Annotated in this window: 112 protein-coding genes, 1 tRNA gene and 1 pseudogene (1 of these 114 running past the window's edge); 34 read left to right on the plus strand and 80 right to left on the minus strand. The window is 64.6% G+C overall.

The annotated features are described in order from the left end of the window. Positions 1 to 435: 435 nt before the first annotated feature. Positions 436 to 1,713 carry a tyrosine--tRNA ligase gene (tyrS, locus tag ACFWO3_RS14840; protein WP_378578836.1) on the minus strand — a complete coding sequence of 426 codons (1,278 nt, stop codon included), beginning with the start codon at positions 1,711 to 1,713 and terminating at the stop codon, positions 436 to 438. Between the two features lie 8 nt (positions 1,714 to 1,721). Continuing rightward, entirely contained in the window at positions 1,722 to 2,381 is a 660-nt protein-coding gene (locus ACFWO3_RS14845; RefSeq protein WP_378578839.1) for a DNA-3-methyladenine glycosylase, read from the minus strand. Between the two features lie 88 nt (positions 2,382 to 2,469). Here ACFWO3_RS14845 and ACFWO3_RS14850 point away from each other — a divergent pair, with 88 nt between their 5' ends. Genes ACFWO3_RS14850 through ACFWO3_RS14860 form a run of 3 tightly spaced genes read left to right on the plus strand, consistent with a single transcriptional unit; the run spans position 2,470 to position 4,603 of the window. Next, positions 2,470 to 3,195 (plus strand): ABC transporter ATP-binding protein, encoded by a 726-nt coding sequence (locus ACFWO3_RS14850; protein WP_378578841.1) that lies wholly within the window; start codon positions 2,470 to 2,472, stop codon positions 3,193 to 3,195. 4 nt (positions 3,196 to 3,199) lie between these two features. After that, the gene (locus tag ACFWO3_RS14855; protein WP_378578843.1) at positions 3,200 to 3,955 is read left to right on the plus strand and encodes an ABC transporter permease; all 756 of its coding nucleotides are present in this window, start codon (positions 3,200 to 3,202) and stop codon (positions 3,953 to 3,955) included. Between the two features lie 12 nt (positions 3,956 to 3,967). Beyond that, entirely contained in the window at positions 3,968 to 4,603 is a 636-nt protein-coding gene (locus ACFWO3_RS14860) for a TetR family transcriptional regulator (RefSeq protein WP_378578845.1), read from the plus strand. Here ACFWO3_RS14860 and ACFWO3_RS14865 read toward each other — a convergent pair. The 17 genes from ACFWO3_RS14865 to infC all read right to left on the minus strand — a co-directional run bounded on the left by ACFWO3_RS14865 (position 4,600) and on the right by infC (position 23,000). Then, a complete protein-coding gene (locus tag ACFWO3_RS14865) occupies positions 4,600 to 4,818 on the minus strand; it encodes a Trm112 family protein (RefSeq protein ID WP_378579246.1) in 219 nt (72 codons plus the stop codon). The two genes, ACFWO3_RS14860 and ACFWO3_RS14865, sit on opposite strands and share 4 nt — an antisense overlap. A 37-nt stretch (positions 4,819 to 4,855) precedes the next feature. Then, positions 4,856 to 7,849 (minus strand): acyl-CoA synthetase, encoded by a 2,994-nt coding sequence (locus ACFWO3_RS14870; protein ID WP_378578847.1) that lies wholly within the window; start codon positions 7,847 to 7,849, stop codon positions 4,856 to 4,858. A 114-nt stretch (positions 7,850 to 7,963) separates the two neighbouring features. Beyond that, positions 7,964 to 9,385, minus strand: coding sequence for an argininosuccinate lyase (gene argH / locus ACFWO3_RS14875; protein ID WP_378578849.1), 1,422 nt, complete (start codon positions 9,383 to 9,385; stop codon positions 7,964 to 7,966). 2 nt (positions 9,386 to 9,387) lie between these two features. Beyond that, positions 9,388 to 10,587 carry an argininosuccinate synthase gene (locus ACFWO3_RS14880; protein ID WP_378578850.1) on the minus strand — a complete coding sequence of 400 codons (1,200 nt, stop codon included), beginning with the start codon at positions 10,585 to 10,587 and terminating at the stop codon, positions 9,388 to 9,390. A 61-nt stretch (positions 10,588 to 10,648) separates the two neighbouring features. Further along, a complete protein-coding gene (locus tag ACFWO3_RS14885; RefSeq protein WP_378578851.1) occupies positions 10,649 to 11,185 on the minus strand; it encodes an arginine repressor in 537 nt (178 codons plus the stop codon). Next, positions 11,182 to 12,135, minus strand: coding sequence for an ornithine carbamoyltransferase (argF, locus tag ACFWO3_RS14890; RefSeq protein ID WP_378578853.1), 954 nt, complete (start codon positions 12,133 to 12,135; stop codon positions 11,182 to 11,184). The genes ACFWO3_RS14885 and argF overlap by 4 nt, the downstream gene beginning before the upstream one ends. Before the next feature lie 5 nt (positions 12,136 to 12,140). Continuing rightward, positions 12,141 to 13,340, minus strand: coding sequence for an acetylornithine transaminase (locus ACFWO3_RS14895; protein ID WP_378578855.1), 1,200 nt, complete (start codon positions 13,338 to 13,340; stop codon positions 12,141 to 12,143). After that, positions 13,337 to 14,254: an acetylglutamate kinase gene (argB, locus tag ACFWO3_RS14900; RefSeq protein ID WP_378578857.1), complete on the minus strand. Its 918-nt coding sequence runs from the start codon at positions 14,252 to 14,254 to the stop codon at positions 13,337 to 13,339. The genes ACFWO3_RS14895 and argB overlap by 4 nt, the downstream gene beginning before the upstream one ends. Next, positions 14,251 to 15,486, minus strand: coding sequence for a bifunctional glutamate N-acetyltransferase/amino-acid acetyltransferase ArgJ (argJ, locus tag ACFWO3_RS14905; protein ID WP_378578859.1), 1,236 nt, complete (start codon positions 15,484 to 15,486; stop codon positions 14,251 to 14,253). Before argJ ends, argB begins: the two co-directional genes overlap by 4 nt. After that, positions 15,483 to 16,538, minus strand: coding sequence for an N-acetyl-gamma-glutamyl-phosphate reductase (gene argC, locus ACFWO3_RS14910; protein WP_378578861.1), 1,056 nt, complete (start codon positions 16,536 to 16,538; stop codon positions 15,483 to 15,485). Before argC ends, argJ begins: the two co-directional genes overlap by 4 nt. A gap of 72 nt (positions 16,539 to 16,610) precedes the next feature. Then, positions 16,611 to 17,024, minus strand: a complete 414-nt coding sequence (locus ACFWO3_RS14915; RefSeq protein ID WP_378578863.1) for a hypothetical protein — start codon at positions 17,022 to 17,024, stop codon at positions 16,611 to 16,613. Between the two features lie 85 nt (positions 17,025 to 17,109). Continuing rightward, entirely contained in the window at positions 17,110 to 19,605 is a 2,496-nt protein-coding gene (gene pheT, locus ACFWO3_RS14920; protein WP_378578865.1) for a phenylalanine--tRNA ligase subunit beta, read from the minus strand. Between the two features lie 55 nt (positions 19,606 to 19,660). Continuing rightward, entirely contained in the window at positions 19,661 to 20,728 is a 1,068-nt protein-coding gene (gene pheS / locus ACFWO3_RS14925) for a phenylalanine--tRNA ligase subunit alpha (protein ID WP_378578867.1), read from the minus strand. A 114-nt stretch (positions 20,729 to 20,842) separates the two neighbouring features. Further along, positions 20,843 to 21,655, minus strand: coding sequence for a TrmH family RNA methyltransferase (locus ACFWO3_RS14930; RefSeq protein ID WP_378578870.1), 813 nt, complete (start codon positions 21,653 to 21,655; stop codon positions 20,843 to 20,845). A gap of 38 nt (positions 21,656 to 21,693) precedes the next feature. After that, on the minus strand, positions 21,694 to 22,083 hold the full coding sequence (rplT, locus tag ACFWO3_RS14935; protein WP_378578872.1) for a 50S ribosomal protein L20: 390 nt from the start codon (positions 22,081 to 22,083) through the stop codon (positions 21,694 to 21,696). Positions 22,084 to 22,140: 57 nt separating this feature from the next. Then, positions 22,141 to 22,335 (minus strand): 50S ribosomal protein L35, encoded by a 195-nt coding sequence (gene rpmI, locus ACFWO3_RS14940; protein ID WP_378578874.1) that lies wholly within the window; start codon positions 22,333 to 22,335, stop codon positions 22,141 to 22,143. Between the two features lie 44 nt (positions 22,336 to 22,379). Continuing rightward, positions 22,380 to 23,000, minus strand: a complete 621-nt coding sequence (infC, locus tag ACFWO3_RS14945; protein ID WP_378579248.1) for a translation initiation factor IF-3 — start codon at positions 22,998 to 23,000, stop codon at positions 22,380 to 22,382. 380 nt (positions 23,001 to 23,380) lie between these two features. On the opposite strand from infC, the gene ACFWO3_RS14950 reads away from it, so the two are divergent. After that, complete coding sequence (locus ACFWO3_RS14950) at positions 23,381 to 23,734, plus strand: DUF1844 domain-containing protein (protein ID WP_378578876.1); 354 nt, start codon at positions 23,381 to 23,383, stop codon at positions 23,732 to 23,734. 68 nt (positions 23,735 to 23,802) lie between these two features. Then, a complete protein-coding gene (locus tag ACFWO3_RS14955) occupies positions 23,803 to 24,537 on the plus strand; it encodes an alpha/beta fold hydrolase (protein WP_378578878.1) in 735 nt (244 codons plus the stop codon). 54 nt (positions 24,538 to 24,591) lie between these two features. Here ACFWO3_RS14955 and ACFWO3_RS14960 read toward each other — a convergent pair whose 3' ends face one another. Next, positions 24,592 to 25,023, minus strand: coding sequence for a hypothetical protein (locus tag ACFWO3_RS14960; RefSeq protein WP_378578880.1), 432 nt, complete (start codon positions 25,021 to 25,023; stop codon positions 24,592 to 24,594). 89 nt (positions 25,024 to 25,112) lie between these two features. Beyond that, a complete protein-coding gene (gene uvrA / locus ACFWO3_RS14965; protein ID WP_378578882.1) occupies positions 25,113 to 28,076 on the minus strand; it encodes an excinuclease ABC subunit UvrA in 2,964 nt (987 codons plus the stop codon). Between the two features lie 185 nt (positions 28,077 to 28,261). Here uvrA and ACFWO3_RS14970 point away from each other — a divergent pair, with 185 nt between their 5' ends. The 3 genes from ACFWO3_RS14970 to ACFWO3_RS14980 all read left to right on the plus strand — a co-directional run bounded on the left by ACFWO3_RS14970 (position 28,262) and on the right by ACFWO3_RS14980 (position 32,411). Next, positions 28,262 to 28,948: an MBL fold metallo-hydrolase gene (locus tag ACFWO3_RS14970; protein ID WP_378578884.1), complete on the plus strand. Its 687-nt coding sequence runs from the start codon at positions 28,262 to 28,264 to the stop codon at positions 28,946 to 28,948. A gap of 94 nt (positions 28,949 to 29,042) precedes the next feature. Further along, on the plus strand, positions 29,043 to 30,008 hold the full coding sequence (locus ACFWO3_RS14975; protein ID WP_378579250.1) for a DoxX family membrane protein: 966 nt from the start codon (positions 29,043 to 29,045) through the stop codon (positions 30,006 to 30,008). Positions 30,009 to 30,125: 117 nt separating this feature from the next. Then, positions 30,126 to 32,411 (plus strand): HelD family protein, encoded by a 2,286-nt coding sequence (locus tag ACFWO3_RS14980; RefSeq protein ID WP_378578885.1) that lies wholly within the window; start codon positions 30,126 to 30,128, stop codon positions 32,409 to 32,411. A gap of 72 nt (positions 32,412 to 32,483) precedes the next feature. Here the strand turns inward: ACFWO3_RS14980 and ACFWO3_RS14985 are convergent, their stop codons facing one another. The 3 genes from ACFWO3_RS14985 to uvrB all read right to left on the minus strand — a co-directional run bounded on the left by ACFWO3_RS14985 (position 32,484) and on the right by uvrB (position 36,171). Further along, positions 32,484 to 32,936 (minus strand): universal stress protein, encoded by a 453-nt coding sequence (locus ACFWO3_RS14985; protein ID WP_378578887.1) that lies wholly within the window; start codon positions 32,934 to 32,936, stop codon positions 32,484 to 32,486. 162 nt (positions 32,937 to 33,098) lie between these two features. Next, the gene (locus ACFWO3_RS14990; RefSeq protein WP_378578890.1) at positions 33,099 to 33,971 is read right to left on the minus strand and encodes a hypothetical protein; all 873 of its coding nucleotides are present in this window, start codon (positions 33,969 to 33,971) and stop codon (positions 33,099 to 33,101) included. 37 nt (positions 33,972 to 34,008) lie between these two features. Beyond that, a complete protein-coding gene (uvrB, locus tag ACFWO3_RS14995) occupies positions 34,009 to 36,171 on the minus strand; it encodes an excinuclease ABC subunit UvrB (protein WP_378578892.1) in 2,163 nt (720 codons plus the stop codon). Positions 36,172 to 36,249: 78 nt separating this feature from the next. Here uvrB and ACFWO3_RS15000 point away from each other — a divergent pair, with 78 nt between their 5' ends. Next, positions 36,250 to 36,768 (plus strand): DUF402 domain-containing protein, encoded by a 519-nt coding sequence (locus ACFWO3_RS15000; protein ID WP_378578894.1) that lies wholly within the window; start codon positions 36,250 to 36,252, stop codon positions 36,766 to 36,768. On the opposite strand, the gene coaE is transcribed toward ACFWO3_RS15000, so the two are convergent. Further along, positions 36,755 to 37,978, minus strand: coding sequence for a dephospho-CoA kinase (gene coaE / locus ACFWO3_RS15005; RefSeq protein ID WP_378578896.1), 1,224 nt, complete (start codon positions 37,976 to 37,978; stop codon positions 36,755 to 36,757). The two genes, ACFWO3_RS15000 and coaE, sit on opposite strands and share 14 nt — an antisense overlap. A 142-nt stretch (positions 37,979 to 38,120) precedes the next feature. Here coaE and ACFWO3_RS15010 point away from each other — a divergent pair, with 142 nt between their 5' ends. After that, positions 38,121 to 38,333: a hypothetical protein gene (locus ACFWO3_RS15010; protein ID WP_378578898.1), complete on the plus strand. Its 213-nt coding sequence runs from the start codon at positions 38,121 to 38,123 to the stop codon at positions 38,331 to 38,333. 152 nt (positions 38,334 to 38,485) lie between these two features. Here the strand turns inward: ACFWO3_RS15010 and rpsA are convergent, their stop codons facing one another. Then, a complete protein-coding gene (rpsA, locus tag ACFWO3_RS15015; protein WP_378578900.1) occupies positions 38,486 to 39,967 on the minus strand; it encodes a 30S ribosomal protein S1 in 1,482 nt (493 codons plus the stop codon). A gap of 275 nt (positions 39,968 to 40,242) precedes the next feature. Here rpsA and ACFWO3_RS15020 point away from each other — a divergent pair, with 275 nt between their 5' ends. After that, positions 40,243 to 41,130 carry a class I SAM-dependent methyltransferase gene (locus ACFWO3_RS15020; protein WP_378578902.1) on the plus strand — a complete coding sequence of 296 codons (888 nt, stop codon included), beginning with the start codon at positions 40,243 to 40,245 and terminating at the stop codon, positions 41,128 to 41,130. 21 nt (positions 41,131 to 41,151) lie between these two features. Here ACFWO3_RS15020 and ACFWO3_RS15025 read toward each other — a convergent pair whose 3' ends face one another. The 4 genes from ACFWO3_RS15025 to ACFWO3_RS15040 form a co-directional block, all read right to left on the minus strand. After that, a complete protein-coding gene (locus ACFWO3_RS15025; protein ID WP_378578906.1) occupies positions 41,152 to 41,913 on the minus strand; it encodes an amino acid ABC transporter ATP-binding protein in 762 nt (253 codons plus the stop codon). Further along, positions 41,910 to 42,863: an amino acid ABC transporter permease gene (locus ACFWO3_RS15030; RefSeq protein WP_378578910.1), complete on the minus strand. Its 954-nt coding sequence runs from the start codon at positions 42,861 to 42,863 to the stop codon at positions 41,910 to 41,912. The genes ACFWO3_RS15025 and ACFWO3_RS15030 overlap by 4 nt, the downstream gene beginning before the upstream one ends. Positions 42,864 to 42,903: 40 nt before the next feature. Continuing rightward, a complete protein-coding gene (locus ACFWO3_RS15035; RefSeq protein ID WP_378578913.1) occupies positions 42,904 to 43,872 on the minus strand; it encodes an ABC transporter substrate-binding protein in 969 nt (322 codons plus the stop codon). Positions 43,873 to 43,973: 101 nt separating this feature from the next. After that, complete coding sequence (locus ACFWO3_RS15040; protein ID WP_378578917.1) at positions 43,974 to 45,059, minus strand: isocitrate/isopropylmalate dehydrogenase family protein; 1,086 nt, start codon at positions 45,057 to 45,059, stop codon at positions 43,974 to 43,976. Between the two features lie 19 nt (positions 45,060 to 45,078). On the opposite strand from ACFWO3_RS15040, the gene ACFWO3_RS15045 reads away from it, so the two are divergent. The 3 genes from ACFWO3_RS15045 (at position 45,079) to trxA (ending at position 47,151) form a co-directional block, all read left to right on the plus strand. Continuing rightward, positions 45,079 to 45,630 carry a 2'-5' RNA ligase family protein gene (locus ACFWO3_RS15045; protein WP_378578921.1) on the plus strand — a complete coding sequence of 184 codons (552 nt, stop codon included), beginning with the start codon at positions 45,079 to 45,081 and terminating at the stop codon, positions 45,628 to 45,630. Between the two features lie 57 nt (positions 45,631 to 45,687). Next, positions 45,688 to 46,686 (plus strand): helix-turn-helix domain-containing protein, encoded by a 999-nt coding sequence (locus ACFWO3_RS15050; protein WP_378578925.1) that lies wholly within the window; start codon positions 45,688 to 45,690, stop codon positions 46,684 to 46,686. Positions 46,687 to 46,779: 93 nt separating this feature from the next. Beyond that, positions 46,780 to 47,151: a thioredoxin gene (gene trxA / locus ACFWO3_RS15055; RefSeq protein ID WP_378578930.1), complete on the plus strand. Its 372-nt coding sequence runs from the start codon at positions 46,780 to 46,782 to the stop codon at positions 47,149 to 47,151. A gap of 36 nt (positions 47,152 to 47,187) precedes the next feature. On the opposite strand, the gene polA is transcribed toward trxA, so the two are convergent. Continuing rightward, the gene (gene polA, locus ACFWO3_RS15060; protein WP_378578936.1) at positions 47,188 to 49,923 is read right to left on the minus strand and encodes a DNA polymerase I; all 2,736 of its coding nucleotides are present in this window, start codon (positions 49,921 to 49,923) and stop codon (positions 47,188 to 47,190) included. Positions 49,924 to 49,999: 76 nt separating this feature from the next. Next, positions 50,000 to 50,641 carry an ANTAR domain-containing response regulator gene (locus tag ACFWO3_RS15065; protein ID WP_378578940.1) on the minus strand — a complete coding sequence of 214 codons (642 nt, stop codon included), beginning with the start codon at positions 50,639 to 50,641 and terminating at the stop codon, positions 50,000 to 50,002. 109 nt (positions 50,642 to 50,750) lie between these two features. On the opposite strand from ACFWO3_RS15065, the gene ACFWO3_RS15070 reads away from it, so the two are divergent. The 3 genes and pseudogenes from ACFWO3_RS15070 to ACFWO3_RS15080 all read left to right on the plus strand — a co-directional run bounded on the left by ACFWO3_RS15070 (position 50,751) and on the right by ACFWO3_RS15080 (position 51,856). Next, positions 50,751 to 50,824: transfer RNA gene (locus ACFWO3_RS15070), tRNA-Leu, on the plus strand. Positions 50,825 to 50,887: 63 nt separating this feature from the next. Further along, positions 50,888 to 51,264 (plus strand): annotated as a pseudogene (locus ACFWO3_RS15075) (nucleoside deaminase). Positions 51,265 to 51,352: 88 nt separating this feature from the next. Continuing rightward, on the plus strand, positions 51,353 to 51,856 hold the full coding sequence (locus ACFWO3_RS15080; RefSeq protein ID WP_378578944.1) for an SRPBCC domain-containing protein: 504 nt from the start codon (positions 51,353 to 51,355) through the stop codon (positions 51,854 to 51,856). A gap of 4 nt (positions 51,857 to 51,860) precedes the next feature. On the opposite strand, the gene ACFWO3_RS15085 is transcribed toward ACFWO3_RS15080, so the two are convergent. The 9 genes from ACFWO3_RS15085 to ACFWO3_RS15125 all read right to left on the minus strand — a co-directional run bounded on the left by ACFWO3_RS15085 (position 51,861) and on the right by ACFWO3_RS15125 (position 61,404). Continuing rightward, the gene (locus tag ACFWO3_RS15085; protein ID WP_378578947.1) at positions 51,861 to 52,739 is read right to left on the minus strand and encodes an acyl-CoA thioesterase; all 879 of its coding nucleotides are present in this window, start codon (positions 52,737 to 52,739) and stop codon (positions 51,861 to 51,863) included. Next, positions 52,740 to 54,158: a pyruvate kinase gene (pyk, locus tag ACFWO3_RS15090; RefSeq protein WP_378578991.1), complete on the minus strand. Its 1,419-nt coding sequence runs from the start codon at positions 54,156 to 54,158 to the stop codon at positions 52,740 to 52,742. An 88-nt stretch (positions 54,159 to 54,246) separates the two neighbouring features. Next, positions 54,247 to 55,053, minus strand: coding sequence for an NINE protein (locus ACFWO3_RS15095; RefSeq protein WP_378578994.1), 807 nt, complete (start codon positions 55,051 to 55,053; stop codon positions 54,247 to 54,249). After that, entirely contained in the window at positions 55,053 to 56,099 is a 1,047-nt protein-coding gene (gene lgt / locus ACFWO3_RS15100) for a prolipoprotein diacylglyceryl transferase (RefSeq protein ID WP_378579253.1), read from the minus strand. The genes ACFWO3_RS15095 and lgt overlap by 1 nt, the downstream gene beginning before the upstream one ends. A gap of 2 nt (positions 56,100 to 56,101) precedes the next feature. Continuing rightward, positions 56,102 to 56,905, minus strand: a complete 804-nt coding sequence (trpA, locus tag ACFWO3_RS15105) for a tryptophan synthase subunit alpha (protein ID WP_378578996.1) — start codon at positions 56,903 to 56,905, stop codon at positions 56,102 to 56,104. Then, on the minus strand, positions 56,902 to 58,218 hold the full coding sequence (gene trpB / locus ACFWO3_RS15110; RefSeq protein ID WP_378578998.1) for a tryptophan synthase subunit beta: 1,317 nt from the start codon (positions 58,216 to 58,218) through the stop codon (positions 56,902 to 56,904). Before trpB ends, trpA begins: the two co-directional genes overlap by 4 nt. A gap of 62 nt (positions 58,219 to 58,280) precedes the next feature. Continuing rightward, entirely contained in the window at positions 58,281 to 59,090 is an 810-nt protein-coding gene (gene trpC / locus ACFWO3_RS15115) for an indole-3-glycerol phosphate synthase TrpC (protein WP_378579000.1), read from the minus strand. Positions 59,091 to 59,200: 110 nt separating this feature from the next. After that, complete coding sequence (locus ACFWO3_RS15120) at positions 59,201 to 59,821, minus strand: TIGR02234 family membrane protein (protein ID WP_378579002.1); 621 nt, start codon at positions 59,819 to 59,821, stop codon at positions 59,201 to 59,203. Beyond that, positions 59,818 to 61,404 (minus strand): anthranilate synthase component I, encoded by a 1,587-nt coding sequence (locus tag ACFWO3_RS15125; RefSeq protein ID WP_378579004.1) that lies wholly within the window; start codon positions 61,402 to 61,404, stop codon positions 59,818 to 59,820. The genes ACFWO3_RS15120 and ACFWO3_RS15125 overlap by 4 nt, the downstream gene beginning before the upstream one ends. Before the next feature lie 57 nt (positions 61,405 to 61,461). Here ACFWO3_RS15125 and ACFWO3_RS15130 point away from each other — a divergent pair, with 57 nt between their 5' ends. After that, positions 61,462 to 61,920 carry a peroxiredoxin gene (locus ACFWO3_RS15130; protein WP_378579007.1) on the plus strand — a complete coding sequence of 153 codons (459 nt, stop codon included), beginning with the start codon at positions 61,462 to 61,464 and terminating at the stop codon, positions 61,918 to 61,920. 8 nt (positions 61,921 to 61,928) lie between these two features. Here the strand turns inward: ACFWO3_RS15130 and ACFWO3_RS15135 are convergent, their stop codons facing one another. After that, the gene (locus ACFWO3_RS15135) at positions 61,929 to 62,708 is read right to left on the minus strand and encodes a dioxygenase (protein WP_378579010.1); all 780 of its coding nucleotides are present in this window, start codon (positions 62,706 to 62,708) and stop codon (positions 61,929 to 61,931) included. A 96-nt stretch (positions 62,709 to 62,804) separates the two neighbouring features. Between ACFWO3_RS15135 and ACFWO3_RS15140 the strand changes: the two genes are divergently transcribed. Beyond that, a complete protein-coding gene (locus ACFWO3_RS15140) occupies positions 62,805 to 63,308 on the plus strand; it encodes a MarR family winged helix-turn-helix transcriptional regulator (protein WP_378579013.1) in 504 nt (167 codons plus the stop codon). A gap of 4 nt (positions 63,309 to 63,312) precedes the next feature. Here the strand turns inward: ACFWO3_RS15140 and ACFWO3_RS15145 are convergent, their stop codons facing one another. The 12 genes from ACFWO3_RS15145 to hisD all read right to left on the minus strand — a co-directional run bounded on the left by ACFWO3_RS15145 (position 63,313) and on the right by hisD (position 72,189). Continuing rightward, positions 63,313 to 63,492: a 4-oxalocrotonate tautomerase family protein gene (locus tag ACFWO3_RS15145; protein WP_378579014.1), complete on the minus strand. Its 180-nt coding sequence runs from the start codon at positions 63,490 to 63,492 to the stop codon at positions 63,313 to 63,315. 670 nt (positions 63,493 to 64,162) lie between these two features. Continuing rightward, the gene (gene hisI / locus ACFWO3_RS15150) at positions 64,163 to 64,507 is read right to left on the minus strand and encodes a phosphoribosyl-AMP cyclohydrolase (protein ID WP_378579016.1); all 345 of its coding nucleotides are present in this window, start codon (positions 64,505 to 64,507) and stop codon (positions 64,163 to 64,165) included. Then, positions 64,504 to 65,277 (minus strand): imidazole glycerol phosphate synthase subunit HisF, encoded by a 774-nt coding sequence (gene hisF, locus ACFWO3_RS15155; protein WP_378579019.1) that lies wholly within the window; start codon positions 65,275 to 65,277, stop codon positions 64,504 to 64,506. Before hisF ends, hisI begins: the two co-directional genes overlap by 4 nt. A gap of 14 nt (positions 65,278 to 65,291) precedes the next feature. After that, positions 65,292 to 66,107, minus strand: a complete 816-nt coding sequence (locus tag ACFWO3_RS15160) for an inositol monophosphatase family protein (RefSeq protein ID WP_378579021.1) — start codon at positions 66,105 to 66,107, stop codon at positions 65,292 to 65,294. A gap of 4 nt (positions 66,108 to 66,111) precedes the next feature. Continuing rightward, on the minus strand, positions 66,112 to 66,852 hold the full coding sequence (gene priA / locus ACFWO3_RS15165; RefSeq protein ID WP_378579023.1) for a bifunctional 1-(5-phosphoribosyl)-5-((5-phosphoribosylamino)methylideneamino)imidazole-4-carboxamide isomerase/phosphoribosylanthranilate isomerase PriA: 741 nt from the start codon (positions 66,850 to 66,852) through the stop codon (positions 66,112 to 66,114). Positions 66,853 to 66,870: 18 nt separating this feature from the next. Beyond that, positions 66,871 to 67,116, minus strand: a complete 246-nt coding sequence (locus ACFWO3_RS15170) for a hypothetical protein (RefSeq protein ID WP_378579025.1) — start codon at positions 67,114 to 67,116, stop codon at positions 66,871 to 66,873. Then, the gene (gene hisH / locus ACFWO3_RS15175) at positions 67,113 to 67,748 is read right to left on the minus strand and encodes an imidazole glycerol phosphate synthase subunit HisH (protein ID WP_378579027.1); all 636 of its coding nucleotides are present in this window, start codon (positions 67,746 to 67,748) and stop codon (positions 67,113 to 67,115) included. The genes ACFWO3_RS15170 and hisH overlap by 4 nt, the downstream gene beginning before the upstream one ends. A 10-nt stretch (positions 67,749 to 67,758) precedes the next feature. Beyond that, on the minus strand, positions 67,759 to 68,937 hold the full coding sequence (locus ACFWO3_RS15180) for an MFS transporter (RefSeq protein ID WP_378579029.1): 1,179 nt from the start codon (positions 68,935 to 68,937) through the stop codon (positions 67,759 to 67,761). Positions 68,938 to 68,953: 16 nt separating this feature from the next. Further along, on the minus strand, positions 68,954 to 69,106 hold the full coding sequence (locus ACFWO3_RS15185; RefSeq protein WP_378579031.1) for a hypothetical protein: 153 nt from the start codon (positions 69,104 to 69,106) through the stop codon (positions 68,954 to 68,956). Positions 69,107 to 69,110: 4 nt separating this feature from the next. Then, positions 69,111 to 69,725 (minus strand): imidazoleglycerol-phosphate dehydratase HisB, encoded by a 615-nt coding sequence (gene hisB / locus ACFWO3_RS15190; RefSeq protein ID WP_378579034.1) that lies wholly within the window; start codon positions 69,723 to 69,725, stop codon positions 69,111 to 69,113. Continuing rightward, on the minus strand, positions 69,722 to 70,855 hold the full coding sequence (locus ACFWO3_RS15195; protein ID WP_378579036.1) for a histidinol-phosphate transaminase: 1,134 nt from the start codon (positions 70,853 to 70,855) through the stop codon (positions 69,722 to 69,724). Before ACFWO3_RS15195 ends, hisB begins: the two co-directional genes overlap by 4 nt. Beyond that, on the minus strand, positions 70,852 to 72,189 hold the full coding sequence (gene hisD / locus ACFWO3_RS15200) for a histidinol dehydrogenase (protein WP_378579038.1): 1,338 nt from the start codon (positions 72,187 to 72,189) through the stop codon (positions 70,852 to 70,854). Before hisD ends, ACFWO3_RS15195 begins: the two co-directional genes overlap by 4 nt. A 387-nt stretch (positions 72,190 to 72,576) precedes the next feature. Between hisD and ACFWO3_RS15205 the strand changes: the two genes are divergently transcribed. From ACFWO3_RS15205 to ACFWO3_RS15215, 3 genes are read left to right on the plus strand one after another with little or no spacing between them, the layout of a single operon-like run. Then, positions 72,577 to 72,705: a hypothetical protein gene (locus ACFWO3_RS15205; RefSeq protein ID WP_378579042.1), complete on the plus strand. Its 129-nt coding sequence runs from the start codon at positions 72,577 to 72,579 to the stop codon at positions 72,703 to 72,705. A 50-nt stretch (positions 72,706 to 72,755) separates the two neighbouring features. Beyond that, a complete protein-coding gene (locus tag ACFWO3_RS15210; protein WP_378579044.1) occupies positions 72,756 to 73,109 on the plus strand; it encodes a tail fiber domain-containing protein in 354 nt (117 codons plus the stop codon). A 29-nt stretch (positions 73,110 to 73,138) separates the two neighbouring features. Then, on the plus strand, positions 73,139 to 73,498 hold the full coding sequence (locus tag ACFWO3_RS15215) for a VOC family protein (RefSeq protein WP_378579046.1): 360 nt from the start codon (positions 73,139 to 73,141) through the stop codon (positions 73,496 to 73,498). A gap of 24 nt (positions 73,499 to 73,522) precedes the next feature. On the opposite strand, the gene nadC is transcribed toward ACFWO3_RS15215, so the two are convergent. Genes nadC through nadA form a run of 3 tightly spaced genes read right to left on the minus strand, consistent with a single transcriptional unit; the run spans position 73,523 to position 77,006 of the window. Further along, entirely contained in the window at positions 73,523 to 74,395 is an 873-nt protein-coding gene (gene nadC, locus ACFWO3_RS15220) for a carboxylating nicotinate-nucleotide diphosphorylase (protein ID WP_378579048.1), read from the minus strand. Further along, positions 74,392 to 75,975, minus strand: coding sequence for an L-aspartate oxidase (locus ACFWO3_RS15225; RefSeq protein ID WP_378579052.1), 1,584 nt, complete (start codon positions 75,973 to 75,975; stop codon positions 74,392 to 74,394). Before ACFWO3_RS15225 ends, nadC begins: the two co-directional genes overlap by 4 nt. Beyond that, on the minus strand, positions 75,972 to 77,006 hold the full coding sequence (gene nadA, locus ACFWO3_RS15230) for a quinolinate synthase NadA (protein ID WP_378579054.1): 1,035 nt from the start codon (positions 77,004 to 77,006) through the stop codon (positions 75,972 to 75,974). The genes ACFWO3_RS15225 and nadA overlap by 4 nt, the downstream gene beginning before the upstream one ends. A gap of 78 nt (positions 77,007 to 77,084) precedes the next feature. Here nadA and ACFWO3_RS15235 point away from each other — a divergent pair, with 78 nt between their 5' ends. Beyond that, complete coding sequence (locus ACFWO3_RS15235; RefSeq protein ID WP_378579057.1) at positions 77,085 to 77,774, plus strand: NUDIX domain-containing protein; 690 nt, start codon at positions 77,085 to 77,087, stop codon at positions 77,772 to 77,774. Between the two features lie 4 nt (positions 77,775 to 77,778). Here the strand turns inward: ACFWO3_RS15235 and ACFWO3_RS15240 are convergent, their stop codons facing one another. The 3 genes from ACFWO3_RS15240 to bioB are packed head-to-tail and all read right to left on the minus strand — an operon-like array spanning position 77,779 to position 79,621. Next, entirely contained in the window at positions 77,779 to 78,354 is a 576-nt protein-coding gene (locus ACFWO3_RS15240) for a DUF2567 domain-containing protein (RefSeq protein ID WP_378579059.1), read from the minus strand. 11 nt (positions 78,355 to 78,365) lie between these two features. Next, on the minus strand, positions 78,366 to 78,608 hold the full coding sequence (locus ACFWO3_RS15245) for a hypothetical protein (protein ID WP_378579062.1): 243 nt from the start codon (positions 78,606 to 78,608) through the stop codon (positions 78,366 to 78,368). Next, on the minus strand, positions 78,608 to 79,621 hold the full coding sequence (gene bioB / locus ACFWO3_RS15250; protein ID WP_378579065.1) for a biotin synthase BioB: 1,014 nt from the start codon (positions 79,619 to 79,621) through the stop codon (positions 78,608 to 78,610). The genes ACFWO3_RS15245 and bioB overlap by 1 nt, the downstream gene beginning before the upstream one ends. A 153-nt stretch (positions 79,622 to 79,774) precedes the next feature. Here bioB and ACFWO3_RS15255 point away from each other — a divergent pair, with 153 nt between their 5' ends. Together ACFWO3_RS15255 and ACFWO3_RS15260 are read left to right on the plus strand one after the other, a co-directional pair. Beyond that, positions 79,775 to 80,407, plus strand: coding sequence for a TetR/AcrR family transcriptional regulator C-terminal domain-containing protein (locus tag ACFWO3_RS15255; protein WP_378579069.1), 633 nt, complete (start codon positions 79,775 to 79,777; stop codon positions 80,405 to 80,407). 98 nt (positions 80,408 to 80,505) lie between these two features. Beyond that, entirely contained in the window at positions 80,506 to 81,564 is a 1,059-nt protein-coding gene (locus ACFWO3_RS15260) for a lipase family protein (RefSeq protein ID WP_378579255.1), read from the plus strand. Here the strand turns inward: ACFWO3_RS15260 and bioD are convergent. Both bioD and ACFWO3_RS15270 read right to left on the minus strand, forming a co-directional pair. Continuing rightward, the gene (gene bioD / locus ACFWO3_RS15265; RefSeq protein ID WP_378579073.1) at positions 81,517 to 82,239 is read right to left on the minus strand and encodes a dethiobiotin synthase; all 723 of its coding nucleotides are present in this window, start codon (positions 82,237 to 82,239) and stop codon (positions 81,517 to 81,519) included. The two genes, ACFWO3_RS15260 and bioD, sit on opposite strands and share 48 nt — an antisense overlap. Beyond that, positions 82,236 to 83,390, minus strand: coding sequence for an 8-amino-7-oxononanoate synthase (locus ACFWO3_RS15270; RefSeq protein WP_378579256.1), 1,155 nt, complete (start codon positions 83,388 to 83,390; stop codon positions 82,236 to 82,238). Before ACFWO3_RS15270 ends, bioD begins: the two co-directional genes overlap by 4 nt. 65 nt (positions 83,391 to 83,455) lie before the next feature. Between ACFWO3_RS15270 and ACFWO3_RS15275 the strand changes: the two genes are divergently transcribed. Genes ACFWO3_RS15275 through ACFWO3_RS15290 form a run of 4 tightly spaced genes read left to right on the plus strand, consistent with a single transcriptional unit; the run spans position 83,456 to position 90,267 of the window. Then, the gene (locus ACFWO3_RS15275) at positions 83,456 to 84,766 is read left to right on the plus strand and encodes an adenosylmethionine--8-amino-7-oxononanoate transaminase (RefSeq protein WP_378579076.1); all 1,311 of its coding nucleotides are present in this window, start codon (positions 83,456 to 83,458) and stop codon (positions 84,764 to 84,766) included. Positions 84,767 to 84,791: 25 nt separating this feature from the next. Continuing rightward, positions 84,792 to 86,939, plus strand: a complete 2,148-nt coding sequence (gene glgX / locus ACFWO3_RS15280; RefSeq protein ID WP_378579081.1) for a glycogen debranching protein GlgX — start codon at positions 84,792 to 84,794, stop codon at positions 86,937 to 86,939. Between the two features lie 5 nt (positions 86,940 to 86,944). Then, the gene (gene treY / locus ACFWO3_RS15285; protein WP_378579082.1) at positions 86,945 to 89,311 is read left to right on the plus strand and encodes a malto-oligosyltrehalose synthase; all 2,367 of its coding nucleotides are present in this window, start codon (positions 86,945 to 86,947) and stop codon (positions 89,309 to 89,311) included. A 23-nt stretch (positions 89,312 to 89,334) separates the two neighbouring features. Continuing rightward, positions 89,335 to 90,267: an NADP-dependent oxidoreductase gene (locus tag ACFWO3_RS15290; RefSeq protein WP_378579084.1), complete on the plus strand. Its 933-nt coding sequence runs from the start codon at positions 89,335 to 89,337 to the stop codon at positions 90,265 to 90,267. Between the two features lie 22 nt (positions 90,268 to 90,289). On the opposite strand, the gene ACFWO3_RS15295 is transcribed toward ACFWO3_RS15290, so the two are convergent. The 3 genes from ACFWO3_RS15295 to ACFWO3_RS15305 form a co-directional block, all read right to left on the minus strand. Further along, complete coding sequence (locus tag ACFWO3_RS15295; RefSeq protein ID WP_378579088.1) at positions 90,290 to 90,640, minus strand: PLD nuclease N-terminal domain-containing protein; 351 nt, start codon at positions 90,638 to 90,640, stop codon at positions 90,290 to 90,292. A gap of 84 nt (positions 90,641 to 90,724) precedes the next feature. Then, a complete protein-coding gene (locus ACFWO3_RS15300; RefSeq protein WP_378579092.1) occupies positions 90,725 to 91,366 on the minus strand; it encodes a TetR/AcrR family transcriptional regulator in 642 nt (213 codons plus the stop codon). 45 nt (positions 91,367 to 91,411) lie between these two features. Continuing rightward, positions 91,412 to 91,597 (minus strand): DUF1918 domain-containing protein, encoded by a 186-nt coding sequence (locus tag ACFWO3_RS15305; protein WP_378579096.1) that lies wholly within the window; start codon positions 91,595 to 91,597, stop codon positions 91,412 to 91,414. A 115-nt stretch (positions 91,598 to 91,712) separates the two neighbouring features. Between ACFWO3_RS15305 and treZ the strand changes: the two genes are divergently transcribed. Then, positions 91,713 to 93,464 carry a malto-oligosyltrehalose trehalohydrolase gene (treZ, locus tag ACFWO3_RS15310; protein WP_378579100.1) on the plus strand — a complete coding sequence of 584 codons (1,752 nt, stop codon included), beginning with the start codon at positions 91,713 to 91,715 and terminating at the stop codon, positions 93,462 to 93,464. Positions 93,465 to 93,488: 24 nt separating this feature from the next. Here the strand turns inward: treZ and ACFWO3_RS15315 are convergent, their stop codons facing one another. Next, the gene (locus ACFWO3_RS15315; RefSeq protein ID WP_378579104.1) at positions 93,489 to 95,015 is read right to left on the minus strand and encodes an MFS transporter; all 1,527 of its coding nucleotides are present in this window, start codon (positions 95,013 to 95,015) and stop codon (positions 93,489 to 93,491) included. A 127-nt stretch (positions 95,016 to 95,142) separates the two neighbouring features. Here ACFWO3_RS15315 and ACFWO3_RS15320 point away from each other — a divergent pair, with 127 nt between their 5' ends. After that, complete coding sequence (locus ACFWO3_RS15320) at positions 95,143 to 95,688, plus strand: TetR/AcrR family transcriptional regulator (RefSeq protein WP_378579108.1); 546 nt, start codon at positions 95,143 to 95,145, stop codon at positions 95,686 to 95,688. Here ACFWO3_RS15320 and ilvA read toward each other — a convergent pair. The 3 genes from ilvA to ACFWO3_RS15335 all read right to left on the minus strand — a co-directional run bounded on the left by ilvA (position 95,685) and on the right by ACFWO3_RS15335 (position 99,368). Further along, complete coding sequence (gene ilvA, locus ACFWO3_RS15325) at positions 95,685 to 97,040, minus strand: threonine ammonia-lyase IlvA (protein WP_378579111.1); 1,356 nt, start codon at positions 97,038 to 97,040, stop codon at positions 95,685 to 95,687. The two genes, ACFWO3_RS15320 and ilvA, sit on opposite strands and share 4 nt — an antisense overlap. Positions 97,041 to 97,083: 43 nt before the next feature. Further along, positions 97,084 to 98,856 carry a pyruvate dehydrogenase gene (locus ACFWO3_RS15330; RefSeq protein ID WP_378579113.1) on the minus strand — a complete coding sequence of 591 codons (1,773 nt, stop codon included), beginning with the start codon at positions 98,854 to 98,856 and terminating at the stop codon, positions 97,084 to 97,086. A 71-nt stretch (positions 98,857 to 98,927) separates the two neighbouring features. Further along, positions 98,928 to 99,368 carry a nitroreductase family deazaflavin-dependent oxidoreductase gene (locus ACFWO3_RS15335; RefSeq protein ID WP_378579115.1) on the minus strand — a complete coding sequence of 147 codons (441 nt, stop codon included), beginning with the start codon at positions 99,366 to 99,368 and terminating at the stop codon, positions 98,928 to 98,930. Between the two features lie 131 nt (positions 99,369 to 99,499). On the opposite strand from ACFWO3_RS15335, the gene ACFWO3_RS15340 reads away from it, so the two are divergent. Next, entirely contained in the window at positions 99,500 to 99,739 is a 240-nt protein-coding gene (locus ACFWO3_RS15340; RefSeq protein WP_378579117.1) for a hypothetical protein, read from the plus strand. On the opposite strand, the gene dnaE is transcribed toward ACFWO3_RS15340, so the two are convergent. From dnaE to lspA, 5 genes are all read right to left on the minus strand, one after another. Beyond that, positions 99,736 to 103,272, minus strand: coding sequence for a DNA polymerase III subunit alpha (dnaE, locus tag ACFWO3_RS15345; protein WP_378579119.1), 3,537 nt, complete (start codon positions 103,270 to 103,272; stop codon positions 99,736 to 99,738). The two genes, ACFWO3_RS15340 and dnaE, sit on opposite strands and share 4 nt — an antisense overlap. A 131-nt stretch (positions 103,273 to 103,403) precedes the next feature. After that, a complete protein-coding gene (gene rarD / locus ACFWO3_RS15350; protein ID WP_378579121.1) occupies positions 103,404 to 104,321 on the minus strand; it encodes an EamA family transporter RarD in 918 nt (305 codons plus the stop codon). After that, positions 104,318 to 104,971 carry a hypothetical protein gene (locus ACFWO3_RS15355; protein WP_378579124.1) on the minus strand — a complete coding sequence of 218 codons (654 nt, stop codon included), beginning with the start codon at positions 104,969 to 104,971 and terminating at the stop codon, positions 104,318 to 104,320. Before ACFWO3_RS15355 ends, rarD begins: the two co-directional genes overlap by 4 nt. Position 104,972: 1 nt before the next feature. Then, positions 104,973 to 105,881 carry an RluA family pseudouridine synthase gene (locus ACFWO3_RS15360; RefSeq protein ID WP_378579258.1) on the minus strand — a complete coding sequence of 303 codons (909 nt, stop codon included), beginning with the start codon at positions 105,879 to 105,881 and terminating at the stop codon, positions 104,973 to 104,975. Positions 105,882 to 105,898: 17 nt separating this feature from the next. Further along, a complete protein-coding gene (gene lspA, locus ACFWO3_RS15365; protein WP_378579126.1) occupies positions 105,899 to 106,489 on the minus strand; it encodes a signal peptidase II in 591 nt (196 codons plus the stop codon). Positions 106,490 to 106,555: 66 nt separating this feature from the next. Here lspA and ACFWO3_RS15370 point away from each other — a divergent pair, with 66 nt between their 5' ends. After that, entirely contained in the window at positions 106,556 to 107,524 is a 969-nt protein-coding gene (locus ACFWO3_RS15370; RefSeq protein ID WP_378579128.1) for a hypothetical protein, read from the plus strand. Further along, positions 107,521 to 108,273 (plus strand): sensor domain-containing protein, encoded by a 753-nt coding sequence (locus ACFWO3_RS15375; RefSeq protein WP_378579130.1) that lies wholly within the window; start codon positions 107,521 to 107,523, stop codon positions 108,271 to 108,273. Before ACFWO3_RS15370 ends, ACFWO3_RS15375 begins: the two co-directional genes overlap by 4 nt. A gap of 90 nt (positions 108,274 to 108,363) precedes the next feature. Here ACFWO3_RS15375 and ACFWO3_RS15380 read toward each other — a convergent pair whose 3' ends face one another. The 6 genes from ACFWO3_RS15380 to ACFWO3_RS15405 all read right to left on the minus strand — a co-directional run. Continuing rightward, on the minus strand, positions 108,364 to 108,873 hold the full coding sequence (locus tag ACFWO3_RS15380) for a hypothetical protein (protein WP_378579132.1): 510 nt from the start codon (positions 108,871 to 108,873) through the stop codon (positions 108,364 to 108,366). A 119-nt stretch (positions 108,874 to 108,992) separates the two neighbouring features. Next, positions 108,993 to 110,333: a DNA polymerase IV gene (locus tag ACFWO3_RS15385; protein WP_378579133.1), complete on the minus strand. Its 1,341-nt coding sequence runs from the start codon at positions 110,331 to 110,333 to the stop codon at positions 108,993 to 108,995. Between the two features lie 46 nt (positions 110,334 to 110,379). Further along, positions 110,380 to 113,556 carry an isoleucine--tRNA ligase gene (gene ileS / locus ACFWO3_RS15390; RefSeq protein WP_378579135.1) on the minus strand — a complete coding sequence of 1,059 codons (3,177 nt, stop codon included), beginning with the start codon at positions 113,554 to 113,556 and terminating at the stop codon, positions 110,380 to 110,382. Positions 113,557 to 113,856: 300 nt separating this feature from the next. Further along, complete coding sequence (locus ACFWO3_RS15395) at positions 113,857 to 114,093, minus strand: hypothetical protein (protein ID WP_378579137.1); 237 nt, start codon at positions 114,091 to 114,093, stop codon at positions 113,857 to 113,859. Positions 114,094 to 114,134: 41 nt separating this feature from the next. Beyond that, positions 114,135 to 115,019 (minus strand): DivIVA domain-containing protein, encoded by an 885-nt coding sequence (locus ACFWO3_RS15400; RefSeq protein ID WP_378579139.1) that lies wholly within the window; start codon positions 115,017 to 115,019, stop codon positions 114,135 to 114,137. Between the two features lie 103 nt (positions 115,020 to 115,122). After that, on the minus strand, positions 115,123 to 115,343 hold the 3' portion of the coding sequence (locus ACFWO3_RS15405; protein WP_378579141.1) for a YggT family protein. 82 nt of this gene lie beyond the right edge of the window; 221 of the gene's 303 nt are visible here — the last part of the coding sequence; its start codon lies beyond the right edge, outside the window; it ends in the stop codon at positions 115,123 to 115,125.

The raw sequence follows: 115,343 nt of genomic DNA on the forward strand, positions 1-115,343 counted from the left end.
CAGTCACACCCACCAAAAAGGCAGGCGCCAAAAACAATTTGGCACTGACATTCATCGACACACTGTTGAGTTCTCAAAGAACACGCACACACCAACACTCGAAGAAGAATCCTCGTCGCGTCGGGGCAACCGTTCCAACTTATATCTTTCCGATCACCCGATGCAAATCGTTGTGATCGGACATCCCAGGGGACACGAATCTCGTTCGAATCCTTCGGAAAGATCAGGCGCCGCCGTCCAACCGCGTGTCCCCGGCCTCTCGGTCGGGGTTGGCGTCCGTGTCGCTCTGACCTGGAATAAGGTACGCGACGGAGAACAGAGCGTCAAATCCGCAGGTGGGCGCCACCCGCGCGGTTAAATCTGCTGGTCGACTCGTGGATTCGACCGGCTGACCGGGGGCGTTCCACGAATTACACCATTGTGATGCGCAGCACGCTAGACGGACACGATCCGGACACCCGCGAAGTTCCTCTTTCCGCGGCGCAGGACCAGCCACTCGCCATGTAGGAGATTTTCGGGTTCGGGCGTCCAGTCCTCGCCTGCGATCTTCTCGTTGTTCACGTAGGCACCGCCCTCTTTGACGGTGCGGCGGGCTGCACCCTTGCTCTCACACAGACCACTCGTGACGAGTAGGTCCACGATTCCGGTCGGTGCATCCTTGGCGATTTCGGCCACCGAGGCCTCACGTAGAGCCGCAGCAAGGGTCGCTTCGTCGAGTTCCTCGAGTTCTGCCCGCCCGAACAAAGCTCTACTCGCCAGCTCGACGGCCCGAGTGTTCGCCTCGCCGTGAACGAGCGTCGTCATCTCCGCAGCGAGTCGGCGCTGGGCCTCGCGTGCCTGCGGACGATCCTTCGTGGCGGCATCCAGTTCGGTCAATTCCTCTTCCGAAAGGAACGTGAACCACCGCAGGTACTTGACGACATCGTCGTCGGCCGTGTTCACGAAGTACTGGTACCACGCATATGGGCTGGTCATCTCCGGGTCCAGCCAAAGGCTTCCGCCGCCTGTCGACTTTCCGAACTTGGCTCCATCCGATGCGGTGACGAGCGGGACGGTGAGTGCGTGCACGTGCTCGCCGTCGACACGACGGTTGAGCTCCACGCCGGCGATGATGTTTCCCCATTGATCGGATCCACCGACCTGCAGCGCGCAGCCGTGGGTCCGGCGCAGCTGGAGGTAGTCGTTCGCCTGGAGCAGCATGTAGCTGAACTCCGTGTAGGACATGCCATCGGCTTCGAGTCGCCGCTTCACGGTATCCCGAGCCAGCATCACGTTCACCGAGAAGTGCTTTCCGATGTCCCGGAGGAAGTCGACAGCCGACAGCTCCCCGGTCCAGTTCATGTTGTTCTCGATGACGGCACCCGTCGGAGAGTCGTCGAAGTCGACGAAGCGCTCGAGCTGAGCACGAATCCGCTCGGACCACTTGGCGACGGTGTCCGCGGAGTTCATGGTCCGCTCCCCCACATCGCGCGGGTCCCCGATCAGTCCGGTTGCTCCGCCCGCGAGAACCACGGGCCTGTTACCGGCGCGCTGAAAACGCTTCAGTGCAAGCAGAGGCACCAGATGGCCGGCATGCAAACTCGGACCGGTCGGATCGAATCCGGCGTACAGGGTGACCGGCCCCGAGTCGAGATCACGACGCAACGCATCGAGGTCGGTCGACTGGGCGATGAGCCCACGCCACTGGAGTTCGTCGATGATGTTCACAGTCACGGCATCGATCATCCCATCCCGTCCGAATCGCACCTCGCTCGCGGGCTGCGACGGTATGCCGACACCGACTTCGAGTCCGGGAACCAGAGGCGCCACGGACGGTCGGCGGCCCGGCTGACGCCTACCCGTGGGCCGGTCGCACAACTGTCACCGCCGCTCGAGATGGCCTGCTCCAACCGGATCGGCGAATCCGCGTCGAGGAGGTCCGTCCCGTTGTCGGACAGATCGACACCGAGCGCTGCGCCCAGGTTTCCCGGACCGCGCGCCAGTCCCCGAACGTGTGTGCACCCAGGTCGACGCCCGCGCGCAATCGCCTCACCCTCGATCACCTCGGCGCCGCGAAGGAGAATTCCTCCAGAATGACCGACCGGTCCATAAGAGACGTTCATGCAGAAGTGCATGCCATAACTCCGGTACACGTAGAGGTGTCCGGCGCCGCCGAACATCACCTCGTTGCGCGGTGTGCGCCCCCGAAATGCGTGCGACGCCGGATCGGGCCACGGACCGTCCACTTCCCCGCCGTACGCCTCCACCTCGACGATTCGAGCGGACACCCCCCGTAGGCACAGCACCGCGCCCAGAACGTATCGCGCGGCCTCCACGGGAGTTCGGGCACCGGACAGGGCTTCGCGGGACACGGCTTCGCGGGACACGGCTTCGAACTTCATCACGCCCAATTGTGCCCTTGACCGCTACCCGGCACTCGCTGCATAATTCATCAAAGGATGATTTCATTGCACGATGAATTGAGGCGAGATGGCAAGCGACTCAGCCGTCCAGATACGCGACCTGCACGTGATCCGCGGCCACAAACCGGTGCTGCACGGGATCGACGTGGACGTCGGACGTGGATCGATCACCGGCCTTCTCGGCCCCTCGGGTTGCGGCAAGACCACGTTGATGCGGTGCATCGTGGGCACTCAGATCATCGAGTCGGGAACCGTGACGGTGCTCGGTCGATCGGCCGGCACGGCTCCCCTACGTAACCGAGTCGGCTACGTGACCCAGTCGCCCAGCGTGTACGCGGACTTGACGGTGAAGCAGAACGTCGGCTACTTCGGCGCACTGCATGATGTATCGAAGTCCGCTGTGACCGAGGCGATCTCGACGGTCGGGCTCACCCACTACGCGACACAGGCAGCTGCAGATCTATCAGGCGGACAGATGGGGCGGGTGTCGTTGGCCTGTGCCCTGGTGTCCGAGCCCGAGTTGCTCGTACTCGACGAGCCGACCGTAGGCCTCGACCCGGTCCTGCGCGTCGAACTATGGGAACGATTCACCCAATTGGCAACCAGCGGTACGACCTTGGTGATCTCCAGTCACGTCATGGACGAAGCCGACCACTGCGACTCGCTCCTGCTGATGCGTGACGGCCGAGTACTCGCACATCCCACACCGGACGAGCTCCGCGACCGAACCGGCGAGGCGAGTCTCGAAGACGCGTTCTTGAGCCTCATCCGGACCGCCGAGCAGGAGGACTGACGCGATGAACCCTCGCATTCTCCTCGTCACCGCAGGCCGAGTTCTCGCGCAGCTCCGGTCGGATCACCGCACCGTCGCCATGATCTTGGTCGTTCCCAGCGCCTTGATGATTCTGCTGTACTTCCTCTACCAGAACGTTCCCACGACTGCGGGCGAGCAACCACTCTTCGACCGGATCGCGATCACGATGCTGGGGATCATTCCGTTCGTGATCATGTTCCTGGTCACGTCCATCGCGATGCAGCGAGAACGCACCTCGGGCACGCTCGAGCGCCTGCTCACCACGCCGATGGCCAAGCTCGACCTACTCGGTGGTTACGCAACCGCCTTCTCCGCAGCGGCGGCGGCGCAGGCTGCACTCGCCTGCGCAGTGTCGTTCGGATTCCTCGGACTGTGGACGCAGGGAGCGGTCGGCTGGGTGATTCTGATCGCGATAGTCGACGCAGTACTCGGTGTAGCCCTCGGTCTGCTGTGCAGTGCGTTCGCGCGCACCGAATTCCAGGCCGTTCAGTTCATGCCCGTAATCGTGATTCCGCAACTCTTCCTGTGCGGTCTACTGGTCCCGCGCGACCAACTGCCGACGTGGCTCGAATGGACGAGCAACGTGCTGCCCTTGAGCTATGCCGTCGAGGCACTGAACGAAGTGGCAAAGAATCCAGGAACGACAGCGACCATGTGGCGGGATCTCGCCATAGTTGCACTGTTCGCAGTCGGAGCGCTGTGCCTTGCAGCTGCGACGCTTCGCCGTCGAACACCCTAGGAGCCGCAAGTCGTGACGAATCTCCCCGAACCGCACCGCCGCACGGGCCGCCGGCCCGGAAGCCCGAACACCCGTGCCCGAATTCTCGAGTGCGCTCGCGCTCGATTTGCCCGAACCTCATACGACAAGGTCTCCGTACGCGCAGTCGCCGACGACGCCGGTGTCGATGCCGCGCTGGTGCACCACTATTTCGGAACGAAGAAGGAACTGTTCGTCGCGTCGATCGAGCTTCCCGTCGATCCGGCGCAGATCCTTACGCCCATCCGCGAAGCCCCGATCGACGGAATGGGCGCAATCCTTGCCGGATTGGTACTGCCCGTGTGGGAATCACCCGGGAAGCATGCCGTCGTCGCACTGTTTCGATCAGCCATGGCCGGAGACGACGTCGACCTCGTTCGAAACTTCTTCCTCGAAGTCGTTCTTCGGGAGATCGCACCGCGCGTGGACGAACCGACCGGAACAGGCTCTCTCAGAACGCAACTCGTCGTGTCCCAGATGTTGGGGCTGTTGACCACGCGACACGTCCTCGAACTGGATCCGCTCGACCGCGTGCCGGTGGATGGTCTGATCGACGTGATCGCGCCGACCCTGCAGCGCTATCTCACCGGGCCACTCCCGGACTCGGTACTCCGAAGCGCGAAAGACTAACGGCCGCCGTTGGGCTGCGCCCTTGCCACGAGAGATTCGTGCTCTTCTTCGCCGACATCGCGACCCTCGTCGATCAACAGAACCGGAATTCCGTTCTCGATCGGATACGCACGGCGCAGCCGAGGGTTGTAAAGGACCTCGTCGTCGATCAGCAGCAGCGGCCCCTTGTCCTGTGGGCACGCCAGAATACTGAGCAACGTCGCATCGATCGCCACGTGAAGATCCTCTCGACTGTTCGGCAACGTGTTCAGGTTACCGCGCATCACTCGAGGCGGGTGCGAGCACCGACGGCGCAGCGATATCGGCCGCAACTGCCTTCGTCATTCGCTTGTAGCGTCCGGACTTGGGGTCGAGGTACCACGCACGCGCACTCGGCTTCGGAATGCCGGCCGACCGCAGAACCGAGGCACTCGGCCGGTAAGACGGTCCGAGCGGGATCGACTCGACGACGTGAATGATGTCGGGACGCATTGCACACGGCAGCGAGTCGAGCGCATCGCCCACCTCGGCAATGCGGGGCACCCGGCCCGGGCGCAACGTGATTGCCGCAACCGACAGGCTCACCTCGCCCTGAGGTACGCCGTACACCACGGCCATGTCGATACGGTCCACCGCCACGAGAGTGTCCACGATGGGCTGGGTGTGGACGATCCCACGCCGCGTCTCGATGACCGTACGTTTGTGGTCCACGAGCCAGAAGTCGCCGTCCTCGTCGCGGCGGAACAGATTCTCCGTGGGGATCCACGCGTCGCCGGCTTCGAAAATGCCACGCACGGCGACATTCGTTCGCTCGGCGTGAATCCCGGCCCGACCGAGAAGCAAGCCCACCTCGTTGTCACCGCATTCGCGCACGAAACCGTTCTCGTCCTCGAGCAGCCGTCTCGCAACCGGGTCGTAGGCGGCGATCCGCACGTCCGCGCTCCCGGGGAGTGGACGACCCTTCGATCCGACTTTCACACCCGCGACATTGGCGAGAACCACGTCGCCTTCGGTGGAGGCGTAGAACTCGAGCACCTTGGCCGGTGAGAATCGTTCGGTGGCTCGCCGCCACAGTCCCGTCGGCATACCGGAGCCGATGAACAGCCGAACGTTGTGTGAATCGTCCAGGGCCGGCACGTCGGCATCGAGAATCTCCCGCAACATCGTCCAGGTGTAGCTGACCACCGTGACCCCGTAGCGGTGAATCTCCTCTGCGAAACGTTCGGGCTCGAGTGCCGCCGACAACGCGATACGCGACCCACCGGCAATGGCGCCACCGAGAGCCGCCAACAGCGTCGACGAGTGATACAGCGGCGCAAGGCAATAGACCGTGTCGCCGCGGTCGAGGTCGGCCGCCGTAGCCGTACCGAAAGCGGACAGAGCCCACCGATAGTTGGTGATGTGCTTGGTCTCGAGTTGCCCGTTCGACTCGGTGAAGATGATGAACGCCAGTTCCCTCGCCAGACCGGGGTCCGGCTGATACCAACCCGGGATTCGCACTGCATCGGGGTCGATCTGCTCGAGGTCGATCACGTCCCGATCCGCCGGGAACTCGAGATCCCGCAACTCACCGCCCCCGAGCACGAGAACCTGTTTGCAGGTCGTCATGGCGTCCTCGAGGTTTTCCGGATCCGCGACGATCTGTTCGACGTTCCCCAGCTGAACCGCCGCATCCAGATTCGATCCCGGAGCCAACAACACCGCCACCGCCCCGATTCGCGACAACGCCACAATCGTGGCGAGCGCGCTGGGTCGGGTCTCCATGAGGACACCGATTCGGGATGCGGGCCTGACTCCACAGTCGATCAGCCCGCGAACGACATTGTCGACGCGAGTATTTGCGGCGGCGTAGGTGTGAACTCGGTTGTCGAACAGAAAGCACTCGCCATTGGGCGCCTTCTTCCGCTGTTCTGCGAGCAGTCGGCTGAGCGAGATTCGTGTGTGCGGCTGGATCTGGCCGAGCCGCGCCAGGCGCGGCAGGGCCCTGGTCGCCTCACTGGACAGTTCCACGGTTCCTCGAACCGCACCCGAGGCCAGGTCGCCAATACCCTTGCTCAGGCCGGCGCCGACTTCCGCGAACGAAGCAACGGTGTGCACGATTCGGTCACTGATGGACACACCGGTCTCGCTCTCGTCGTGCTCCCCGTAACCCATGAGCTCGATCCCCTGCGGCCGAGCCCCACCGCCCGAATCGACCCAACGAACCCACTCGCCCGACGTAGGCCACGTATGGGTGGCCGCGGCCGATCCCACCACGAGTCCGAAATGTCCGGCCCGCATGGACGATTCGTACACGTCCGCCCGAGGCGCCGCGCGGCGAATACCGCGAACGGCGACAGGCTGGCCGATGTCGTCCACCTCGCCGACGAAGGCAAGGATGGGGCACTTGAGCTCGGAGAGCGCAACGACCCGGTCCTTGATGACGAATCCGCCGGTCAGCATTCGATTGTGAACGATGAACTGTTTCAACAGCTCCGCCACCGCCGGGCCGGACCAACCGACCCAGCCGTCGGCAGCGAGGAATCGCCGCTGCTGCTCACGCGGCAGTAGCGCCTCTCGGTCGTGAAGCTGCATGAGAAAGTCGACTCGCGACTTCAAGGTCTTCACGGGATCGAGAAGTTGAAAACCCGTCCGAGCCATCCACCCCGATACCGCAAGCCGAGTGAAGACGTGGTCGGCCAGGAGCTCGGCACCCTTCGTCGCGAACCCTGCGGGAATTCCGAAGGGCAAGGCCGCCAATGTATCCACCGGACTGCCGAACGTGACGATGCTGGCGATGTTCTTGCTTCTCCGGTACGCCGCAGCCTGGTACGCAAACATTCCCCCTTGGGAGTACCCGGAAAGATGCACGTCCCGGCCGGTGTGTGAACGAACCAGATCGACGATGTCGCTGATCGCCACGATGTGATCGGCGAGGTTGCGATCCCAACCGCCTTCTTCCGCATCGGGAGACCCGAAATCCACGACCCAGGGATCGATCCCCATTCCGTGCAGAATTCCGACCGCACCTTGGTCGCGGGTGACGTCGTAGACGTCGGCGGACATCATCATGGGCGGAATGAGAACGATGGGCGGGGCGAGATCCTCGGGAGGGGTGTCCGGGAAATAGCGGCGCAGTCGATACATCGGCGCCCGCTCGACGATCTCGAACGGTGCCGTCGTCAAATCGGTCTCGAGCCCGCCGAGCCGAACCACCTCGAGACCGTTCTGAGCGGTCGCCACGACTCGACGTATCGGCCCCAGAACAGCCTTTGTATTCAGTCCCACGAATACACTCCCAGCCTCATCGAGATGTGATCCACATCTCGCTACCCTGAACCTGCACTCACAGTACTGCGGCCCTCGGCACCCGCGCAGTCAACCCCCGAGAGAAGTCGTCCGTCAGGCGGTCCACTCCCTCAGGCTCCGCGCGAGCTCCTGTACCCCGCTCAACTGTTCGGCGACACGTACACCGGCCGTACCGCCCCGCGCGTTCCGAGATGTGATGGACCCGTGCACGGTCAGAACCTCCCGCACCTGCGGTGTCAGCGCCGGATCGACAGCGGCAAGCTCCTCGTCGGTGAGATCCGCGAGCCCCACACCGCGCGACTCCGCCGACCGCACACACGCACCCGCCGCTTCGTGGGCAACACGGAACGGCACACCCTGACGTACGAGCCACTCTGCGATGTCGGTCGCCAACGTGAATCCTGCGGGCGCAAGCTCGGCCATTCGTTCGGCGTGGAACTCGAGTGTTCCCACCAATCCCGCGATCGCCGGAAGCAGAAGCTCGAGCTGAGCGACCGAGTCGAACACCGGCTCCTTGTCTTCCTGGAGGTCACGGTTGTACGCGAGGGGCTGCGCCTTCAACGTCGCCAGCAGACCGGTCAGGTTGCCGATGAGTCGCCCGGACTTTCCTCGGGTCAATTCGGAGACGTCCGGGTTCTTCTTCTGCGGCATGATCGACGATCCCGTCGACCACGCGTCGGCGAGTGTCACGTAGCCGAACTCGGGCGTACTCCACAGAATGATCTCCTCGGCCATCCGAGACAGATCCACGCCGATGAGCGCCAACACGAATGCCGCTTCTGCTGCGAAGTCGCGCGAGGAGGTCGCGTCGATCGAGTTCTCCGCGGACGAGTCGAAGTCGAGTTCCGCAGCAATTGCCTCCGGGTCCAGCCCGAGCGACGACCCCGCGAGCGCACCCGATCCGTATGGCGACACTGCCGCGCGGACGTCGAAGTCCTGTAGTCGACGCACGTCCCGCAGAAGCGGATGAGTGTGCGCGAGGAGATGGTGCGCCAAGAGCACCGGCTGCGCCGCCTGCAGATGGGTCTTGCCCGGCATAACAGCATCGGGGTGCGCCGCCGCCTGTGCCGTCAACGCGTCGACCACATCGAGCACACCCGACGCCACTTGCCGCACCGCATCGCGTAGCCACATCCGGAACAGCGTCGCGACCTGGTCGTTGCGCGAACGACCGGCCCGCAGGCGCCCACCGACTTCGGGTCCCACTCGATCGATGAGGCCACGTTCGAGAGCGCCGTGTACGTCTTCGTCGCTCTCGCTCGGTGCGAAGGCACCGCTCTCGACGTCGGCCGCCAGCCGGTCGAGACCGTCCAACATGGTCGTCAGATCCTCGTCGGAGAGCAGCTCGGCCTTGTGCAGCACGCGTGCATGCGCCTTCGAAGCTCGAACGTCGTACGGTGCGAGCACCCAATCGAAGTGAGTCGACTTGCTCAGTGCCGCCATGGCAGCAGCAGGCCCGGATGCGAACCTGCCGCCCCACAGGGCTCCGGCATTGGTGCCGTGTGAATCCGACATTGCTACAGACCCAGATCGCGTTTCGCCGCGACCTTCGAGGACAGACCGTGAATTTCGACGAATCCCTTGGCCGATGCCTGGTTGAAGCTGTCACCCTCGTCGTAGGTTGCGAGGTTGAAGTCGTAGAGCGACTCGGTGCTCCGACGACCGTTGACCACGATGCTGCCACCGTGCAGAACCAGACGGATGTCGCCGGTCACACGCTCCTGGGTCTTCTCGATGAAGGTGTCCAGCGCGGTCTTCAGCGGTGAGAACCAGAGGCCGTCGTAGACCAGCTCGTTCCAGCGCTGCTCCGTCTGACGCTTGTAGCGGCCGAGTTCGCGCTCGAGGGTGACGTGCTCGAGTTCCTGGTGCGCGGTGATGAGCACCATCGCTCCCGGCGCTTCGTAGATCTCCCGGCTCTTGATGCCGACGAGCCGGTCTTCGACCATGTCGAGGCGACCGACGCCCTGTGCACCCGCGCGCGTGTTGAGCTCCTGGATTGCCTCCAGAACCGAAACCGGCCTGCCGTCGATCGCAACCGGCTTGCCCGCTTCGAAGCTGATGATCAGCTCGTCGGGCGCCTGGAAGTTGACCGTCGGGTCCTGCGTGTAGTCGTAGACGTCTTTGGTGGGCGCATTCCACAGGTCCTCGAGGAAGCCTGTCTCGACGGCACGGCCCCAGACGTTCTGATCGATCGAGAACGGCGACTTCTTCGTGACGTTGATCGGAATCTGATTCTCTTCCGCGAAGGCGATGGCCTTCTCACGGGTCCAGGCGTAGTCGCGGACCGGAGCAATGACATCGAGATCCGGGGCGAGCGAGTGGAACCCGACCTCGAAACGAACCTGGTCGTTGCCCTTGCCGGTGCAACCGTGCGCGACCGTCGTGCCGCCGTGTGCACGAGCCGCATCCACGAGGTGCTTGACGATCAACGGCCGGCTGATTGCCGACACGAGCGGGTAGCGGTCCATGTAGAGCGCGTTCGCCTGGATGGTGGGCAGGCAGTACTCGTCCGCGAACTCGTCACGTGCGTCGACGACGACCGACTCGACGGCGCCACAATCGAGTGCACGCTGACGCACGACCTCCATGTCCTCGCCGCCCTGGCCGAGATCGATGGCGACCGCAACCACTTCCTTGCCGGTCTCCTTGCCGATCCAGCTGATGGCGACGGAAGTGTCCAGCCCGCCGGAGTAGGCGAGTACGACGCGTTCGGCCATGGTGTTTGTGCTCCTTAGGTTGAAGATCTCTAGAGAAGATTCAGTTGTCGAACCGGTGCGCTCACGCCAATGATTCGATCATCGTCGCGAGTTCGGCCCCGGTCATCGGTTCGCGGGCCACCACGAGAATGGTGTCATCTCCCGCGATCGTTCCCACCACGTCGGGTAATGATGCCCGATCGAGTGCACTGGCCAGATAGTGCGCCGCCCCTGGCGGCGTCCTCAACACCGCGAGGTTTCCACTCCCGTCCGTGGCGACGAGCAATTCGCCCAGAAGCCGGGACAGCCGGTCGGTGCCGCCGGACACCCCGCGGACAGGGTTACCGTCCTCCGGCACCACGTACACACCGGCACCGCCGTCTGCCGCGCGAAGCTTGACCGCGCCCAGTTCTTCCAAGTCACGCGACAGGGTGGCCTGGGTCGCTTCGATGCCCTCCGCGGAGAGGAGGTTGGCGAGTTCGGTCTGACTGCGAACCGGATGCGCCGACAGCAACGCGATGATGCGCGCCTGCCGCCCTGCACGTGTAGGTGCAGATGCACGGTGTACGGGTCGGGCGGACACGGTGTCGGCAACCTTGTCCACCGGGGTGGAACTCATCGCCGACGTCCCGAGTCCGCGAGGGCGGAGTTGTGCGCGAGCAGCCACACGAGCAGCGCCTTCTGGGCGTGCAGGCGATTCTCGGCCTCGTCCCAGACCAGGCTCTGCGGGCCGTCGAGAACCCCGTCGGTCACCTCGTCACCCCGGTGCGCCGGCAGGCAATGCAGGAACACCGCGTCCGCGTTCGCGAGCGCCATCAGCTTCTCGTCGATCTGGAAGGGCCGGAAAGGCCCGATTCGATCACGGCCGTCGTTCTCCTGTCCCATCGACGTCCAGGTATCCGTGACCAACGCGTCGGCACCCGACGCCGCCTGGTGGGGATCGTTGGTGATCACGATCGACGCGCCCGTTTCCTCGGCTCGCTTCTTCGCGGCGTTCACGACCCACTGCTTCGGTTCGAAACCGGTGGGGCTGGCGATCGTCACGTTCATCCCCGCGGTCACTCCCCCGAGCATCAGTGAGTGCGCCATGTTGTTCGCGCCGTCGCCGAAGTATGCGAGCTTCAAGCCCTTCAACTGCCCTTTGCGCTCGGCCAGAGTCAGGAGGTCGGCGAGCACCTGGCACGGGTGGAACTCGTCGGACAGCGCATTGACGATCGGGATGTCGGTGCCCTCCGCCATCGCTTCCAGGCGCTCCTGACCGAATGTCCGCCACACCACCGCGTCGACGTACCGCGACAGCACACGTCCGGTGTCCTGCAACGTCTCTTCACGTCCGAGTTGGGTACTGTCGCCGTCCACAACCACGGCATGGCCGCCGAGTTGCGCGATGCCCATCTCGAACGAGAATCGCGTCCGCGTCGAGTTCTTCTCGAAGATGACTCCGACGCCTCTCGGGCCTTCGAGTGGACGTTCGGAGAACGGCTTGCTCTTGAGGCGCAGTGCGATCTCGAGTACTTCCGCCTGCTGTTCCGGGGTGAGGTCGTCGTCCCGGAGAAAATGTTTCACCATCGTCGTCACTTCTCCCCCTGTTGTGCTGCGGACAGACCCGCATCGAGTATGCCCGGCAGCGCTGCCACGAAATCGTCTGCCTGTTGCTCCGTCAACACCAGCGGTGGTGCCAACCGAATCACGCCCGGCTGAGCGGCGTTCACCAGATAACCGGCATCGCGCGCGGCACCCTCGACTGCCGGCCCGACATCCTGAGTCAGAACGATTCCCAGCAACAAACCGGCCCCACGCACGTGCGACACCAGCGGATGCCCCAGCGTCTCGATGCCGGCAACGATGCTCTTGCCGACCGCGTCCGCTCGCGACACCAGATCTTCGTCCTCCACCGCCTTCAGAACGGCGAGCGCGGCGGCCGCGCAAACCGGGTTTCCACCGAACGTCGTTCCGTGCTTTCCGGGACCGAGGAGTTCCGCCGTAGCCCCGGTCGCAATGCAGGCACCGATCGGCATTCCACCGCCCAGCCCCTTCGCGAGCGTCATGACGTCGGGAACGATGCCTGCCGACTGATGTGCGTAGAACCAGCCGGTTCGCCCGATACCGGTCTGTACCTCGTCGAGAACGAGCAGTGCGCCGTTGTCCGACGTGATCCGCCGGGCAGCCGCGAGATATCCCTCCGGCGGAACCACGACGCCACCCTCACCCATGATGGGCTCGAGGAACACGGCCGCGGTATCGGCGTCGACCGCCGCCTCCAACGCTTCGACATCCCCGTACGGCACGAACTCGACTCCGGGAGGCATCGGCTCGAAAGGCGCCCGCTTCGACGGCTGTCCGGTGAGTGCCAACGCACCCATCGTCCGGCCGTGGAACGAATTCTCCGCCGCAACGATCTTCGTGCGCCCGGTAGCACGCGCCAGTTTGAAAGCCGCTTCGTTTGCCTCGGTACCCGAGTTGCAGAGGAAAACCCGCCCCGGAGCGCCCAGGTGCGAGAGCAACTGTTCCGCCAGCGCAACGGCAGGTTCACTCGCATACAGATTGGAGACGTGGCCCAATGTGCCGAGTTGTTCTGTAACGGCAGCAATCACCGCCGGGTGCGCGTGTCCCAGGATGTTCACCGCGATGCCGGCGAGCAGGTCGACGTACGCACGACCGTCCGCATCGATGACGACGGCACCTTCGCCCTTCACGAGCGCAACTCGCGGAACCCCGTAGGTGTTCATCAACGAGCTCGACCAACGTTGCTGTAGTTCCGGTGTGCCTGTCACGACACGACCACCTCCGATGTGTGAGCGGCGTTCGGTTCGGGCGTCACCATGGTGCCGATCCCCTCCCCCGTGAACAATTCGAGCAGAACCGAATGTGCGACCCGGCCGTCGATCACGTGCGCGGTGGGCACCCCACCACGCACGGCACGCAGGCACGCTTCCATCTTCGGGACCATTCCGGCGTCGAGCGACGGCAATAGTTGCGCCAGTGCGTCGACGTCGATCTGGGTGGCGAGCGAACCACGATCGGGCCAGTTGGTGTACAGCCCTTCGACATCGGTGAGCACGACCAACTTCTCCGCACCGATCGATTCGGCGAGCGCGGCCGCAGCCGTGTCGGCATTGATGTTGTGCACCACGCCGTCGGCGTCGGGAGCGATGGTCGACACGACCGGAATCCGTCCCGCAGCAATGAGATCCAGCACTGCTTCGGGGTTGACCGTGGTCACGTCACCGACGAGCCCTATGTCCGCAGGCGCACCGTCGACCATGACGGTTCGCCGTGTCGCCTGGAAAAGGTGCGCATCCTCGCCCGAGATCCCGACCGCGAACGGTCCGTGGGAGTTGATCAGACCGACGAGCTCGCGCCCGACCTGACCGAAGAGCACCATCCGCACGACGTCCATCACTTCCGGCGTGGTGACGCGGAAGCCACCGCGGAACTCGCCTTCCATCCCCAACCTTGCGAGCATCGCATTGATCTGCGGTCCGCCGCCGTGCACGACGACAGGATGGATTCCGACCGTCCGCAGAAACGCCATGTCCGCGGCGAAGGCTGCCTTGAGTTCGTCGTCGACCATGGCGTTTCCGCCGTACTTGACCACGACGACCTTGTCGCGAAACTGCTGAAGCCACGGGAGGGCCTCCGCGAGAACGTGTGCTTTCTGGCGATCTGTGATGTCCGTGAGTGTCATGACGAGTACGCCGAGTTCTCTTCGACGTACGCGTGCGAGAGGTCCGTCGTCCGGATGGTGACCTCGTGCTCGCCGACGCCGAGGTCGATGTGCAATTCGATGTCGATTCCGGACAGATCGACCTCACGGGCACCCGGCGCACCCACGCCGTCGACACACACCGGATTACCGTTGAACGACACGGTGATCTTGTCCGGGTCCAACTCGACCGGTGCGATACCGACAGCTGCCAGCACCCGGCCCCAGTTCGGATCCGAACCGAACAGCGCCGTCTTCACCAAACTGTCGCGTGCGACCGTACGCGCCGCGATCAACGCGTCGTCCTCGCTCGCCGCCCCACCGACTGTCACGATGATCCGCTTGGTGACACCTTCTGCATCAGCCATCAACTGGTCTGCCAGGTCGTCACACACCGCCGTGACAGCGGCCACCAACTCCTCCTGGGACGGTGTGACATTGCTTGCGCCCGAAGCCAACAGCAACACCGTGTCGTTGGTGGACGTTGCGCCGTCCACATCCAGACGATCGAAGGTGAGTCGGGTTGCTTCGCGGAGCGCCGCATCCAGTTGCGCGGCCGAAGCGCACGCGTCGGTGGTCACGACGCACAGCATCGTCGCCAAGGCCGGTGCAAGCATTCCAGCGCCCTTTGCCATACCGCCGACGTTCCACTTGTCGTCATGGTGCAGCGCAACCTGTTTCGGAACGGTGTCGGTCGTCATGATCGCGTACGCGGCGTCGGTGCCGCCGCTGATTCCACCGGCGAGTTCGTGCACCACCTCGGTGACCCCGGGAAGGAGCTTGTCCATCGGCAGGCGATCACCGATCAGTCCGGTCGAGCACACTGCCACCTCGACCGCGCCCGTGTCGGTGCCCCAGTTGCTCAGTGCGGAGGCCACTTCCTCGGCAGTCTTGTGCGAGTCCTGAAAGCCCTCGGGACCGGTACAGGCATTGGCGCCACCGGAGTTGAGTACGACCGAGCGCAACCGGCCGGTCGTCAGAACCTGTTGCGACCACAGCACCGGCGCAGCCTTCACCTTGTTCGTGGTGAACACCCCAGCAGCACTCAGGTCCGGCCCCTCGTTGAAAACGATTGCGAGATCGGCGTTTCCGTTCGCCTTGATTCCGGCCTGGATTCCGGCCGCCCTGAATCCCGAAGGTGCGGTGACCCCCTGGTTCCGGAACAACTTTCCGTACGGAAGCTCGCGTACGTCGGTCTGCGCTTCACCGCTCACGGGGCAACTCCCACAGTCGAGAGACCTGAGGTCTCGGGTAGCCCAAGGGCAAGGTTCATCGATTGCACAGCGGCTCCCGCCGTGCCTTTCGCAAGATTGTCGATGGCGGCGACGACCACCAGCTGCTGCGCATCCGCGTCGACCGTCACTGCCATCTGTACTGCGTTGGATCCGATCACGGCTCCGGTCTGCGGCATGACACCCTTCGGCAGAACGTGCACGAACGGTTCTTCCCCATAGGCCTTTTCGTAGATCGCGCGGATCTGCTCCTCGTCGGCAGTGGTGGCGGCCGTGCAGGTTGCGAGGATTCCTCGCGGCATGGGAGCGAGAACCGGTGTGAACGACACACTCACCCGCTCACCGGCGAGCGCCGACAGGTTCTGGATGATCTCCGGCGTGTGCCGATGAACACCGCCGACCCCGTACGCACGGACCGAGCCCATGACCTCGGCGCCGAGAAGTTCTGCCTTCGGGGCACGCCCGGCTCCCGATGCACCGGTCACAGCCACGATCGACACGCGAGGTTCGATCACGCCGGCGGCAACGGCCGGGGCCAGGGCCAGACTCGACACCGTCGGAAAGCAGCCGGGTACGGCAATTCGAGTTGCGCCGCGGAGCTTGTCACGTCCACCGGGCAATTCGGGAAGTCCGTAGGGCCAGGTTCCAGCATGTTCGCTCTTGTAGTACTTCTCCCAGTCCCCAGCGTCCGACAGCCTGAAGTCCGCCCCGCAGTCGACGATCACGGTGTCATCGGACAACGCCTTCGCGTACTGCGCGGAATTACCGTGCGGAAGGCCGAGGAAAACGACGTCGTGGCCCGCCAGGGTTTCCACGGACGTATCTTCGAGCACACGATCACCCAGCGGCAGAAGATGCGGGTGATGCGAGGCCAGCGTCGAGCCTGCGTTGCCTCCCGCGGTCAATGCTCCGATCACGAGCGATCCGTCCAGGTATGCGGGATGATTCAGGAGAAGGCGAAGCACCTCTCCACCTGCGTAACCGCTCGCTCCCGCGACCGCGACCCGTATCTGCTCCCCTGATTGAACACTCATATGATCATTATGCATCATGATGCAATCTAATTCATCAGGTGGTTCGATCCTGCGGCAAGCACCCGTCGGACGCTACCTGCCCAGTGAACGCCTGATCTCGTCCAACCTGGCCTTGCCCGCCTTCTCACGGGCGGCCCACTGCTCTTCCACGGAACGACCCGCCGCGCTCGCGTTGTCCAGTTCCTCGGCACCCGCAGCCGTACCTGCCCGCTGCTCGATCCTGTCACGCACCGCATCGAACGTGGGCACGCCGGCATCCGTGCACTCGGGCTGCGGGATGTCGGCCGAGTGCGGTGCGAAAGTCTCCGAGGGGTGGACGACCTGGGAATCGAGAACCGGCGGGGCAGGCACCTCGCCGCGCCCATCGGCCGCGGCGAGCACACCCGCCAGGCCCGGTCGGTGAGCCGCAACTGCGCGCACCACTTCGAGAAACTCCGCGTCACTCAGCTGCGACGCAGCCACCACGACCTCTCCGACCTCGACCATCGCACCGCTCCTGCCGTTCCGCTGTATCTGCCCAGCCTACGTCTGCCCAGACCCTCCGGCTTCGAACTCCACCCGCGGACGGTCGTCAGCTGCGCAGCTCGGCACCCACGGCAGCAGAGGCTTCGGCAACCGCAGCATCTCGCGCGGCGCTCGCCTCGTCCTCCGTCAAAGTGCGGTCCGCACCACGGAAGCGCAGGGCAAACGCGAGCGACTTCCGACCCTGACCGACCTGCTCGCCCTCGAACACGTCGAACAGCCGCACCTCTTCCAACAGTTCACCGCCGCCGGCGCGAAGTGCTGCTGCCACATCTGCGGCCGCGACTCCGCCGTCCACCACGACGGCGATATCCTGGAGCACCGCAGGAAACGGCGACACCCGTGGCGCGGGCAACCGCTCCGCCAGTGGCAAGGCGTCGAGGTTCACCTCGACCGCACAGGTACGGGCAGGCAGTCCCGCGCGTTCCAGGACGGCTGGATGCAGCTCACCCGCGTGGCCCACGACCGCACCGTCGACCACGAGTTCCGCGCACCGTCCCGGGTGCCACGGCAGATACTGGGCCGCCCGCAGTTCGACATCCACTCCGGCAGCTTCGGCGACGGTTCGCGCAGCCGCGAACGCGTCCGCAGCCTCGGCGTTGCGCCCCGGCCCCCACGGCCCACCCGGCTCACGAAGGCCCGTGAGTACGGCGCCTACATGAACGGGCTGAGCGGGAAGCGAGTCCAGCAACTCGGCGATCTGCGCGTCCGTGGGTCGTCGGTCGACCGGGAGCGCATCCACCGGTTTGGTATCAGGACCTGGCTTCACGACCTGAGCGATACCGAACAGCGACACATCGCGCTGACCGCGAGCAACATTGCGCGCCAACACTTCGAGCAGGCCCGGCAGAAGCGTGGTGGCCAACTCGGGGCGGTCGGATTCGAGCGGGTTCAGAACCCGGCTCGTGACACGGCGAGGATCCTCGTCCTCCAAGCCCCACACGTCGAACACGTCCGCCGGCAGGAACACGGGCGGGAGAACTTCGACGTAGCCACCGAAGGCGAGGGCACGACCGACCGACCGCTTACGACGCTGCGAAGCTGTGAGCCCACGTCCTGCGGGCGCAGCGGGAAGCACCGAAGGGATCTGCTCGAGGCCCTCGAGTCGAAGCACCTCCTCGACGAGGTCGGCGGGCTGGGTGAGGTCGGGACGCCACGAAGGGGGCGTCACGACCAACCGAGCTTCGTCGCCGTCCCCGGTTTCCGTAACGGCGCACCCGACCTGCGTCAGTCGGCGTTCGGACGTTCCGTTCGGGTACACGACACCGGCCACCCGATCGGGAAGCCCGGCGTCCATACGAATCTCGTCCCGACCAACCGCGTCGCCCCCGGCCGCAACCACGTCGGTGAGGCCGTCCTCGACTCGACCGCCGGCGATCTCGACCAACAGCGAGGCCGCGCGGTCCAGTGCGGCAACCGGGATCTGGGGGTCCACGATCCGCTCGAATCGCTTCGCGGCCTCACTCGACAACTTGTGACGGCGGCCGGTCTTGAACACGGCCAGAGAGTCCCAGCTCGCCGCTTCGATAAGGACGTCGGTCGTCTCGGTACCGACCTCCGTGCTCGCGCCCCCCATGACACCGGCCAGTGACACGACACCGGAATCGTCGGCGATGACGACGTCCTCGGGATCGAGAACCCGTTCGACCTCGTCGAGCGTGACCAGCTTCTCGCCTGCGACGGCGCGGCGGACGACCAGATCACCTGCGAGCTTCGCCGCGTCGAACGCGTGCAACGGCTGCCCCAGTTCGAGGAGCACGTAGTTGGTGACGTCGACTGCCGGCGAGATGGGCCGAATCCCGGACATGAGTAGTCGGCGTTGCATCCACCACGGGCTCACCGCAGCGGGGTCGATTCCCACGACTTTCCGGGCGGCGAATCGAGTTGCCTTCGATTCGGGCTCGAGGCGAATCGGCCAGGACTGTCCGGAAACAGGAAGCGGATCCACCTCGGCAGGGTCGGCGAAGTCCAGATCGAACCCGCACGCAAGTTCGCGAGTGAGACCGCGAACCGAGAAGCAGTACCCGCGGTCCGGAGTGATGTTGAGTTCGATGACGGTGTCGTCGAGCCCCATCAGCCCCTCGGCATCGGCGCCCGGTTCGGAAGTGCCGGGCTCGAGAACGAGAATGCCGGAATGGTCCTTGCCGATTCCGAGCTCGGCGACCGAGCAGATCATGCCGTCCGAGATCTTGCCGTACGTCTTGCGAGAGGCGATGGCGAACCCACCGGGCAACACCGCTCCGGGCAGCGCGACGACGACGAGATCACCCTCGGCGAAGTTTCTGGCGCCACACACGATTCTCTGCGGCTCGTCCGCTCCGACGTCGACCGCGCAGAAACGGATGGGTTTCTTGAATTCGGTGAGTTCGGTGATCTCTTGCACCCGACCGACCACGAGGGGACCGTCCACACCCTCGAGTACGTCGAGTTCCTCGACCTCGAGTCCGACGCGGACGAACCCGGCATCCAACTCTTCCGGGGACACGGACCATCCGGGGGTGGCCCTTTGCAGGATCTCGGTTAGCCAGGATTGCGCTACTCGCACGGCTGCTCAGCTCTTTCGTTCGTCTATGCGGTGGTCGATTGTGGGTGCGCCGGGCTCAGCCCTGCACTCCGAAAGGCAGCGTGAATCGGACGTCGCCTTCGACGATGTCACGCATGTCCGGAATACCGTTGCGGAACTGGAGCGTGCGCTCGAGACCCATGCCGAACGCGAACCCGGCGTACTCGTCGGGATCGATGCCGGACGCACGCAGCACGTTCGGGTTCACCATTCCGCAACCGCCCCATTCGACCCAACCTGCGCCACCCTTCTTGTTCGGGAACCACACGTCCACCTCTGCGGACGGCTCCGTGAAGGGGAAGTAATTGGGGCGCATACGAGTTCGCGTATCGGGTCCGAACAGAGCCCGCGCGAACGCGTCGAGGGTGCCGCGCAGATTCGCCATCGTGAGGCCCTTGTCGACCGCCAGCCCTTCCACCTGAGAGAACACAGGTGTGTGCGTGGCGTCGAGTTCATCCGTGCGGAAGGTGCGCCCAGGGCACACGACGTAGATCGGCACATCCCGTTCGAGCATCGTGCGGACCTGAACCGGCGAGGTGTGGGTACGCAACACCTGCCGCGAGTTCTCCGGTGCGACGTGAAAGGTGTCCTGCATAGTCCGGGCAGGGTGATCGGGCAGGAAGTTGAGCGCATCGAAATTGAAGTGCTCGGTCTCGACCTCGGGGCCTTCGGCGACCTCCCAGCCCATCGCCACGAACACGTCGGCAACCTGCTCGGAGATGATGGTGATCGGGTGACGTGCGCCCATGGGACGACGCTGCGTCGGCAGCGTCACGTCTATCGTTTCGGCGACCAGCACCGCCGCGTCACGCTCGGCGAGGAGGACTGCCATGCGAGCCTCGAACGCTTCCGACACCCGTGTTCGCGCGATGTTCACACGCTTGCCGGCGTCTGCCTTCTCCTTGCCGGGCAACGTGCCGAGTGCGCGTCGGGCAAGCGCAATCGGCGACTTGTCGCCCAGATGTGCAATCTTGACCTGCGCGATATCGTCGAGATCGGCAGCTCCTGCCAAGGCGGCTTCCGCTTTGTCGGCCGCTGCGGTCAGCGCCTCTTCAGTGAGGGCACTCGAATCGACGTCCGCCGCGGTGCCTTCCTTGTTAGCCACGAACGTTGCCTTTCCTCGATTTCACTTCACAGATCATTTCATCGGTCCACCGTTCGACACTGCGCGGCATTTCGGGAGTCCGCCTGAAATCCTAAGCGATACGCCCTGGACACCTCACCGCTCGGTGGTCCGGCGGTTCTGTACCCGAGCGCTCGAATACAGGCAGATCGACGCCGCGGTCGCCAGGTTCAGACTCTCGGCGCGACCGTGGATCGGAATCCGGATGCGATGGTCGGCCCGTGCCGCGATCTCCGGCACCAATCCGTGCGCCTCGTTTCCGAACAACCACGCACTGGGTGCGGACAGCAGCTCGTCGGCGTCGTCCAGGTCGACTTCGCCGTCTGCCGCGGTTGCGAGAATCTGGATGCCCGCAGCGCGTATCGACCCCAGAACGGCATCGACATCTCGTTCCCGCGCCACCGGCAGATGAAACACGCTGCCTGCGGACGATCGAACGCATTTTCCGTTGTGCGGGTCGACGCTGTCGCCCGCGAGAACCACTCCGTCTGCTCCCATGGCGTCCGCCATGCGCAGCACTGTGCCTGCATTACCCGGTTCACCGATCGCTACCGGCACCGCGAGCAACCTCGCGTCTGCAGTGACGACCGATTCGAGCGGAACGTCCACGAAGTCACAGACAGCCACCAGACCTGGTGGCGTCACGGTGTCGCTGAGCGCGCGAATCGCCCGATCGGTGACGACTGCGGTGCGAACTCCCCTCGCCTCGGCACGACCGAGGAGGTCCTCGTATCGGACGGTTGCATCCGCCGTGTGGAACAGCTCGTGAACGACGATGCATGCAGCGAGTGCTTCACCAACCGCGTTCTCGCCCTCCACGAGGAATCGTCGTGTTTTCCGACGATCGGCTGTGCGCAGCAGCTTCACAGCAGAAACGACCCGTGGGGTTCGCTCGGTGAGCGGATCCACGGGTCGTCTCCGGACTTCTGAACTGCTGGGCTCGAGGCTCAGGCCGCGTCTCCGGCGGGCGCGTTCACGTCGGACGGCAGCGCAGCCTTGGCAATCGCGACCAGACCGGCGAATGCCTCGCTGTCCGAGACAGCCAGCTCGGCGAGGTTCTTGCGGTCGACCTCGACCTCTGCCAGGCGCAGGCCCTGGATCAGACGGTTGTAGGTGATGTCGTTCGCACGCGCCGCAGCGTTGATGCGGGTGATCCACAGCTTGCGGAAGTCACCCTTGCGGGCGCGGCGGTCGCGGTATGCGTAGGTCAGCGAGTGGAGCTGCTGTTCCTTGGCCTTGCGGTACAGGCGCGAACGCTGTCCGCGGTATCCGCTGGAGGCCTCGAGAATCGAACGGCGCTTCTTCTGGGCGTTGACCGCCCTCTTTACGCGTGCCACTGAAAAATCCTGTCAATCTAGGGATCCGCGAGGGACCCCGGGTGGTCAATGCAAATGTCAGATGTCGAGCAGGCGCTTGATGCGCGGGGTGTCGGCCTTGCTGACGACAGCCTTGCCATCGAGGCGACGGGTCACCTTGGTGGGCTTGTGCTCGAGCAGGTGGCGGCGACCGGCCTTCTGGCGCAGGATCTTTCCGCTGCCGGACACCTTGAATCGCTTCGCGGTGCCGCTGTGGGTCTTCGACTTGGGCATGGAATCCTCGGTTTCTGTATTTCTGTCGTGCTGATGGAGTCGGTCTAGCTGCTGGGAGCTTCCGCGGACGAATCCCCGGTAGCCGGCTCCGCAGGCTTTGCGCGCTGGGCGGGCGGTGCTGCTGCACTCTCCTGCGCCTTCACGCGTGTCTTCGCACCCTTGTGAGGCGCGAGCACCATGGTCATGTTTCGACCGTCCTGCTTGGCCGACGTCTCGACGAACCCCAGGTCCGCGACATCTGCACCCAAACGCTGCAGAAGCCGGAATCCGAGTTCGGGACGAGACTGCTCACGGCCTCGGAACATGATCGTGACCTTGACCTTCGACCCCGCCTCGAGGAAGCGAACGACATTGCGCTTCTTGGTCTCGTAGTCGTGATCGTCGATCTTCGGACGGAGCTTCTGCTCCTTGATGACCGTCAGTTGCTGGTTCTTGCGCGATTCACGCGCCTTCTGTGCGGCCTCGTACTTGAACTTGCCGTAGTCCATGATCTTGCAGACCGGGGGACGGGCGTCCGGTGCCACCTCGACCAAGTCGAGGTCGGCATCGAGAGCCAGGCGAAGTGCATCTTCAACACGCACGATGCCCACCTGTTCCCCACCAGGTCCGACGAGACGGACTTCGGGAACTCGGATGCGCTCGTTGATGCGGGTCTCAGTGCTGATGGGGCCTCCTAGGTAGTACGGGCTTGGTCTTCGTGACCGCCCGCAGCCTGTACCGCCCGGATCCCGACAAAAAAGCCCCGCTGCGGTGAACTTCTCACCATGCGGGGCCCGATGTCGACCGATCTCGCAGCTCTCTCCTACGGCAGCAGGAAATGCAGCACCCTCCACATCGGAGAGACCCGGAAGGACTCATGCCCTACCAAGTGACCGGACCGCTGAACAGCAACTTTTCATGCTGCCAGGGTGGGAGTCGGACTCCACTTGCTGCCCTCGAATCGCTCCGAGGGCGGTCGTTGCCAACCACTTTAGCATTTGCCCACGTCGGAGGCTAATCGGCACCACACGACACCGAGCCGCAGCGAGATGGAATCCTTGAAGCCATGACGGACAACATCGAAGGCGACCACGACGACTCGGTTCGCGAGCTCTCCGACGTCCCGGCCGTGGAAGTCATCAGTCGTGCCGCGGTCATGCTGATGAGTTCGGCGGCCGAGAAGCTCGGCCTGTCCGACGCCGACCCGGACTCGAGCCCGCACCGCGACCTCGACGAAGCGCGACGCGTCATCACCGCACTCGCGGGGCTCGTGACCTCGTCCGTCGAATACCTCGGACCCCACGCGGGCCCGATCCGTGAGGGCCTTCAGGCTCTGCAGCGGGCCTTCCGGGAAGCCTCGCCCTACCCCGACGAGCCCGGCAAGGGTCCAGGCGAGAAGTACACCGGCGCCGTCCACTGATCACGCACTGACCGCGAGGTCATCGAGATCGCCCGTCAGGTGTCGGGGTGCTGATGCATGATCGCGTGATGACTCACACACATTTCGTCCTCGTGCCCGGATTCTGGCTCGGTAGTTGGGCATGGGCTGCAGTCGCGGCCAACCTCACCGAGCGTGGCCACAAAGTCACCGCATTGACCCTCCCGGGGCTCGAGTCCCTGGAGACGAACAAGGGTGATGTCACTCTCGAGGACCATGTCACCGCAGTGGTGAACGCCCTGAAGTCCAACGACACCAATTCCGACGACACCCACGCAGAGTCGGTTGTGCTGGTTGCACACAGCGGGGCGGGCCCGGTCGCGTACATGGCCAGCGACCGAGTCCACGACCGACTCGATCGTGTGGTGTACGTCGACAGTGGCCCCATGCCGTCCGGTGCGCGGATACGTGAAGACGTCGAGGGTGCGGATTCGATTCCACTCCCGTCGTGGACGGAGCTCGAGAACGACGACAACAGCCTCGAGGGCCTCGACGACGCCGCTCTGGAAACCTTCCGCACCCGGGCTGTACCGCAGCCGGCGGGACCTGCCCGCGACGAGGTCCGTGTGTCCGACGATCGGCGGCTCGGGGTGCCGGTCACGGTGGTGTGCAACAGCTTCCCTGCCGAGGTGATCGTGCAGATGGCCGCTGCCGGACACCCGATGGCAGTGGAACTCGAGTCCATCGAATCGGTCGAATACGTCGATCTACCTACCGGCCATTGGCCTATGTGGTCACGTCCGGACGACCTCGCGGAAATCCTTCATGCAGTGACCCTCGAGTAACAGACGGCTCATGACTGCGACACGTCGAACCCGCCGCTCGGGGGTCGAACTTGATCAGTCACGTTTCCGCACAATGCCCCGTATGACGCGCACCACCTGGAATGGCGCGACAGCGATCAGGCCGTAGAAGAACACCGTGTAAGGCCACGGGCTGTGGGTAGTGACCTGTACTCGCGCGTCATCGTGGACCCAGTACGCACACTGCATTCCGACAGGAAACAACTCGTACTCATGGGTCCAGTCGATCAAGGGATGGAAAGCGGTCACGCGATCCGAATCGGTGGGTAAAAGCAGGTCAGTGGGGAAGCCCTCTGGTACATAACCGTCCCTCATCGAGCAGGTATAGCCCGGGTAGTCGTTGTAATCCTCGGCGCCCACCGCAGCCAGCACGCACAGGGCGGCGCCGAAAGACAGGACGATCGACACCCCAACTGCGAGAGAACGAGCGCCCGAGCTTTGGGCACGAAAGGACAGATAGGTAGCCACCCCGAGTGCTCCGATTGCGATCGGCACCGGTGGCCAAATCAACGGCATGAACGCTTCTATTGGAAGCTCCCCTCGTCACGACATCACCGTCAACGCTTTGCTGCCACCTTCTTCGATGTCCGCTTCTGCGCGACAGCCTTTTTCGCAGCCGGCTTTCTCGTGGACTTCGCAGACCCTCGTGGCGCCGCACTCGGCCGAGTACCCAGCGCCTCACGCAGGAACGTCCCCGTGTAACTTTCGGGAACCTGTGCGACGTCCTCGGGCGTTCCCTCCGCGACCACCGTGCCGCCTCCCGAACCGCCCTCGGGCCCCATGTCGACAATCCAGTCCGACGTCTTGATGACGTCGAGATTGTGCTCGATGACGATGACCGTGTTGCCCTTGTCGACTAGGCCGTTCACCACGCCGAGCAGCTTCCTGATGTCCTCGAAGTGCAGACCCGTCGTCGGCTCGTCGAGGATGTACACCGTTCGCCCCGTCGACCGCTTCTGGAGTTCGGCGGCAAGCTTGACACGCTGCGCCTCTCCTCCGGACAGGGTGGGCGCTGGCTGTCCGAGCCGGACGTACCCGAGACCGACCTCGACCAGCGTCTTCAGATAGCGGTGAATGGACGTGACCGGCTCGAAGAACTCCGCCGCCTGCTCGATCGGCATGTCGAGCACTTCGGCGATCGTCTTGCCCTTGTAGTGGACCTCGAGCGTTTCGCGGTTGTATCGCGCGCCGTGACACACCTCGCACGGCACGTACACGTCCGGGAGGAAGTTCATCTCGATCTTCAAAGTGCCGTCACCGGAGCAGGCTTCACACCTGCCGCCCTTCACGTTGAAGGAGAATCGGCCCGGCTGATACCCACGCACCTTCGCCTCGGTGGTGGCTGCGAAGAGCGTGCGGATCTTGTCGAACACACCGGTGTACGTAGCGGCATTCGACCTGGGTGTCCGCCCGATCGGCGACTGATCGACCTGCACCAGCTTGTCCAACTGATCGAGTCCGTTGATCCGGGTGTGCCGTCCCGGGACCTGCCGAGCGCCGTTGAGTTTGTTCGCCATGACCGTCGCGAGGATGTCGTTGACGAGTGTCGACTTTCCCGAACCGGAGACACCGGTCACCGTGGTGAGGACACCCAGCGGGAAACTCACGTCGATGCCACCCAAGTTGTGTTCACGCGCACCGACCACGGTCACCTGGCGCTTGCGATCCACGGGTCGACGAATCTCGGGAACCTCGATGAAGCTACGCCCGGAAAGGTATGCGCCGGTGAGGGATTCCTCGCACTCGAGAAGTTCACTGTATGGCCCGCTGTGCACGACCTTGCCGCCGTGTTCGCCGGCGAGCGGACCGATGTCCACAACCCAGTCCGATGTCCGGATGGTGTCCTCGTCGTGCTCGACGACGATCAGGGTGTTCCCGAGATCGCGGAGGCGGGTGAGGGTTTCGATGAGCCGGCGGTTGTCCCGTTGATGCAATCCGATGGACGGCTCGTCCAGTACGTACAGCACACCGACAAGACCTGAGCCGATCTGAGTTGCGAGGCGGATGCGTTGCGCCTCACCACCGGACAACGTACCGGCAGCTCGGGCGAGGGAAAGGTACTCGAGTCCCACATCCAGCAGGAATCCGAGTCGCGCCTGAACTTCCTTGAGGACCTGACCGGCAATCGCTTCTTCGCGGGAAGCAAGAGTGAGGCTGTTGAGAAAGTCGGCGCAGTCGGAAATCGACAGCTCGCACACCTGCGCGATCGACTTCTTGCCGAACTTGCCGCTCGCGATGGTGACCGACAGGATCTCGGGCTTGAGGCGGGCTCCGTCACAGGCGGGACACGGGATGTCACGCATGTACCCGTCGTAGCGCTCCTTCATCTGATCCGACTCGGTTTGCTCGAGTCGGCGGTGCAGGAACGGCATCACGCCCTCGAAGTCCGCGTAATACGAACGAACTCGGCCGTACCGATTCTTGTAGCGGACGTGCACCTGATCGGTACTGCCCTCGAGGATCGCCTTCCGCGCCTTGGCGGGCAGCTTGTTCCACGGCGTGTCCATGTCGAACCCGAGCACGTCGCCCAACCCGGACAACAGCCGTCCGAAGTACTCGGAGGTCTGTCCCATCGACCAGGGGGCAACTGCACCCTCCTGCAACGTCAATTCCGGGTCGGGAACGACGAGATCGGGGTCGACTTCCTTGCGAATTCCGAGGCCGATGCATTCCGGGCACGCACCGTACGGCGAGTTGAACGAGAACGAGCGCGGCTCGAGATCGTCGATCGCGAGCGCGTGACCATTGGGGCAGGCCAACTTCTCCGAGAACCGTCGCTCACGATCCACCGCGTCCTCGTCGCGGTCCACGAAATCGAGCACGACGATCCCCTCGGCGAGACGCAGAGCGGTCTCGATCGAGTCGGTCAGCCGCTGCTTCGACGTCGGCTTGACGGCGAGACGGTCGACGACGACCTCGATGTCGTGCTTTTCCTGCTTCTTCAGCTTGGGTGGATCGGTCAGCTGATGGACCACCCCGTCGACCCGAACACGTGAGTACCCCTGGCCGTTGAGCTGATCGAAGAGATCTACGAACTCACCCTTTCGAGTCCGCACGACCGGCGCGAGAACCTGGAATCGGGTGCCTTCCTCCATGTCGAGCACCTGGTCCACGATCTGCTGCGGTGTCTGACGGGCGATCTGCTCGCCACATACCGGGCAATGAGCGGTGCCCGCACGCGCATAGAGCAGTCGGAGGTAGTCGTATACCTCGGTGATGGTGCCGACGGTGGAACGCGGGTTGCGGTTGGTCGACTTCTGATCGATCGACACCGCGGGCGAGAGGCCCTCGATGAAGTCGACGTCGGGCTTGTCCATCTGCCCGAGGAACTGCCTGGCATACGCAGACAACGACTCCACGTAGCGGCGCTGGCCTTCGGCGAAGATCGTGTCGAAGGCGAGGCTCGATTTGCCGGAGCCGGACAGCCCCGTGAACACGATCAGAGTGTCCCTGGGCAGATCGATGTCGACCCCCCGCAGATTGTGCTCACGCGCACCCCGCACGATCAGGCGATCCGCCACACCAAGTCCCTTCATTGTTCGACGAGCCGACTCGTTCGATCGATGGTTCGTTCCGCAGCGCAACGCGCGGCCGCTCTTCGCCGACGAATCAGGCGTAGTCATCGTAGTTCGACCCACCGACACGTTGCCGGTCGCGAACGTGCGGTCCGCGTCCACCTGCGCGTATTCGACGGTAGCCTGCCTACATGAGCGATCGAACCCTCGACATCGACGACAACTACACAGGGCATGTCAGTGCCGGATCACGTCCACAGCGACGGACCACTGCGACGGCCGGCATCACGAAGATGTCGGTCGGCCCCATGAACAACAACGTCTACGTCGTCGTTTGTTCCGCTACCGGCGAGTCGGTGTTGATCGACGCCGCGAACGAAGCCGACCGAATTCTCGCCCTGGTCGCGGGGCTACCGAAACCGGTCGGCCGAATCGTCACGACCCACCAACACCCCGATCACTGGCTCGCACTCGAGGACGTCGCGAAATCGACGGGCGCGCCTACCGCGGCCCATCCGCTCGACGCCGATCCGCTGCCCGTCCGCCCGGATAATCTGCTGGCAGACGGCGACACCGTGTGTGTGGGCGAACTGACCCTGGAGGTGATTCACCTTTCCGGTCACACACCTGGCTCGATCGCCCTCGCGCTCACCGATTCGGACGGCAGCACACACCTGTTCACCGGGGACTCCCTCTTTCCCGGCGGTGTCGGGAAGACTGCTGACCCCGAACATTTCGAATCCTTGCTGCACGATGTCGAAACGAAGATCTTCGACCGTTACCCGGACACCGCCGTCGTGTATCCCGGGCACGGTGACGACACCACTCTCTCCGCGGAGCGCCCCAATCTCGGGGATTGGAAGAAGCGGGGCTGGTGAACACAGTTTTCGGGGCTCTCCCCGACCCGTACCCTGACGCTCGACTCGAAGCCTGGTTAGGGTGAGACGAGTACCGAACAATTGGAGGATGCCGATGCTCGTTCGTCGAATTGCCCGCCCGTTGCTGTCCACGATCTTCATCGCGGGTGGCATCGATGCACTCAAGAATCCGTCTGGAAAAGCACAGGCTGCCGCGCCCCTGATCGACAAGTCCACCGAGGCCCTGCCGTCTTCAGTGACGGACACCGTGCCGACGGACGTCGAAACGCTCGTCAAGATCAATGCCGCAGTGCAGATCGGGGGCGGCGTACTTCTCGCCACAGGTAAGGCACCACGCTTCGCTTCGTTGGCGCTGGCGGGCAGCCTCGTTCCGACCACCCTTGCGGGTCACGACTTCTGGAACGAGAACGATCCCGCACAGCGTTCCGCGCAGCGGATCGCATTCCTCAAGAACGTCAGCCTTCTCGGCGGCCTTCTCATCGCCTCGGTGGACACCGAGGGCAAGCCGTCCCTCGGCTGGCGTGGGCGTCGTGCTGCACGCAACGCACAGGCTTCGCTGGCTGGGGCGATCCCGCTCGCATCGTCGAACGACGACCATCGCGCCGAACATGCCTTCGCAGCCGTATCCGACCGTGCCCGCACGCTCGGAGAAGAAGCCGCCGAGCGCGGTTCCGGTCTCTTCGACACCGCACGTGAACGCGGCTCCGAACTCGCGAAGACTGCGCTCGACAAGGGAGGCGACTTCATCGATGTTGCCAAGGATCGCGCACCCGACATCGCGGAGGCCGCCAAGGAGCGGAGCAGCGACTGGGCGTCTCTCGCCGCCGACAAGAGCAGCGACTGGGCATCGACCGCTGCCGAGCAGAGCGAGGTCCTCGGCAAGCGTGCCCGTAAGCGCGGCAAGGAACTGAACAAGCGCAGCGAGAAGCTCGGCAAGAAAGCTCGCAAGCGGAGCGAGGAACTGAGCAAGCGCAGCGAAAAGTTGGGCAAGACGGCCCGCGAACAGACCGAGGCGGCCATCGAGAAAGCCCGCGCGGAGCGGGCGAAGCTGGTCAAGTGAGTCGTCCGCAGAGTGCGCTGACCAGCGCACTCTGCGGAACTCGAGCGACCCGACTAGAATTCCTTGGCACTTTTGCCGCTGCATGATCTGTGCAGCCGACCAGCCGAGGAGACCCTTTTGCCCCACGAGGGAACGTCACACGACGAGCGAGAGCTCGAGCAGAAGTACGTGACGATGCTGTACGACCGACTCGACGGTCTCCGCGCATATGCCGCAGACCGACTGAGCCGAATCCTGTTGGAGTCCGGAGGAACCCCTCAAGCCCGCAGTGAACGCGAATCGTTCAATCAGCTCTACACCGAAGACCTCGCCAAGTACGACGCCGCCGAGAACGGGTTGGCGTTCGGTCGAATCGACCTCGGCGACGAGGTGCGGTACGTCGGACGCCTGGGCATTCTCGACGAAGAGAACGACTACGACACTCTTCTCCTGGACTGGCGCGCTCCGATGGCACGGCCGTTCTATCTCGCTACACCAGCGGCGCCCGACGGAGTGACACGGCGCCGACACATCCGTACCCGCAGTCGCACGGTCACCGCGATCAACGACGAGTACCTGGACCTCGCCGCGGCCGAAGCTGCCGGGGCCACCGCGGTCGCGGGTGGCGTAGCCGGCGAGAGCGCATTGCTGTCCGCACTGAACACCGCGAGAACCGGCCACATGAACGACATCGTCGAAACGATTCAGGGCGAACAGGACACCATCATCCGGACCGAGCACAAGAGCGTGCTCGTCGTCCAGGGCGGACCCGGAACCGGTAAGACCGCTGTCGCACTGCACCGCGCCGCCTACCTGCTCTACACCTACCGTCGGCAGCTCGCCAAGAGTGGCGTGCTCATCATCGGTCCGAATCCGACCTTCCTCGACTACATCGGTCAGGTACTCCCCGCCCTCGGCGAGACCGGGGTGCTGCTGTCCACCATCGGCGACCTCTATCCCGGGGTCCGCGCCACCCACGAGGAGTCGCTTGCCGCCGGAGTGATCAAGGGCTCCACCGATATGGTCGCGATCCTGAAGAAGGCAGTGCGGGACCGACAGGAACTGCCGAAGGAACCGGTCACGCTCAGCTTCGACACCTACGAGTTGCAACTCGACCGCAAGACGGTGACCCGGGCACGCGGCCGCGCACGATCGTCTCGGCGTCCACACAATCTGGCCCGACCGATATTCGTCTCGGCGGTGATCGAAGCGCTCGCCGATCAACTTGCCGGCCGAGTGGGACAGAACCTCGTCGACGAGGGGAATCTGCTGAGCCGTAACGACATCGCGGACATGCGCGACGAGATGCGTGAGGATTCCGACATCATGTCCGCCGTCAACAGTCTGTGGCCCGAATTGTCTCCGACGGTGGTTCTTCGCGACCTGTTGGCGTCCCCGGAACGTCTCGCGTCGGCTGCCCCCGACCTCGACCGTAGCGAGCTCGACGCGCTGCACCGCGACACACACATCGGCTTCAGCGATGCGGACGCACCTCTCCTCGACGAGCTCGCCGAATTGCTCGGGGTGGACGATGCGGCCGAACGTGAACGTGCGCAACGCGAATGGCGGGCACAGATCGAGGATGCACAGGGCGCACTGGACATTCTCACCGGGTCCGCTCCGCAGGATCTCGAGGACGAACTCGACCCGGAGATCCTCATGGCGTACGACCTGATCGACGCCAGTCAGCTCGCACAACGCCACGATGTCGGACGCAAGCAGACCACGGCCGAACGCGCGGCCGGTGATCGAACCTGGACCTACGGACACGTGATCGTGGACGAGGCCCAGGAACTGTCCGACATGGCATGGCGGATGTTGATGCGCCGCATACCCAATCGATGGATGACTCTCGTCGGCGACACCGCACAGACGGGTGATCCGGCGGGCACGACCTCGTGGCAGGAAATTCTAGAACCGTATGTCGCCAATCGCTGGAAGCTGACTGAGTTGACCGTCAACTACCGCACCCCGGCCGAGATCATGCGCATTGCACACGCGGTCCTGCAGGAGATCGACCCAACTCAGTCGGAGCCCCGCTCCATCCGTGAATCCGGTTTCGCGCCGTGGGCGTTGCAAGTGCCCTCGGAATCGGCGATCGACGCGACCGTGCGCGAGAGGGTCAGCCGAGAGTCAGGGCCGGGAACCACTGTGGTGATCGGCAGTCACTCCCGCGTCGCGGGCTTCGCCGATCTTGAATCCGATTCGGTGAGCGTACTGACGGTGCGCGATGCGAAGGGCCTCGAGTTCGATTCCGTCCTGATCGTCGAGCCCGGCGAGATCCTCGACGAATCGCCGCGCGGCATCAACGACATCTACGTGGCACTCACCCGCGCGACGCAACGACTCGGAGTCGTCCATCACGAGGAACTACCCGCAAGTCTGCGCGGCCTCGACGGACTCACCACCGACGAACACCCGTGACGGTACGACGCAGGGGCATGGCAGCAGATTCCGCTGCCATGCCCCTGCGTCGTGTTACGCCGAGCTACTCGGTCAACGAATCGTGTGCACGATCAGCACGTCCGAGGTCGACTTGCGGGCGGCATCGGAAGGGACCGACCCGAGCAGGCGACCGGTCAGCGTGTTGAGTCCGCGATTGCCGATGACGAGGAGATCCGCTTTCGTCTCGTCCACCAACTCGAGCAGCGACTCGACCGGCGCTCCGACGACGGCACGCTCCTCGACCTCCTTGACGCCGGCGCCGTGTGCACGCTCACGCGCGGTACGCAGGATGTCGTACGTGGGTGCGGAACCGGTGATCTGGTATGCCTCGTCCTTCAACGCATCTGCCGCCTTGCCCACGTCCTTCGGGTCGGCCGGGTAGTAGGCGCACGCGATGATCAACTTCGCATCGGCGTCCCCCGCGATGGCAGCGGCCTTCTCGACGGCCCGTAGTGACGATTCGGAGCCATCGGTTCCGACGACAACGGTCCGGTAGGCGCTCATTCATTCCTCCAAAGTGCAGACGGTCAATTGGCCGCGAGCAGGCATCGCCGATGCCCGACCCTGTCGGCCGCTGTGCTGACACTAGCCGTAACGGCCGCCAGAATCGTGCTTTTGCAGCACACGCCACCATCCGCCGTGCAGAGAACAACGTGGAGATGGCGTTCAGCGCGAACTTCCGTGGCGTGGACCGAAGATCCCGTCAGGGAAGACACCCGCGGCGAGCACGGTGTCGCGCCACGGCTGTGCCAGTTCGAGAAGGCGACCGACACCCTCGGCCCCCAGGTTCGACCACGGCTGCAAAGCGAGTTCGTCGGTGAGATCCTCGACGACCTCGCGCAACTCGATTCCGTCCTGAGTGAGCGCTCCGTTGCTGTCGAGAAGTTCTCGATCCCGCAGGTCGCCGCATGTCACGTCCCACTGTTCCTGGGACCACCCTCGCCGAGTACGCGCGAACTTCGTGGCAAACCCGATCCCGGTCGCCGTGTGGGTGACCAGCGCTTCGCGCCCACTCAGACCTGCAGTCTGTAAAGCGGCGATGTGACCGTCTCCCCGATACTCCCGCAGCAGGGTGAGTCCGTGCCAGAAGACGAGGTGCGGCGCTTCGGGCCACTCCAGATCCGCGTGACCGGCATACAGGGGCCGCCCTTCCGGCCCTGGGATTCCGTCTACGGCGATCGCAACCAGCTGAGCGGCCTCCGCCATCTCGGGCGACGACGTGACGTCCTCGCCCAGGATCCGAGTGTAGGCCTCGCCTACTCCAGCCACCCGCGCCTCGACGACCGACTTCGGGTCCGCGAGTGACCACGCCCGTGGAATCACGGCCTCGATCACTTCCGGATTGAAGTTATAGAACGTCGACGCCACCACACCTGAACCCACCGCGCCCATCGAGGCGGATCTCCCTGCGAAGTAGGTCATTCGACCAGGCTCGAGTCCGATATCGACGAAGCGTGATTCCACCTCGGGCACGAAGTAGCCGATGCTGTGCAGGAGATCCAACGATCGGGCAGCTCGCCCGGCGGTCTGTGCATCCATACCGGGACCGTACCTGGAACGTACCGACAGCACCGGTCTAGGTCAGGCCGGCGGCGTCCATACCGCGCAACTCCTTCTTCAGGTCGGCGATCTCGTCACGCAGACGACCCGCCAGCTCGAACTGAAGCTCGCGTGCGGCATTCATCATCTGCTCGGTGAGCTGCTCCACGAGGTCGGCAAGTTCCGCCCGCGGCATGGACTTGGTGTCGCGGCCCTCGTATACACCGGCACTGACCGAGCGGCCCGCTTCTCCCTGTGCGCGACGACCCCGCGATGCGTTGCGGCCGGACCCACCCACGCCCACACCCGCGGCCGTGTCCTCGGCTTCTTCGTAGACCTGATCGAGGATGTCGGCGATCTTCTTCCGCAAGGGTTTCGGATCCACGCCCATCTCGGTGTTGTACGCGATCTGCTTCTCGCGGCGCCGTTCCGTTTCCTCGATTGCGTGTTGCATCGAGTCGGTGATCTTGTCGGCGTACATGTGCACCTGTCCCGACACATTTCGTGCCGCACGCCCGATCGTCTGGATGAGGCTGGTCGAGCTCCGGAGGAAACCTTCCTTGTCCGCATCGAGAATCGCCACGAGCGACACTTCGGGAAGATCCAAACCCTCACGCAGAAGGTTGATTCCGATCAGAACGTCGTATTCGCCGAGGCGCAGCTGACGAAGCAGTTCGACGCGGCGCAGCGTGTCGATATCGGAGTGGAGGTATCGCACGCGGATGCCGAGCTCGAGCAGATAGTCGGTGAGATCCTCCGCCATCTTCTTCGTGAGCGTTGTGACGAGGACGCGCTCGTCCCTGTCGGCGCGCTCGCGAATCTCGTGAACCAGATCGTCGATCTGCCCTTTGGTCGGCTTCACGACCACCTCGGGGTCCACCAGGCCGGTGGGACGAATGACCTGCTCGACGAACTCGCCACCAGCCTGCCCCAACTCGTATTTCCCGGGAGTGGCGGAGAGATACACGGTCTGGCCGATGCGGCCGGCAAACTCCTCCCAGGTGAGTGGCCGGTTGTCGGTGGCGGACGGCAACCGGAAGCCGAATTCGACGAGGTTGCGCTTCCGTGACATGTCGCCCTCGTACATCGCACCGATCTGCGGGACCGTGACGTGCGACTCGTCGATCACGAGGAGGAAGTCCTCGGGGAAATAGTCGATCAGGGTGGCGGGCGCCGAACCCGCAGGACGCCCGTCGATGTGTCTCGAGTAGTTCTCGATACCGGAACAGAACCCGACCTGCTTGATCATTTCCAGATCGTATTGAGTGCGCATACGAAGCCGTTGGGCCTCGAGAAGCTTGCCCTTGTTCTCGAGATCGGCCAGCCGTTCCTCGAGCTCCGCCTCGATATCCTTGACCGCACGTTCCATGCGCTCGGGACCCGCGACGTAGTGAGTGGCCGGGAATATGCGCAACGAATCGACCTGCCGTACGACATCGCCGGTGAGCGGATGAAGGTAATACAGTGCCTCGATCTCGTCACCGAAGAACTCGATCCGGACCGCGAGCTCCTCGTACGAAGGGATGATCTCGACCGTGTCACCACGGACCCGGAACGAACCGCGGGTGAACGCCATGTCGTTGCGGTTGTACTGAACGTCGACCAGCAGACGCAGCAGCGCATCGCGAGGAACCTCGACGCCGACCTCCAACTCGATAGACCGATCGAGATAAGACTGCGGTGTACCCAGACCGTAGATGCAGGACACGGATGCCACCACCACGACATCGCGACGGGACAACAAGCTCGACGTGGCCGAGTGCCGCAGTCGCTCGACATCGTCGTTGATCGACGAGTCCTTCTCGATGTACGTATCCGTCTGCGCTATGTACGCCTCCGGCTGGTAGTAGTCGTAGTACGACACGAAATACTCGACCGCGTTGTTGGGCAACATGTCACGCAGCTCGTTGGCCAGCTGCGCGGCCAGCGTCTTGTTCGGCGCCATGACCAGCGTGGGACGCTGCAGCTTCTCGATCATCCACGCCGTGGTGGCCGACTTACCGGTGCCCGTTGCACCGAGGAGGACCACGTCCTTCTCCCCCGCGGTAATGCGTCGCTCGAGATCTGCGATGGCTGTCGGCTGATCGCCGGCGGGTACGTGGTCACTGACGACCTCGAATCGGCCCGTCGATCGTTCGATCTCACCGACCGGACGAAACTCGGAATGCGCAACCACTGGATGCTCGGATGCAAACGCCATGCAGCCAGGGTATGCCCGAGCACCGACACTCGCCTCGACAGCACCGTCGCCGGTGACGATTCCCGGTAGGTTGCACGCATGGACGGCCCGCCCACTCACATCCATCCACCCAAGGTCGAGGCGTTCGACCTGGTGGAACGCACGAACACTGATCCGAAAGGATTCGTACGTCCGGTCGACCACTATCGAGTCGAGCCGTGGGGTCTATACATGGCGCGGCCGGCCGATCACAGGCAGTTCCACTACCTGGAATCGTGGCTCCTGCCCGACCTCGGCCTGCGCGCCTCGATCTTCCACTATCACCCGTACCATGCCCGTGACCAGGACCATTACGTGGACATCGGAACCTTCACCCGGGGCGACACGCTGTGGACGTCCGAGGACCATTACCTCGATCTCGTCGTTCGCACCGGCCGCGACACCGAGCTGCTGGACGTCGATGAACTACTCGTCGCGAATCAGCAGGGCATTCTCGACGATGTGACGAGCCGGCGCGCCGTCCACACCGCGGTACGCGCCATCGACGGCATCGCAGCCCACGGTCACGACCTCGACGCCTGGCTCGCGTCCGTCGGGATGCCGATCACCTGGCGTTGACGCTCCACCCCCGGCGCTGCGCCCACTCCTGGGCACGGTGGTACGCGGCGTCGAACCACAGGGATTTCGTGTCCACGTACGCACCGATCGCGTCGGCGTAGTCGACATGCTCGGCGGCGGCACTCGCAGCCAGCTTCTTCAGTTCGAGGTACTCCGAACGGGCCTGTTCGTCGGCACGCAGCCAGTCACGGAACAGCAACGCGAACTGCTGACCGGGCCAGCCGTCGACGCGCACGTGAATGTTCACCGGCCGGCCGGGGTCTGCCCCTCCGTGCAGGCGCTTGCGCCACAGTGCCGGATCCGATTCGCCGCCCAGGTATCTCGGTTTCGGATCGTCCGAGGTGATGTGGTCGATACGTGGAAAACCGGCTTCGGCCAACGGGTCCGCCAGTTCGTCAGCGACCGCCAGGTCCGCGACCGTGATCTGAAGATCGACGACGTCCTTGGCCTCGAGTCCTGCAATCGCGGTCGATCCGATGTGGTCGATTCGCACTGCTCGGTGACCACAGACCAGCCGCAAACGGTCGACCAGCCGTGCAGCCTCGGATTCCCACCGCGGGTCGTGCGCGACCAGACGTGGCGGTGTGCGCACCACGTTGCGTTCCCTGATGTTGCGCTCGAACGGCACGAGGCGCTCCGCCCACAGCTGCCGAATCCGTGGCTCGATAGCGCCCGGCTCCCCGCTGTTGTCGAGCCAGATGTCCGCAACCTCCCGGCGCCGGTCGTCCGTGGCCTGAGCCGCGATCCTCGCGCGCGCGTCTGCCTCGGGCATGTCCCGTGAACCGACGAGCCTCCGAACCCGCTCTTCGGCATCCACGTACACCACTGCCACCAAGTTGAACGCCGGCCCCATGTTCCCCTCGACCAGCAAGGGAATGTCCTGCACGACTACAGCATCGGCAGGCGCCTCGGCCAGCTTCTCCGCTGTGCGCCGACCGACGAGTGGATGGACGATCGAGTTCATTGCCGTCCGGGACTCGTCGTCCGCGAATGCCAACGCCGCCAGAGCCGGACGATCCAGAGCGCCCGAGGAATCCAGAATTCCCTCACCGAATCGTTCGACGAGAGCTGTCAATCCCGCACTGCCAGGCTCGACCACCTCGCGGGCGATGAGGTCCGCATCCACGATCACGGCCCCGAGTTCCGACAGCACTTTCGATACGGTGGACTTCCCTGCTCCGATGCCTCCGGTGAGGCCGATTCTCAACACGAGCACCAGTGTCGCATCCCGAGCCGGATCTCGATGCGCCGGTCACATCGGACTCACCGGCCCCAAATACCACTACTGACCAGTTCTGTCGGTTATGTTCGAGGCAACGTACCAAGCTGCACCTTCTCACGAAAGGGAATCGATGCGAGCACACAGCCGACAGACAGGTCGCCACCGCCTCGGAATGGCCGACGGCGTGCATTGCATCGAGTTCCCTCAGGTCGCATTCGCCCTGTCCGAACACCGTCGAACCTGGCTGACGTCCTTGATCAGCCAAGGTCGTCACAGCTTCACCGCGATCCGCAAGCGCACGACCGACATGTCCGCGCACTGGATTCCCGTCACCGCGAACTAGCGCATCCGCTCTTCCGAAACGTCGGCCCATTCGGGTCGGCGTTTTCGTCGTGCAACACAAGGGCAGTGAAGGGGTATTTCGCGCACACGAGAAAGGCCCCGTCACCTCGGTGACGGGGCCTTTCCATACCTGAGCGAGTCAGGCTTTACGTGCTATGCGTTGCCCGACAGCTTCTCGCGAAGTGCGGCAAGCTGTGCGTCGCTCGCGAGCGATCCACCGGCCGACTCCGAAGCGGAGCTGGCTGCGGCGGGAGCGTCTGCGTCTGCAGCGCCCGACTCCGAGGAGTAGCCGGCAGCAGCGGTGGCAGCCTCGGCGGCCTCGTCTGCAGCGGTCTTCTCCATCTGAGCGGTGTGCATCTTGTGACGACGCTCGGCCTCGGCGTAGCGGTTCTCCCACTCTTCACGCTGCTTGTCGAAGCCCTCGAGCCATTCGTTGGTCTCGGGATCGAAGCCCTCGGGGAAGATGTAGTTGCCCTGCTCGTCGTAGCTGTCCGCCATACCGTACTTGGACGGATCGAACTCGGCGTTGTAGTCCTCGTTGGCCTGCTTCAGCGACAGCGAGATGCGACGACGCTCGAGATCGATGTCGATGACCTTGACGAGTGCATCGTCGCCGACACCGACGACCTGGTCCGGAACCTCGACGTGGCGCTCGGCCAGCTCGGAGATGTGGACGAGGCCTTCGATTCCCTCTTCGACGCGAACGAACGCACCGAACGGAACCAGCTTGGTGACCTTGCCGGGCACGATCTGGCCGATGGCGTGCGTGCGGGCGAACTGACGCCACGGATCTTCCTGCGTCGCCTTGAGCGACAGCGAGACACGCTCGCGGTCCAGGTCGACGTCGAGAACCTCGACGGTGACCTCGGTGCCGACCTCGACAACCTCGGACGGGTGGTCGATGTGCTTCCAGGACAGCTCGGAGACGTGCACGAGGCCGTCGACGCCGCCCAGGTCCACGAACGCACCGAAGTTTACGATGGAGGACACGACGCCCTTGCGGACCTGGCCCTTCTGGAGCTGGTGCAGGAACTCGCTGCGAACCTCGGACTGAGTCTGCTCGAGCCACGCGCGGCGCGACAGAACGACGTTGTTGCGGTTCTTGTCGAGCTCGATGATCTTGGCCTCGATCTCCTTGCCGACGTACGGCTGGAGGTCGCGAACGCGACGCATCTCGACGAGCGACGCTGGAAGGAAGCCACGGAGACCGATGTCCAGGATGAGGCCACCCTTGACGACCTCGATGACGGTGCCCTTGACGGCCTCGTCCTTCTCCTTGAGCTCCTCGATGGTGCCCCACGCGCGCTCGTACTGCGCACGCTTCTTCGACAGGATCAGTCGGCCTTCCTTGTCCTCCTTGGTGAGGACGAGAGCTTCGACCTCATCGCCCACGGAGACGACCTCGTTGGGGTCGACGTCGTGCTTGATGGAGAGCTCACGGGAAGGGATGACACCTTCGGTCTTGTAACCGATGTCGAGCAGAACCTCGTCGCGGTCGACCTTGACGATGGTTCCTTCGACGATGTCGCCATCGTTGAAGTACTTGATCGTGGCGTCGATGGCGGCGAGAAAGTCCTCGGCGGAGCCGATGTCGTTGACGGCTACCTGCGGCGAGGTCACGGTGGTGGAGGGCATGTGTTGAGTTGCTCCGGACGGGTTGGGGTCGGTTGATGATGTTCTGTCGGACAAGCAATCCGGCTACGCGATATATTCCCCACAAGTGAGGTGTCACAAACCGGATCGTTACGAGCGCACGAGTGAACTCGCGTGCATCAGGCTACGCGTCCGGGTACTAGCTGGGCAAACCGGTCACGAACGTGGGCAAACCGGTCACGAACGTGGGCAAACCGGTCACGAACGTGGGCAAACCGGTCACGTTCGGCGAAAACCTTGCGAATAGTGTGACAAGCATGTCGGACACGCCTCCACAGCCATCGTCTTCGCCTCCGCCGGACCCGGAAGAACGTCACGCAGCAGCCAACTCGTCCCTGGGCACGAACGGCGCCGGCCGCGCCCGAGTCGACACCGAAACCAGTGAGCGCGCGAGCCGCGCCTGGTGGGACGCCGACGCCGCGGACTATCACCGAACACACGGCGAGTTCCTCGGAGTCGACTCCGACCAGGGCGAGTTCGTGTGGTGTCCGGAAGGTCTCCACGAAGGTGACCACCATCTCCTGGGCGATGTCGCAGGCAAGGACGTCCTCGAGGTCGGTTGCGGGTCCGCTCCGTGCGCCAGGTGGTTGGCGGGTCAGGGCGCTCGCGTGGTCGGTCTCGACATATCGATGCAGATGCTGAGCCGTGGCCTCGATGCCATGCAGTCCGGTTCGACGACGGTGCCGCTGGTGCAAGCCGGAGCCGAGTCCCTCCCCTTCGCCGACGCAAGCTTCGACATCGCATGTTCTGCTTTTGGCGCAGTTCCGTTCGTGGCGGATTCTGCGCGAGTGATGAGGGAAGTCGAGCGGGTGCTGAGACCTGGCGGAATCTGGGCGTTCGCCGTCAATCACCCCATCCGGTGGATCTTCCTGGACGACCCCGGCCCCCGCGGACTGACCGCAACGCTCCCCTATTTCGACAGAACGCCGTACGTGGAAGTCGACGACGACAACGTGCCGACATACGTGGAGCATCACCGGACCATCGGCGACCGGGTGCGGGAGATAGTCGCAGCAGGTCTCGAGGTTCGCGACATCATCGAACCGGAATGGCCGGACTGGCTGGATCGTGAGTGGGGTCAGTGGAGCCCATTGCGCGGCCAGCTCTTTCCAGGGACCGCGATCTTCAGTTGCCGCAAACCCTGACCGTCACAACGTCCCCGACCGTCACAACAGCTTCGAAAGGAATGCCTTCGTCCGGTCGTGCTGTGGGTTGGACAGCAGTTCGCGGGGTTCACCGGATTCCACGACGACACCGCCGTCCATGAACACGAGCTCGTCCGCCACTTCGCGCGCGAATCCCATCTCGTGTGTCACCACGACCATGCTCATGCCGTCCTTCGCGAGCTGCTTCATGACACCGAGCACCTCACCCACGAGTTCCGGGTCGAGTGCCGAGGTGGGTTCGTCGAACAGCATCAGCTTCGGATCCATGGCCAGCGCACGAGCTATCGCCACGCGCTGCTGTTGGCCGCCGGAGAGCTGTGCCGGGTAGGCATCGGCCTTGTCGGTGAGGCCGACCTGGTCGAGCAGGTCGCGTGCACGAGCGATCGCGGCCTTCTTACCGACCTTCTTCACCCGCATCGGCGCCTCGATGACGTTCTCGAGCGCGGTGCGGTGCGGAAACAGGTTGAAGTGCTGAAACACCATTCCGATGTCGCGACGTTGCTTCGCCGCGGCCTTGGGGTGCAATTCGTAGAGCTTGTCCCCCTTCTCGCGGTACCCCACCAGTTCGCCGTCCACGTAGAGACGTCCCGCGTTGACCTGTTCCAGGTGATTGATGCACCGCAGGAACGTGGACTTACCGGAACCGGACGGACCGACGAGACACAGCACCTGGCCCTTCTCGATCTCGAGGGTGATTCCCTTCAGTACCTCGAGTGCCCCGAAGTTCTTGCAGACCCGATCTGCCTTGATCATCGGGGTCATTTCCGCTCCCGTCCCTCTGTATCCGGCGTCGCATCTCGGTCGGCATCGATGTCCACAACCGGTTTACCCTGCGCAGCCGCCAACGCCCGCAGCTGCCGGGCGGTCAGCTTCCTGCTGGCGCCCTTCGAGTAGTAGCGCTCCAGGTAGTACTGCCCGATCATCAAGATGCTCGTGATCACCAGATACCAAGTGGCCGCGACCAACAGGAGCGGGATCGGCTGGAAGTTGGCACCCGAGATGTCCCGTACCCGGCCGTACAGATCGAGGGTGTACGGCACCGCCGCAACGAGGGACGTGGTCTTCAGCATCCCGATCAGCTCGTTGCCCGTCGGCGGGATGATCACCCGCATCGCCTGCGGGAGAACTGTTCGACGCATGGTCTGTGACCAGGTCATGCCGAGAGCAACCGACGCCTCCGTCTGTCCTTCGTTGACGGAGTTGATTCCGGCACGCACGATCTCGGCCATGTAGGCCGCCTCGTTGAGCGCAAGACCGATGACGGCGAACAGGAACGCGGCACTGAGCCCCTGAATCTCGATGTGCACGAATTGATGCACGAACGGAATTCCGAGATCGAGTTGCTTGTAGATGGACGGGAACAGGCCCCAGAACACCAACTGGACATACACCGGAGTGCCCCGGAACACCCAGAGGTAGATCCAGGACGTCGCCTTGAGAACCGGGTTCGGCGACAGCCGCATGACGGCAAGCACGACACCGAGAATCACGGCGATCACCATCGCCAGCACGGTCAGCTGAATCGTCTTCCACACGCCGGCCGCGACCCGCGTGTCCAACAGATAGCTGAAGTAGGTGTCCCACTGGTACGCCTCGTTGGTGGCTGCGCCGTACACGAACAGCGCGAACAACACGAGAACGACGGCAGCTGCGACCCATCGACCGGGCCGCCGGAGGGGAATCGCCTCGATCGGCGCGGGGCCGTCGGGCACCGTCGTCGAACCTTTCTGGAGGTCACTCACGTATCTGCCCTCAACTCGTCGCGCCGTTGATCTGTGACGTCGCGATGACGCCTTCTTCCACGCCCCAGTTCTCGGCGATGGTCTGGTAGGTGCCGTCGTCGATCAAGTGCTGCAACGCTTTCTGCAACACGGAAGCAATCGGTGACCCCTTGGCCACCGGCCACCCGTACGGCGCCGCGTCGAACACCGGCCCGGCAGTTTCGAGACTGCCGTTGCTCCTCTTGATCGCGAATGCGGTCACCGGCGAGTCCGCCGACATCGCATCGACTTTGCCGAGTACCACTGCACTGGCCGCCTCGTCCTGACTGTCGAATTTGACCTTCTGGATCGGCGGCTTCCCGGCCGCCACGCAGGCAGCACTCTTCGCCGGAACCTCTTCGATGTCCTCGATGGTCGTGGTCTGCACGGACACGCTCAACCCGCAGGCATTGTCGGGATCGACCGAATCCCCTGCCGCCTGAGCCCACTGGACCCCGGCATTGAAATACGTCACGAAGTCGACGGACTCCTCGCGTTCCTTCGTATCCGTGAACGAGGACATTCCCAGGTCGTAGGTGTCGGCTTGCACCGCCGGAATGATGCGCTCGAAGTCTGCCTCTCGGTAGTCCGGAGTCACACCCAGAACATCGGCGACGGCATCGATCAGGTCGACGTCGAATCCGATGATCTCTCCGTCCGAATCCTTGAACTCGTTCGGCGCGTACGGCAGGTTCACACCGACGACGAGAGTTCCGGATTCTGCGTTCTTCGCCGGCAACTGTGCTGCGATGGCATCGACCTTGTCCACCGCCACCTCGACCACACCGTCACCGGTCGGCGCACCGATCTCGCTGTTCGTGGTGCACCCCGCCAGCAACACACCCGCACCCACGAATGCGGCGGCAGCACGAGCGCGACGACCCGGGGCGGCAACCTTTCGACAAGGCACTGGTTGTTGTCCTCCATGACGGATCGAGTTCACACCGAAGTTGAGCAGCATCGGAACCCACGGACCCCGAGATGGTCGAACGGTAGGTTACGGCACGGTCAACGGTTCCCGAAGTCGAACACTGCAGCCGGACAGTCACCCGGGTGGGGGCATCAACGTCTCGTCGTACGTGCCAGAACCATTTCGGTGAACTCGCTGGTCGAGGCCAGACCGCCGAGATCTGCGGTGGCCACACCCGATGCGATGGTGCGCTCCACCGCATTCGTGATCCGACGGGCCGCCTCGGCGAACACGTGCGCGTCCCGCTTCTCGGCGATCCAGTCGAGCATCATTGCCGCCGAGAGGAACAGTGCGGTGGGGTTCGCTCGATTGTGACCCGCGATGTCCGGTGCGGCGCCGTGCGCGGCCTGTGCCATCACCCTGGTCTCCGAAGCATTGACCGAAGGAGCAGTGCCCAGCGAACCGGACAACTCCGCGGTCAGGTCGGAGAGGATGTCGCCGAACATGTTCTCGGTCACGATGACGTCGAAGTCGGCTCCGCGTCGTACGAGGAGCGCGGTCATCGCGTCCACGTGCTCGTCGTCGACTCGCACATCGGGATACTGTTCCCCCACTTCCCGGCACACGTCTCGAAACAGCCCGGTCGACATCGACAGCACGTTGGCCTTGTGCACGATTGTTACGTGCTTGTTCCGCGTGCGGGCAAGTGCGAACGCCGAGTGCGCGATTCGCTCGCACGCGCGTCGGGTGACGACGCCCACCGCGATAGCCACGTCGGGGGTCGGCATGAACTCCCCGCTGCCCACGAACATGTTTCGGTCCGCGTACAGACCCTCCGTGTTCTCACGAACCACGACGAGGTCCATCCCCGGAACTGTCGCAGAAACACCTTCGAGCGCACGGGCCGGCCGAATGTTCGCGAACAGATCGAACCTCTTTCGAATCACCCCACCCGGCGTGAGTTGCCCACGAAATTCGTCTGGGTAGGACGCGCTGTCGTGCGGTCCGAGTACCCATCCCTCCAAGCCGTCGAGCGCCTCGAGTGTGCTGTCCGGAATCGGAGTCCCGTCCGTCTCGATGGCGTCTCGGCCGAGCGGCAGTGATACCCACTCGACCGCAGCGCCTGCCGCATTCAGCGCCTCAGCCACCACGTTCTGTGTTGCCGGAACGATCTCGTGCCCGATACCGTCTCCAGCCATCACTCCGAGCCGAATGTTGTTTGCAGTGCTTCCGGTCATGCGACCATCATTACTCACCATGGTCCAGTCGGTGGAACTGCTACTCGACGACGGCGCGACTCGCGCGGTCCGGGCCGACTGGCGTTTGTTGTGGGAAGCCGACATTCCCAGCCTCGCGCGGGTCACCGCCGAGACGAATCGCCCACACATCACCCTCTTCGTCGCGCAGACCATTCCTCCCGAGGTGGACGAGGCACTGCGCCGTGCGATCGGAGCACCGACGATTGCCATTCGATCGGGCGGTCACGTGATCTTCGGCGGCGCCAACCTGACGCTAGCGAGCTCCGTGGTACCGAGTCTGGCCCTGTTGAACCTGCACCGACAGGTGTGGGACACGGCTCACAAGGTCGCACCCACCACACTCGAGGTTCCACGCCACATCGCCCCGGGGAAGTGGACGCCCCACATCACCCTCAGTCGCCGACTGCCCGCACACCGACTCGGGGAAGCGGTGCATCTGCTCGCACAATCCGGCACTGCTCGCAACGAAGACGTCACCTGGCGTGGGGCCGCTCTACGCAGGTGGGATGGGGATACCAAGCGGGAATGGACGCTGACCGAGCCGTGCTGACTCCGATCGTGATGGCGGTTTTCACCCAGTGAGCCACCTTTCTGCCATGATCGAAGTGTGCTGAAGAAGGTCGTCGTTCCCCTCGTTCCGCTCGTGGAGGCGTTCGAACTGGGGGTCGCCTGCGAGGTGTTCGGCTCGGACAGGTCGCCGTTCGGGCTGCCCGGTTACGATTTCTCACTGATCGCGGCAACGAATCTGCCCGTCCGAACCCTATTCGGCTACGACATCGAAGTCCCGTACGACCTCGATCGAATCGACGATGCAGACCTCGTCCTGATCCCGGCCGGTGCCACACAAACCACGGAGACCGGAACATTTCTGTGCGGGACCACCGACAACACGATCCTCGCCCCGCTCGGCGAGAAGCTTCGCGCCGCGGTGGATCGCGGCGCGCGCGTCGCCAGCCTCTGCACAGGCGCCTTCATCCTCGGCGCGGCAGGAGTGCTCGACGGACGCTCGTGCACGACGCACTGGAAGCACGCCGACCGATTGGCTGCCCAGTACCCCGATGCCGTTGTCGACCCGGACGTGCTCTACGTCGACGACGATCCGGTCTACACCAGTGCCGGTACCGCCGCGGGCATCGACCTGTGTCTGCACATCATCCGAAAGGAACACGGAAGCGCCGTCGCCAATCAGATCGCACGAAGCATGGTGGTACCGCCCCATCGCGACGGCGGCCAGGCCCAATACGTGCAGACCCCCCTACCCGAAACCGCCATCGCAACGCTCGGCCCCCTCCTCGACTGGATGACGAGCAATCTGACCGAAGACCTCACCGTGCCCGCGTTGGCAGCGAAAGCGAACATGTCCCCGCGCACGTTCGCGCGGCGATTCCAGGCCGAGACGGGCACGACTCCCGCGAGGTGGCTCAACGACCAGCGGGTCCTCGGTGCACAGCACCTGCTCGAGAATTCCGACCTCTCCATCGACGCGGTGGCCGACCGCGTGGGATTCGGGAGCGCTGCGGTCCTGCGGCAGCACTTTCTCCGGATTCGCCACACCACTCCACACGCGTACCGTCGCACCTTCCGGACCACCGTGACCGCCGACTGAGTTCCCCGAGCCTGAGTCGATAGGTTGGTCGGGAAGAATCGGACACCGCGAAGCGTTGACACGAGCAACGTGCCCAACGACGAAAGGACCCTCGTGGCCATTCAGACTCTGACACAGCAGAACTTCGACGAGGTCGTGACCAGCAGTGACGTGGTTCTCGTCGACTTCTGGGCGTCGTGGTGCGGACCCTGCCGTAGCTTCGCCCCGACGTTCGAGGCCTCCGCCGAGCAGCACCCCGATGTCGTTCACGGCAAGGTCGACACCGAAGCCGAGCAGGGCATCGCCGCAGCGGCGAACATTCGCTCGATCCCGACGATCATGGCGTTCCGTGAGGGAGTGTTGGTCTTCAACCAGGCCGGCGCACTTCCGCCCGCAGCTCTCGAGGACCTCGTGACTCAGGTGAAGGAACTCGACATGGACGAGGTGCGCAAGCAGATCGCGGAGCAGGCTCCGGCAGCGGAGTGATCCCAGGCTGAGCAGTCCCGGACGGAGACGCCGCACCTAGTGGGCGGCGGCGTCCCAACTGCGTCCGGCACCCACGGACACCTCCAACGGCACCGACAGCTCGATCGCCGACGCCATCTTGTCCCGCACCAGTGCTTCGACCTGCTCACGTTCGTCCGAGGACACTTCGAGTACGAGTTCGTCGTGTACCTGCAGCAACATGCGCGAACGCAGATCCGCCTCGGTCAGCGCCTTCCGGACTTCGATCATCGCCACCTTGATGATGTCGGCGGCGGTGCCCTGGATGGGCGCGTTCAGTGCTGCGCGCTCCGCGACCTCACGGCGCTGACGGTTGTCGCTGTTGAGATCCGGAAGGTAGCGGCGACGGCCGTACAGCGTCGAGGTGTATCCGTCCTTACGAGCCTGCTCCACCACCTCACGCAGGTAGTCCCGCACTCCGCCGAAGCGTGAGAAGTAGGCCTCCATCTGCTCTTTCGCCTCGTCTGTGGAGATCTTGAGCTGCGCGGCGAGTCCGTAGGCGCTCAGGCCGTATGCCAGCCCGTACGACATCGCCTTGACTCGACGGCGCAGTTCGGGGGTGACCTCCTCGATCGGAACGCCGAACGCTCGCGCACCGACGAAACTGTGCAGGTCCTCACCGGTGTTGAACGCCTCGATCAGCCCTTCGTCACCCGAGACGTGCGCCATGATCCGCATCTCGATCTGGCTGTAGTCCGCAGTGATCAAGGTGTCGAAATCGCTGCCGACCACGAATCCGTCGCGGATCTGCCGGCCGGCATCGGTGCGAACCGGAATGTTCTGCAGGTTCGGCTCGGTGGACGACAGTCGACCGGTGGCTGCGACGGTCTGGTTGAACGTCGTGTGGATTCGGCCGTCGTCGTCCACAGTCTTGAGCAAACCGTCGACCGTCACCTTCAGACGAGTGGCATCGCGGTGGGCAAGCAGATGCTCGAGGAAAGGGTGCGACGTCTTCTCGAACAAACCCTGGAGTGCGTCTGCGTCCGTGGTGTAACCGGTCTTGGTCTTCTTGGTCTTCGGCATCTCCAGTTCGTCGAAGAGCACGACCTGAAGTTGTTTCGGCGAGCCCAGATTGATCTGCTTGCCGATCACGTCGTACGCCGAATCCGCTGCCGTCGAGACCTGTCCGGCGAAACGACTCTGCAGATCCTGCAGATGTTCGGTGTCGACCGCGATACCGGTGGCCTCCAGCTCCGCCAGCACCGACAGCAATGGAAGTTCCATGTCGGTCAGCAGCGATACCGATTCGATGTTCTCGAGTTCCGTGTCGAGTGCCGCAGCAAGGTCCACTACCGCTCGGGCGCTGAGGATTTCGGCCTCGGCTGCAGCTGCATCGACCTGATCCACATCGTCGAGCAGCGACAGCTGAGCGTCTCCGGAATCCTCGACTCGGAGTTCACGCTTGAGGTACCGCAGCGACAGATCGTCCAGGTTGAACGAGCGTTGTCCCGGTCGCACGAGGTATGCGGCGAGCGCGGTGTCGCTGGTGTGCCCTCCGAGCACCCAGCCACGTCCACGCAGGGCGTGCATCGCCCACTTGGCTTCGTGCAGGGCCTTGGGCTGGGCCGCGTCCGCAAGCCACTCCCCCAACGCCTTCTCGTCTTCGGGTGTCAGGGTGGCGGTCGACACGTAACCGCCTTCGCCGTCGGATGCCGCGATGGCGACGGCACTGACGTCACCGCCGTACGGCTTGCGAGTGCCGACCACGGAAAGGCCGTGTCGCTCACCGGTCGACGCATGCTTCGACAACCAGTCGGCGAGCTCTCCCGGTTCGACGACGCCACCACGAACCTCGAAACCCTCCTCGGCTTCCGGCTCTGCCGATTCGAGGGTGGCGAACAGGCGATCACGCAGGACCTTGAACTCGAGATCGTCGAACAGTGCGTGGATTGCCTCTCGATCCCAGGGCGCGAGTGCGAGCTGATCGGGCGTGTAGTCCAGCGTCAGGTCACGAACCATCTCGGTGAGCTCGCGGTTGAGCAGAACGTTTGCCACGTTCTCTCGCAGTGCATCGCCGACCTTGCCCCGAACCTTGTCGATGTTGTCGACGAGGCCGGCGAGATCGCCGTACTCCCTGATCCACTTCGTTGCCGTCTTCTCACCCACACCTGGGATTCCGGGCAGGTTGTCGCTCGGATCGCCGCGCAGCGCAGCGAAATCCGGGTACTGCCCCGGGGTGAGGCCGTACTTCTCCTCGACCGCTGCCGGAGTGAACCTCGTGAGCTCCGATACACCTCGCTTCGGGTACAGCACCGTCACGTCCTCGGTGACCAACTGGAGCGAGTCGCGGTCACCGGTGACCACCAGAACCCGGTATCCGAGGGCCTGCGCCTGGGTGGTGAGAGTGGCGATGATGTCGTCCGCCTCGAAACCCTCGACGGCCATGACGGGAATACCCATGGCCCCCAACACATCCTTGGTGATGTCCACCTGGCCCCTGAACTCGTCGGGAGCTTTGCTTCGGTTGGCCTTGTACTCGGGGAACTTGTCCGCACGAAACGTCTGTCGCGACACGTCGAACGCGGCGGCGAGGTGTGTCGGCTTCTCGTCTCGAAGCAGGTTGATCAGCATCGATGTGAAGCCGTACACCGCGTTGGTGGCCTGGCCGGTGTTGGTCTTGAAGTTCTCCGCGGGCAACGCGTAGAAGGCACGAAACGCCAGTGAATGCCCGTCGAGGAGCATCAGCGTGGGGTGCTCGTCTTCCGAACCCGAGGTTCCAGAGACGGTGGACGAAGGTGTCGTTGCGGGGCTCACGGTTGCCCAGTCTAGGGACGTACCCCGACACGGTGCTCACATGATTCCGCATCGGCGGTTCGGTAACGACCAACCGTCACTCGGAAGTGGAGTCACCCAGGGTTTCGATGACCACGTCGGCGACCGCTTTCATGCTCGATCGGCGGTCCATGGCGGCGCGCTGGATCCACCGGAACGCTTCCGGCTCCGTCAAGTTCTGAGATTTCATCAGCACGCCCTTGGCCCGTTCGATGACCTTGCGGGCCTCGAGGCGACCGGACAGGTCGGCCACTTCCTTCTCGAGTGCAGAGATCTCCTTGAACCGACTGGCGGCGAGTTCGACCGCCGGAATCAGATCCGTGATCGAGAACGGCTTCACGAGATAGGCCATTGCGCCGGCGTCGCGCGCACGCTCGACGAGTTCGCGCTGACTGAATGCAGTGAGAATGACCACCGGCGCGATGCGCTTCGCCGCGATCTCCGAGGCCGCATCGATGCCGTCACGACGAGGCATCTTCACGTCCATGATGACGAAGTCCGGTTTCAATTCGACCGCCAGATCGACCGCAACCTGGCCGTCACCGGCTTCCCCGACGACGTCGTAGCCTTCTTCGCGGAGCATTTCCACCAGGTCGAGACGAATGAGCGCTTCGTCCTCCGCCACGACGACCCTTCTCGGGCGCGGTGCGCCCTCGTCCGGGTGGCGCGGTGCGCCCTCGTGCGGCTCAGGAGCCCTCATGACCACCACTCTCGTCGATACCACCACCCCGAAAGCCCGGGGTGAACGCTTAGAGGGTACCGGTGGTTGACTGCCCGGAGCGATCTTCTAGAGTAGGACACCGCTGGACGCCCTCGTATCCCAATTGGCAGAGGAAACGGATTCAAAACCCGTACAGTGTGAGTTCGAGTCTCACCGAGGGCACTCAAAACACCGGGAAATCACCTGGTTTCGATGATCCTCCACCTAACGCGTTGGGGAGAAGTCATGCCGACTGCAAACGACATGAAGCACTTGCACCGATGCGTGGAGCTTGCACGTGCCGCCCTGGAATCGGGTGACGAACCGTTCGGTTCGGTCCTCGCCTCCGCAGAGGGCAAAGTATTGGCAGAGGATCGCAATCGCATTGCGGCAGGCGACAACACACAGCATCCCGAGTTCGCATTGGCCCGCTGGGCAGCGAACAATACCGAGCATCGTGCACCCAGTTGTCGGACTGGCTGAAGGAATGGGGCGTCCCCGACGCACCCGTTCGACCTCTTCCGATCAACGACATCGCCCCGAACATTCCATTGGAGGGTCCGGTGGAAGAACTCGTAGATTCGGTCCGCGAGCTGCACCGAAGAGCCCATACCCGCCCCTGAATTCACACCGCGCCGCCACCGCAGAAACCAGTACCATTGGTGCACGACGCGGGGAATCGCATTCGGGACTCGAGCACGGAGGTCCGCAATGGACAACGGCACCGTCACATTCACCTACGACGGCCGTGTGGCCCTCCGTTTCCAGCAGGCCCTCTCACACCCGCCCGAGAAAGTGTGGGCCGTCATCACGGAGCCGCAGTACCTGCAAGAGTGGTTCCCCGCCGAGGTCCGTTTCGATGTCGAGCCCGGCAGCGAGCTGACCTTCCACGTCACTCCCGAACAGGTTCGTCGATACGGACTGCCGCCCGACCACACCTCCACCGGAACCATGATCACGTTCCGACGCGGACACATTCTCGAGTACCTGTGGGACGCCGAGACCCTCCACTGGGAGATCGTCCCGGACGGGCAGGGCGGGTCGTGGTTGACCCTCACCCACACCGTCGAGGAGGAGGAGTCCGCGTACGCGCACGCCCCCGGTTGGCACGCCGGACTCGAGGTCGTCGCCGCACAACTCGAGGGCAGAGCGATCGATTGGTCTCCGTGGGACAGAGCCGAGGAACTCGCGTCGTCCTACCGCAAGAACGCCTGAACGATCAGGACCGCTTCGGGAAGTGCCGAATCAGCCCTTCTTGAACCACGGTTGCGAGCAACTGACCCTCGAGCGAGAAGAATCGCCCCGTCGCCAATCCGCGTGACCCCGCGGCAACCGGCGATTCCGTCGCATACAGCGCCCACTCGTCGTACCTGAACGGGCGGTGGAACCAGATGGAATGATTGACCGTCGCCGCCACGATTCGGTCGAGACCCCACGACAACCCGTGCGTGGTGATGATCGAATCGAGGACCGTGGTATCAGAGGAGTAGGCCAGAGCAGCGACGTGCATCAGCGGGTCGTCCGGCAGATCACCGTCCGCCTTCATCCACACGCGATTGTGGTTGAGCTTCTCGCCCGTGCCCTTCAGGATCCACGCAGGATCGTTGGCGTAGCGCATGTCGATCGGCTTGAGCGCATCGACGAACATTTGCAGGCGGTCCTCGTATCCGAGCAGGTGATCACCGATCGGTGGCAGGGTATCCGGGAACGGCACATCGGGGACCTCGACCGCGTGCTCGAGTCCCTTCCCCCAGTCCTGGAAGGCCGCGAGCATCACGAACAATTCCTGTCCGTCCTGCAACGCGGTGACCTGACGGTTGGCGAAAGCGCGTCCGTCCCGATGCCGGTCGACGCGGTACGCGATCGGTTTCTTGACGTCGCCACCGCGAATGAAGTGAGCGTTGAGCGCGTGCACCGGCCGCCCTGCACCCACGGTTCGCCCCGCCGCGACAAGTCCTTGTGACACGAGTTGACCACCGAAGGTCCTGCTACCCACCTGAGCCGGATGGTGTCCGACGAATACGTCTTCGCCGGTCTCCTCGAGATCCAGAAGGCCGAGCAGGGTCTCGAGATCGGTCTTCGCTGCAGTGTCGCTCACCTAGTGGTCCTCTTCGCCGATGCGGTGCACGTGAATCAGGTTGGTCGAACCCACGGTGCCGGGCGGAGACCCGGCAACGATGACGACGAGGTCACCCTTGTTGTAACGGCCGAGACCCAACAGAGCGTGATCGACCTGCCGCACCATCGCGTCGGTACTCGACACGGGGTCGACCAGGAACGTCTCGGTGCCCCAGGTCATGGACAACTGGCTGCGCACCTCGGGCAGCGGGGTGAATGCGAGGAGCGGGAGCGGAGTGTGCAGACGAGCAAGGCGCCGCACCGTGTCACCCGACTGGGTGAACGCAACGAGAGCCTTCGCATCCAGGCGCTCGCCGATATCGCGCGCCGCGTACGAGATGACGCCACGTTTGGTCCGCGGCACGTGAGTGAGCGGCGGGACCCTTGTCGTGTCCCCTTCCACGGCCTCTACGATCCGTGCCATCGTACGAACGGTCTCCATGACGTACTTGCCGACCGACGTCTCGCCGGAAAGCATGACGGCATCCGCACCGTCCAGGACGGCGTTCGCAACGTCGGAAGCCTCGGCCCTGGTCGGCCGAGAGTTTTCGATCATCGACTCCAGCATTTGCGTCGCCACGATCACCGGCTTCGCGTTCTCACGCGCGATCTGGATTGCACGCTTCTGAACGAGCGGAACCTCCTCGAGCGGCAACTCCACACCGAGATCCCCGCGGGCGACCATCACCGCGTCGAATGCCAGCACGATCGCCTCGAGGTTGTCGATGGCCTCCGGCTTCTCGAGTTTCGCGATGACCGGGATCTTGCGTCCGACCTTCTCCATCACCTCGTGGACCAGTTCGATGTCCGCGGGCGAACGCACGAAAGACAACGCAATGAAGTCGACACCCAGGTTCAAGGCGAACTCGAGATCGGCGATGTCCTTCTCCGACAGAGCCGGAACCGACACGTCCATACCGGGAAGAGACACGCCCTTGTTGTTGCTGACGGGTCCGCCCTCGGTGACACGGCACACGACATCGTTGCCATCGACCTCCACGACGGCCAGCCCGACCTTGCCGTCGTCGACGAGGAGACGGTCACCGGGCTTCGCGTCCTGGGCCAACTGCTTGTAGGTGGTCGACACCCGGTCGTGAGTGCCCTCGCACTCGTCGACCGTGATCCGCACGAGTTCACCGTTGGCCCAAGTGGTTCGGCCTTCTGCGAACCGGCCGAGACGAATCTTGGGTCCCTGCAGATCGGCAAGGATGCCTACCGCGTGACCGGTGTCATTCGAGGCGTCGCGAACCCGGTGGTAGTTCTCTTCGTGGTCGGCGTGCTCGCCGTGCGAGAAGTTGAGCCGGGCGACGTTCATTCCACTCTCGACGAGTTCGCGAATGCGGTCGCCGGTGGCGGTTGCAGGTCCAAGAGTGCATACGATCTTCGTCCGTCGGTTCACGCGGACGAGCCTAGTCCCCCGTGACTGTCATCTCCATTCGCCCGAACGGCGCGCCCGGCCACACTCGAGCGACCCGTCAGTAGACGGGTCAGTTGTCACGAAGCGGGCGGCCGTCCTTGTCCTTCACGCTTCCTGTCAGCATCAAGATCGCGTCGATGAGCGGCCAGATGGCGCCGAGTCCACACGTCAGCCAGGTGGCCGCAATCTGTCCGACCGCGATACCCGGCTGGTTGAGATAGAAACGACCTGCACCGAAGCCACCCAGGAACAGCTCGAGGAGTCCGGCCGTCAGCTTGGACTTGTCGGAATACGGTTCCCCGGTCAGCGGGTGACGCCCGAACGGAGCCATCGCATCCCCGTAACCGCCCAGTGCCGGCGCGTAACCGGGCTGGCCGTAGGGGTACTGGCCCGGCGGTGGAAATCCCGGTGCGGGTTGTCCGTACTGCTGTTGTCCGTACTGCTGTTGTCCGTACTGCTGTTGTCCGTACTGCTGCTGGCCGTATTGCTCTTGCCCGAAGGACTGCTGTCCCAGCGTGGGATCCGGGGCACCGTATACGGGTCCTCCTCCGGAGGCTTCGGTCTCGCCCGGTGACGGATACGCATCCTCGGGAGACGGGTAGGTGGGGGTGTTTCCCCAGCCCGGACCGTTACCGACCCCCGAGTAGGTGTCCCAGCCGGGACCGCTGCCCGTCGGAGTCGAGTCGGATGCACCCGGAGTCTGCGACAGGGATGCCTCGGCTGTCGCGTCGTAATCGAACGGCGAACCGAAGTCGGGGCGGTGCGCTTCTGTCGAACTGTCGCCCGGTACCGAAGTACCCGAGTCGCCCTGTCCTGCAGAGTGACCGGATTCGGGCTTCTTGTCCGATCCGTCCGACGGGTTCTGGGGCTCGGTCATCAGGGCTCATCCTTCTCATCGTGAATTTTCGTTGACGGCGCTTTCACCGAGCTCCCCGCGTTCTTTCCCTGCGCGGTATCGGCATCACCCGAGACGTTCACGGTCTCGTCCTCAGGCTTCTCTGTCACTGCCGACTTCTTCTCGTCGCCACCTTCGTTGTCCGCGGCGCCGTCCGTGCGGTACTTCTCCTTCGGCTGCAATTCGGCCGGGGTTTCTCGTCCCCTGGTCGCGAAGATCACGTACGCGACCGCGCAGAGAAAGACGAGCGCAGAGGTGAACGAGTTGACGCGGATTCCGGCGATCGTGCTTGCGTGATCGCTGCGCATCAGTTCCACGACGAATCGACCCGCGCAATAACCGGCGACGTACAGAGCGAACAGGCGTCCGTGGCCGATTTCGAATCGCCGATCGACTGCGACGAGAAGGAGCACCACGAGGACGTTCCATACCGCCTCGTAGAGGAAGGTGGGATGTACGACGAAAGCGACGGTGCCATTTGACACCCCATCGATCAGTGCCGGGTCGACCTGGCCCGCATCGTTGGTGCGCTCGAAGATCTCGAGTCCCCACGGCACATCCGTCTCACGCCCGTACAACTCCTGGTTGAAGTAGTTGCCGATACGACCGATGGCTTGAGCAGCAAGGATTCCCGGTGCGATGGCATCGCCCAATGCGGGCAGCGGGATGCCGCGCCTACGGCAGCCGATCCAAGCGCCTACGGCGCCCAATGCCACAGCACCCCAGATCCCGAGGCCGCCCTCCCACACCTTGAGAGCATCGAGAGGCTGGCGGCCCTCACCGAAGTACGTGGGCCAATCCGTCATGACGTGATACAGACGGCCGCCGATCAACCCGAACGGGACGGCCCACACGGCGATGTCGAGGACCGTGCCCTTCTGGCCGCCGCGCGCCACCCATCGCCTGTCACCCCACACGATCGCCACGATGATTCCGGCGATGATGAACAGGGCGTACGCGCGGAGCGCTACCGGTCCCAGATACCACACGCCCTGCGGCGGGCTGGGGATATAGGCCAGAACGTCCATGGTCACGACGCCACGGTAGCCGAGCGAACACCTTCGGCGAGTTCGGACGTGAGCGTTCGAACCGCGTCCAAGCCCTCTTCCGCCGCAGTGACCAGCGCGGAACCGACGATGACCGCGTCGGCGTAGGACGCGATCTCCGCTGCCTGCGCACCCGACCGAACGCCGAGCCCAACGCCCACCGGGATATCCGAATGAGTCCTGATTCTGGCCGTGAGATCCGGCGCCATCGAGGACACCGCGTCACGGGCACCCGTCACACCCATCGTCGACGCCGCGTACACGAAGCCACTGCTCGCCTCGAGTGTCATCGCGAGTCGCTCCTCGGTCGACGACGGCGCGACGAGGAAGATCCGGTCGAGATGGTGGTCCTCGGATGCCGTCATCCACTCACCGGCTTCCTCGGGGATGAGGTTCGGTGTGATCAGTCCGAGACCGCCGGCATTTGCCATGTCCCGGGCGAACCGGTCCACCCCGTACTGCAGCACGGGGTTCCAGTACGTCATCACCACGGCATTGCCACCTCGCGAGGCGATCTGCTCGATGACGGTGAACACGTCACGAACGCGCACTCCGTTGTTCAAGGCGGTGTCTGCTGCCTTCTGGATCGTGGGTCCGTCCATCACGGGATCGGAATAGGCGATTCCGACCTCCACGATGTCGCAGCCCGCATCCACCATGGCGCCGAACGTGTCGATCGAATCCGCTACGGTCGGGTAACCGGCGGGCAGATAACCGACGAGTGCGGCCCGCTTCTCTTCACGGCACTGTGCGAACGTCGGGGCGAGGCGCGAGAGTCGTTCGCTCACTTGGCCGAACCTTCCTTGTCGGTGGTGTTGGAGTCGTCGAACAGCCCGAACCACTTCGCGGCCGTGTCCATGTCCTTGTCTCCTCGACCGGACAGGCTCACGACGATGATCGCGCCTTCGCCGAGTTCGCGACCGAGCCGCAGAGCGCCGGCAACGGCATGTGCCGATTCGATTGCCGGAATGATGCCTTCACGCTCGGACAGCAACCGAAGGGCATCCATCGCCTCGGTATCGGTGACCGGTTCGTACGTCGCACGACCCACGTCCTTGAGCAGCGCGTGCTCAGGCCCAACTCCCGGGTAGTCGAGGCCTGCCGAGATCGAATGCGATTCGATCGTCTGTCCGTCTTCGTCCTGCAGTAGGTACGAGTACGCACCCTGGAAGGCGCCGGGAGTGCCGGCCGCGAAGGTGGCCGCATGCCGACCGGTTTCGACGCCGTCGCCCGCAGCCTCGTAGCCCACCAGCCGAACCGAGGAATCGTCGAGGAACGCGTGGAAGATTCCGATCGCATTGGAGCCGCCGCCGACACATGCGGTGACCGCATCGGGCAGCCGACCTGTCAGATCCTGGACCTGCTCGCGTGCTTCGAGTCCGATGACACGTTGGAAGTCACGCACGATGGTCGGGAACGGGTGCGGTCCCGCAGCGGTCCCGAAACAGTAATAGGTGTTGTGGGCGTTGGTGACCCAGTCACGCAGCGCCTCGTTGATCGCGTCCTTGAGGGTGCGCGATCCGGATTCGACAGGAATGACGGTGGACCCGAGCAACCTCATCCGCGCGACGTTGAGGGCCTGCCGTTCGGTGTCGACCGCGCCCATGTAGATCACGCATTCGAGGCCGAGCAATGCGCAGGCGGTGGCGGTGGCGACACCGTGCTGTCCGGCGCCGGTCTCCGCGATGATTCGCGTCTTGCCCATCTGCTTGGCGAGCAGCACCTGCCCGAGCACGTTGTTGATCTTGTGTGACCCGGTGTGATTGAGGTCCTCTCGCTTGAGAATCAGCCGCGCACCACCGGCGAACTCCGCCATCCGGGTGGCTTCGAAGATCGGGGACGGACGCCCCGTGTAGTCACGCTGCAGGCGGTCGAGTTCACCGAGGAACGACCGGTCCGAACGCGCCTTCTCGTAAGCGGCCGTGACCTCCTCGATCACCGCCATGAGAGCTTCGGGCACATGCCTACCGCCGTAGACGCCGAAGTGGCCACCGTTGTCCGGATCGTGTGTGGTGCGCTCGACGATCCCCACACTCGCCTTCGGGAGATCGCCACCCTTGTACGTCGTGCCGGAAACGGAGCCGTCGTTGCGTGAAGTCACATCTCCAGTCTGCCCCAACACTGCTCCCCCTCGCCGCTCGGGTCAGCCGAGCGGTCGACCAACTATCTCGACGGCTTCGGGCACGACGGGTGCGCACCGGCATTGACCAGATCGGCGACAGCCTTGCGCGGATCCCCGCTGGTCACAAGCCCTTCACCAACCAGGACCGCATCTGCGCCCGCTCCCGCGTATGCCAGCAGATCTGCCGTACCGCGCACGCCGGACTCGGCGATCTTGATGACTTCGGTCGGCAATCCGGGTGCGATTTCCCCGAAGGTGTCCTTGTCGACCTCGAGCGTCTTGAGGTTGCGTGCGTTGACACCGATTACCTTCGCGCCTGCTTCGAGCGCCCGATTCGCTTCCACCTCGGTGTGGACCTCGACCAGGGCGGTCATTCCGAGGGATTCGGTCCGGTCGATCAACGAGGCGAGAGCGTCCTGCTCGAGCGCCGCAACGATCAACAGGATGACGTCCGCGCCGTGGGCACGTGCCTCGTGGATCTGGTAGGGCCCGACGATGAAATCCTTGCGCAGAATCGGAATGTTCACGGCACGACGGACGGCGTCCAGGTCGGCGAGCGAACCGCGGAAACGCCGCTCCTCGGTGAGCACGCTGATGACCCGCGCACCCCCGGCCTCGTAGGCGGCCGCGAGCGCGGCCGGGTCGCCGATTTCCGCAAGCGGACCCTTCGACGGACTTGCCCGCTTCACCTCGGCGACGACACCGATTCCCGGTTCGAGAAGCGCTGCAGCAGCATCGAGCGCGGGCGGTGCGGCGGCAGCAGCAGCCTTCACCGCAGCGAAGTCGAGCGTCGCTTCGCGGGCGGCGACGTCTGCGCGCACCCCGTCGAGAATCGAGTCGAGAACGGTCATCGTGGCCCGAGTCCTTTCTGGGCAGAAACCCGATGTGAGGAACATCATCGAGGACTTGTACAGACTAGTGGGCGTCGGTGCCGGGCCTTCGGCCGGGTGTGGTCTACGTCCTACGTCCGCGTGTCCGGATTGTCGGTCGGGTCGTCCCCCGCGTCGAGCGCATCCCACATCACCCGTTGCGACTGCGGTTCGTCACCAGACTCGTTACCGCGCTGTGCCGCTGCGCGCCTGGCGGCCGGTGCGTCGTACTTGGCGGACAGTCCTGCGTCCTCCCGCGGTCTGCGCAGCAATGTGACAGCCGCGACCAGTGCCGCGACTACACCGATCGCCGTGAGTGCCGCGGGACCGAACGAAGCGTGCACGTCGCGGACGTCGGCGCGGCCGGGCAGCTCGGCCAGCTGGGCACTGCGCTCGTCCGAAGCGCCGGAAACGATCAGCTGCACGACAGGGACGGCCGCCGCGACACCGACGAGCGCAACCAACACGCCCAGCACCCGCAGCACCCACCCCTTGACGGCGAAGGACGCGGCGATGGCCGCGACCAGGGTCAGCGCGAGGGGCGTCAGGGCAGCCGCCCAGGTGCCGCCGTCGAGGTCCACGGTGCGGTCCTCACCGAGACCGTCAGAGGACACGAAGGACACCCACACCATCCGGGACGACGCCCACAACGCGAGCGCTGCGAGCGCCAGGCAGGCGACGGCGATCACGGAACTGCGCCTCGTCCCGCTCATGGTGTGCCGCCCTTCCACGTGCGCACCGTGCCCGCCGCAGCTATGGCGGCCAGGACGGCCATCGCCTTGTTCTTCGCTTCCGTGTCCTCCGCCTCCGGTACGGAGTCGGCGACCACGCCGGCTCCGGCCTGGACGTATCCGATCCCGTCCTTGATGACAGCGGTACGGATCGCGATGGCAGTGTCCGCGTCGCCCGCGAAGTCGAGGTAGCCGACGATTCCCCCGTACACGCCCCGGCGGGTCGGCTCGAGTTCCTCGATGAGCTGCATCGCCCGCACCTTGGGTGCGCCGGACAGGGTGCCGGCCGGGAAACACGCCGTGACCGCGTCCAGCGCGTGTTTGCCGTCCGCGAGATTGCCCGTGACGGTGGAGACGAGGTGCATCACGTGGCTGTACCGCTCGATGTGCCGGTAGTCGTGCACCTTGACAGTTCCGGGCACGCACACTCGCCCCAGATCGTTTCGCCCGAGGTCGACCAGCATCAGATGCTCGGCGTTCTCCTTCTCGTCCGCCAGCAGATCCTTCTCGAGAAGGACGTCCTCCTCTTCGCTGGATCCGCGCCAGCGCGTGCCGGCGATCGGATGTGTGGTCGCGACACCTTCGTTGACCTTCACGAGGGATTCCGGACTCGACCCCACGATCGAGAAGGACGTCTCGTCGTTCTCTCCCGGTACGTGCACGAGGTACATGTACGGGCTGGGGTTGGACGCCCGCAGCATCCGGTAGACATCCATCGGGTCGGCGTCGCAGTCGATCTCGAATCGTTGTGACAGCACGACCTGGAACGCTTCGCCCGCTTCGATGTCCCCGACCAGTTTGCGCACGTCCCGGCAATAGCCCTCCGAGGTACGTTGCCGTCGGTAATCGGGGGCCGACTTCGAGAATGTCGACACCGTCGACGCCGCGGGCGACCCGAGCGCCGCGGTCATCGTGTCCAGACGGGCGACGGCGTCGTCGTATGCCTCGTCGACCCGTTCGTCGGAGCCGTCCCAGTTCACGGCGTTGGCGATGAGGGTGATCGCACCCTCGTGGTGATCGACCGCTGCGAGATCGGTGGCGAGCAGCATCACCATCTCGGGAATCTCGAGGTCGTCCTCGGCGTGATCACCCAACCGTTCGAGCCTGCGTACCGCGTCGTAGCCGAGGAAACCGACCATGCCGCCGGTGAGCGGAGGCAGGTCCGGCAGCCGTTCCGACCGCAGCAACTCCAATGTCTGCCCCAGCGCTGCGACCGGGTCACCGCCGGCGGGAGCTCCGGCGGGCACGTTCCCGTACCAGGCCGCCTCGCCGTCGCGGACGGTCAGAGCCGCCGGGCTGACCACGCCGATGAACGACCAACGCGACCAGGACCGGCCGTTCTCGGCCGACTCGAGCAGAAATGTGCCGGGACGGTTGGCCGCCAGCTTCGCGTACGCCGACAGTGGGGTCTCCGCATCCGCCAACACCTTTCGTGTGACGGGGACCACGCGGTGTTCGGCGGCGAGGAGCCGGAACTGCTCGCGGGAGGTCGTCGAATCGGCACCGGAACCGTTGGCGGACACGTGGGAGGTCGTCGCGGGAATTGTTGTGGGCTCGCCGTGCATGCCCACCATCATCCCAGGCTCACCCGCGGCCGCGACGCGCCCGGTACCGTCGCGGGCATGAAACCAGGTCTACAGGCACCGAATTTCACACTCGAGGACCAGGACGGAATGTCTCGCACGCTGTCCGATCTCGTGTCGACGGGGCCCTTGGTTCTCTTCTTCTACCCGGCGGCCTCGTCCCCGGTGTGCACGGCCGAAGCGTGCCATTTCCGCGACCTCGCGGGAGAGTTCGCCGCAGTCGGAGCGGGCCGCGCAGGCATCAGCAACGATGCGGTGGACAAGCAGTCCGTCTTCGCCACGGCAAAGGGATTCGACTACCCACTGCTGTCCGACCCGGACGGCGCGGTGGCCCAGCAGTTCGGGGTGAAGCGTGGCCTCCTCGGCAAGATTGCTCCCGTCAAACGATCAACCTTCGTCATCGATACGGACCGCACAGTGCTCGACGTGATCTCGTCCGAGTTCAGCGCGAACGCCCACGCGGATCGAGCTCTCGAGTTTCTGCGCAACCGACCCTGACTTGGCCGTCAGGACAGTTGGAGGGACCGCTTGGACAACCCCATCCAGAACCAGTCGATCACCTGCTCGGGAATCTGTGCGGGATCGCTCGAAGCTCCCAGCGCGACGAACAGGGGCGCGAAGTGTTCGATGGTCGGGTGGGCATAGGGCATGCCCGGCGCGGCTGATCTGAAGTCGATGAGCGAATCGACGTCACCAGCGGCGAGACGCTCACCGGCCCACTCGTCGAATTCGGACGACCACCCGGGCGGCGTCGCACGCGGCGACGGGTCGGTGAGGAACGGGAGTCCGTGGGTGGTGAAACCGGATCCGATGATCAGCACACCCGAGTCACGAAGAGTCCGCAGACGCCGACCCAACCGCAGCAACCGCTCGGGATCGAGTGTCGGTAGCGACACCTGCAGGACAGGAATATCCGCTTCCGGGTACATGACGGTGAGCGGAACGTAGGCGCCGTGGTCCAGGCGACGGCGCGGCGCGGAACCCACCACCTCGTCGTCCGGCATCAGCGCTGCCACTTCTCGTGCCAGGTCGGGGGCGACCGGCGAGTCGTATTCCGTTCGGTAGAACCGCTCGGGGAAACCTCCGAAGTCGTAGGTCAGTGGCGTACCCGGGACCGTGGACCCGATGATCAACGGTGCAGATTCCCAATGTGCCGACACCACGAGAATCGCCTTCGGACGCGGCAGCACAGACGACCACGCCTTCAGCTCGGACACCCACTGCTCGTCGTCCACCAGCGGGGGTGCTCCGTGGCTGAGAAACAGTGTGGGTATCGACGACGACATCACGCCCTCCTTCGAATTGGAGTTGAAGCTTCAACTAGCGATAGAGTCAACGCGACGGATCAGGTAAATGTTCCCCACGATCGAAGGGACGACACGATGAGTGAGCGCAGAGAAGCCACACCGTCCGAACCGCGGTGGCTCGACTCCCGCCAGCAGGAGGCGTGGCTGTCACTCGTCTCCCTGGTCACCCGACTACCCGCTGCACTGGACACCCAACTGCAACGCGATTCGCAGCTCACGCACTTCGAATACTTCGTGCTTGCCGCACTGTCCGAGACCCCCGAACGGCGACTCCGACTGTCTACACTCGCCCAACGTGCGAACGCCTCGCTGTCGCGCCTCTCGCACGTGGTGACCAAGATGGAGCGCAGCGGTTTGGTACGCCGCGAGAAGGCCGCGGCCGGGCGCGGGTCGGACGCAGTCCTCACCGACAGTGGGATGGACACCATCGTCGCTGCCGCACCGGCACACGTCGAGTCCGTTCGGACCATGATCTTCGACGGGCTCGACCCGAAACAGGTCGGTCAGCTCTCCCACCTCGCCGGCGCCATGCTCGACCAACTCGACAAGGCGATCGCCGGCGGCACCGGGAAGGCCTGAGAAGTCACCCGAGTGGCGTGCCGCCCACTCCCCAACTGTCACGGGGTACTTCCGTGATCGTGACCCAGACGGCGGACGGATTCTTGCCGGTGGCCTCTGCGTAGGCGGCGGTCACCGCCTCGATGGTGGCTCGCTTCTGTTCACTGGTTAGCCCCGGAGTCTGACTGATCTGAATCAACGGCATGACCGATACTCTGTCACCCCAACTGCCGGATCCGCGGTGGCGTCCTCCTGACAGACCATCAGAGTCCCCCTGTCGGCCGATTCGCGGAAGGGCCACAACCGCAACGATGCGGCTATGCGGACGGCCAACTCGAGACCTCTTCTCGTGCCCATCGGTGGTGCGCTCCTCTTGGCGGCGCCGATTCTGTTCGTCGGCATCCAACTCCTCGTCGGATCGGCGTGGTCGAGTCCGTACAGCTGGGCCAACAACAACATCAGCGACCTAGGCAACGTCACCTGCGGAGCGTTCGGAGACCCGCCACGTCATGTCTGTTCGCCGCAACACAGTTGGATGAACTGGGCCTTCCTTCTGACCGCACTGCTCTTGGCAGTCGGATTGGGAGCAACGTGGAGTCGATGGGGCCGGAGAGGCGCCGCCACGACGGTCCACATCCTGGTTCTGCTGTGCGCTGCCGGATATGCACTCGCCGACGCATACCCGGCAGACGCCGCCGAGAACCTCCATGTTCTCGGCGCGATACTGATCATGGGCCCGGGAAACCTGGCACTCGACGCCGGACTGGGAACGGGCGGAACCGAGCGCTTGGCGGCATTCGCACTGCTCGTCTGGGTCGGCTCGATCGGCTCCCTGTTCCTCACCCGCCGCGAAACGTTCGTATCTCCCCCGGGCGCTACTCCGCCGCGAGTAGCACGTCCTCGTCGAAGCAGGTGTCCGCACCGGTGTGGCACGCGGCACCCTCCTGATCGACGACGAGCAGCACCGCATCACCGTCGCAGTCCAACCGGACCTCGTGGACGTACTGCGTGTGCCCCGACGTCTCGCCCTTGACCCAATACTTCTGCCGAGACCGCGAAAAGTATGTGCCCTTTCGGGTTTCGAGTGTGCGAGCCAATGCCTCGTCGTCCATCCAGGCAACCATCAGGACCCGACCGGTCGAGCGGTCCTGCGCAACCGCAGTGAAGAGTCCGGCATCGTTTCGCTTCAGTCTGGCCGCAATCTTCGGATCGATACTCATCTGACCGTGATCCCTTCTTCACGCATCGATGCCTTGACCTCGCCGATCGTCATGTCACCGAAGTGGAAGACACTCGCGGCGAGCACCGCATCGGCGCCGGCCTCGACGGCAGGTGCGAAGTGGCCGACCACACCCGCTCCCCCGCTGGCGATCACCGGAACGTGCACCGCACCCCGGACAGCCTTGATCATCGCCAGATCGAAGCCGGCCTTCGTGCCGTCGGCGTCCATCGAGTTCAGAAGAATCTCTCCCACACCGAGTTCGGCGCCACGTACCGCCCATTCGACAGCGTCGATACCCGTGCCGCGCTTGCCACCGTGTGTTGTGACCTCCCAGCCGGAAGGTGTCGGCTCGCCACCCTCTGGCACCGTGCGTGCGTCGACCGAGAGAACGATGCACTGCGATCCGAATCGTTGGCTGAGCTCGCGCAGCAGTTCAGGGCGTGCGATGGCAGCCGTGTTGACGCTGACCTTGTCGGCTCCCGCACGCAGTAATCGATCCACGTCCTCGACAGTGCGGACGCCACCGCCGACGGTCAGCGGAATGAACACCTGCTCGGCCGTCCGGCTCACCACCTCGAGCATGGTGCCTCGATCGGACGTGGATGCGGTCACATCTAGGAAAGTGAGCTCGTCGGCACCCTGGGCGTCGTAGATGGCGGCAAGTTCGACGGGATCACCGGCATCGCGGAGATTCTCGAAATTCACACCCTTCACGACCCGACCTGCGTCGACGTCGAGACACGGGATCACCCGAACTGCCAAAGTCATGTCGTACGCCCTCCTCAAGGCCGAGTTCGTGGATCACCCAGCGATCCCAGAATGTCGAGAATCTCTTCGTGTACGCCGGGCGCTGCGGCAAGAACCGAACCGGAATCCACCGTCCACGGCTCGCCGGCGAGGTCGGTGACGACGCCACCCGCCGCCCGGACCAGCGCCACTCCTGCTGCGTTGTCCCATGCATTGTGCCCGAACACCACTGCACCGCCCAGAATTCCAGCCGCGGTGAAAGCGAGATCGACGCCCGTCGAGCCGTGCATTCGAATGCGGGAGGAGAACCGGCTGAGTTCGGTCAACACCTCGAGTCGGTAGCGACCCGGAATGCGCCCACGACTGTCCACGTTGAGCGCGCCGAGCCCCACGATCGAGGCCGCCAGAGTAGTCCTCGTCAACCGCGGAACCGGTCGCCCGCTCTCGAGAAGCGGCCCACCTTCGAGTGCGGCGTAGCGACGACCCACGAGTGGCAACCACGTCAGCCCGATCACGGGAACACCGTCGTCCAAGAGCGCAAGAAGCGTGCCGGCAGTGGGAAGTCCGGCTGAATAGTTGAACGTGCCGTCGATCGGGTCGAGCACCCACACCGTGCCCTCGGCCACGTCGGGTCCACCGAATTCCTCACCGTGAACGGGGATTCCGGTGCGTTCGAGCAGCTCGACGGCGAGGCGTTTCTCGAGCTCGAGGTCGACTGCGGTGGCGAAATCGTCCGCGCCCTTGTGCACGGCACTCGGTGCCCCGACCCCTGCCACGAATCGCTCGTGGACACCGTCGAGCAGCTCACTCGCCGTGGCGAGCAGTTCTCGCGGATCGCGGGCCAGGCTCACTGTCTCAACCTCGATTCGACACCGCGGTCAGAGCGTCGGGCAGCGTGAATCGGCCGGCGTACAAAGCCTTGCCGATGATTGCCCCCTCGACACCGCGATCCACCAGTCCCGAAATCGCGACGAGGTCGTCGATCGCCGAAATGCCACCCGAAGCCACGACCGGCGCATCCGTCGCATCGCACATCTGCGCAAGCAGCTCGAGGTTCGGTCCGGTCAGAGTGCCGTCCTTGGTCACGTCGGTGACAACGTAACGGGCACAACCGTCGCGGTCGAGCCGAGCAACCGTCTCCCACAGGTCGCCGCCCTCGGTGACCCATCCGCGACCACGCAACTGATAGCTGCCCTCCACGAGTCGAACGTCCAGTCCGACGGCGATCTTCTCACCGTGCTTCGCGATGGCGGACGCGCACCACTCGGGATTCTCGATCGCAGCGGTTCCGAGATTGACTCGGCCACAGCCGGTGGCAAGCGCAGCCTCGAGCGAATCGTCGTCACGGATTCCGCCGGAAAGCTCGACGTTCACGTCGAGTTCACCGATCACCTCGGCGAGAAGTTCACGATTGGATCCACGGCCGAACGCCGCATCCAGGTCGACGATGTGCACCCACTCCGCACCGTCGTTCTGCCACGCCAGAGCGGCGTCGCGAGGAGATCCGTAACCGGTCTCGCTTCCAGCCTCCCCCTGAACGAGGCGAACAGCTTCACCGTTGACGACATCCACAGCAGGCAAAAGGACCAGGCTCACTGCGCCAACCCTAGTCGGTCAGGCGTCGGAACCGGGCTTCGGGTCACCGTCGTCGCCGTACGCACGGCGGGTCATCCACTTGGACACGAAACCCATTGCCGCCACCGCACCGAGGAGACCGACGCCCGCGATGGCCAGCGACACACCTGCACTCGGTTGCAGCACCGCGATCAGCGTCGTGGCGACGACGAGCACGGCCACCGCTGCCCCGAGCGAGTAGACGGCGAGCCTCCCGATGGACAAGTCGTCCGAATCGTCGCTCACAAGCTCTTCACCCAGTTCTCGAGCAACGCAGCACCCGCATCACCGGACTTCTCCGGGTGGAACTGGGTCGCCGAGAGCGCTCCGTTCTCGACCGCTGCCAGGAACCTGCCGCCGTGCTCGGCCCAGGTGAGCGCTGGTGGCTTTATTCGCTCCGGTGTCGGCAACTCCCACTTCTGCGCGGCGTAGGAGTGCACGAAGTAGAAGCGCGTGTCCGCGTCGATGCCCGCGAAGAGGGTGCTGTCGGCGGGCGCCTCGACCGTGTTCCAACCCATGTGGGGCAGCACATCGGCCGGCAACTGATCGACCGTCCCGGGCCACTCCCCGCACCCTTCGGCCTCGACGCCGAACTCGACACCCTTCTCGAAGAGAATCTGCATTCCGACGCAGATGCCGAGCACCGGCCTGCCACCCGCAAGGCGCCGTCCGATGATGCGCTCACCCCGTACCGACTTCAGACCCTCCATGCACGCGGAGAAGGCTCCGACACCGGGCACGACGAGACCATCCGCATCGAGTGCGGTCTGAATGTCGGAGGTGACCTCGACCTGCGCACCGGTACGGGCCAGCGCCCTCGTGGCGGAGTGCAGGTTGCCGGAACCGTAGTCGAGCACGGCGATCGTGGAAGCGCTCATGCCGACAACCTTATCCGGCGCGATCGACACGTGCGCCGACCACCGTTGCGGTCGCGGCGACTGCGGTCACCACAACCGCAGCCACTCCGAACACCCACACGTAACCGGCCACCGCCGCAGTGATCCCCAGAGTGAGTGCTCCGATTCCGGTGCCGGCGTCGAATCCGATGTTCCACCCGGCGCTGGCCGCACCGAACCTCGCGGGACCCGAGGCCGTGAAGATCATGACGAGCGACTCGTTCTGCACCGCACCGAAACCGAACCCGAACCCGACAGCACCGACGACGAGAAGCCACGACGGCGCATGGATCGCCACGGCAACCGAGAAGCACGCCAGGCCGAAGACGGCCGACGCCATGGCCGGAACGAGCACCCGTCCGGGTCCGAGTCGGTCGGCAGCAGTTCCCGCCGTGTACCGACCGACCAGAGTCGCCGCACTGACGACGGCGAGCACCCCACCGGCGAGCGCCGCCCGATCCGATATCGCGATCGGCAGCAGACTGGACAGACCGCCGAACGCCGCCGCCACCACTGCAATCGCCAACCAAGGCACCAGGATCATCGTGATCGGGAGACGTCCCGCTTCGCCCGTCCGAGGATGCGGCCGAATGTTCGGCAACCGACTGATGGCCGCCACGGCGACCATCGGCACGAGTGCGCCCAGCACGAACACCGGAACTTCCGACAGACGCTGGTAGACGGCGAGCCCGGCGGGCAACCCGATCACCTGCGCCGCGGATATGGCGATCCCCTGTGCACCGGTTGCCCGTCCCAATGCGCTCCTGGGCACCAGTTCGGCCACGAGAGCGCTTCCGGCAACGGTGAGCATGCCGAATCCCGAGCCCCGCACCGCCGATACCGCGAGAACCGGGACCGCGTCCGTCGAAAGCAACAGCACGAGCGACGGCGGCCCGAGCAGCACACACCCCAAGGCCAGTACCACCCGGTGTCCCCACCGGCGGAGCATCGACGGAACCATGAGCTGAGTCACGACGGTCGCCGCCATGAAGATGCCCGTCACACTTCCGGCGAGAGCATCCGAACCTCCTGCCGCCGAGACGACCAACGGAACGACAGGCAAGAGCAGTGCCCAGCCCCCGAACGCGGCGCCGCCCATCGCCATCGCGGTGAGCAGACCGGGGGTTCGAAGCAGGCTCTGCGTATGTGAAGAATCTGCCTGCGCGGCCATCACCTCACCCCGATCACTACATCAACCTGAGAATCCCTGCCACAGCCGCAAGCACGGCAATCGCCAACAGCACGCCGGATGCGAGCTTGTTGATCTTCCACATCGAATACGACCCGCCGACCGCAATACCGGCAACGATGAACAGCACATAGACCCAGAGCGCACTCATCCGATCACAAGCTGCCCTTGGTCGAAGGCACACCGGATACGCGCGGGTCCGGTTCGACCGCCTCGCGCAGCGCCCGGGCGACCGCCTTGAACTCGGCCTCGGTGATGTGGTGTGGATCGCGTCCGTAGAGAACCCGAACGTGCAGTGCGATACGCGCATTCAGGGCGATCGACTCGAAGATGTGCCGATTGATCACCGTCGCGTACGGGACACCGGGATATCCACCGATCACCGAGTGGACCAGGTGATCGGGCTCGCCGGTGTGAACGCAGTACGGCCGACCGGACACATCGACGGAGGCGTGGGCGAGGGTCTCGTCCATCGGAACGAAGGAGTCACCGAAACGACGAATGCCTTTCTTGTCTCCCAGCGCTTGGCCGAGGGCCTGACCGAACACGATCGACGTGTCCTCCACAGTGTGGTGAGCGTCGATCTCGACGTCGCCCTTCGCCTGTGCCGACAGATCGAAGCTGGCGTGCGAACCGAGGGCATTCAACATGTGATCGAAGAACGGGACTCCGGTCGACACGTCGACGCGGCCCGTCCCGTCGAGGTTCAACTCGACGACAATGCTGGATTCCTTGGTGGTCCGTTCGACCCTGGCGATCCGATCGGTCATCCGTGCTCTCCTGCCTTGGCGAGTTCGGTCGCAGCGATCTCGTCGCTCGCTGCGATGAAGGCGTCGTTCTCGGCCGGTAGGCCGATCGTGGTGCGAAGATACCCTGCAATGCCCACGTCCCGGATGAGAACTCCGCGGTCCAGATATGCCTGCCACGCGGCTGCACTGTCCGCGAACTCTCCGAACAGGACGAAATTCGAGTCACTCGGAATCACCCTGAACCCCGTGTCCGCGAGAGCCTTCGACACCCTGACGCGTTCCGCCGCAAGTGCGTGAACACTCGCAAGCGTCTCGTCCGCGTGCCGCAACGCTGCACGCGCCGCCGCCTGAGTGACGACCGAAAGGTGGTACGGCAGACGGACCAACAATAGCGCCTCCACGAATGCCGGTGCCGCAGCAAGGTATCCGAGTCTGCCTCCGGCAAACGCGAAGGCTTTCGACATGGTCCGGGAAACGACCAACTTCGTCGCGAACTCGTCGATGAGGCCGATCGCGCTCGGTGCGTCCGAGAACTCGGCGTATGCCTCGTCGACCACCACGATTCCGGGTGCAGCCTCGAGCACACGCCGCAATTCTGCGAGGCCGATGCTGTGTCCGGTCGGATTGTTGGGACTCGTCACGAAAACCACGTCCGGGCGACGCTCGCGAATCGCATCGACCGCGACGTCCACGTCGAGGGCGAAGTCGTCGCGCCGATACACCGGGAGCCACTCGGTATCGGTGCCGTCGGAGATGATCGGGTGCATCGAGTACGAGGGCATGAATCCCATCGCGGACCGGCCGGGGCCGGCGAACGCTTGCAGAAGCTGCTGAAGAACCTCGTTGGAACCGTTGGCGGCCCATACGTTGTCCACCGTCACGGGAACCCCGGTCTGGCGGGTCAGGTACGTCGCCAGATCGGTCCGCAACGCGACGGCGTCTCGGTCCGGATAGCGGTGCAGCTCCCGTGCCGCCGCACGAACCGACTCGGCGACATCGTCGACCAGCGCCTTCGTCGGCGCATGCGGGTTCTCGTTGGTGTTCAGCTGTACGGGCACCGACAGTTGCGGCGCACCGTATGCCGACTTGCCACGAAGATTCTCGCGGATCGGCAGGTCACCGACCCCGATCGACGATCCGGGTGCGGTCATCGCGCACCATCCCCACGAAGAGACTCGAAACGCAACCGAACCGCCTCGCCGTGGGCGGGCAGATCCTCGGCGTTCGCCAGCGCGACGACGTGGCAGGAGACCTCCTTCAAAGCAGACTCCGAGTAGTCGACCACGTGGATTCCGCGCAGGAACGTCTGCACGCTGAGACCCGAGGAGTGACGAGCACATCCCGCGGTCGGCAGCACGTGATTCGAACCCGCGCAGTAGTCACCCAGGCTGACCGGCGCCCATGGACCGACGAAGACGGCGCCCGCACTGGTGACCTTCGCCGCCACTGCGGACGCGTCCGCGGTCTGGATCTCCAGGTGCTCGGCGGCGTAGGCGTTGACCACACGCAGTCCGGCTTCGATGTCGGACACCAGAACAGTGCCCGACTGCGATCCGGACAATGCCGTGGTGACGCGCTCGCGGTGCTTCGTCGTTTCCAACTGAGCGCTCAGCGCAGCGTCCACCGCATCGGCCAACTCGGGGCTCGTGGTGACGAGCACGCTCGCCGCCATCACGTCGTGTTCGGCCTGACTGATCATGTCCGCGGCCACGTGCACGGCATCTGCAGTGCTGTCCGCGAGAATTGCGATCTCGGTGGGGCCGGCCTCCGCGTCGATTCCCACGAGGCCACGGCACAACCGCTTCGCGGCTGTCACGTAGATGTTGCCGGGGCCCGTGATGAGGTCGACGGGAGCCAGTTCGGCGCCGTCGGTATCAGAGCCGCCGTAGGTCAGCAGGGCGACCGCCTGTCCCCCACCGACTGCCCACACCTCGTCGACGCCGAGGAGTGCTGCCGCGGCGAGAATTGTGGGGTGCGGCAATCCGCCGAATGCAGCCTGCGGCGGCGAGGCAACCACGAGCGAACCGACACCGGCCGCCTGGGCGGGCACCACGTTCATGACGACACTCGAGGGATACACGGCGTTCCCGCCCGGGACGTACAGCCCGACCCGATCGACAGGAACCCACCGCTCGGTGACGACACCACCGGGGACCACCTCGGTGGTGGTGTCGGTTCGCCGTTGGTCCGCGTGGACCTTGCGGGTGCGCTCGATCGCCACCTCGAGTGCCGCGCGAACCCCCGGGTCGAGTTCGCCGAGCGCCCGATCGAGTTCGGCACGAGGAACCCGCACCTGCTGTGGACGTACACCGTCGAACTTCTCGCTGAGTTCGAGTGCCGCCTCGACGCCGCGATCGCGGACGTCGTCGACCACCGGGCGAACCTGATGCAGAACCGCATCCACATCCACTCCACCTCGGGGCAGCGCGGCGCGAAGTTCGGCCGTGGATGGGGTACGACCGCGAAGGTCGGTGCGGGCAAGCATCTTGGGTCCTTCCTGAAAATGTGCGACTCGAAGACCGGGTGCCCCGACATGAAGGTCACGGCCGGAACACATCCCTCTGTCCTCGATTATCCAGCACCGACGCGACTTCGGTCCCACCGGTGCATCCGGGCGCAGTGCACGACCCCGTTTCCGGGCACTGGCGCCGCTCCTGCGCCACTGGACGACAGCCTTCACATAGCAGACCGCGAACCCGGTTTGCGAACCTGAAAATAGCCTTGGAACTGGCCATATACCGGGTTCACACCCTTGTCACGGCACGCTCGACGGAGGAACGTGGAGAGTACTCGGAGCACGGGAGATCACGAACCCCGAACGGTTACCGGCACGTTCCCGCACTCATCTGCACGATCGAAACCTGGAGGAATCATGCTTGGACTGGCGATCGGACTGGGAGGCGCTGCCGTCGGCATCGGCCTCGGGTTATTGGGCGCCGGAGCGGGAGTTCTGCTCAGTGACGCCACGATCAAATACGACATCGAAGAACTCACCGAGTAGGCCACGTGGTGCCACGCACCGACGACGCCCGGGAGCCGCGAAGAACACGAATGAGCGCCGGCGTCCGACACCCGGTCGCCTGGATTCACTCGCACGTGACCAGGCGGCGGGGTGTCTCGTCGTCCGAGCCAGTTCCGGGTGGCGCGAACGAAGTTCTGGAAAGGCTCGCCGGACTCCCCATCAGCACCTGGACATACGGGTTCGATCACGATTCGGTTCGCCACCTCGGCCCGACCGCCCAGGATTTTGCCCGCACCTTCGGCCTGGGCGACGACCCGCGCCACATCGCAGCAGTCGATGCCAACGGCGTGTGCATGGCCAGCATTCAGGCGCTCCACCGGCGACTGACCCTGATCGAGAGCGAAATGGCACGCCGGGACCAGGAGGAAACGGGCGAGCGTTAGATGTCGGCCCGCTGGGCTAGCGTGCGCCCATGACGAACACACATCACACCCTGAACTACATCGAGATTCCCGTGGACGACATGGAGAGCGCCCGCGCGTTCTATCGCGATGCGTTCGGATGGACGTTCAACGACTACGGCCCGGAGTACTCCGGAATCCGGGCAGCCGACGGAGACGGCGAAGTGGGTGGGCTGTCCGGAGTCGGCGGGACACCTCGTGCGGGAGGCGTCCTGGTACTCCTGTACTCCGACGACCTCGATGCGAGCGTCGCCGGAGTCGATTCTGCGGGCGGCCGAATCCTGCAGGCGCCGTACACTTTCCCCGGAGGGCGGCGTTTTCGTTTCACCGATCCCAGCGGCAACGAACTCGGTGTCTGGGCAACCAGCTGACAGACGCGCTACACGTCGAGACCGCTACATGTCCAGACCGAGGTCGAGAACACCGACCGAATGCGTGAGGGCGCCGACTGCGAGGAAGTCGACTCCGGTTGCGGCGTAATCGGCGGCCACGTCGAGGGTCAGCCCGCCGGAGGACTCGAGTTTCGTCGACGGTGAGATCGCATCGCGTTTCTGTACCGCCATCTGGGTCTGCCACAGCGGGAAATTGTCGAGGAGCACCAACTCTGCGCCTTCGGCCAGGACCTCTTCCAACTGCTTCGGATCGTCGACCTCGACCTCGCATTCGAGGTCGGGAGCCGCTGCGCGGACCGCGCGCAACGCCGCAACCACCGAACCGGCAGCCGAAACATGATTGTCCTTGATGAGTGCCGCGTCCCCCAGCCCCATGCGGTGATTGACGCCGCCCCCGACCCGAACGGCGTACTTCTGCAGACCACGCAGACCCGGCAGAGTCTTACGGCTGTCCCGGATCTTCGCAGCGGTGCCGTCCACGGCCTGGACCCACTGAGCCGTGGCCGAGGCGATGCCCGAGAGATGACACAGCAGATTGAGCATCGTGCGTTCGGCGGTCAGGAGGCCACGCGTGGGTGCGGAGACCGTCAGCACTGCCTGACCTGGTGTCACTCGGGTGCCGTCGGCTACGCGTTCGAGCACCTGGTACTCGCCGGCGCCGATCACTTCGTCGAGCACCAGGAGCCCGACGTCGATTCCCGCGACGGTTCCGTGTCCGCGCGAAACCACGGATGCTTCGGCAACTGCGTCGGCGGGGACGGTAGCGACGGAGGTGATGTCCGGGCCGTATCGAAGGTCCTCGTCGAGGGCCGTCCGGAGCAGCTCGAGTATCTCCTCGCGGTCGAGGCCGCTTCCCAGCAGCACGCCTTCGGTCATCCCCGCACTCCTGTCAGTTGGTGTTCGAGATCATCTTCGACGGCAAGCCTGCCGTCGAGTAGTCGGATATGAATACTGCGCCGCAACTCGTCCGAAGTCGCAGGATGATCCGTCCTCGTGTGGCAGCCACGGCTTTCGGTTCGCGCGCACGCAGCCAGTGCCAGGGCGGACGCGGCGAGGGTCAGCGCAGCGTCCTCGCATACCGCGGGGGACATCGAAGCGGTGGGTAGCGCCCGCGAGTCGAGCTGGTCCGCCAGGTCGGCCAATCCCGTGCCGTCGCGAAGGACGGAAGCGGATTCGGTCATGAGACGCTGCAGTTCCGGGCGCGGCACGAAGGACGTCGGCGCGATGATCGCCTCTCCCACTTCGGTGCTCGTTCCGACCCGCTCGCCCGCAGCGACGCCGACTCGCTCCCCGACCACCAGCCCTTCCAGAAGACTGTTCGATGCCAATCTGTTGGCGCCGTGCAAACCGGTCCTCGCGACTTCGCCTGCGGCGTACAGACCGGGAACCGCTGTGCGGCCGTGGGAGTCGGTCACGACACCACCGCACGAGTAATGCGCGGCGGGGGCAACCGGTATCAACTGAGTACGTGGATCGATCCCGGATTCTTTGCACGACGCCGTGATCGTGGGGAACCTCGCCGCAAACCACTCGACGGTCCGGGCATCCAGGAAGACATGGTCGGCGCCAGTATCCGCGAGCCGCTGCGCGATCGCACGCGACACCACGTCACGAGGTGCCAGATCGCCACTCGGATGGACTCCCGCGGTCACCGATCTACCGTCCACATCCACCAGCGACGCACCCTCGCCGCGGACTGCCTCACTGATCAACGGTCGACGACCGACACCACCTGCGGCATACAGAACGGTGGGATGAAACTGAACGAACTCCAGATCCGCCACCACGGCGCCGGCGTCCAGTGCCAGTGCGATGCCGTCTGCAGTGGCTCCGGGCGGATTCGTGCTGCACGAGTACAGCTGACCGAGCCCGCCCGTCGCGAGAAGAACCGCCGCGGAGTGCACGACACCGAGCCCCTTCGGCGACTGCACCAGAACCCCGGTCACACCCCGAGTGCCGGTGAGAACTCGTACCACCATCGAGTCTTGCAGGACGAGCAACCCCAGTGCGCTTGCTCGCTGAACCTCGGCGCCCGTGGCGTCACCACCCGCGTGCACGATCCGCGCCGCGCTGTGACCGCCTTCCCGGGTGTACGCAAGATATCCGTCGGGCCCACGGTCGAACGTGGCACCCAGATCGGCGAGCGCGGACACGGCACCGTCACCTGCTGCAATGATCGACCGCACCGTGACCTCGTCGCAGAGTCCTGCTCCTGCTGTGCACGTGTCGGCCACGTGGCTGTCGACGGAGTCGGCCGGGTCGTGGCCGTCGACCACTGCGACGCCGCCCTGCGCGAACTGCGTTGCGGTGTCCAGCTTCCCGCCCTTGCCGATCGTGAGGACGCGCAAGCCCGAACGCGCCGCTGTCCGGGCCGCCGTCAGACCCGCGACGCCACCACCGACCACGACCAGATCGGCGTGGTCTTCCCAGGTGACCCCCGGGACGGGCATCGTCACTCGCCTCCGCCAGGATTGCCGATGGCGATCATGCGTTGGACGGACGCACGCGCCCGCTCCGCCGTCGCCCCGTCGACGTGAACTTCGTCCTTGCCCTCGACCAGGCACCGGAGAAGAGCGGCCGGGGTGATCATCTTCATGTAGGGGCACGATGCGCGATCGTTGACCGCCTGGAAGTCCACCTCGGGCGCTGCCTTGCGGAGCTGGTGCAGCATTCCGACCTCGGTGGCGACGAGGACCTGCTTGGCGCCGGTCTCACGTGCCGCATCGAGCATGCCGCCGGTCGACAGGATCTTGACCTTGTCCTCGGGCACGAATCCTTCGCCGGCGAGATAGAGCGCCGACGTGGCACACCCGCATTCCGGGTGGACGAACAGTTCGGCGTCGGGGTGCGACTTGGACTGTGCCGTCAGTTCGTCGCCGTTGATTCCGGCGTGGACGTGGCACTCCCCAGCCCAGATATGCATGTTCTCGCGGCCCGTCACACGCTTGACGTGAGCGCCGAGGAACTGGTCCGGCAAAAAGAGCACATCCCGGTCGGGGTCGATCGACGCGACGACGTCCACCGCATTCGAGGAGGTGCAGCAGATGTCGGTCAGACCCTTCACCTCCGCGGTCGTGTTGACGTACGACACCACGACGGCGTCCGGGTAGTCCTCTTTCCAGGCGCGCAGGTCGTCCGCGGTGATCGAGTCGGCGAGCGAGCAGCCGGCGCGCTCGTCGGGGATCAGGACGGTCTTCTGCGGACTGAGGATCTTCGCCGTTTCGGCCATGAAATGGACGCCGCAGAACACGATCGTGTCCTCGGGCGCTTCCGCGGCGATTCGGGAAAGCGCGAGCGAGTCACCGACGTGGTCGGCAACGTCCTGAATTGCCGGGAGCTGGTAGTTGTGCGCCAGCAGAGTTGCCCCGCGCGCACGTGCCAGGCGTTTGATCTCGGCGGCCCACTCTTCGTTCGCCTCGACGCCCGTGTATCCGCCGGGGCCGTCCTGGATCTGCGAGGTGTTCCCCGCCCACAACGTGCTCGTCATGGCGTACTCCTTCACCGTGAACCCGAGCGGGCTGGCCCGGATTTCCTGATTCAAGGTTTTCGACTTAGGATCGAAAACGTGCCCAATAGTAACACCGCCACCCACGAAGTCCTCACGGCGGTCTTCCAGGTTCGTGGGGTGGAACAACCGGAACTCGCCGTTCTCCTGTGGCAACGCGCACTCGATCCAGCCAAGGGAACCTGGTCACTCCCCGGCGGCACGCTGCGTGGCGACGAGGACTTGTCGACGTCCGCACACCGCCAACTGGCCGAGAAGGTCGATGTCCGTAAAGTCGCGCATCTCGAGCAACTATCGGTGTTCAGCGCGCCGGATCGCGTACCCGGCCCACGCCGGATCGCCTCGACGTTTCTCGGACTCGTGCCGTTGACATCGGACCCGAAACTTCCTCCCGACACCGCCTGGCACCCCGTGTCCGCCCTCCCCCCGATGTCCTTCGACCACGGAACCGTGGTCCGCCATGCTCGCAATCGCCTCGCCGCGAAACTCTCCTACACCAATATCGCGTTCGGCCTCGCACCCGAGGAGTTCGCGATGTCGACGCTGAAGGAAATCTATTGCGCCGCACTCGGGTACCAGGTCGATGCGACGAACCTTCAACGGGTACTCGGTCGACGACGAGTACTCACCGCCACCGGGCACACGGCCAAATCGGGTAAGGCGGGAGGACGCCCTCCGGCCCTGTACCGCTTCACGGACTCCACGCTTCGAGTGACGGACGAATTCGCCGCCCTGCGACCGCCTTCGTGAACGCCTAGCCCACCGATCGTCGCGAGTCCTCGGCGATCTCCTCGGAATCGGCCCCGTCCACCGATTCGTCAGGAGACTTCGACACTCCGAGATCGTCGTAGGGATTGAGCGCAGCCAGAACCAGTGTGGTCACGCAAGCCGCGAGGGGCTGAAAGATCAACACCAGCCACGAGCCGATTCCGGTTGCCACCGCGGCCACGTCCCCCACCTGAAGGTTCGCAGGCTCGGGGAACCGCAGGCCCGCGACTCCTGTCCCGGCACCTGCCATCACCGCGGCACCCACGACGGAACCGATCAGCACCCCGGCAACCGCGAGCGGCCCACGAGCGCCCCGGACGACCCACACCGCGGCGGCCGAGACGATGCCGACGACCAGCCCAGCACAGGCGAGCAGAGCAGCGGCATCGAATCGATGCAGACTCTCACCCGTGAGCGGAAGCAACCGTCCGGACGAGAGGACGAGATCGTGTTCCGCCGGGGCGAGCAGACCCCAAACGATTCCGATCAACGCGCTGCCGACCACCACCGCACACACGGCGACCGCAGCAGCACCGAGTGGGGTTCCCCGAAGATCCTTCACGCGGACCGACGCTACCTCCGCCCGAGGCCGATCGAATCGAACACGCCGTGACGGGAACATTTCGCCCACCATCCGTCCGGACTGATCTGGACGATCATCCGACGCCCGCACGCCCCACAGAATCGCGGTGGCTCGAGACCCAGCTGCGCGGACGTCGGAACGACGTCGTCGACACCTTCGACGAGGCGACGGCCCGTGTACACGTTGAAGTTCACCTCGGCCGCGTCGTCGGCCCCCGCCTGAACGGGAATCATCACAGCGTGTCGTTCAGAGCCTTGATGGGCATCTGAAGGTCCACCAGCAGGTCGAGATCCTGCTCGGCAGGCCGACCGAGGGTCGTCAGGTAATTGCCCACGATGACTGCGTTGATGCCACCCAGGATGCCTTGCTGCGCACCGAGATCGCCGAGAGTGATCTCACGACCACCGGCGAACCTGAGAATCGTCCGCGGGAGTGCCAGCCGGAACGCCGCAACGGATTTGAGCGCCTCGCTCGCGGGGAGAACCTCGAGGTCGCCGAACGGGGTTCCAGGGCGAGGATTCAGAAAGTTGAGTGGCACCTCGTCGGGTTCGAGTTCCGCCAGGTTCGCGGCGAACTCCGCCCGCTGCTCGAGGCTTTCACCCATGCCGAGGATGCCTCCGCAGCACACTTCCATTCCGGCCTCGCGCACCATGCGCAACGTGTTCCACCGCTCTTCCCACGTGTGGGTGGTGACGACTTCGGGAAAGTGGGACTTCGACGTTTCGAGATTGTGGTTGTAGCGGTGCACGCCCATTGCCGCGAGCTGATCGACCTGCTCCTGGGTGAGCATGCCCAGCGAGCATGCGATCTGGATGTCGACCTCGTTGCGAATGGCCTCGATACCGGCCGCGACCTGTGCGAGCAGGCGCTCGTCCGGCCCACGGACCGCGGCGACGATGCAGAACTCGCTCGCACCGGACTTCGCCGTCTGTTTCGCCGCTTCGACGAGCGACGGGATGTCGAGCCACGCTGCGCGCACGGGCGACTGGAACAGACCCGACTGCGAACAGAAATGACAGTCCTCGGGACAACCACCGGTCTTGAGGCTGATGATGCCCTCGACCTCGACCTCGGGGCCACACCACTTCATCCGCACGTCGTGCGCGAGCGACAGCAGGTCTTCGAGGCGGCCGTCGCCCAGCTGCAACACTTCGAGAACCTGCGCTTCGGTCAGCGGTTCTCCGCGCTCGAGAACTTGCTCACGCGCAATGGCGAGAATGTCTGTCTGGACCGGGGCCGACGTCACACGAATCTCCTGAAGGGCTGGAACCGAACGGTCTGAAATTGGACGATGTGGAATTGAACACCGTACAAGTTGAACGGCGTTCACGTTAGATCCGTGGTGGAATGGTGTCAAAGGTCGGTCCGAACCGACCCGAAACGACGGAGAGCCGAAGAAGTGCAACTGAGACGAGCCGACGTCCTGAACGGGGCGATGGCGATTCTGGACGAATACGGTCTGGCCGACCTGACGATGCGTCGGCTCGCAACGTCTCTCGACGTCCAACCGGGAGCCCTGTACTGGCACTTCCCCAACAAGCAGACACTGCTGGGGGCCATGGCCGACCGGATCGTCGAAGATGTCGACGCCACCGACGGTCTGTCCGAAGAGTGGTCCGAACGACTCACCGGTCTCGCACGTCGCCTCCGCTCCGCGTTGCTCACGCACCGCGATGCCGCCGAGCTCGTCTCCGCCACCTACGCATCCCGGATGACGAACAGCCGCGTTCGTGAGAGCTTCGCCGGTGCCGCCGCGCTGTCCGGGCTGCGCCCCGAACACGCCGAACTGGCGTCGTACTCGTTGCTGTACTACGTGCTCGGGCACACGGTGGACGAACAGTCCCATACCCAGATGGCGGCGGTCGGCGCGTTGACGCGCGACTCGATCGCGCCGGGCGCACCAGAGTCGGCGCTGGCCGACTACGACGACGATCTGCAGGCCGGTGACCCGGACACGCGCTTCGATTTCGGGCTGACACTGTTCGTGGACGGCATTCGCACCCGACTGAAAGACTCCGCCCCACACCACTGACGGCGCACACTTGAAGCACCTTGCTCATCAGGCAGAGGAGTGCGCAGGTGCTGATTCGCTCCGTGATCGCCGTCCTCGCGACAACCGTCGTCGCGGTGATGACGGGCGCGCCGTCGGCCCTCGCGCAGGACTCCCCGGGCACGGTCGTCGAGATCGGAGCACTGCCGACGCAATCGTGGCTGGACGGCGCAGAACGTGCCCATCTGGTGACCTACCGAACCATCGGCCCGAACGGTCCCGCACTGAGCACGGGCGCCGTGTTCGTACCACCCGGCCGTGCCCCCGAGGGCGGATGGCCGGTCGTGTCCTGGGCTCACGGCACCGTCGGAATCGCAGACGAATGCGCACCGACGAGGACCGGCTTGATCGGCGGAGCGTATGTGACGCACTGGTTTTCCCAGGGCTACGCGCTCGTCGCCACCGACTACGTGGGACTGGGCACCCCAGGTCTGCACCCATATCTGGACGGCCCGTCCGAAGCGCACGCCGTCGTCGACATGGTTCGTGCAGCCAGGGCCGTCGAACCCGAACTGTCGTCACGATGGGTGACGATCGGGCAGTCGCAGGGTGGCCATGCCGCCCTCGCAACAGCCTCGATCGCGACCGAGTACGCCCCCGAACTCGATTTTCGCGGAGCGGTCGCGACCGGTCCCCCGTCGAACATCGAGAATCTGGCAGTCCTCGGTGGCCCCGACTTTCCGGAAATCCCGCTCGAGGGAAGCACCGTGTTCATCGCGTATGCACTCGCCGGTCTTCGGGCGGCCCGACCGGACGTCGACATCGACTCGTTTCTGAGCCCGAACGGTCGTGCAGCCCTGGAGATCGCGGAGCGATACTGCTATGCGGACGCAGCCGAGCATCTGCACGGCACGACCATAGGGGACCTGCTGTCACGTTCGCTCGACGATCCCGTGTTCCTCGATGCGGCGCGCAGCGCGCTGCGCGTGCCCACTGCGGGTTACGACCGACCCCTGTTCATCGGACAGGGGCTCGCAGACACGATGGTGCCCGCTCCCCTGACCTTCACGCTGGCAGCGCAACTGACAGCGAACGGTGAGCGATTCGAATTCCACACCTACCCGACCGGGCATCTGCCCACCATGCCGGCGTCACTGCCCGACACGACTCCGTTCGTCGCCGGCCTGTTCGGCCAGTGAATCAACCCAGTTCGACTCGAACCAACCCGGTGCGGCCGCAACGAAACCCGCACGGCCCAGACTGCCGCTGCCCGCCGGAATCCGCCCGATCACGGGCACACCCGTCACCTGCGGTAGATCGTCGAGGTTGCACCGGTCTGCGAGCCCGGGCTCGTCCGGCCAGGACCCGACGATCAGTCCACTGCACGACAACCCCGCGGCACCGAGCGCACGAACAGTCAGTTCGGAATGATTCAGTGTGCCGAGGCCTGCAGCAGCTACCACCGCGACGGGCGCTTCCAGACCGGCAGCCACGTCCACCACGGTGAAACCGTCGGTGCCCATACGCACCAACAGGCCGCCCGCCCCCTCGACGAGAACGACGTCGTGCGTCTCGGCGAGCTCCTCGACCGCTGCGACGACGTCGGAGCACGAGATCATCGGCCGTCCGGACCGGCGCGCCGCCGTGTCCGGAGCCAACGGGTCCGGATAGCGCGCAAGCTCGACCAGTGTTTCCACACCGGACAGGCGCGCGACCTCGGCCAGGTCGCCGTCTTCACCGGGAGCGATCCCGGTCTGGACGGGCTTGCACACCCCGACGGTGCGCCCCGACGCACCGATCATCGCGGCCACCGCCGCCGTCGCTACCGTCTTGCCCACATCCGTCGAGGTGCCGGTAACCACGAGAACACTCATGCGCGCGCACCCATCAGCACATCGGTCAGGACCGATTCGATCAGCGCCATGTCGTCGTCGTGCAATGTGGCCCGCGCCGTCAGTCGCAGACGCGACGTTCCCTCGGGCACCGACGGCGGCCGGAAGCATCCGACGTGCAACCCTCGGGACCGGCACTCCGCCGCTGCGTCGAATGCGCGCTGCGGGTCGCCGAGAATCACCGACACCACGGCCGACTGTGCGGAAGCAGCACCGGTCATGTCGGCCAGATCCCGGGCGCGTGCGAGAACGCGACGCGCCCTGTCCGGTTCGCGGCGCAGCACCCCCAGGGCTGCCCGCGCCGCTCCGACGGCAGCAGGCGCCAATCCTGTGTCGAAGATGAATGTGCGGGCCGCGTCGATCAGGTGAGCCCGCACCTTCTCGTCGGCGAGCACCACGCCACCCTGACTCGCCAACGATTTGGACAGGGTTGCCGTCACCACGACATCGGGTTCTCCGGCCAGTCCCACCTCGTGCACCAGTCCGCGGCCACCCCGGCCTCGCACTCCGATTCCGTGCGCTTCGTCCACCAGTAGTAACGACCCGTACTCCCGGCACGCGCTGTGCAGTTCTCGCACCGGTGCGAGGTCACCGTCCGCGCTGAACACCGAGTCGGTGAGCACGAGGGCACGGGCCTCGCTGCGGGTGGCCAGGGCATCCGTCACGAAGCTCGGGTCGTTGTGCGGTGCCACCACCACGCGCGAACGGGACAGCCGGCACGCGTCGACGAGCGACGCGTGGCATCCTGCGTCCGAGATCACCAGGGCGTCCCGACCGGCAAGAGCCGTCACCGCCCCGAGGTTGGCGGCGTAGCCCGACGAGAACACCAAACCGGACTCCGCACCGACGAATTCCGCCAACTCGCGTTCGAGCAACCCGTGCTCGGTGGTCGTACCCGTGACCAGTCTCGAGCCGGTGGCACCTGCGCCCCAACCACGGACGGACTCGATCGCCCCCGCTACGACGTCGGGGTGACGGACCAGGCCGAGGTAGTCGTTCGAGGCGAGGTCGATGGGTTCGCCGGCCTCCCGGCGCGGGCGTAGCTCACGTCGCACGCCGGCGTCACGACGAGCCTCGGCGATGTCGTCCAGCCAGGTCAAGGAAGTACATTCGGTGCCCACAACCAGGACCATACTCGACTTGAACACCGTTCAACCCCTGTGGTGGACCTCTGAAGGCGGCCGCTATCGTCGAGCCCGTGACTGGCCCCCTCTCGACTCCACTCTCCCCCGCCCGCATCTCCGAGCTGGACGCACACCACCTGTGGCATCCGTACGGCGCCGTACCCGCAACCACCAGCCCACTGGTCGTCGACAGCGCCGAAGGCACGCGCCTGCGGCTGGCGGACGGACGCGAACTCGTCGATGGAATGAGCAGCTGGTGGGCCGCTGTGCACGGATATCGGCACCCGACTCTGGATGCAGCAGCGACAACTCAGCTCGGGCGGATGAGCCACGTGATGTTCGGCGGCCTCACCCATGAACCCGCCGCCCGTCTGGCCGAACTGCTCGTCGAGATCACTCCGGATGGACTGGACCGAGTCTTCCTCGCCGACTCGGGCTCGGTGTCCGTCGAAGTGGCGGTGAAGATGGCCCTCCAGTACTGGCGCGGCCGCGGGCGGCCCGGCAAGAATCGCCTGCTCACATGGCGGGGCGGCTACCACGGCGACACCTTCGCGCCCATGAGTGTGTGCGATCCGGACGGCGGCATGCACTCGCTGTGGACCGACGTACTCACCCACCAGATCTTCGCCCCGAAGCCGCCCGCCGAGTTCGAACCTTCCTATCTCGACGAACTGGAGTCCCTCGTCGCCGAGCATCGCGACGAACTGGCAGCGATCATCGTCGAACCGGTCGTGCAGGGCGCCGGAGGCATGCGTTTTCACGATCCGCACTATCTGAACGAACTACGAAAACTGTGCGACGAGAACGACCTGCTCCTGATCTTCGACGAAATCGCAACGGGATTCGGCCGGACCGGCACGCTGTTCGCAGCCGAGCACGCGGGCGTCGCTCCGGATGTGATGTGCGTCGGCAAAGCGCTGACAGGTGGCTACATGACCCTCGCGGCAACCCTGTGTTCGGCCGAGGTCGCCGAAGTCGTCAGCGCAGGCGAGGCAGGCGGACTCATGCACGGCCCCACCTTCATGGCCAATCCACTCGCCTGCGCAGTGGCAGTCGCCTCCACCGAACTGCTCCTCTCCCGTGACTGGCGCAGCGAGGTCGCGGCACTCACGCGCGGACTCGAGAACGGCCTGGCGCCGGCCCGCGAGATCGACGGGGTCGTGGACGTGCGGGTGCTCGGCGGCATCGGCGTCATCGAACTCGATGCCCCGGTGGGCATGCAGGCGGCAACCGATGCCGCAGTCGATGCCGGCGCGTGGCTGCGACCTTTCCGAAACCTGGTGTACGCGATGCCGCCGTACATCTGTTCGGCGAACGACATCGCCACGGTCTGCTCCGGCATGATCGCCGCCGCACGCACAGGCGCCGCGTCGTCACGAACCTGACCTCGCACGCGGCTAGTGTTCAGACATGGCTGAGAACTCGTCGACCTCGGAGTGGTCGTCACCCGTGTGGCCGGGGAACGCCTACCCCCTCGGCTCCACCTACGACGGTGCGGGGACGAACTTCTCCTTGTTCTCGGAAGCCGCCGAAGCAGTCGAACTGTGCCTCATCGCGAAAGACGGCACCGAAACTCGAGTCCCGCTCGACGAAGTCGACGGCTACGTATGGCACGCGTATCTGCCCTCGGTCGTGCCCGGACAGCGGTACGGGTACCGAGTCCACGGTCCGTGGGACCCTGAAAACGGTCTGAGGTGCGACGCGAGCAAGCTCCTCCTCGACCCCTACGGCAAGGCATTCGACGGAACCTTCGACGGTGACGCATCCTTGTTCTCGTGCGACCCGCTATCGGGTGACGACCGTGAGCCGACCGGGGCGGATTCACTGGGCCACACGATGACGACAGTGGTCATCAATCCGTACTTCGACTGGGCATCGGACCGTGCGCCTCGCCGCCCGTACCACGAGACGGTCATATACGAGGCGCACGTCAAAGGCATGACCGCCACGCACCCTGCCGTCCCCGAGGATCTGCGCGGCACCTATGCGGGTCTCGCACACCCCGCGGTGATCGACCATCTGAGCGGTCTGGGAGTCACGGCGATCGAACTGATGCCGGTTCACCAGTTCATGCACGACCGGATACTCCTCGACCGCGGCCTCCGAAACTACTGGGGTTACAACACCTTCGGCTTCCTGGCACCGCACACCGGATATTCGTCGGCAGCGAAACCCGGCGCCGCGGTCTCCGAGTTCAAGGCGATGGTGCGTTCGTTCCACGAAGCCGGCATCGAAGTCATCCTCGACGTGGTCTACAACCACACCGCCGAGGGCAACCATCTCGGTCCCACCATCTGCTTCCGAGGCATCGACAACGCCGCCTACTACCGACTGGTCGACGAGGACGCGGCGCACTACATGGACTACACGGGGACCGGCAACAGTCTCGACGCCCGCCACCCACACACGCTGCAACTGATCATGGATTCCCTGCGCTACTGGGTGACGGAAATGCACGTGGACGGCTTCCGCTTCGACCTCGCGTCCACGCTCGCGCGGGAACTGCACGACGTGGACCGACTTTCCGCCTTCTTCGACCTCGTGCAGCAAGACCCCATCGTCAGCCAGGTCAAACTGATCGCGGAGCCGTGGGACGTCGGCGAAGGCGGATATCAGGTCGGCAACTTCCCCGGTCTGTGGACCGAGTGGAACGGAAAGTTCCGCGACACCGTGCGCGACTACTGGCGCGGTGAGCCGTCCACGCTCGGCGAGTTCGCATCCCGGCTGACCGGATCGTCCGACCTGTACGAGGCTACCGGCCGCCGTCCCGGTGCCAGCATCAACTTCGTCGTCGCCCACGACGGATTCACCCTGCGCGATCTCGTCTCGTACGACGAGAAGCACAACGAGGCGAACGGCGAGGACAACAACGACGGCGAAAGCTACAACCGCTCGTGGAACTGCGGCGTCGAGGGGCCTACGGACGATCCCGAGGTTCTCGCGCTTCGTGATCGGCAGAGCCGCAACATCCTTGCCACACTCCTGCTCAGCCAGGGAACCCCGATGCTGGCCCACGGCGACGAAATGGGCCGCACTCAACACGGGAACAACAACGTGTACTGCCAGGATTCGGAGCTGTCCTGGATGGATTGGTCACTCGCCGATGCCAATGCCGCTCTCGTCGAATTCACCAGGCGGGTCGTCCGCCTGCGCACGGACAACCCGGTGTTCAGGCGGCGCAGGTTCTTCGAAGGGAAACCGATTCGCAGTGGCGACCAGACTCGCGACATCGCGTGGCTGACACCGTCCGGCGAGGAGATGACTCCGGAGGACTGGGACAGCGGGTTCGGACGTTCTCTCGCAGTGTTTCTCAGCGGCGAAGGCATCCCGGAGCCCGACCAGCGTGGTGAACGGGTGGTCGGAGATTCGTTCCTGTTGTGTTTCAACGCCCACGACGGTCCCATCGTTTTCGTCACGCCGGACACCGACCACGCCCACGAGTGGACCGTGGTGCTCGACACGGAATCTGCCACGGGAGACAGCGATGCGATCGTCGTGGCCGGCGCCTCGATCACCGTCGGTCCACGCGCCCTCGCGGTTCTCCGCAGGAGCAGGTGAGAATCGTGGACACGACCGCGCCCGAGATCACCTCGACCTACCGGCTTCAACTGCGCGGGGACGGATTCGGGTTCGCCCAAGCAGCCGAACTGCTGGACTACTTCCACGACTTGGGGGTATCGCACCTGTATCTCTCCCCCATCCTCACCGCTACGACCGGAAGCACCCACGGCTACGACGTCACGGACCCGACGACGGTGTCCGAAGCACTCGGCGGCCGCGAACAGTTCGTTGATTTGTCGAGGTCGGCTCGCGATCGGGGTATGGGTTTGGTGGTCGACATCGTGCCCAATCACCTCGGGATCGCTGTCGCACAGGAGAACGCATGGTGGTGGGACGTTCTGACGCACGGTCGTGATTCGGAGTTCGCCCGGTTCTTCGACATCGACTGGCGCGCCGACAACGGTGCCGACGGCGCAATCGCGATCCCGGTACTCGGCTCGGCGCTCGATGTATCCGCGCTGTGGATCGATCGCGGCGGCGATCAGCCGCGTCTCGCATTTCACGACCACCGTTTTCCCCTCGCTCCGGGGACCGACGGGCGTGATGTCCGTGCGGTACACGAAGCCCAGCACTATCGGCTCTTCCCATGGAATGCAGGCGTGGTCGGGTACCGCAGGTTCTTCGGAGTGGACACGCTCGCGGCCGTTCGCCAGGAGGACCCGGTCGTCTTCGAGGCGACTCACCGCGAACTGACGACCTGGGTGGAGGAAGATCTCGTCGACGGCGTCCGGGTGGATCACCCCGACGGCATGGCCGATCCGCGCGGCTATCTCATCCGCCTGCGCCGCATCATCGGCCCGAACCGCCTTCTCTTGGTGGAGAAGATCCTCGGCTCAGAAGAGCCACTCGACGCGACGCTACCGGTCGACGGAACGACCGGATACGACGCGCTGACCGCCCTGGGTGCCGTATTCGTCGACGCACGCGGCGCGGCCGGTCTCGCAACTCTGGCGAGAAGACGCACAGGCGAACCCGGCGACGCAACCAACCTGGACGAACAGGGTCGGGAACTGAAGCGCACGGTGGCGGCACAGGAATTCCCGCACGAAATGCGGCGACTGGCCCGAGCCGTCGAACGCGAATCGTCCATGTCCACCGACCGCGAGGAACTGACTCGGGCACTTGTCGAACTGGTGGCGCGGATACCCGTCTATCGCACCGATTACGCACCTTTGCGCGGCATCCTTCCCCGCACACTCGACGCGCTGTCGGTCGAACTGCCCTCACTGCGCAGGTCGTGGGATGCTGTCACAGTGGCGTTGGCAGCACAGGGTGAGGCCGCCGTTCGGCTGCAACAGATATGCGGGGCCGTGACCGCGAAGGCCATCGAGGACTGCCTGTTCTACCGCACCGCCCGCCTCGTGTCCTCGCAGGAGGTCGGTGGCGATCCCGGACGCTTCGGAATGTCCCCCACCGAGTTTCACCTCGTCTCCGCTGATCGTGCACGTAACTGGCCACGCACCATGACGACCCTGTGCACGCACGACACCAAGCGAGGCGAAGACGTACGTGCCCGCATCGGGGTCCTGTCTCAGGTACCCGACCTCTGGGCACGCTGCGTCGAGGACTGGGAGAATCGGACCCCTTCCCCGGACCCCGCAGCCGGACTGTTCCTGTGGCAGAACCTGTTCGGTGTGTGGCCTCACCGCGGCCCCGTCGATCTCGGATTGCGAAGCCGGCTGCATGCCTACGCGGAGAAGGCCGTTCGCGAGTCCGGAACCCGTACGACCTGGACCAACGTCGACACCGAGTTCGAGGCCCAACTACACGAGTGGCTCGACGCCGTAATCGACGGACCGGTCGGCAGTTCGCTCGGCGAGCTCACCCACCAACTCGCACCCCACGCCTGGTCAGATTCTCTCGGGCAAAAACTCCTGCAACTCTGCGGACCGGGCATACCGGACCTCTACCAGGGGACGGAACGTTGGGAGGATTCCCTCGTGGACCCCGACAATCGACGGTTCGTGGACTTCGACCGTCTCCGCACCGGTCACCCCGAACCGTCACCGCCGCCGCTCGACGACTCGGGTCGAGCCAAACAGCACGTGGTGCGGCAGTCCCTTCGTCTGCGTCGATCCGAGCCGGAAAGTTTCGTGCACGGCGCCTACACGCCGGTCTTCGCGGACGGCTCACGTTCCGAGCACGTACTGGGCTTCGGTCGAGGCCCATCCGACAAGCCCCTACGCGTGTTGGCGCTGGCGACACGTCTGTCCGTGACACTCGAGGACACCGGGTGGGAGGACACCACCGTGAACCTGCCGGCCGGTGGTTGGCTCGACACGTTGACCGACCGATCGCACTCCGGAAGCGTTCGGGTCGGCGAATTGTTCGACCGATACCCCGTTTCCCTGCTACACCGGAACACATAGCGCACACCGAAGATCGGAGTCACATGTCGCATCGCAGAATTGTCGCCCGCGCCTTCGGAGGACCGGAAGTGTTGGCCGTCGTCGACGGTGACCTTCCCGAGCCGGGCCCGGGTGAAGTGCGGGTGTCACTCCGCGCGATCGGCGTCAACCCCTACGATTTCAAGAGCTACAGCGGGCTCTTCGGCGCCGACGAATCGAAGCTGCCGATCGCACTCGGTTCCGAGGCGTCCGGGGTGATCGACGCCGTGGGTGCCGATGTGAGTCTCGACGTCGGCACGGAGGTCGTCGTCTATCCGGCCAAGGGCGGGAGCTACGCCGATGCCGTCGTAGTTCCGGAAACGTCGGTCACCGCGAAACCGGTCAACCTGTCGTGGGAACAGGCAGCGGGCCTCCTCGCCGCCGGAGTCACAGCCGCAGATCTCGTGGAGACCGTTGCGACAGCCGCGGGCGACACAGTGCTCGTCCACGGTGCCGCCGGCGCGGTGGGATCGGTCGCGGTCCAATTGGCCGCTGCGAGAGGTGCAGTCGTGATCGGAACGGCTCGAGCGAACAACCACGACTACGTTCGCCAACTGGGCGCCACACCCGTCAAATACGGCCCAGGCCTGCTCGACCGCGTCCGCGCCTCGGCCCCGAACGGTATCGACGCTGCCATCGACACCGTGGGCAGCGTGGAAGCCGCCGACGTGTCTGTCGAGTTGGTCTCGGACCCCACCCGAATCGTCACCACCGTCCCGGGCCCGACCGCTGTGGAACGCGGAATCACCGCAGTGGGGGGAGGCGACGCTGCCAGCGTCGAGAATCGAAGGAATGCGCGGCCGCAGCTGATCGAGCTCGCCGCGGACGGCGCGTTGAACGTCCGCGTCGCGAAGGTCTTCGCACTGTTCGATGCCGCCGAAGCCCATCGGCAACTGGCCGGACCACACGAGCCAGGTAAGTTCGTGCTCATCCCCTGACCCCACCCTGACATCGGTCGGGTCAGGAGTCGTTCTGCTCGCGCCGTTTGCGCGCTATACGACGCTGCTCCTCGGCACGCTCACGACAGCGACGGAGGAACTCTTCGTCGTCCTCCGGATTCTGCGCAACGTGCCTACCCGGCCGCTCGTACTCGCCGTATCCAGTGCGCGGCGTCGAAACCCGAGTGCCGAAATCCTGACCGCGGCCGACGAACAACCACAACAGCGACCCCACGGTCGGCAGGACGATTACGACCACGAGCCAGCCCATCTTGGGTAGATGCACGATCTCTCGCTCGTTGCGAGTGATCACATCCACGATGCAGAAGACCCACAACAGCATCGTGACGAGACCGAACAGAAAGTACGGCACCGACGAATTCCCCTCCGTGAAAAGTGGCCTGCTCCCTTACACCCCAACGGCAGGTTCGCACAATCGAACCACAAGCGCCGACGGCTACTGAAGGAGACTGGAGCGAATCGTCGACTTCACCCAGTTTCGGTAGGCCACCGTGTCCCAGTTGCACTGACGCCGCAGCAGATCGTGAACCTGCGGAGATACCACCGTGTACAGAACGTCGGCTGCGTGCTGCACGGTGACGTCCCAGCGCAACATGTCGCTCGCGGCGAGCCCTTCGGCAATCGTCATCGCATTGGTCGCCGTTTCCACGGCGTGCTCCGATGCGAACCGTGCCATCTCCTCGTCGGCACCCGAGGACTCCACAGCCGCGAGCACGAGCCGACCGGTGTTCTCGTGGATCTCGGTGGCCTGCCACACCAGATGGTCGAGTACGACATCCGCTTCGTCGCCCGCCGGATCCCGTGGTACCTCCAGCACGATTTCCGGAAGTGCCCCTGCCGCGTCGAACGCAGCGTGGAACAGTTCCGATTTGCCGCCGGCAAACACCGCCGACACGGTCCGCATCGCCACTCCGGCACGCTCTGCGACGTGCCGCACCGTCGTACCGACGTACCCCCGCTCACGGAACAGATCCCCCGCCGCACTGCGAATAGCCTCGCGTGTACGTCGAGCCGCATCCACCCGCAACGGAGAACGATATGTCCTCGTGGGGGCTGTTTTCTCCGTGTCCTCGTTCATCGAGTGCACTGTAACAACATTCGATACACGACAACTGCATTCGAATCATCCAGGGTGTTCCACCCATGCATCCGAGCCGGGAAACACCAACACCTCGTGACCGTCGTCGTATCGAACGAGATACGGCGGCGTGCCGTTCTCGCCGTGAACTTCGATCACTTCCGCAGTCTGCTGTTGCTGCCCGACCACCCGTCCCTGGACGTGCAACCGGTCGCCCACCGCTACCTGCATGACCCTCTCCTTCCTTTCATCCCAGCTTGCTCTTCGGGCCCTCGAGTCCGAAAGGGTGCGCGCCGACCAGTCGGTACCGCTCGCAACGACCTGCACGAGGGGGCATTCTGGAACCGTGCACACTTTCGAGGTCTGGGCCCCCTTCGCCGACCGTGTCCGCGTACAGGTCGACCGCACGCTCCACGACATGACACCGACCGTCGACGGCTGGTGGCAGGCACGGGTCGACTGCGCCTCGGATGCCCGCTACGGCTTCGTCCTCGACTATGCGCGGACGCCCGACAGCGAACATGTGGTCCTTCCCGACCCGCGCTCGCCGCGGCAACCGGACGGGGTTCACTCGCCTTCCCAACTGCACGAGCTGGACCGGTCGGTGTGGACGGATTCCCATTGGACGGGCCGACAGCTCGCCGGTTGCGTTGTCTACGAACTTCACGTCGGCACCTTCACCCCCGAAGGCACCTTCGACTCCGCCATCGACAAACTCGATCACCTGGTTCGACTCGGCATAGATTTCGTCGAACTGATGCCGGTCAACGGTTTCAACGGAACCCACAACTGGGGCTACGACGGGGTTCTCTGGTACACCGTTCACGAGGCATACGGCGGCCCCGACGGTCTCGCACGTTTCGTCGACGCCTGTCACGCGCGCGGTCTCGCGGTTGCACTGGATGTCGTCTACAACCACCTCGGCCCGTCCGGCAACTACCTCGATCGATTCGGCCCCTACCTTGCAGAGACGACGAACACGTGGGGACGAACCCTCAATCTCGACGGACCGTCGAGCGATCAGGTGCGCCGATACATCATCGACAACGCGCTGAGATGGTTCGCGGAGTTCCACATCGATGCGCTTCGTCTCGACGCCGTGCACGCTCTCGTGGACAACACCGCCACCCATCTCCTCGAAGACCTGGCAACGGAAACCAGACGTCTCGCCGCCCATCTGAGACGGCCACTCACGCTCGTCGCCGAGAGCGATCTGAACGATCCGAAGCTGATCACGCCCCGCTCGTCGGGCGGTTACGGACTCGATGCCCAATGGGACGACGACGTTCATCACGCCGTGCATGCGGCGGTGTCGGGTGAACGCCAGGGTTATTACGGCGACTTCGGATCGCTCAGATGCCTGTCCGACACGTACCGGCAGGGCTTCTTTCATACCGGCACCTTCTCCACGTTCCGGGGCCGATTGCACGGCCGCCCCATCGACACGCGACGCACTCCCGCCAGTTCGCTGGTCGCGTACACGTGCACTCACGATCAGATCGGCAATCGTGCGATCGGCGATCGTCCGGGTACGTACCTCACCGACGGACAATTGGCGATCAAGGCCGCCCTGGTGCTGTGCTCTCCGTTCACGCCGATGCTGTTCATGGGCGAGGAGTGGGGCGCCGGAACACCGTTCCAGTTCTTCACTTCGCACCCCGAGCCCGAGCTGGCTTCGGCTACCGCCACCGGCCGCCGGGAGGAGTTCGCCGAGCACGGGTGGAACCACGAGGACGTTCCGGACCCTCAGGACCCGGAGACGTTCGAACGTTCCAAACTCGATTGGACCGAGCTGGATTCGCCCGACCATTCGCGTCTGCTCGAGTGCTATCGGGACTTGATCGCATTGCGCCGGTCGCGGCCGGAACTCACCGACCCGTGGCTCGAACACCTCGGAATCGACTACGACGAGGACGCAGGGTGGATCGTGCTTCAACGTGGCGCATTACGGATCGCCTGCAACCTCGGTGCCCAGGCGGTCACCGTTCCCATCGGCGGGTCACCGCTGTTGTGGTGGGAGTCTCCGACGCAGGACGAGACCGCCTCGACGACCACAATCGCGCCTCGATCCTTCGTCGTCCTCGAACACCCCCTGTGAGTGGCTGACGAGTCCAGCGGCTCGTCAACCACTCACAGGGCGGCGGAGCAGCCCGATCACGAGTACTGCTGTGCCGGCCAGGATCAGAGCGACGATGCCGGACGCGACGTGCATGCCGTCCACGAACGCCAAGGCTGCCGACCCGTGCAGCAAGGCGGCCGCAGGCTCGGACAGCGACTGTGCCTCTGCCATCGCGGCACCCAACGTTCCCTTCGCCGCTTCCGCTCCGTGCTCGCCCAACATCGACGTGTCGACGCCGGCACGGAACACCGCCATCACGACGCTGCCCAGTACGGCGACGCCCAGGGCGACACCGAGTTCGTAGGCGGTCTCGGACACCGCGGACGCGGCTCCTGCCCGCTCCGGTTCCACCGAGCTGACCACAAGGTCCGACGTCAACGTCAGCGCGAATCCGATTCCGGCGCCGGCCAGTAGGAACCCAATCACGAAGAGGTCCGGGCCGGTATCCGTCCCGAGTCCGATCATGACTGCGGCGCCGAGGGCCGCCGTGGCGAGCCCGGCGCCCAGGACGGCCCCGACCGACCAGCGTCGGATCAGCCAGGCTGCGGCGAGTGCAGTCACCGCGCTCATCACCATTCCGGGCAACATCAGCAGACCGGCGTCGAGTGCGGAGTACCCGAGCACCAGTTGCAGGTACTGCGATCCGAAGAACAGTAGTCCCGACAACGCGAAGATCGACAGCAGATTCGTGACGACCGCAGTAGTGAAGGTGCGCTTGCCGAAGAGACCCGGATCGATCATGGCGTTGACCATGCTGCGCTGACGACGCACGAAGGCGAAACCTGCAGTCACGCCGACCGCGGCCGTGACCGACAACGGCGCATCGACCCCGTGCACCACCATTTCCTTGACCGCGTACACCAGCGGCAGCATCGTCAGCATGGACAGCGCCATACTCCGGAGATCGAATCGCCCCGGCGCGGGGTCCTTCGATTCGGGGATGAGGATCGGCCCAGCCGCGAGAAGTACCGCAAGGACGGGAAGGTTGACGAGGAAGACCGACCCCCACCAGAAGTGTTCGAGTAGCCATCCGCCGACCAAGGGTCCCGCAGCGGTACCACCACCGGCCATGGCTCCCCACACGCCGATGGCGAGGGTGCGTTGACGCGGATCGGCGAACATCGTGCGGATCAGCCCGAGGGTGGCGGGCATGAGCGTCGCACCCGACAGCGCTTGCAGCACGCGGGCCGCGATCAGCAGTTCGGGCGTGGGCGCCCAGGCAGTCAGGACCGATGCCAGTCCGAAACCCGCCGCTCCGATCATCAGCAGCCGTCGTCGGCCGACGCGGTCGCCCAACGTACCCATTGTGATCAGCAGCCCGGCGAGGACGAACGAGTACACGTCGATGATCCACAGCAGCTGGGTACTGCTGGGCTCCAGATCGGCACTGATGAACGGAAGCGCCAGGTCGAGAACGGTGCCGTCCACGGCAATGAGAAGGACGGCGAACGCGAGAATTACCAGGCCCGCCCAGTCCTTGGCGCTTGCGCGCGCGACGGGAGCCTGGATCGGCGGCACGATCACGGACATGGAGCTACTCGACTTTCCGAATCGACTCGAGGACTCGATACGGCCGGACTTTGAACCGTCCGGCCGGTACACACAATACCGTCAACCGTCCGGCCGGTACAGTTCATTTCCGAGTACAGTCACGCGCATGGCCGCCGACACACGTGACCGCATCCTCGACGCCCTGGAGAAGCTACTTCTCGACACCGGACTGGCACACGTCACTCTCGAAGGCGTCGCCGCCGAGGCAGGAGTGTCGAAAGGTGGACTTCTGTACCACTTCCCCAGCAAGGAAGCACTGCTCGTCGGAATGGTGCACAGACTGGGAGAACGAGCCGATGCTCAGGTCGCCGACGCTGCCGCGGGCGGGACGTCTCTGACCGAGTGGTACCTCCAGATGCCCGATACGAGCACCGCCGAGGAACTTGCCCTCTACCGGTCGACCATTGCCGCCCTCCGCAGCGTCGACGGCAAACGGGACGACATCCAGCGCGCCGTCACCGAAGTGATGCGGGCCTGGGACGAGGGCTTGCGCACCGAGATCGACGATCCGGTGCAGGCCGAGATCGTCCGGCTGGTCGGTGACGGAATCTACCTGTCCGCACTACTCGACCTTCCGCTGCCGGATCCCGATCTCTACGACCGGGTCGTCGCGCGGTTGCTGTCCTCCGAAGGGCGTGACCAGCCGAGCTAGGTCAGATACCGGTACGCAGGGCTCCCGGGTTCCAGCCGCTCGACCTGCATCCGCGAACTCTCCATCCTGTCGAGCAGTGCGGACAGCTCGTCCGCCTCGCCCAATTCGATGCCGACGAGCGCCGCACCTGTCTCACGGTTGTTGCGCTTGACGTACTCGAACAGCGTGATGTCGTCGCCGGGTCCGAGGACCTCGTCGAGAAATCGTCGAAGAGCACCGGGCTCCTGCGGGAAGTCGACCAGAAAGTAGTGCTTCAGCCCGAGGTGGACGAGCGATCGCTCGAGGATCTCGCCGTAGCGGGACACGTCGTTGTTCCCACCCGAGATCAGGCAGACCACGGTCGAACCCGGCTCGATTGCCAACTTGTCGAGGACCGCAACAGACAGCGCACCTGCAGGCTCGGCGATGATCCCCTCGTTCTGGTAGAGGTCGAGCATCGCGGTGCAGATCGCCCCCTCGTCCACCTGGGTCACCGCGAACGACTCACCGGGCCTGCGTACTGCCGCCGGCGCAGCGATGAGCGGCAGCGAAGAATGCGAGACGACCGCTGCACCCAATCCCGAGACGACGGCATACGGCAGATCACCGATCCGCTGCACCGAGGCACCGTCCACGAACGGGTCGATGTCCTCGAGCGTCACCGGACCGCCTGCAACGAGTGCGGCGGTCAAGGACGCGGCACCCGAAGGCTCCACACCCACGATCGCGGTCTCGGGTGCGCGCTCGTTCATGTAGGTGGCGATACCTGCGATGCATCCGCCACCACCTACCGGGACGACGACGTAGTCGGGGGCCCGACCCAGTTGCTCCAGCACCTCCACCGCGATGGTTCCCTGGCCTGCTGCGGTCCGGGCGTCGTCGAACGGTGGCACCATCGTCGCGCCGGTACGCACGACGTCTTCCTTCGCGGCGGCAGCTGCGGCGTCGAACGTTTCGCCGGTCACGATGAGCTCGACGAATTCGCCACCGTGAACGCGAATGCGGTCACGCTTCTGTTTCGGTGTCTTCGCCGGTACGTAGATCCGGCCGTGGATCTGCATCGTCCGGCACGCGAACGCCACGCCCTGTGCATGATTGCCGGCGCTCGCCGTGACGACTCCTACGGCGCGCTCCTCGTCGGTCAGCTGAGCCATGAGGTTGTATGCGCCACGAAGCTTGTAGCTCCGCACCACCTGCTGATCCTCACGCTTGAGGTAGACCTTCGCACCCGTCGCCGCCGACAGCCGCTCACTCGGCTGCAGCGGGGTGGCCGAGATGACCTCGGAAATTCGCTCCGCGGCAGCATCGATCTCGCGTGCGTCGATCACGGCGGAAACGGGCGTCTGGTCTGCGGTATCGGGCGAGGTTGACACCCGCCCATGATTCCACTCACCACGTGGTTTCACACACGCGGGTTCAGCCGCCGCCGAACTGTGACGGGCGTGGCATGTTCCTGATGTTCGTCTTCGCCATCTTCACGGCTTCCCCGACACCACCGTTCATGACGATCTTCGACATCGCCAATGCGAATCCGCCGACCTGCTGGCCGGTGATGGCGGGCGGCAGCGACAGCGCGAGTGGGTCCGTCACGATGTCGACCAGCGCCGGGCCGTCGTGCGCGAATGCCTCCTTCAGTCCCGATTCGAGTTTCGTCGGATCCTCGATGCGGGTGGAGAAGATGCCGAGTGCCGCCGCGACCGCCGCATAGTTCACCTCGGGTACGTCGACACCGAAGTCCGGCAACCCGTCCACCAGCATCTCGAGCTTCACCATTCCCAGAGTGGAATTGTCGAAGAGCACGATCTTCACCGGCAGCCGATACATCGACACCGTGACGAGCTCACCCAGGAGCATCGACAGGCCACCGTCTCCCGACATCGAGATCACCTGACGACCGGGTGCCGCGAACTGCGCTCCGATCGCGTGCGGTAGCGCGTTGGCCATGCTCCCGTGCAGCGCCGACGTCAGAAACCGCCGCCTGCCGTTGGGATTGACGTACCGCGCCGCCCACACGTTGCACATTCCCGTGTCCGCGGTGACGACGGCGTCTTCAGCGGCAACGTCGTCGAGGATCGAAGCCGCGTATTCGGGATGAATCGGTGTCCGCTGCCCCGCAGGTTCGGTGTAGGCGCCGACGACCTTCGACATGAGAGTGTCGTGCCGCTCGAGCATCCCTTCGAGGAACGAGCGGTCGGTCTTGCGTTTCACGGACTCCAACACCGCCCGCAGTGTGCTCGCAACGTCTCCGTGAACGGCGATGCTCACCGAGGTTCGGCGACCCAGATGCTGGGCGTCGCTGTCCACCTGCGCGGTCACGACGTCGTCCGGCAGAAACTGGTCGTACGGAAAGTCCGTGCCCAGCAAGAGAAGTAGGTCAGCGCCGTACATCCCCGCATGGGCGGCGCCGTATCCGAGCAAACCGGTCATCCCGACGTCGAACGGGTTGTCGTACTGAATCCATTCCTTGCCTCGTAGCGAGTGGCCGACCGGCGCCCCCAGCACTTCCGCGAGTTCGAGAACTTCCTCACGGGCATCACGGACCCCGGCGCCCGCGAAGATCGCCACCTGGCGCGCCGAGTCGAGTGCCTTCACGAGCGCTGCGACGTCCTCGTCCGCGGGTACGAGTCGCGGACGCCCCGTGACCGGCACTTTCGGCGGGCTTCCCTCCGCCTCGAGTGCCGCGATGTCGCCGGGCAACGTGATCACCGAGACTCCCGGACCTGCCACCGCATGGGTGATGGCCGAACCCACGACCCGCGGCGACTGTACCGGCGTTGAAATGAGCTCGTTGTACTGCGAGCACTCGACGAACAATCGGTCCGGGTGAGTTTCCTGAAAGTATTCGAGGCCGATCTGCTCACTCGGAATCTGCGCGGCGATCGCGAGCACCGGTGCACCCGAACGGTCGGCGTCGTACAGACCGTTGATCAGATGCAGATTTCCTGGACCACACGAACCCGCACACACGGCCAACTTGCCGGTGACCTGCGCTTCGGCGGAGGCGGCGAACGCGGCACCCTCTTCGTGCCTGACGTGGACCCAGTCGATACCGCCCGACTCGGCACTACCGACCCGTCGGACCGCATCGACGAGAGGATTCAAGCTGTCTCCGACGATGCCGTAGATCCGTTGCACTCCGGCGTCGATCAACTGCCGAACGATCTGGTCGGCCACGGTGCGATCACTCACGGGTACCTCCACAGGGGTCGAGTTCGTGTTGGTGCCTAGGGAATGCAGGAAGGGCGAACATGCAGGGGTGGCTACTCCGAAACCGGTTCGAGAACGAAGACCGGAATCTCACGATCCGTCTTCTTCTGGTAGTCGGCGTACGGCGGGTAGGCAGCGACCGCCCGGTTCCACCAGGCCGCCTTCTCGTCCCCGGTGATCTCCCTGGCAACCATGTCCTGATTCTCGGTGCCGTCGCGCAGTTCCACCCGAGGGTGCTTCTTGACGTTGTGGTACCAGAGCGGATGCTTGGGTGCGCCACCCAGTGAAGCCACGACCGCGTACTTTCCGTCGTGCTCGACGCGCATCAGTGGCGTCTTCCGAATCTTTCCGGTCTTGGCCCCGATGGTGGTGAGGAGGACGACGGGCATTCCCTGGAGACTCGTACCTTCGGTGCCGCCGGAACTCTCGATCAACTCGGCCTGATCGGCGGCCCATTTGGATGTACTCGGTTCGAATTCACCTGAAAGGGGCATGACCCCATGTAACACCCGATTCGCGGCGTCAGCCACCGAAACGATCGATCGCGTCGGCCGAGCCCGTTCCACGCCCAGCCACATTCGAATGTTCGCTGGACCGAACTCTCTGATACGCCTATCCTCGAACCATGGCCACCACACACTACGAAGCCACCGGGCACGACTCTCGGTCGCCCGGTGTGTACCTCGCGGGTACGCGGTGGCCCCTGTACAAGATCGAGGCCATCGCGGTCGGTGTCCTCGTCCTCGTGGGATGCCTCGCGATCATCGGATCGTTCGAGCCCGCAGTTCTCACCGCGGCGGCGGCCGCGGTCGTCGTGTGGTGGGCGCGCCGCACCCACCTGTCACGTAAATCCGGCGGTATCTAAACAGCCAGGCAGCCCGGCCCGAGCAGTGCCTTGAGGTCCCCCATCAACGCGGACGAAGGCTCCACTCGGTAGACGTCGTCCACCTTCAGCAACGTGATTCTGGACCCGCTGATCAGGCGCAAATGCACATCGGATGTTCCCGGGTGGCGCGTCAGAACCTGCTTGAGCGCACCCACCTTGTCCGGCGTGCACAGACGCGTCGGAAGACTCACGGACAGCGGTTTGGCCACGCCCACCGCGGACAGATCTGGTACGGCAAGATCGTTGGCGATCAACGAAATCCGGTCGTCACGAATCGAGACCCGCGCCTTGACCAGCACGACCGTGTCCTCGTTGACGTCCATTCCGTACGCCGCGTAAGCCTGCGGGAAGAACAACACCTCGATGCCACCGGTAAGGTCCTCGAGCTGTGCCGAGGCCCAGGTCAGGCCGTTCTTGTTGATGCGCCGATTGACCGAGGCCAGAATGCCGCCGACCGTCACCTGGGTGCCGTCCTTGACGTCACCTTCGAGGATGGTCGGGATGGCCATGTCGGACTGTGCCGACAGCACGTGCTCGATGCCGTTGAGCGGGTGACCCGACACGTACAGCCCCAGCATCTCGCGTTCGAGCGCCAGTTTGTGCTTCGAATCCCACTCTTCGTCGGGAATCTTCACATTGAAGACCGAGGAGATCGATTCGTCGGCGTCGTCGCCACCGAACAGGTCGAACTGACCGATCGCCTCTGCCTTCTTGGTACCCATCACCGCGTCGATCGCATCCGCGTGGACGAGCATCAGGCCCTTGCGCGGATGGTCCAGCGAGTCGAACCCCCCGGACTTGATGAGCGACTCCGTGACCTTCTTGGAGCAGGCAGCGGCGTCGATCTTGTTCAGATAATCGGAGAAGTCCACGAACTTCGATTTTTCGTTGCGCGCCTTGATGATCGAATTGACCACATTGGTACCCACGTTGCGGACCGCGCCCATACCGAAGCGAATGTCTTCGCCGACCGACGCGAAGTTGACCTCGGACTCGTTGACGTCCGGCGGCAACACGGTGATACCCATCTTGCGGCAGTCCGCCAGATAGATCGCCGCCTTGTCCTTGTCGTCGCCGACCGAAGTGAGCAGTCCTGCCATGTATTCGGCCGGGTAGTTGGCCTTGAGGTATCCCGTCCAGAACGACACCAATCCGTAGCCCGCCGCGTGCGACTTGTTGAATGCGTAGCCGGCGAACGGAAGAATCGTGTCCCACAGGGCCTTGATCGCCTCTTTCGAGAAGCCGTTGTCCTGCATGCCCTTCTCGAAGCCCTCGAACTCGGCGGCGAGAACCTCGGCCTTCTTCTTACCCATGGCGCGACGCAGGATGTCTGCACGTCCGAGCGAATAGCCCGCCACCTTCTGAGCGATCTGCATGATCTGCTCCTGGTAGACGATCAAACCGTAGGTATCGGCGAGAATCTCCTTCAGTGGCTCGGCCAACTCCGGATGGATGGGCTTGACCTCTTGTCGACCGTTCTTGCGGTCGGCGTAATCGTTGTGGGCGTTCATGCCCATCGGACCGGGCCGGTAGAGCGCGAGCACGGCGACGATGTCCTCGAAACCTGTCGGCTGCATGCGCCGCAGAAGATCACGCATGGCGCTGCCGTCCAGCTGGAACACACCGAGAGTATCTCCGCGCGAAAGCAACTCGTATGTCGCAGGATCGTCGAGAGCGAGGGTGTCGAGGTCGAGTTCGATACCGCGGTTCGCCTTGATGTTGTCGATCGCATCACCGATGACGGTGAGATTGCGCAGACCGAGGAAGTCCATCTTCAGCAGGCCGATGGCCTCGCACGACGGGTAGTCCCATCCGGTGATGATCGCGCCGTCCTGGGCACGCTTCCACAACGGGATCGCGTCCATCAACGGCTCCGACGACATGATCACCGCGCAGGCGTGCACACCCGCGTTTCGGATCAGGCCTTCGAGGCCTTTCGCCGTCTGGTAGATCTTCGCGATGTCCGGATTGGAATCGATGAGGGTCCGAACCTCCACCGCTTCCTTGTAGCGGTCGTGATTCGGATCGGTGATACCCGCAACCGAGATGTCCTTGGCCATGATCGGCGGCGGCAACGCCTTGGTGATCTGGTCCGCGATCGCAAAGCCCGGCTGCCCGAACTGCACTCGCGCGGAGTCCTTGATCGCTGCCTTGGTCTTGATGGTGCCGAACGTGATGACCTGAGCCACCCGGTCACTGCCCCACTTGTCCGTCGCGTAGCGAACCATCTCGCCGCGACGGCGGTCGTCGAAGTCGATATCGATATCGGGCATCGACACACGCTCGGGATTGAGGAATCGCTCGAACAGCAAACCGTGCGGAAGCGGATCGATGTTGGTGATACCCATCGCGAAGGCAACCAGCGAACCCGCGGCCGAACCACGGCCGGGCCCCACTCGAATACCGACCGACCGGGCGTGGTTGATGAGGTCACCGACGACCAGGAAGTAAGCGGGGAAGCCCATCTTGAGGATGACGCCGATCTCGTAGTCGGCACGCGAGAGGTATTCCTGTGGAGGGCCGTCCGGGAATCGCCACTCGAGACCTCGCTGCACCTCCTTGCGCAACCAACTGCCCTGCGTCTCCCCCTCCGGGACCGGGAAGATGGGCATCCGGTCGCGGTGCGTCCACACGTCCTCGTACGACTGCACACGCTCCGCGACGAGCAGCGTGTTGTCACACGCCCCCGGCACCTCGTCGTCCCAGATCGCACGCATCTCGGCCGCCGACTTCAGGTAGTAACCGTCGCCACCGAACTTGAAACGAGTCGGATCCGACAGCGTCTTACCCGTCTGGATACACAGCAGGGCCTCGTGGTTCTCCGCCGCATCCTTGGTGACATAGTGGCAGTCGTTGGTCGCCAGCGGCGGAATCCCCAACGTCTTGCCGATCTTCAGCAGACCCTCACGCACCCGTGTCTCGATGGACAGTCCGTGATCCATGAGCTCGAGAAAGAAGTTGTCCTTCCCCCAGATCTCCTGCCACTTCGCGGCAGCCTCGAGCGCCTCACGCTCGTGACCGAGCCGAAGACGCGTCTGGATCTCACCCGAAGGGCAGCCTGTCGTGGCGATGATGCCCTCGTGGTTCTCGGCGATGAGCTCCTCGTCCATACGGGCCCACTTACCGAGCTGACCCTCGATCGACGCGAGAGACGACAGCTTGAACAGATTGCGCACACCGGTCGCGTTCTCGGCGAACATCGTCATGTGCGTGTACGCACCACTACCCGACACGTCGTCGGACTTCTGGCTGCGATCACCCCACAACACACGCTTGGTGGTGAACCGCGACTCCGGCGCGACGTACGCCTCGATACCGATGATGGGCTTGATGCCCTTGTCCTTCGCGACGTTGTAGAACTCGCTCGCGCCGTACATGTTGCCGTGGTCGGTCATCCCCACCGCCGACATACCCTGCCGCGCCGCCTCGTCGAACAACGGACCGACCTTCGCGGCACCGTCGAGCATCGAGTACTCGGTGTGGTTGTGCAGATGTACGAACGAGTCAGCCACGTGCGCCTCTCTGAAGGTCTGGGAGCATCCCGAGTGTAGGCCCTCGGACCGACACCCTCGGACCATGCGCAGGCAGCGTCGGGCATGTCGTGTTCGTGGTCGTGCGATTCACGAAACGACAGTCACAGCCGTCACTTCTGCACCGACGTTTCACGCCGCCGCGAACGCCGAGCGCGTACCAAAGTGTCCGCCGTGAAGACGACGAGCGCGGCCCAGATCAACACGAAACCGATCCATCGTGATGCAGGCATGCCCTCGTGCAGAACCGCTACACCCCAGGCCATCTGGAGAGCCGGTGTCAGGTACTGCAACATCCCCATCGTGCTGAGGGGAACCCGCTGAGCTGCTGCCCCGAACAGCAACAGCGGCGCAGCGGTAACCAACCCCGCGGAGACCATCAGCACGGTGTGACCCGTCCCGTGGCCCAAGAACGTCGCCGTCCCCGTCACGGTGAGAAAAAGTAGATACCCGAGCGCGAAGGGTGCGGCGACGATCCCTTCGGCCGTGAGGCTCGTGCGCGGGTCGAGCGGAACCACCTTCTTGATCAGCCCATAGGTGGCGAACGAGAACGCGAGAGTCAACGCGATGAACGGTGGATGACCGTAGTCGACCGTGATGACGACCACCGCGACAGCGGCGAGCAGCAGTGCACCGATCTGCGCCGGCCGCAGTCGTTCGCGGAAGAGAACGACTCCGAACACGACACTTACGAGTGGGTTTATGAAGTAGCCGAGGGCGGTTTCCACCACCCGCCCGGAAACCACGCCATAGATATAGGTGCCCCAATTGAGAGAAATCGCAGCCGATGCTCCCGCGACGAGAACCCAGGTTCGGAGATGGAGACCGCGCAGTGATCCCAACCGCCCGAGCGCCGCCAGCACGACGAGCATGATGACCAGCGTCCACACGACACGGTGGGCAAGAATCTCGACGGCACCCGCCGGATCGAGGAGCCCGAAGAACGCCGGGAACGCACCCCACATCGCGTATGCGCCGACGCCGAACAGAATCCCCGCATCGGCGAAGTCGATCGATCGGCCCGCCCTCACCGCTCCGGCACCGGTCCGTCGTCGGGGCCGGTTTGCACCACGTCCACGTGTTCGGGCAGCAACGTCCGCATGCCGAACGTGCCGTACGCCGGGTCGGTGCCGAGTGCCTCGACGACGCGAACATCCGGCCACTCTGCCATAGCGCGAAGCGACTCGGATTCGGCGCGCACCAACAGAGCTACGACGCAGTCGCACCCGTCGTCGACACGCTCGGCAGACACTCGCAGTACGTCCGCGGAGCGCTCGTCGGGGGCGACCGTTCGTCGAAGGGTCCCCCCGGCCATGGCTGCGGCCCGCTCGATGGCCGCATCCGACGCACCGATTGCCACCGGTATCGCCGGCGTCTGCACGCGATCGAGCTGGGCCTGGAAGACGATCTGCGACACCCTGGCAGTCGCGGACACGTCGCGCACCCGCTCGATCCCCACAGCCCGACCGAACGACACGAGGCCCCAATGCGGTCCGGAATCGGCGAGCCCGTCGAGGCTCGCACGACTACGACTCGCGTAATCCGCCACCAGTTCACCGCTCTCCGGGCCGAGCCTGTCGGTGGTGATCGGCCGAGGGACGGGCGGGTTCGCCACACCGATGGCGAAGAGAATCGCGCCGACCACCCCGAAACCGAGTATCAGCTGCCCTGCGCGGCGCACCTCAGGTGGCTCGCAGGACCTCGAGAGCGTCCTCGAGGTCCTTCGGGTACTTGCTCGTGATCTCGACCCACCGACCGTCCGAGGGATGCGCGAACCCGAGTGACCGCGCGTGCAGCCACTGCCGTTCCAAGCCCAGTCGCTCGGCCAACCGCGGATCCCCCCCGTAGGTCAGATCACCACAGCACGGGTGGCGCAACGCCGCGAAGTGCACCCGAATCTGGTGCGTTCGACCCGTCTCGAGGTGAATGTCGAGCAGACTCGCCGCCTGGAACGCCTCGACGGTGTCGTAGTGCGTCACGCTCGGTTTTCCGTCCGCTGTCACCGTGAACTTCCAGTCGTTGCTGCGGTGACGACCGATCGGCGCGTCGATGGTGCCACTGCTCGGGTCCGGATGCCCCTGCACCAGAGCGTGGTACCGCTTGTCGATGGTGCGCTGCTTGAACGCACGTTTGAGCAGGGTGTAGGCACGCTCGGACGTGGCGACGACCATCACTCCGGAAGTACCCACGTCGAGTCGGTGCACGATTCCCTGACGTTCGTGTGAACCCGATGTCGAGATCCGGAAACCCGCCGCTGCGAGCCCGCCGATAACGGTCGGGCCGGTCCACCCCACACTGGCGTGCGCCGCCACGCCAACCGGCTTGTCCACCGCAACCACGTCGTCGTCCGCGTAGAGGATTTCCATGCCCTCGACGGGTTGCGCCTCGATGGTCAAGGGCCGAGGCGGCTCGGGGAGCTGCACCTCCAGCCAGGAACCTGCCGACAACCGATCCGACTTCCCGACGGCGGTGCCGTCCACCAGAACCGACCCCTCTTCGGTGAGTTGCGCCACGGCGGTGCGCGACAGCCCGAGAAGGCGTGCCAGCCCGGCATCCACGCGCATCGCTTCGAGGCCGTCGGGCACTGGCATGGATCGGGTTTCTCTCGTCACTTCTCTCCTCCGCGCGGCTCGATTCCGAAAAGCGTCAGCGCCACGAGCAACACCGCCGCACACACGATGGCCGAATCCGCCACGTTGAACACCGGCCACCATCCGACCGACACGAAGTCGACCACATGGCCCTGCATGAATCCCGGAGCACGGAAGAAGCGGTCGACCAGGTTGCCGAGTGCGCCGCCCAGAACCAATCCGAGGCCGAGCGCCCACCACGAGGAATGCAGTGTGCGCCCCATCCGCGCAACACACACGACGACGATGACCGCAACGAGCGTCAACACCCATGTCATTCCGGTCGCCATCGAGAAGGCTGCGCCGGGATTGCGGACCAGGCGCAGCGACACGACATCGCCGATCAACCACACCGGCTCTCCCGGCGTGATGTGCGCGACCGCCGCGATCTTGGTGACGAGGTCGAGCACCAGCACGGTTGCCGCGATACCGATCAGAAGCGGCAACCGCTGGCGTTGCCTTCCCACCGGCACCGAATCGTCGCCGGAGGGCGGCTCCGAAGGCGGTGTACCGCTCGGAACGGCAACGCCCTCGTCGGTCCGATTGTCGGAAACAGGATCGTGACTCACCCGTCCATCATCCCTCACGCACGGATCCCGAGGCTCACGTGGACCCTTGGCTACTAACCTGGTGCCGTGCCACTGAAGTCGAAAGCGTCGCGTTCCGGGTCGTGCCTGGTGGCGATGACGCTGTCCCTTGCAACTCTGATCACCGCCTGCGGAAGCGACGGCAACGCCGACGAAGCGGCCACGCCGCCGTCCGGGGCCGCACCCTCCGAGGTGACCGTCCCCATTTCCGCGGCGCAGGTCGACGTCGTCTCGGACGGGGCCGAACCCCGCGAAATCGTCCGTCACCAGCCGCCGGTCGACGCCACACAGGACTCGATTCTGACCACGAGCTCCCAGGTGTCCCAGCAGATCGACGGCCAACCTCCGCAGGACTTCTCGTCCCCCGAGTTGACCCTTCCCCTGTCCGTCCGTGTCGCGGACGCCGACGGTTCCGACCAGGAAGCGGCCACCGATTCCCGGACGATCGAGCTCGTCTTGGGCGATGCCGACACTCCGGACGGAACTCTCGACGGCGCCCTGTCGCACAGTGAAGGGTCCGGTGTCGACCTGACCGTCGGCCCCAACGGTGCCGTGACCGCCCTGCGGTTGCAACCGGCTGCCGACGCTCCCGACATCGCACGTTCGGCGATCGAGCAGGCTTTCTACCAGGCCGTCTACCGTGCACTGCCGTTCCCCGAGACTCCCATCGGGGTTGGGGCGCAGTGGACTGTCCGCCAGCAGGTCACGAGCGGGATCACCCTCGATCAGACGACGACCGCCACGCTCAGGGCCCGCGAGGGAAATCGTCTGACCATCGACATCGCGATAGACCAGAAGCCGCAGAGCGACGTGTGGATGCTCGACGGCGAGGCCGGGTCGCTCAACATCGACCAGTACACGATGTCGGGCAACGGAAGCATGACGGTGGACCTCGACAAGCCTCTACCGGTCGACGGCTCGGTCTCGGTCGGCGGCGACCAGCACTACAGCGATCCGGACGGAACCACCCGCCTGATGCAGTCGATCACGAACAACGTCGAATGGGGAACGCCGTGAAGTCCCCCAACGGAACTGGCGCTGTCATCGCAGTAGCGGCGCTGACCGCCCTCGCCGGATGTTCCTCCTCTTCCGGAAGCGAGGACAACGCACCCGAGATGGATGCTCTCGGTCCCTCCGTGACCGTGCCTTCGAACGATTCGGCCGCGCCCGGACTCGGCGACGAGGCGCTACGGCCGCTGCTCTTGACCGCCGCCGAGCTGCCCGTCGGTTTCGTACCACTGCCCGATCCCGAACAGGACCTGGGTCTACCGCCGGCTGACGACACCTCGGAGACCGACAAATCCGCAACGGACCCGCGGGAGTGCGCGGCGGTGCTCGCGCCTGTCGCGCAGCAGTCCGCGGGCGCCGTCGGGTCGGCGTCGAGCATGTTCTCGGGACCGAACTTCTCGAGCTTCGATCAGGACATCGCGTCGTACGGCGACAACGAAGCCACTGCACGCGCTTTCGAGACCGTCCAGGACACCCTGAGCCGTTGCGGCGAATACACCGGAACCGATGTGGACGGGATCGATATCACCTACCGCCTCGGAGCGCGGGACCAAGAGCCCGTCGGCGATGCGTCGGTGGCATTTCGTCTGGTCACGTCGAGTGAAGGGTTAACGCTGACCTCGGACGTCGTGATCGCCGTCGTGGGCAACAACATCGTTCAGATGGCTGCGGCGGGCCAGACCGAGATCGACCCCGGTGTCTTCGCCGACACGACGAAGAAGGCGGTGGAGAAGGTCGCCGTCCGACCTGCCTCGTGAACGAGCCGTGAACGACGAAGTGCCGGCACCCACCAGATGGTGAGTGCCGGCACTTTGCGTGTCACTCCCGTCAGGGAGTCGGGGTTGCCGTCAGGCAGCCGGGCACGCCGGCGACTGCAGCTGCGCCATGTTGACGATCTGGCATGCCGTGGTCTTGGAGAGCTTCCAGGATCCGTCCTCGCTCGGGATGAAGATGGCAGCGAGACCACCCTGCTGAACCTCACCGTTGACGGTCAGCTGAAGCTGGCCGGAGGCGGTTCCGTCGCCGTTGTCGACGACCGGGTCGAGCACCTCGACCTCGGCACCGAACTGCTGAGCAGCTGCGGCGACCTGGTTGATGAGCTCGGGGTCCTCCTCGGAGCCCTCGACCATCGTGGTCTTCTCCTCGAGCGGCGTGGCGGGGTCGAGGCCCTTGACCAGCAGTGCGTTCAGCTCGGCGGCGGTGGGAACCTCGACCTCGGCGGCAGCCTCCTCCGAGGTGGTGGCAGCTGCGGAGCTCGTGGTGTCCTCTGCCGAGCTGTCGGAATCATCCGAACAAGCGGACATGGTCAGTGCGGCGGCGATCGCAACTCCGGCGATCGTCATCTTACGAAGCTTCAACTCAGTGTCCTTCTTTGTCGAGTTTTCCCGGGGTCCGTATTTCCCCCGAGATCCAATCATCGAGATACTGCTCGGGCCAACCTTACCCAACAGTAAGGCCTGTGCAGCAAAGGGCACCCTCACAACAGGGAGCCTTCGACTCCTGCCCGTTCGAGGCGTTCGTCGCCCTCGTCGAACGTACGTGCAACGCCCGGTCCACTGGTACGCGTCTCGAAGCGAACTGTCACCACTCCGTGTCCGGCACCCTGGACCCATCCGTGACCGTACTCGACGTGTACAACATCGACACCGGCGTGCCACCGCTGGTGCTCGTGTGCGGTCGGCGCGGATTCACGCCCGCCGTCTCCCGAATCCGACACTTCGCTGGTCGTCGAGTACCCGGGAACCTCGAGGTCCAGTTCAGGGAACAGCGATCCCTGTCGAACCGTGGACAATCCCGAGTAGCCGACACCGACGAGCCGAACCGGGCCGATCTCGAGCGGATCCATGACATGTCGTTGGGCCGCGGCGACGAGCACCTGCCGATCGAGGGTGGCGTACGGCAACGTCGTGGACCTGGTCAGCACACTCATGTCGGCCTTCTTCAGTTTCACCACGACAGTCCGCGCGGCCCGACCGTCCTTGTGCAGCCGGATGAACGCCGAACCCGCCGCCGAATCCACGGCGAGACGCAATTCGGCCAGAGTCATGATGTCCGAGGCGAAGGTGGTTTCGGCGCTGACCTGCTTTGATTCCGCGCGCTCTGCAACCGGGCGGTCGTCGATACCCTTCGCGAGCCGATGCAGCCCGGGCCCCACAGTGCCGCCGAGGATCGAGGCGACCTCGGACTCCGGGGTCGCGGCGAATCCACCGATCGTGTCGATGCCCAACCGCCGGAGCTTGTCCTCGGCTACCGGTCCGATTCCCCACAATGCTCGTACCGGCAAGGAATCGAGGACCGAGTGCTGCTGCTGCGGTGAGACCACCCGAACCCCGTCCGGCTTCGCGAGGCCGGACGCGATCTTCGCCACCTGTTTGCCGGAACCTGCCCCGATAGAGGCCACGAGGCCGGTCTCGCCGCGCACGGTCTCCCGCAGGCCCTCGCAGAATTCGAGCACGGCCTGCGGCGAGGCATCGTGCAGTTCGCTCGGTTCCAGAAAAGCTTCGTCCACGGACAGCTGCTCGACGACCGGGACCCTCGACCGCACGATGTCGAATACCGCCTTGCTGAGCAGGCCGTACAGCGCCCCGCGTGGCGGCAGCACCACCACCGAACCACCCACCAGTCGCTTGGCCTGATGCATCGGCATCGCGGATCGCGCCCCGTGGACTCGCGCCTCGTAACTCGCGCCGGCCACCACTCCGCGGCCGCCGAGTCCTCCCACGAGGACCGGACGGCCGCGGAGCGTGGGCCGTGTCAACTGCTCGGCCGACGCGAAGAACGCATCCATGTCGAGATGGAGGACCCAGCGACGACTCATGCCAGCTCGCCGACTCACGGACCGAAGCTACCGCGCCACACCGACATCACGCCCTTTCGAGACGTGCACTCACACCCTCTCCGAGTTCGACGACACCGTCGTCGGCCGAGAGCGTGTCGAACGTGAGGTCGACTGCCAGGATTTCACCGGCAACGAGATCGCGATGCTCACGTGCCCACTCGATCCTGTTCGCGGGCACGTCGAGGACCACACGGATCCGATCCGAGACGTCGAATCCTGCCGCGCGTCGCGCGTCCTGCAGTTCACGAATCCGGTCCTTGGCCCAGCCCTCGGATTCCAGTTCCTCGGTGACCGTGGAATCGAGAACCACCAATCCGGTACCGCCTGGAAGCGCTGCCGTCGATTCGGGCTCCGCCGCCACCAGACGCTGCGTGTACTCCTCCGGCAACAGTTCGATACCGGCCGCGTCCGCCGAGCCGGTGGAGCGGCCAGGCCACACCGTCACGATGCCCTCGGAGTTCTCGGTCCACTCCCCCGCCTTCACCGCTTTGATGACGGTCTGGACATCCTTGCCGAGACGCGGACCCGCTGCACGAGCGTTGATCACAAGCTCGAAACGTCCACGCGCGGCGACGTCGGTGCTGACGTCGACCTTCTTCACGTTCACTTCGTCCGCGATCAACCCCAGGAAGGGGCGCAGACGCTCGGCGTCCGGCGTTGCCACCGTCGCTTCGGGAAGAGGAAGACGGACGCGAAGGTTCTGAGCCTTGCGTAGGCCGAGCACGGTCGAGCACACCGACCGCACCTCGTCCATCGAGGTGACGAGCTCAGGGTCGGAGGGCAGCTCGTCCTCGGAAGGCCATGCCGCCAGATGCACCGATCGTCCGCCGGTCAACCCTCGCCAGATCACTTCGCTGACAAGCGGAAGCAAGGGCGCGGAGAGTCGCGTCACCACTTCCAACACCGTGTGCAGGGTGTCGAACGCCTCGGATTCTTCGTCCCAGAACCGCGAACGCGACCGACGCACGTACCAGTTGGTGAGGGCGTCACAGAAGGTTCGGAGTTCGTCGCAGGCGCCCGCGATGTCGTTTACCTCGAGAACATCGGTGATGACGTCGCGTGTCTGCGCGAGCTTGGCGAGTATGTAGCGGTCGAGAACATTCGTGGAATCCGTCCGCCACGTGCCGCACTCGGGCGCATACAACTGCAGGAAGCTCCACGCATTCCACAGCGGCAACAGCGCCTGCCGAACACCTTCGCGGATGCCCTGCTCCGTCACCACGAGGTTCCCGCCGCGCAGGATCGGAGACGACATCAGGAACCACCGCATGGCGTCCGACCCGTCCCGATCGAACACCTCCTTGACATCGGGGTAATTGCCCTTCGACTTGCTCATCTTCAAACCGTCGTCGCCGAGCACGATGCCGTGGGCCACCACGGTCCGGAATGTCGGCCGATCGAACAGCGCGGTCGCCAGGACGTGCAGGTTGTAGAACCAACCACGAGTCTGACCGTTGTACTCGACGATGAAGTCGCTCGGGTTGTGACTGTCGAACCAGTCGGTGTTCTCGAACGGATAGTGCACCTGGGCGAACGGCATCGAACCGGACTCGAACCAGCAGTCGAGCACCTCCGGAACCCGGCGCATCATCGAACGCCCGGTCGGATCGTCCGGGTTCGGCCTGACCAGTTCGTCGATCACGGGCCGGTGCAGATCGGTCGGGCGAACTCCGAAGTCCCGTTCGAGCTCGTCGAGCGACCCGTACACATCGGTGCGCGGATACTCGGGATCATCCGACATCCAGACCGGGATCGGGCTGCCCCAGTACCTGTTTCGGCTGATGTTCCAGTCGCGTGCCCCTGCCAGCCACTTTCCGAACTGGCCGTCCTTGATGTGCTCGGGCACCCAGGTGATGTCCTGATTCAGTTCCACCATCCGGTCACGGAACTTCGTGACCGCCACGAACCATGACGGCACGGCCATATAGATCAAAGGCTGGCCACTCCGCCAACTGTGCGGGTAGGAGTGCTCGATCGTCTCGTGCCGCAGCAACTTTCCAGCCGCCTTCAGATCCTTGATGATCTGCGGGTTCGCATCGAAAACTTGGACACCCTCGTACGGCGGGACCATCGAGGTGAATCGGCCGCCGGCGTCGAGAGGCTGAACCACCGAGATGCCGTTGGCAGTGCAGTACTCCATGTCCTCCTCACCGAACGCGGGTGCAAGGTGCACGACGCCGGTGCCGGATTCGGTGGTCACATAGTCCGCCGCGATCACTCGGTGGGCGTTCTCGTGGCCGAGGAAGAAATCGAACGGCGGGTCGTAGGACAGGCCGACGAGTTCGGAACCCTTGTGCTCCGAGACCACCTCGGGTGACTCACCGAGCTCGCGCGAGTAGTGCGCGAGCCGATCCTTGGCGAGTACGTACCGCTTGCCGTCCACGGCAACCTGCACGTAGTCGATGTCCGGGTGCACGGCGACCGCGAGGTTCGACGGCAGCGTCCAGGGAGTCGTGGTCCAGATGATCGCGTTGGCGCCGCTGAGCGGTCCGTCCCCACTGAGCGGCATGTCGACCGTCAGCGCCGGATCCTGACGCATCTTGTAGGCATCGTCGAGCCGCGTCTCCTGGTTCGACAACGGGGTCTGCTCGTACCAGCTGTACGGGAGCACCCGAAAGCCCTGGTAGATCAGGCCCTTCTTGTGGAGTTCCGAGAACGCCCACATGACCGACTCCATGAAGTCCAGGTCGAGCGTCTTGTAGTCGTTGTCGAAGTCGACCCAGCGCGCCTGCCGCGTGACGTAGTCGCGCCACTCGTCGGTGTACCGCAGAACCGATTCCCGGCAGTAATCGTTGAACTTCGCCAGGCCCATCGAATCGATCTCGGACTTGTCCTTGATCCCGAGTTGCTTCTCGGCCTCGAGTTCGGCCGGCAGACCGTGGCAGTCCCAACCGAAACGACGCTCGACGCGCTTGCCGCGCATCGTCTGGAAGCGTGGTACGAGGTCTTTCACGTAACCGGTCAGGAGGTGCCCGTAGTGCGGCAGACCGTTGGCGAACGGAGGGCCGTCGTAGAAGACGTACTCCTCCGCGCCACTGCGCTGCGCTACCGATGCCCGGAAAGTGTCGTCGGCTTCCCATCCGGCCAGAACTTCCTGCTCGAGCTGCGCGAATCGCACACTCGAATCACGGGGTGCGCCGTAGCTCACCCGCGGGTAGGTGTTCTTGGTCGACGACTCTTCGACGGGTCGAGATTCTGTCATCGCTCTGCTCCCTCGTGCCTGGCTCACTCGGCACGGGGACGACGTCCGGCGCACGTGCGCCGACACCGCGGTACCACCCCGCTTGCTTCTCCGAAGAGAAGCCTCTCGGTACAGGACTGTTACGGGTCCACCCGTTCGGTTCTACTGAGCCGGAAATGCTCGCGAGCAGCATTTTCCGACCGTTCTTCCGAATACTCCCCGGTGATTGCCGGATCATCGCCTGTTGCAGTCTAGTCGACCACCACTCCGGTCGACCGAAGTGCCTCGGTCGACCGAGAACGGATCATCTGCCCGAAGGAATCATCTGTCGGAGGCCGGGGGCGAATGCCGACCCAGTCCGGGCTCTCGGGGCTCTCGAGTACCCGACGTGCTGTCCGACACCGTCTTCTTGCCCGTCAAGGCACTTACGAGCAAGAGAACGGCGCCGGCGACACACACGATGATGCAGCCCCAGGCCCACACCACCGAACCCGTCATCAGGGCGATCACCAACAGTGCAAACCCTGTACCTGCCAAGATCAGTGTCATGACCAGCACGGTTCACCTCTATCCGGCGCAGCCGCCCCGCATCCCTTCGGTCAGCTGTTGCCCTTTGCGTAGGACGACTGGTTGTAGTTCGTCTGTGAACCACCCTGTGCGAACGAATCCTGCCCGCCGTCGACCGGAACAGCCGACCCTCGCTGCTCGAGCTCTTCGAGTTGCGACTCGAGGTACGACTTCAGGCGTACGCGGTACTCGCGCTCGAACGTCTTGAGCTGCTCGATACGACCCTCCAGCACCGAACGCTGCTGGTTGATCGTCGCCATGATCTCGGTGTGCTTCTTCTCCGCATCGGCCTGGAGTGCGTCTGCCTTCTCCTTGGCCTGCCGCAGCTGTGTGTCGGACCGGGTCTGCGCATCGCTCAGCAGTGCTTCGGACTTCTGACGAGCATCGGCGACCATCGACTCCGACCGCGTACGGGCGTCGGTGACGAGCTGCTCCGAGTTGGTTCGGGCATTTCCGAGGAGCTGCTCGGACTCGGTCTTCGCGTCGTTGGTGAGGCGGTCCGCCATCTCCTGCGCGAGGCCGAGCACCTTGGCCGCCTGCATATGCGGGTCCCCGCCCTGCTGACCCGCTGCCTGCGCCTGCGGCGCGGCTGCGGCAACGGGCGTCGCCGCCGTGGGGGCCGGAGCAGCCTTGGGCTGCTCCGTACGAGCGGGCTCGGACTTGGCCTGCGAGGTAGCTGCTGCAGCGGCGGAACCGGATGCGGCTGCCGCACCACGAGGAGCCTTCTTCGCGTCGGCCAACTCCTTGTCGAGTTCACCGACTCGCTGGCGGAGATCGGCGTTCTCCTCGATCAGTCGAGAAAGCTCCTGCTCGACGAGGTCGAGGAAGGCATCGACCTCGTCCTCGTTGTAGCCACGCTTCCCGATAGGAGGCTTGCTGAACGCGACATTGTGCACATCAGCTGGAGTCAGCGGCATGGAAGGATCCCTTCACGCGTCATTTCGGCGGTCTAGCAAGCATTCAGTTACAACGCATCGTACGCAATGGCGGACCATCACTGGTGCAATGGGGTCCATTCTGTCACACCATTCCCGTGGCACGCGCCTGCGCCTGAACGACGGACATGAGTATGAACACGATGAACAGCAACACCATGATGGACAGATCCAGCCGAACGCCACCCAACGAAATGGGCGGAATCAGCCTGCGCAAGAGCTTCACAGGCGGGTCGGTCACAGTGAAGATCGCTTCGAGCACAACCACCACGAAGCCCGTCGGCCGCCAGTCTCGCGCAAAGTTGC

This window comes from Rhodococcus sp. NPDC058521, from assembly GCF_042719695.1.
Classification (GTDB): domain Bacteria; phylum Actinomycetota; class Actinomycetes; order Mycobacteriales; family Mycobacteriaceae; genus Rhodococcus_F.

Excerpts from the sequence above, each read along its gene's own strand:
- ACFWO3_RS14845 (WP_378578839.1), bottom strand. The coding sequence starts at position 2,381 with ATGAAGTTCGAAGCCGTGTCCCGCGAAGCCGTGTCCCGCGAAGCCCTG.
- ACFWO3_RS14850 (WP_378578841.1), top strand. The coding sequence starts at position 2,470 with ATGGCAAGCGACTCAGCCGTCCAGATACGCGACCTGCACGTGATCCGC.
- ACFWO3_RS14855 (WP_378578843.1), top strand. The coding sequence starts at position 3,200 with ATGAACCCTCGCATTCTCCTCGTCACCGCAGGCCGAGTTCTCGCGCAG.
- argH (WP_378578849.1), bottom strand. The coding sequence starts at position 9,385 with ATGTCGGATTCACACGGCACCAATGCCGGAGCCCTGTGGGGCGGCAGG.
- ACFWO3_RS14880 (WP_378578850.1), bottom strand. The coding sequence starts at position 10,587 with ATGGCCGAACGCGTCGTACTCGCCTACTCCGGCGGGCTGGACACTTCC.
- ACFWO3_RS14885 (WP_378578851.1), bottom strand. The coding sequence starts at position 11,185 with ATGAGTTCCACCCCGGTGGACAAGGTTGCCGACACCGTGTCCGCCCGA.
- argF (WP_378578853.1), bottom strand. The coding sequence starts at position 12,135 with ATGGTGAAACATTTTCTCCGGGACGACGACCTCACCCCGGAACAGCAG.
- argB (WP_378578857.1), bottom strand. The coding sequence starts at position 14,254 with ATGACACTCACGGACATCACAGATCGCCAGAAAGCACACGTTCTCGCG.
- argC (WP_378578861.1), bottom strand. The coding sequence starts at position 16,538 with ATGAGTGTTCAATCAGGGGAGCAGATACGGGTCGCGGTCGCGGGAGCG.
- ACFWO3_RS14915 (WP_378578863.1), bottom strand. The coding sequence starts at position 17,024 with ATGGTCGAGGTCGGAGAGGTCGTGGTGGCTGCGTCGCAGCTGAGTGAC.
- rpmI (WP_378578874.1), bottom strand. The coding sequence starts at position 22,335 with ATGCCCAAGTCGAAGACCCACAGCGGCACCGCGAAGCGATTCAAGGTG.
- ACFWO3_RS14950 (WP_378578876.1), top strand. The coding sequence starts at position 23,381 with ATGACGGACAACATCGAAGGCGACCACGACGACTCGGTTCGCGAGCTC.
- ACFWO3_RS14955 (WP_378578878.1), top strand. The coding sequence starts at position 23,803 with ATGACTCACACACATTTCGTCCTCGTGCCCGGATTCTGGCTCGGTAGT.
- ACFWO3_RS14970 (WP_378578884.1), top strand. The coding sequence starts at position 28,262 with ATGAGCGATCGAACCCTCGACATCGACGACAACTACACAGGGCATGTC.
- ACFWO3_RS14975 (WP_378579250.1), top strand. The coding sequence starts at position 29,043 with ATGCTCGTTCGTCGAATTGCCCGCCCGTTGCTGTCCACGATCTTCATC.
- ACFWO3_RS14985 (WP_378578887.1), bottom strand. The coding sequence starts at position 32,936 with ATGAGCGCCTACCGGACCGTTGTCGTCGGAACCGATGGCTCCGAATCG.
- ACFWO3_RS14990 (WP_378578890.1), bottom strand. The coding sequence starts at position 33,971 with ATGGATGCACAGACCGCCGGGCGAGCTGCCCGATCGTTGGATCTCCTG.
- uvrB (WP_378578892.1), bottom strand. The coding sequence starts at position 36,171 with ATGGCGTTTGCATCCGAGCATCCAGTGGTTGCGCATTCCGAGTTTCGT.
- ACFWO3_RS15000 (WP_378578894.1), top strand. The coding sequence starts at position 36,250 with ATGGACGGCCCGCCCACTCACATCCATCCACCCAAGGTCGAGGCGTTC.
- ACFWO3_RS15010 (WP_378578898.1), top strand. The coding sequence starts at position 38,121 with ATGCGAGCACACAGCCGACAGACAGGTCGCCACCGCCTCGGAATGGCC.
- rpsA (WP_378578900.1), bottom strand. The coding sequence starts at position 39,967 with ATGCCCTCCACCACCGTGACCTCGCCGCAGGTAGCCGTCAACGACATC.
- ACFWO3_RS15020 (WP_378578902.1), top strand. The coding sequence starts at position 40,243 with ATGTCGGACACGCCTCCACAGCCATCGTCTTCGCCTCCGCCGGACCCG.
- ACFWO3_RS15025 (WP_378578906.1), bottom strand. The coding sequence starts at position 41,913 with ATGACCCCGATGATCAAGGCAGATCGGGTCTGCAAGAACTTCGGGGCA.
- ACFWO3_RS15035 (WP_378578913.1), bottom strand. The coding sequence starts at position 43,872 with ATGCTGCTCAACTTCGGTGTGAACTCGATCCGTCATGGAGGACAACAA.
- ACFWO3_RS15040 (WP_378578917.1), bottom strand. The coding sequence starts at position 45,059 with ATGACCGGAAGCACTGCAAACAACATTCGGCTCGGAGTGATGGCTGGA.
- ACFWO3_RS15045 (WP_378578921.1), top strand. The coding sequence starts at position 45,079 with ATGGTCCAGTCGGTGGAACTGCTACTCGACGACGGCGCGACTCGCGCG.
- ACFWO3_RS15065 (WP_378578940.1), bottom strand. The coding sequence starts at position 50,641 with ATGAGGGCTCCTGAGCCGCACGAGGGCGCACCGCGCCACCCGGACGAG.
- ACFWO3_RS15080 (WP_378578944.1), top strand. The coding sequence starts at position 51,353 with ATGGACAACGGCACCGTCACATTCACCTACGACGGCCGTGTGGCCCTC.
- ACFWO3_RS15095 (WP_378578994.1), bottom strand. The coding sequence starts at position 55,053 with ATGACCGAGCCCCAGAACCCGTCGGACGGATCGGACAAGAAGCCCGAA.
- lgt (WP_378579253.1), bottom strand. The coding sequence starts at position 56,099 with ATGGACGTTCTGGCCTATATCCCCAGCCCGCCGCAGGGCGTGTGGTAT.
- trpC (WP_378579000.1), bottom strand. The coding sequence starts at position 59,090 with ATGACCGTTCTCGACTCGATTCTCGACGGGGTGCGCGCAGACGTCGCC.
- ACFWO3_RS15120 (WP_378579002.1), bottom strand. The coding sequence starts at position 59,821 with ATGAGCGGGACGAGGCGCAGTTCCGTGATCGCCGTCGCCTGCCTGGCG.
- ACFWO3_RS15125 (WP_378579004.1), bottom strand. The coding sequence starts at position 61,404 with ATGCACGGCGAGCCCACAACAATTCCCGCGACGACCTCCCACGTGTCC.
- ACFWO3_RS15130 (WP_378579007.1), top strand. The coding sequence starts at position 61,462 with ATGAAACCAGGTCTACAGGCACCGAATTTCACACTCGAGGACCAGGAC.
- ACFWO3_RS15135 (WP_378579010.1), bottom strand. The coding sequence starts at position 62,708 with ATGTCGTCGTCGATACCCACACTGTTTCTCAGCCACGGAGCACCCCCG.
- ACFWO3_RS15140 (WP_378579013.1), top strand. The coding sequence starts at position 62,805 with ATGAGTGAGCGCAGAGAAGCCACACCGTCCGAACCGCGGTGGCTCGAC.
- ACFWO3_RS15145 (WP_378579014.1), bottom strand. The coding sequence starts at position 63,492 with ATGCCGTTGATTCAGATCAGTCAGACTCCGGGGCTAACCAGTGAACAG.
- hisI (WP_378579016.1), bottom strand. The coding sequence starts at position 64,507 with ATGAGTATCGATCCGAAGATTGCGGCCAGACTGAAGCGAAACGATGCC.
- hisF (WP_378579019.1), bottom strand. The coding sequence starts at position 65,277 with ATGACTTTGGCAGTTCGGGTGATCCCGTGTCTCGACGTCGACGCAGGT.
- hisH (WP_378579027.1), bottom strand. The coding sequence starts at position 67,748 with ATGAGCGCTTCCACGATCGCCGTGCTCGACTACGGTTCCGGCAACCTG.
- ACFWO3_RS15180 (WP_378579029.1), bottom strand. The coding sequence starts at position 68,937 with ATGGCCGCGCAGGCAGATTCTTCACATACGCAGAGCCTGCTTCGAACC.
- ACFWO3_RS15185 (WP_378579031.1), bottom strand. The coding sequence starts at position 69,106 with ATGAGTGCGCTCTGGGTCTATGTGCTGTTCATCGTTGCCGGTATTGCG.
- hisB (WP_378579034.1), bottom strand. The coding sequence starts at position 69,725 with ATGACCGATCGGATCGCCAGGGTCGAACGGACCACCAAGGAATCCAGC.
- ACFWO3_RS15195 (WP_378579036.1), bottom strand. The coding sequence starts at position 70,855 with ATGACCGCACCCGGATCGTCGATCGGGGTCGGTGACCTGCCGATCCGC.
- hisD (WP_378579038.1), bottom strand. The coding sequence starts at position 72,189 with ATGCTTGCCCGCACCGACCTTCGCGGTCGTACCCCATCCACGGCCGAA.
- ACFWO3_RS15205 (WP_378579042.1), top strand. The coding sequence starts at position 72,577 with ATGCTTGGACTGGCGATCGGACTGGGAGGCGCTGCCGTCGGCATCGGC.
- ACFWO3_RS15210 (WP_378579044.1), top strand. The coding sequence starts at position 72,756 with ATGAGCGCCGGCGTCCGACACCCGGTCGCCTGGATTCACTCGCACGTG.
- ACFWO3_RS15215 (WP_378579046.1), top strand. The coding sequence starts at position 73,139 with ATGACGAACACACATCACACCCTGAACTACATCGAGATTCCCGTGGAC.
- nadC (WP_378579048.1), bottom strand. The coding sequence starts at position 74,395 with ATGACCGAAGGCGTGCTGCTGGGAAGCGGCCTCGACCGCGAGGAGATA.
- nadA (WP_378579054.1), bottom strand. The coding sequence starts at position 77,006 with ATGACGAGCACGTTGTGGGCGGGGAACACCTCGCAGATCCAGGACGGC.
- ACFWO3_RS15245 (WP_378579062.1), bottom strand. The coding sequence starts at position 78,608 with ATGATTCCCGTTCAGGCGGGGGCCGACGACGCGGCCGAGGTGAACTTC.
- ACFWO3_RS15260 (WP_378579255.1), top strand. The coding sequence starts at position 80,506 with ATGACGGGCGCGCCGTCGGCCCTCGCGCAGGACTCCCCGGGCACGGTC.
- bioD (WP_378579073.1), bottom strand. The coding sequence starts at position 82,239 with ATGAGTGTTCTCGTGGTTACCGGCACCTCGACGGATGTGGGCAAGACG.
- ACFWO3_RS15270 (WP_378579256.1), bottom strand. The coding sequence starts at position 83,390 with ATGGTCCTGGTTGTGGGCACCGAATGTACTTCCTTGACCTGGCTGGAC.
- glgX (WP_378579081.1), top strand. The coding sequence starts at position 84,792 with ATGGCTGAGAACTCGTCGACCTCGGAGTGGTCGTCACCCGTGTGGCCG.
- ACFWO3_RS15290 (WP_378579084.1), top strand. The coding sequence starts at position 89,335 with ATGTCGCATCGCAGAATTGTCGCCCGCGCCTTCGGAGGACCGGAAGTG.
- ACFWO3_RS15300 (WP_378579092.1), bottom strand. The coding sequence starts at position 91,366 with ATGAACGAGGACACGGAGAAAACAGCCCCCACGAGGACATATCGTTCT.
- ACFWO3_RS15305 (WP_378579096.1), bottom strand. The coding sequence starts at position 91,597 with ATGCAGGTAGCGGTGGGCGACCGGTTGCACGTCCAGGGACGGGTGGTC.
- ACFWO3_RS15315 (WP_378579104.1), bottom strand. The coding sequence starts at position 95,015 with ATGTCCGTGATCGTGCCGCCGATCCAGGCTCCCGTCGCGCGCGCAAGC.
- ACFWO3_RS15320 (WP_378579108.1), top strand. The coding sequence starts at position 95,143 with ATGGCCGCCGACACACGTGACCGCATCCTCGACGCCCTGGAGAAGCTA.
- ACFWO3_RS15335 (WP_378579115.1), bottom strand. The coding sequence starts at position 99,368 with ATGCCCCTTTCAGGTGAATTCGAACCGAGTACATCCAAATGGGCCGCC.
- ACFWO3_RS15340 (WP_378579117.1), top strand. The coding sequence starts at position 99,500 with ATGGCCACCACACACTACGAAGCCACCGGGCACGACTCTCGGTCGCCC.
- ACFWO3_RS15360 (WP_378579258.1), bottom strand. The coding sequence starts at position 105,881 with ATGCCAGTGCCCGACGGCCTCGAAGCGATGCGCGTGGATGCCGGGCTG.
- ACFWO3_RS15385 (WP_378579133.1), bottom strand. The coding sequence starts at position 110,333 with ATGAGTCGTCGCTGGGTCCTCCATCTCGACATGGATGCGTTCTTCGCG.
- ileS (WP_378579135.1), bottom strand. The coding sequence starts at position 113,556 with ATGACAGAATCTCGACCCGTCGAAGAGTCGTCGACCAAGAACACCTAC.
- ACFWO3_RS15400 (WP_378579139.1), bottom strand. The coding sequence starts at position 115,019 with ATGCCGCTGACTCCAGCTGATGTGCACAATGTCGCGTTCAGCAAGCCT.